We start from the raw sequence: 112,203 nt of genomic DNA, 5'->3' as shown, positions 1-112,203 counted from the left end.
AACGCGCTGTGGGACAGCTTCGCCCCCGGCGCGCTGCCGATGGACAAGGAGTCCGGCATCCTCGGCGATCCCTCGCGGATCGCGCGGGTGAAGCATGTCGGGAAATACTTCCGCTGCGAGGCGGTCTCGCCGACCCTGCCTTCGCCGCAGGGCGGGCGGCCGGTGATCTTCCAGGCGGGGTCCTCGGGCCGCGGGATGGAGTTCGCCGTCAAGCACGCGGACGGGATCTTCGCCATCCAGCCGCACCTCAAGGCGATGCGCGCCTTCCGCGAGCGCTTCGACGCGGCGGCGGCGGCGGGCGGGCGGGAGCCCATCGGCATCCTCTTCGGCCTCCAGTACGTGATCGGCAGCACCGAGGAGGAGGCCCGGCGCCGGCTGGAGGCGCTGCGCGAGCGCGTTCCCCTAGACGCCGGCCTCAGCCGCCTGTCGGCCCCTCTCGGGATCGACTGCAGCACCCTCGACCCCGATCAGCCGCTGGAGGAGGTTCCGACCGAGGCCTCGCGCGGGATGGCCGCCGCGCTCGTCCAGATCGGCAGCGACACCGGCCGCAAGGTCACCGTGCGCGAGGCGGCGATCCAGATGGGCCTCACGGTCGGCCTGCCGCAGGTCGTCGGCTCGCCGGAGCAGATCGCCGACGCGCTGGAGCACTACTGGCGCGAAAGCGGCGGCTATGGCTTCAACCTCAGCGCGGCGACCAAGCCGGGCATGATCGAGGAATTCGTCGACCACGTCGTGCCGATCCTGCGCAAGCGCGGCCTGGTGCGGCCCGAATACACGGGCTCCACGCTCCGTGAAAACCTGGCGGCCTAACGGCGATCAACAGCCGGCGGCCGAAACAACCATAAAACTGGAGGAAACCATCATGAGGACCTGGATCCATCTTGCCACCGCGGCGGCGCTCTGGGCGTCGGCGGGGACGGCCGGCGCGGCCGACTTCAACTGGCGCTTCGTCGGCGTGAACCCGGCGTCGCACGAATATTCGAAGCTCCTCATCGAGAGCTTCAAGCGCATCGAGGAGCGCACCGGCGGCGCCCTCTCGATCGAGTTCGTCACCTACGGCGAGACGCCCTACAAGGCCGTCGACGCGCTGACCCTGGTGCGCGACGGGCTCATCGAGATGACCGAGTGGGTGCCGGCCTACAACGCCTCGACCTACCCGCTGCTCGCCGGGCCGCAGCTTCCTTTCCTGATGAAGGAGCTGCTCTCGGTCGAGGACTTCCAGAAGGCGACGGACGCGGCCTGGCAGACCGAGACGATCGCCTCCTACAAGGATGGCATTCTCGGCGACCACGGCGCCGTCAGCCTCGCCACCGGCTACTACGATCCGATCAATCTGTGGTTCACCGGCACGGTCACCGACATGGACGGGATCGTCGGCAAGAAGGTGCGCGCCTTCAGTCCGGAGCAGGCCGAGTTCCTGTCCGCGGCGGGCGCCTCGCCCGTCAACATCTCCGCCGCCGACGCCTACACCGGTCTCCAGCGCGGGGTCATCGACGGCGTCTTCACGGGCGCGGCTGCGGTCGTCGCCTTCAAGTGGAACGAGGTGCTGAAGTCGGGCTTCGCCACGAACGTCCTGCTCCTGTCGCTGGACGAGATCGTCTCAGAGGCGCGGCTCAACGAGCTTCCCGAGGACGTGCGCGCGGTGCTGCTGGAGGAGATGGACAGCGTCGAGGCCGAGATCCGCGCCACCATGCCGAAGATCTCCGCCGCCAAGCTTGATCAGCTCAAGGCCGACGGCTTCACCATCACCACCCCGACGCCGGAGCTCTACGCGAAGTTCCACGAGATCGCGGTCGAGCACGTCTACCCGCAGTGGGCCGAGCGCGGCGGGGAGCAGGCCAAGGAGGTCCTCGCCGACCTCGGGATCGAGCTGAAGTAACGAGCCGTGACTTCGCCCGCCAAACGGTTCGAGAGGGCGGCGCTCGCGCTGTCCTCCATCCTTCTCGCGGTCCTCTTCGCGCTGCTCTTGACCGACGTCGTCCTGCGCGCGCTCAGGATCGAGTTCTTCTGGGGGAGCGAGGGCGGCGGCGTGCTGATGGCGTGGATCATCGTCCTCGCCCTCCCGATGGTGACACGCACCCGCAGCCACATCGCGACCGACTTCATCGCCGCCCTGCTGCCGCCGCGCGGCGGGATCGCGCTGAGGATCGCCGGCCACGTCCTGATGCTCGCCTATCTCGGCACTCTGGTGTGGCTCTGCGCCGACCTTGCCGAGCGCAACTTCCTCGGCGGGGTGCGTTCGCAGGGGATCCTGCGCCTGCCCGTCGCCTACGTGCAGTTCGGCATCGTCGCCGGCCTCGTCCTCGTCATGGTGAGCCAGGTGCTGCTGCTCGTCGAGGACGCCCGGGCGCTGGTCACGCGGGGTGCGCCGTCATGACCGTCATGGCGCTGATGGGGGCGACGGTCCTCCTGCTGCTCGCCGCGGGCTTTCCCATCGCGCTGGTGCTCGGCGCGACGGGCGTCTTCTGGACCATCCTCTACAACCCGAACTACCTCGGCGGCATCGCCCACACGGTCTTCAACACCGCGTCGGGGGAGACCTTGATCGCGATCCCGCTCTTCATCCTGATGGGCCAGATCGTGCAGCATTCGCGCGTCGCCGAGCGCTTCTACGAGACGGTGGCGCGCTGGCTGGCGGTGGTGCCGGGCGGCCTGCTGCACGCCAACATCTCGGTGAGCGCGGTGTTCTCGGCCGTCAGCGGGTCGAGCGTCGCGACGGCCGCGACGGTCGCCACCGCCGCGCTCCCGAGCCTCGACCGCCTGCACTACGACCGGCGCCTCTCGACCGGGACGCTGGCGGCGGGCGGGACGCTCGGCATCCTCATCCCGCCGTCGATCCCGCTGATCGTCTACGGCTCGCTGGTGGAGGAATCGATCGGCAGCCTCTTCATCGCGGCGCTCCTGCCGGCGCTGATGACGGTGAGCCTCTTCCACATCTACATCTTCGTGCGCGCGCTGCTCGACCCCAGCGTGGCGCCGGCGGGGGCAGCGGACACGCCGCCGATCTCCACCGCCGCCGCGCTCGGCAACGTGCTGCCGGTGCTCGCCATCGTCCTGGTGGTGCTGGGCGGCATCTACCTCGGCTGGACCACCAGCACCGAGGCCGCCGCGCTCGGCGCCTTCATGGCGCTCCTCACCGCCGCCGGACAGCGCACGCTGACCTGGGGGATGCTGAAGACCGTCCTCGGCGAGACGGCGTCGCTGACGGCGATGATCCTCTTCATCGTCATCGGCGCGCAGATCTTCTCGTTCGCGGTCTACACCTGGGGCATCAACTCCGACATCCGCCAGCTGGTCGGCGGCCTGCCGTACCCGCCGCTCGCGATCTTCGGCATCATCGTCGTCATCTACCTGATCCTCGGCATGTTCGTGGACGCGCTGTCGCTGATGCTGATGACGCTCGCGGTGGTGCATCCCATCATCGTCAGCCTCGGATACGATCCGATCTGGTTCGGCATCGTGCTCGTGCTGCTCCTCGAGGTCGGGCTGATTACGCCGCCGGTGGGCATGAACCTCTTCACCATCAAGGCGGTGAACCCGTCCATCTCGCTGAAGGACATCGCCTACGGCTCGCTGCCGTTCGTGGCAATCGTCCTCTTCTCCGTCGCCATCCTCGTCATGTTCCCGGAGGTCGTCCTATGGCTCCCGTTCCACATCTGACACCCCGTCCTGCCGCCGCCGCGAAGGGGCCGGTCGAAAGCGGCCGGCCGGGCGACGGTCTCCCCGGCTTCCGCCGCAGCCTCGGCGAGTTCGCGACCGGGGTCACCGTCATCACCGCCGCCGTCGACGGCGTCCCGTACGGGATGACGTCGAACTCCTTCGCGTCGGTCTCGCTCGACCCGCCGCTGGTGCTGTGGTCGATCCGCCGCGAGAGCACGAGCTTTGCCGCCTTCAGCGCCTGCACGCACTTCGCGGTGAACGTGTTGGCGCACGACCAGATGGACCTGTCGCAGCGCTTCGCCCGCTCGGGGCCGGACAAGTTCGTCGACCTCGCCTACACCGAGGGAGGCGGCGCGGCGCCGCTCTTCGACGACGTCGCGGCCCGCTTCGAGTGCCGCCGGACCGAAGCCTTCGACGGCGGCGACCACCTCATCCTCATGGGCGAGGTGGAGACCTTCTGCCGCTACGACCGCCAGCCGCTCCTCTTCGCCAAGGGCCGCTACGCGGTCGCCGTCGATCATCCGGACACCCGCGTCGTCACCGAGCCGGCGCCGAAGGCGGACGCGCGCGGGATCGACAACCAGCCGCTCGCCCACCTGACGGCGCGGGCCTACAGCGTGATGGCCTCCCGGCTGGAGAAGGGGCGCAAGACGGCCGGGCTGGGCCTCTCGCTGATGCAGGCGCGGCTCCTGAAGGCGGCGCACACCTACCCCGGGGCGACGCTGGGCGACCTGCTGCCGGAGCTCTTCCTCGACTTCAACGCCAGCCTCGACGTCCTGGAATCGGTGGTCGATCTCGGCCTCGTGACGGTGGACGCGGACGGCAAGGTCCACCTGACGGGGGAGGGCGAGGCGCGCATCCTGTCGATCGTCGAGCACGCGCGCTTCAGCGAGGAGGTGCTGCTGCAGGGGATCGCCAGGGAGGACCTCGCCGCGACGCAGCGCGTCCTCTCGCGCATCATCGAGCAGCAGTTCTAGCGCGATGGTGGCGAAGGGGGCCGACTACATCGTCGTGGGGGCGGGGGCGAGCGGGAGCGTCGTCGCGGCGCGCCTTTCGGAGGACCCTGCGGTCTCGGTGATGGTGATCGAGGCCGGCGGGAGCGACGCCCACCCGGTGCTGCGCGTGCCGGGCCTCGGCTTCGCCGCCGGATCCATCGCCCGCTTCAACTGGAACTTCGTGACCGAGCCGATCCCCGACCTCGGCGACCGGCGCATGACGTTGATCCAGGGCAAGGTGATGGGCGGCTCGTCCAGCCTGAACGGGATGATCTACACCCGCGGCCACTCCAGCGAGTACGATCGCTGGGCCGAGGCGGGATGCACCGGCTGGGGCTTCGACGCGCTGAAGCCGTACTTCCTGAAGTCCGAGGCGAATGCGCGGGGGGCGGGGGTGTGGCACGGCGCCGACGGGCCGATGCGCCTGCGCCGGGCCGACCCGAAGCTCGCCATCTGCGAGGCCTTTCTGGAGGCGGCGGGGGCGTCCGGCATCCCGATCGTCGACGACCTCAACGCCAACCATGCCGAGGGCCTCGGCTGGTACGACGTCAATATCGACCGCGGCCGGCGGCTGAGCGCCTCGCGCGCCTACCTGGAGCCGGCGCGGGGGCGGGCGAACCTTGCGGTCGTGACCAATGCGCAGGTGCTGCGGGTGGCGATCGAAGGGGGACGGGCGCGCGGCGTCGTTGCGGTCCGGAACGGGCAGGAGGTGACGTATACGGCGAGCCGCGAGGTGATCCTGTGCGGCGGCGCGATCATGACCCCGGCGCTCCTGATGCATTCCGGTATCGGCCCCGCCGACGCGCTGGCGGCGCACGGGATCGAGGTGGCCGCGGACGCGCCGGGCGTCGGGCGGAACCTGCAGAACCATCCCTGCTACCGGCCTCGCTTTGCCTGTTCGGCGCCGGTGACGGCGCGCAGCCACCTGAGCCCGGCGGGCGTGGCGCGGGCGGGCCTCTCCTACCTCGCGGCGCGGTCGGGACCGCTGGCAGAGAGCTTCTGCTCGGCCGGCGGGTTCTACCGCAGCGATCCGGACCTGCCGCTCGCCGACATGCAGGTGGTGATGCTGTCGGCGCTGCCGCCGATCGGCGGCCGCTCGGCGCTCGACCTCCTGCCGCGCGAGGAGGGGTTCGGCCTCACCATCTACCAGGGGACGCCACACTCGCGCGGCCGGGTGAGCCTGCGCTCGGCCGACCCGCTGGCGCCGCCGGTGGTGCGGACCGGCTATTTCAGCGATCCGCGCGACATCGAGGTTCTGGCCGCCGGCGTGGAGCGGATGCGCCGGGTGATGCGCCGGCCGGAGATCGCGAGGTGGATCAAGGCGGAGATGGCGCCCGGGCCGGCCGCCACGACGCGCGAGGCGCTGATCGAGGAGATCCGCCGCAACGCCGCCACCTCGTACCACCAGTGCGGCACCTGCGCGATGGGTCCGGACGAGGGCGCCGTCGTCGACCTCAGGCTGCGGGTGCGCGGCGTCGAGGGCGTGCGCGTGGCCGACACCTCGATCATGCCGCGCCTGCCGAATGCCGCGCTCCACGCGCCGGCGCTGATGATCGGCGAGCGGGCCGCCGCGCTCATACTCGCCGACACGAACCGCATGCCGGCGGGCGCCGCGGAGGTCGCGGCGTGAGGGGCTCAGGTCACGTCGACGTAGCCGCCCTGGTGGGCGATCGTCGCGGCCCCGCCGTCCGCGCGCAGTCCCACCACGCGGCCGATGAGGATCACCGCGCCCTCCTCCTCGACGGTGCGGGTGACGGTGCAGTCGAACACCGCCACCGCGTCGGCGAGCACCGGCGCGCCCGTCACGAACGGGGCCCAGGAGCCGTGGTTGAACCGCTCTTCCGGCGGAAGCTCCCCGCCGAAGCCCCGGGCGAGGGCGCTCTCGCCGGCCGGCAGCGCGCTCACCGCGAAGATCTTGGACGCCAGCAGATCGGCGAGCGCGCCGGTGGAGTAGCCCACCGAGACGAGCACCGTCGGCGGGATCGCGCTGACGTGCGCGAAGGAAAGGCCGAGGAAGCCGGAGGGGCCGTTCGCGCCCCGCGTCGTGACGAGCGTCGCGCTGACCGGGCGGGCGCCCAACGTCTGCCAGAAGCCGCTCGGTGTGATGGCTTCGCCGGTCTGCTGAATGCCCATGGGCGGCGTCCTCCTGGCTGTGCTGTGCCGGCCCTCCTGACGACTCAGTCGATTGACCGCCACGCGAAACAGTTAGTATTCTAGTTGGATACAAAACCGGCGCTTCACCCGCAAGCGACCCAGAAGATCACCCCGGAGGAAGGTCCGATGAAACCTATTGTCTATACCAAAATCCCGCGCATCGACCGAGATCTCATCGCGCGGGCGGCCCGCCAGACCGTGGCGGACCTGCACGAGGGGCTCGGCGCCGTGGCGGGACGCCAGTGCCTGCTGGGGCCGAAGATGCGGCCGGTCTGGAACGGGGCGAAGGTCTGCGGCCAGGCGGTGACCTGCTTCAACTACCCCGGCGACAATCTCATGCTGCACGCCGCGCTGAGGCTCGCGGAGCCGGGCGACGTCGTCGTCGCCACCAACGGCGGCGAGGTGCAGGGCGCGCTCTGGGGCGACATGGCGACCCTCTTCGCGCAGCTCAAGGGCCTCGGCGGCGCGGTGATCGACGGCTCGGCGCGCGACTCGGCGTCGGTGGCCGAGATGGGCTTCCCGGTGTTCGCCAGCGTGATCTCCGTCTCCCACCCGGAAAAGCGCGGGCCGGGGTCGGCCAACGTGCCGGTGGTCGTTTGCGGCATCACCGTGCATCCGGGCGACCTCATCGTCGGCGACGCCGACGGCGTGCTGGCGATCCCGCCGGAGCTGGTCGAGACGGCGGTCGCCGGCGCGGAGGCGCGCTCGGCCAAGGAGGAGGCGATGCGCGCCAGGCTGAAGGAGGGCGCGACGATGTTCGACCTCCTGAACCTGCAGCCGCTGTTCGAGGCGGCGGGGATCGTCGAGGTGGAGGGGGCCTGGAACGATCCGCGTTGAGGGCGGTCCGGCACGGGCCATGGACCGGCCCGCGCCTTGGACCACGATCAGGTTGCGTGATATAGGCCGAATTTGGACACGAGGGGTGCCGGTTGTGGCGTGGTGTATTCTGAAGCGATGACGATCGCCCTCGGCAACGACCTCGAAACCCTGTCCGTGAACGCCTATTCCACGATCCGCGACCGGATCGTGACGCTGGATCTCGCGCCCGGGTCGCTCCTGTCGGAGAACCAGCTCGGCGCGGCCCTCGGCCTCAGCCGCACCCCCATCCGCGAGGCGTTGAAGCGGCTGGAGCGGGAGTACCTCGTCACCATCATGCCGCGCCGCGGGATCATGGTGACGGAGGTGGACCTGCGCACGCAGCTTCAGCTCATGGAGATCCGCCGGGGGATCGAGAGCCGCCTCATCTCGCGGGGGACGGAGCGGGCGACGCCGGCGCAGCGCCAGGAGTTCGCCCGCCTCGTCAGGGAGATGGAAGCCTGCATCCCCGGCTCGGAGCTGACCCGGTACATCGGCTTCGACGCGCAGTTCGACACGGTGATCGACGCCGCCGCGGCCAACCGCTTCCTGACCGACGCGATGCGCCCGGTGCACGCCCTCGTCCGCCGCTTCTGGCACACCCAGGTCGGCACCGAGGGGCTGAAGCACGCGCTGACGCTGCACACCAGGGTCGTCCAGGCGGCGGCGGACGGCGATGCGGACGACGTGCGCGCCCGGCTCTCCGAGCTCTACGACTTCGGCGAGCGGTACCTGTTCGACCTCATGAGCTGACCGCCGCGGGCGGCGCGCTCATTCGTCGATCGGCGCGATCGAGTGGGCCTGCTTGAGGCAGCGCAGCGCGAAGCTCGACCGCGTGTGGCGGATGCCGCGCACCTTGTAGAGCCGCTCCCGCAGGAAGCGCTCGTACTCCTCCGTCCCGTCGACTGCGACTTTCATGAGGTAATCGTATTCGCCGGTTGTGAGGTACACTTCGAGGACCTCGGGCAGGCGCGCCATCGCCTCGCCGAAGCTTTCCAGGATGTCGTCGTCGTGCCGGTCGAGCGTGACCTCGATGATGACGGTCTCCTTGGCGCCGAGGAGGCGCTGGTCGAGGGCGGCGTAGTAGCCGGTGATGTAGCCGTCCTGCTCGAGGCGCCGGACGCGTTGCCAGCAGGGGCTGGAGGAGAGGCCGACCTGCTCGGCGAGCTGGCTGTTGGACAGCCGCGCGTTGCCCAGCAGCGCCTTGAGGATCTTGCGGTCCATCCGGTCCAGCGGCTTTGGCATGGCGATCGCCCCTTCGGCAGGAGAAAATTTTGACGATCCGCGGAAATTCAAAAGGATCATCTGCACTGTAGGCCAGTGCGCGAAAAGATAGAACAGAAATTTTCTGCACTTTCAGCATAATGGACTGGCCTGGGAGGTGACGATGAATATCATCCGGTTCCTGTCGCAGGATCCCACGGACGACGTGATGAAAGTCCTTGGGTGCCTGCGGCGCATGAACTTCGCGCTGCACGATCTGACGGTGACGCCCGGCGGCGGCGGCCGCTTCCGGGTGCGGCTCGAGTACGAGCCCGACGGCATCCTCAGCGCCGACACCTTCGTCGCCCGCGTCGCCACGTTCCACGGGATCGAGAGCGTCGCGGCCAGCGTCGTCGGCAGCGAGGAGGCGACGCTCGTCGCTGCACCGGCGTGCGGCATGGCGGCGACGGCGCGGGGCGCCGCGAGGGGCGGCTGATGGCAACGACGTTCGCCACCCCGCCGCCCGGTGCGTCGCCCGCGCCGCTCACCCTCAACGTCCCGGAGCCCGAGTTCCGCCCCGGGGACACGCCCGACTTCTCCAACGCCGTCATTCCCCGCGCGGGCACCGTCCGCCGCCCGCCGGTCGACGTCGACCCGCAGGAAATCCGCGACCTCGCCTTCACCATCATCCGCGTGCTCAACCGCAAGGGCGAGGCGGTTGGCGAGTGGGCCGAGGCGCTGGACCCCGACGTTCTGCGCAAGGGTCTTCGGGACATGCTCACCCTGCGCGCCTACGACGCGCGGATGATGAAGGCCCAGCGGCAGGGCAAGACCTCCTTCTACATGCAGCACCTCGGCGAGGAGGCGGTGAGCTGCGCCTTCCAGGGGGCGCTCGCCAGGGGGGACATGAACTTCCCCACCTACCGCCAGGCGGGCCTCCTCATCTCCAGCGGCTACCCGCTGATGAAGATGATGTGCCAGGTCTATTCCAACGACGGCGACACCGCGCGCGGCCGCCAGCTCCCGGTGTTCTACTCCTCCAAGGAGCACGGCTTCTTCTCGATCTCGGGCAACCTCGCGACGCAGTACATCCAGGCCGTCGGCTGGGCGATGGGCTCGGCCATCCGCGGCGACACGAAGATCGCCGCCGCGTGGATCGGCGAGGGCGCGACGGCGGAGAACGACTTTCACGCCGCGCTCGTCTTCGCCTCGACCTACAAGGCGCCGGTGATCCTCAACGTCGTCAACAACCAGTGGGCGATCTCGACCTTCCAGGGCATCGCCCGGGGCGGGTCTGGGACGTTCGCGGCGCGCGGGCTCGGCTTCGGCATCCCGGCGCTGCGGGTGGACGGGAACGACTACCTCGCCGTCCTCGCGGTCGCCCGTTGGGCGGCGGAGCGGGCGCGGCGGAACCTCGGCCCGACGCTGGTCGAGTACGTCACATATCGCGCCGGCGGCCACTCGACCTCGGACGATCCGACCGCCTACCGGCCGAAGGAGGAGAGCAACGCCTGGCCGCTCGGCGACCCGGTGCTGCGGCTGAAGGCCCACCTCGTCGCCATCGGCGAGTGGTCCGACGAGCGCCACGTCCAGGCCGAGGCGGAGGCGCACGACACCGTCGTCTCCGCCCAGCGCGAGGCGGAGGCCATCGGCACCCTGATGAGCGGCAACCTGCCGTCCCCGCGCGACATGTTCGAGGACGTCTATGCAGAGATGCCGCCGCACCTGAAGCGCCAACGCCAAGAATCGGGCTACTGACCATGGACGCCGCGATCGCACCGGCCCTGACCCACATGACGATGATCGAGGCGATCCAGAACGCCCACGACGTCGCCATGGCCGAGGACGACAGGGTCGTCGTATTCGGCCAGGACGTCGGCTTCTTCGGCGGCGTCTTCCGCTGCACGGCGGGGCTGCAGAAGAAGTACGGCAAGTCGCGCTGCTTCGACACGCCGATCAGCGAGCTCGGCATCATCGGTGCGGCGGTCGGCATGGCCGCCTACGGCATGAAGCCGTGCGTGGAGATCCAGTTCGCCGACTACATGTACCCGGCCTACGACCAGATCGTCTCGGAGGCGGCGCGGCTCAGGTACCGCTCGGCGGGGGAGTTCACCTGCCCGATGGTGGTGCGCATGCCGACCGGCGGCGGCATCTACGGCGCACAGACCCACAGCCAGAGCCCGGAGGCGCTGTTCACCCACGTTACCGGCCTCAAGACCGTGGTGCCGTCGACGCCGGCGGACGCGCGCGGGCTCCTGCTCTCGGCGATCGCCGACCCGGACCCGGTCATCGTCCTGGAGCCGAAACGGATCTACAATGGGCCGTTCGACGGCCACCACGACCGCCCCGTCGTCTCCTGGAAGAAGCATCCGCTGGGCGAGGTGGACACGGCCGGCGCGCCGATCCCGCTCGGCAAGGCCGCCGTGCGGCGCGAGGGGGAGGCGCTCACGGTCCTGACCTACGGCACGATGGTACACGTCGCGCTGGCGGCGGCGGAGGAGACGGGCATCGACGCCGAGATCGTCGACCTGCGCACCCTGCTGCCGGTCGACCTCGACCAGATCGTGCGGTCGGTCGAAAAGACCGGGCGGTGCATCGTGCTGCACGAGGCGACGCTCACCTGCGGCTACGGCGCCGAGCTCGTCTCGCTGGTGCAGGAACACTGCTTCTACAGCCTCGAGGCGCCGGTGGTCCGCGTCGCGGGGTGGGATACGCCCTACCCGCACGCGCAGGAGTGGACCTATTTTCCCGGCCCCGCCCGCGTCGGCGAGGCGATGACCCGCCTCCTGCAGCGCTAGCCGGCCGGACCGGCGCGCCCGCCCGGCCGAACCGCCGCCTTCCGGCGTCGCGAATACCGGCGCGGCCGGGGTGCCGGGGGCGCGTCGCCGAAGACCATGCAGGAAGACCGGCGCCCGAACGGCGGGCGCGGCCGGAACGACATTAGATCGGGACCGAGAGATCCCGACGAGCCAGGATCTGGGAGAGCTGAGATGGGCCTTTATTCGATCCGCGTCCCCGACGTCGGGGAGGGGGTGGCCGAGGCCGAGCTCGTCGAGTGGCTGGTCGAGGTCGGCCAGGAGATCGCCGAGGACGACATTCTCGCCGCGGTGATGACCGACAAGGCGACGGTGGAGATTCCCACCTCGAGGGCGGGCCGCGTGGTGCGGCTGGGCGCGTCCGTCGGCGACACGGTCGCCATCGGCTCGGAGCTGGTGCGCCTCGAGGTGCAAGGCGAAGGCAACGTGAGCGACGACGCGCCCAAACCCGTCGCCGCCGCGTCGCCAGAGCCGAGCGCGGCCGCCGAGGCGGCCCCCGAGCCCGCCGTGCAGGCGGCGCCCCCCGCCGAGAGCCGGCGCACCGCCTCCGCGCCCCGGACCCCGCAGCGGGAGGCGCCGGCCGAGCCGCCCCCGGCGCACCGGGCGGGCAAGCCGCTCGCCTCGCCCTCGGTGCGCCAGCGGGCGCTGGACGCGGGGGTGGACCTGCGTCTCGTCCACGGGACCGGCCCCGCCGGCCGAGTCACGCATGACGATCTCGACGCCTACCGCAGTGACGCCGCGCCCGCCCGTGGCCGGGTGGCGCAGACGGCGGTCACCGAGACCAAGGTCGTCGGCCTGCGCCGCAAGATCGCCGAGCGGATGACGCTCGCCTACCGCGACATCCCCCACATCACCATCGTCGAGGAGGTCGACGTCACCGCGCTGGAGGACCTGCGGGCCGCGCTCAACACCGAGCACGCCGCCGACCGCGGCAAGCTGACGATCCTGCCGTTCCTGATGCGCGCGCTCGTCGATGCCTGCCGCCGGCAGCCGGCCCTCAATGCCCACTTCGACGCCGAGGCGGGCGTCGTCACGCAGCACGCCGGCGTCCACGTCGGCATCGCCACGCAGACCGACGCGGGCCTCATGGTTCCCGTGGTGCGGCACGTGGAGAGCCTCGGCCTCTGGGACTGCGCCGACGCCGTCGGCCGCCTCTCCGCCGCCGCGCGCGAGGGACGGGCCTCCCGCGAGGAGCTGTCCGGATCGACGATCACCATCACCTCGCTCGGGCCCCTCGGGGCGCTGGCGACGACGCCGATCATCAACCACCCCGAGGTCGCCATCGTCGGGGTCAACCGGATGGCCGTGCGGCCGCACTGGGACGGGACACGCTTCGTGCCGCGCAAGATGATGAACCTTTCCTCGAGCTTCGACCACCGCGTCATCGACGGGTGGGACGCCGCGGTCTTCGTGCAGCGCCTCAAGACGCTGCTGGAGACGCCCGCGCTCCTCTTCGTGGAGGCGTGACGATGACGGAGATCACGACAAGGCTGCTCGTGCTCGGCGCCGGACCCGGCGGCTACGTCTGCGCGATCCGCGCCGGCCAGCTCGGCATCGACACGGTGATCGTCGACCGCGGGCGGCTGGGCGGCACCTGCCTCAACGTCGGCTGCATTCCCTCCAAGGCGCTGATCCACGCGGCGGACGAATTCTTCCGCATGGGCGGCGACCCGCACCTCGCCGAGATGGGCCTCACCGCCGGCGCTCCGTCGCTGGACCTCGCGAGGACGGTGGCGTGGAAGGACGGGATCGTCTCGCGCCTGAACGGCGGCGTCGGCGGTCTCCTGCGCAAGGCCAAGGTCCGGCACGTCGCCGGTACGGCGCGGTTCCGCGACGGCAAGACCGTCGAGGTGGAGAGCGACGGAGTCCCGGTGACCATCAAGGCCGAGCGGGTCGTGATCGCCACCGGCTCGGCGCCGGTCGAGCTGCCGGGGCTCGCTTTCGGCGGCCCGGTGCTCTCCTCGGCGGACGCATTGTCCCTGACCGAGCGGCCGGAGCGGCTCGCCGTGGTCGGTGGCGGCTACATCGGGCTCGAGATCGGCACCGCCTTCGCCAAGCTCGGCACAAAAGTCACGGTGGTCGAGGCGGCCGCGCGGATCCTGCCGCAGTACGATGCGGAGCTGACGGCGCCCGTTGCGGCCCGCCTGAAGGCCCTCGGCGTCACCGTTCTCACCTCGGCCAGGGCCGGCGGCTACGACGCCGGCGCCCTCACGGTCACGACGGGCGAGGGCGAGGAGCGGCTTCCCGCCGACAAGGTGCTCGTCACGGTCGGACGCCGGCCCGTGACCGAGGCGCTGTCGCCGCTGTCGCTCGACATGGCGGGGCCGTTCGTCGCCATCGACGACACCTGCGAGACGTCGATGCGCGGCGTCTACGCCATCGGCGACGTCACCGGCGAGCCGATGCTCGCCCACCGGGCCATGGCGCAGGGCGAGATGGTCGCCGAGCTGGTCGCCGGGCATCGCCGCAAGTGGAGCGCGCGCTGCATCCCCGCCGTCTGCTTCACCGATCCGGAGATCGTCAGCGCCGGCCTGTCGCCGGCGGAGGCCGAGGCGAACGGCGAGGCCGCCATCGTCGGCGTCTTCCCCTACAAGGCGAGCGGGCGGGCGATGAGCGTGGGGCGCGACGACGGGTTCGTGCGCGTCGTGGCGCGTGCGGACGACCATGTCCTCCTCGGCATCCAGGCCGTGGGGGCCGGCGTCTCGGAGCTTTCGAGCGCCTTCGCGCTCGCCATCGAGATGGGCGCGCGGGTCGAGGACATCAGCGGCACCATCCACGCACACCCGACGATGGGCGAGGCCTTCCAGGAGGCTTCCCTCGCGGCGCTGGGGATGGCGGTCCACATCTGAGGCCCGGCGCGGTCCGGAGCGGGTTGCATCGTCCGCTCCGGCACGTCCCGCATTTCCGCGGACGAGCCGCCCGCCCGGACCTGAAATGCTCTATTCGTGCGTGAATTGCGGGGTGCGCTTTTCCAGGAAGGCGGTCATGCCCTCGGTCTGGTCGCGCCCCGCGAAGAGGGCGTGGAAGACGCGGCGCTCGAATCGCACCCCCTCCGTCAGCGCCACTTCCGAGGCGCGCCTGATCGATTCCTTGATGGAGAGGACCGCCGGCAGCGACATCGACGCGATCGTCGTCGCGAGCTCCATCGCGGCCCCGTGCAGCTCGGTCGCCGGAACGACCCGGGCGACGAGGCCGGAGCGCTCCGCCTCCGCCGCGTCCATCATCCGGCCGGAGAGGCACATCTCCATCGCCTTGGTCTGGCCGATGGCGCGGGCGAGCCGCTGGCTACCGCCCATGCCCGGCATGACGCCGAGCTTGATCTCCGGCTGGCCGAACTTCGCCGTGTCGGCGGCGAGGATGATGTCGCACATCATGGCGAGCTCGCATCCGCCGCCGAGGGCGTAGCCGGAGACGGCGGCGATGACCGGCTTGCGCACGGCCGCGAACGCCTCCCACTCGCCGAACCAGTCGGCGGCGGCCATGGTTCCCGCAGTCTGGTCCTTCATCTCGGCGATGTCGGCGCCCGCCGCGAACGCCTTTTCGGACCCCGCGACGACGATGCAGCCGATGGCGGGGTCGGCGTCCGCCGCCTGGGCCGCCGCGACCATCGCGGCGGCGACCTCCCGGTTCAGCGCGTTCAGCGCCTTGGGGCGGTTGAGGCGCAGGACGCGCACGCGCCCCACCGTCTCGACGAGGACGACGGGCTCGCTCATGCCGCGTCGTCCTTGCACGGCGACCCGCGCAGGAAGTCGATGATGCCGGAGAAGTCGCGCCCGCCCTCGCCGAGCTGGTCGTAGAGCTTGTAGAGCTGGCGCGCCTCGGCTCCGAGCGGCGTCGAAGCACCGGAGGAGAGGGCCGCCTCCTGGGCGAGCGACAGGTCCTTCAGCATGAGCGCGGCGGCGAAGCCCGGCATGTAGCCCTTGTTGGCGGGCGAGGTCGGAACCGGGCCGGGCACGGGGCAGTAGGTCGTCAGCGACCAGCACTGGCCGGAGGATGTCGAGGCGACGTCGTAGAGCGCCTGATGCGACAGGCCGAGCTTCTCGGCCAGAACGAACGCCTCGCAGACGCCGAGCATCGAGATGCCGAGGATCATGTTGTTGCAGATCTTCGCCGCCTGGCCCGCGCCGGCCTCGCCGCAGTGGACGATCTTCTTGCCCATCCGCTCCAGCACCGGCTCGCCCGCCGCGAAGGCGGACTTGCTGCCGCCGACCATGAAGGTCAGCGTCGCCGCTTCTGCGCCCCCGGTGCCGCCGGAGACCGGCGCGTCGAGGGTCAGGTGGCCGTGGCCGGCCATCATCTCGTGCGCCTTGCGGGCGCTGTCGACGTCGATGGTGGAGCAGTCGATGACCAGCGCGCCGCTGCCGATGAGGCTCGCGAGCTCGCCCCAGACGGAGAGGACATGCTGGCCCGCCGGCAGCATCGTGACCACGACGGAGGCGTCCTTGACGGCCTCGGCCATCGACCCGGCGACGGTGAGGCCGCGCCGCTTCGCGTCCTCTACGGCCGAGCGGGACAGGTCGAATGCGACGACCTCGAAGCCGGCCTTGGCGAGATTGGCGGCCATCGGCCCGCCCATGTTCCCCACCCCGATGAATGCCGTTTTCTCGGCCATTGTGTTCTCCTCCGAATGTTCTGTTGCGGGCGCCCCGGCACCGGCGGGGCCGGGGGCGGCATCGTAGACCTGGGGCGCGTTCCGGTCAGGTCGATCCCGCCCGACCGGACGGGACGGCCCCGATCCGGCGGTTCGGCGCATCGTCCCCGCCGGTCCGCTCCCGGCCGATGATGCGCCGGAGCACGTCCCGCTCTGGCGCGATCCTTCGGGCGCGGGATGCGCTAGCGGCCGCGCACGAGCGAGCGCGCAATGATGAGGCGCATGATCTCGTTGGTTCCTTCCAGGATCTGGTGCACCCGGAGATCCCGAACCAGCTTCTCGATGCCGTACTCCGAGAGGTACCCGTAGCCGCCGTGGAGCTGCAGCGCCTGATTGGCGACGGCGGACCCCGCGTCGGTGACGAAGCGCTTCGCCATGGCGCAGAGGGTCGTCGCGTCCGACGCCTTCGCGTCGAGCGCGGCGGCGGCGCGCCACAGGAAGGTGCGCGCGACCTCGAGGTCGGTCGCCATGTCGGCGAGGCGGAACTGCAGCGCCTGGAACTCGCTCAGGGCGTGGCCGAAGGCGCGGCGTTCGGCCATGTAGGCGAGCGCCTTGTCGAGCGCGGCCTGCGCCCCGCCGAGCGAGCAGGCGGCGATATTGAGCCGGCCGCCGTCGAGCCCGGCCATGGCGATCCTGAAGCCGACGCCTTCCTCGCCGAGGCGGTTGGCGGCGGGGACGCGCACGCCGTCGAGCACCACGGCGCGGGTCGGCTGCGCGTTCCACCCCATCTTGCGCTCGTTGGCGCCGAAGGAGAGGCCGGGCGCATCGCCGGGCACGAGGAAGGTGGAGATGCCGCGCGGGCCGTCGTCCCCCGTGCGCGCCATCACCACGTAGAGGTGCGAAGCCCCCGCGCCGGAGATGAACTGCTTCTGCCCGTCGAGGACGTACTCGTCCCCGTCGCGCCGGGCACGGGTCTTGAGGGCGGCGGCGTCGGAGCCGGCGCCCGGCTCCGTCAGGCAGTAGCTCGCGAGGCACTCCATGGTCGCGAGGGACGGAAGCCAGGCCTGCCTCTGCTCCTCGGAGCCGAAGCGGTCGACCATCCAAGCGCACATGTTGTGGATCGAGATGTACGACGCGACCGCCGGGCACCCCGTCGACAGCGCCTCGAAGATCATCGCCGCGTCGAGCCGGCTGAGGCCCGACCCGCCGACGTCCTCGGCGACGTAGATGGCGCCGAAGCCGAGCGCGGCGGCCGCGCGCAGCGTCTCGACGGGGAAGGTCTTCGCCTCGTCCCACTCCATGGCGTGCGGGGCGATCTCGTTGGCCGCGAAGTCGAGCGCCATCTGGCGGATGGCGACCTGCTCCTCGGTCGGGTCGAAGCCGATCATCGGGTCAGCCCATCGTCGGAATGACGAACTCGGCACCCTCTTTCACCCCGGACGGCCAGCGCGCGGTGACGGTCTTGGTCTTGGTGTAGAAGCGGATGGAGTCCGGGCCGTGCTGGTTGAGGTCGCCGAAGCCGGAGCGCTTCCAGCCGCCGAAGGTGTGATAGGCGACGGGCACAGGGATCGGCACGTTGACGCCGACCATGCCGACGTTGACACGGGTGGTGAAGTCGCGCGCCGCGTCACCGTCGCGGGTGAAGATGGCGACGCCGTTGCCGTACTCGTGGTCGGTGGCGAGGGAGAGGGCCTCCTCGTAGGTCTTGGCGCGGACGACCGAGAGGACGGGGCCGAAGATCTCCTCCTTGTAGATCGTCATGTCGGGCGTCACCTCGTCGAAGAGGCAGCTGCCGATGAAGAAGCCGTCCTCGTAGCCCTGCATCTTGAAGCCGCGTCCGTCGACGACGAGCCTGGCGCCTTCCTCGACGCCCTTGTCGATGTAGGAGCGCACGCGCTTCACCGCGGCGGCCGTCACCAGCGGGCCGTAGTCGGCCGAGGAGTCGGTCGACGGGCCGATCTTCAGCGACTCGACGCGCGGGATCAGCTTCTCGACGAGGATGTCGGCGGTCTTCTCGCCGACCGGGACGGCGGCGGAGATCGCCATGCAGCGCTCGCCGGCCGAGCCGTAGCCGGCGCCGATGAGGGCGTCGACGGCCTGGTCCATGTCGGCATCGGGCATGATGATGGCGTGGTTCTTGGCGCCGCCGAAGCACTGCGCGCGCTTTCCGGTGCGCGCCGCCTCCGAGTAGATGTACTGGGCGATGTCGGACGAGCCGACGAAGCCGACGGCCATGATGTCGGGGTCGGTCAGGATGGCGTCGACGGCGGTCTTGTCACCGTTCACCACGTTGAGGACGCCCTTCGGAAGACCGGCCTCGACGAAGAGCTCGGCGAGGCGCATCGGCACCGACGGATCGCGCTCGGACGGCTTCAGGATGAAGGCGTTGCCGCAGGCGAGCGCCGGGGCCGCCTTCCACAGCGGGATCATGGCGGGGAAGTTGAACGGCGTGATCCCCGCCACCACGCCGAGCGGCTGGCGCATGGAATAGACGTCGATGCCCGGTCCGGCGCCCTCGGTGTATTCGCCCTTCAGCAGGTGCGGGATGCCGCAGGCGAACTCCACCACCTCGAGGCCGCGCTGGATGTCGCCCTTGGCATCCGGCACCGTCTTGCCGTGCTCGCTGGCGAGGAGCACCGCGAGGGACTCGAACTCGTCCTGTACGAGCTGCAGGAACTTCATCATCACGCGGGCGCGGCGCTGCGGGTTCTGCGCCGCCCATTCCGGCTGGGCGGCCCTGGCGTTGGCGACCGCGGCGCGCACCTCGTCGGCGCTGGCGAGCGCCACCCTGGCCTGAACGTCGCCGGTGGAGGGGTTGAAGACGTCGGCCGTGCGACCGCTCGTGCCGGAGACCGTCTTGCCGCCGATATAATGCCCAATGTCGCGCATGTCCGTCCCTCTGCGTGTTCTGGTTTGGGGAACATGTTGCACGCATTGATGCACAGCCATAGGCTCAAGCGATCACATCCGTTGTGCATGGATGCGCATGCGTTCCTTCGATTGGGATCTTTTGCAGTCGTTCCTCGCCATCGCGCGCGCCGGGACGCTGACCGAGGCCGGCCGGCGCCAGGGCGTCGACCACTCCACCCTGAGCCGCCGCCTCGCCGGGCTGGAGGGCGCGCTTCAGACCAAGCTGTTCGAGCGCGGCAGCAGCGGCTACGCGCTGACGGCGGACGGTCTCGCGCTGCTGAAGCACGCCGAGACCATCGAGAGCACCATGTTCTCGATCCAGTCGGACGTCGGCGCGGCGCGGACCGAGGCGTCCGGCGTGGTGCGCATCGGCGCGCCGGACGGGTTCGGGACGGCGATCCTGTCGCCCGCCATCGGCCGCCTCCAGCGGGACAATCCGGACCTCGAGATCCAGCTCGTCGCCCTGCCGCGCAGCTTCTCCACCTCGCGACGGGAGGCGGACATCGCCATCGGCCTGTCGCACCCCGACCGCGGGCGCCTCCACGTCCGGCGGCTGACGGACTACGAGCTCGGCGTCTACGGCGCGGCGGAGGACGCCGCCCGCTGGGCCCGGCTCACGGACCCGCAGGATTTCACGCGGGTGCCGTTCATCAGCTACATCGACGACCTGATCTTCACCCCGGAGCTCGACTACCTGCCGGCGGTGGCGAAGGGGATCCGGCCGCGGATCACGAGCTCGAACCTCCTCGCCCAGAAGGAGGCCGCGGCGGCGGGGGCGGGGCTGTGCGTCCTGCCGTGCTTCCTCGCCGACGGCGACGCGCGGCTGGTGCGCGTGCTGGCCGGGCGGGTGGCGCTGACGCGCACCTTCTTCATGGTCGTCCACAGCGACACGCGCGACCTCGCCCGCGTGCGGCTGACGGCGGACTTCATCGCCGAGGAGGTGCGCCGCCAGTCGGACTGCTTCCTGCCGCAGCGCGGCTGAGCGAGGGGACGCACACGCGCCGCCCGTCGGCGAGCCGCTCCACCGTGACGCCGACGCCGTAGACGCGCGACAGGGCGGTCTCGGTGAGCGTCTCGGCGGGCGGGCCCTGCGCGGCGATGGCGCCGCCTTCCATGAGGAGCGCGCGGGTGCCGACGGCGAAGGCGTGGTCCGGGTCGTGGGTCGACAGGACGATGGTGAGGCCCATGCCGGAGAGGCGGGCGATCTCGGCGAGCACCACCGCCTGGTTGCCGAAGTCGAGGCTCGCGGTGGGTTCGTCGAGGACGAGGACCGGCGCCTCCTGCGCGAGCGCGCGGGCGACGAAGACGAGCTGGCGCTGGCCGCCGGAGAGGTGCGTCACGTCCGCCCCGGCGAGGTGGGCGATGCCGACGCGCTCCAGCGCCGCATGCGCCGCCGCCCGGTCGGCGCGGCCCGGCTGTGCCAGCGGGCCGAGCCAGGCGGTGCGCCCCATGGTGACGAGCTCCAGCGCGCTGAACGCGAACGGCACGCCGTGTGACTGCGGCACGTAGGCGACGCGGCGGGCGACCTCCCGGCGCGAGAGGCGGGTAACGGGCGCGCCGCCCAGCGCGACCGTGCCTCGGACGGCGGGGAGAAGGCCGAGGAGGGTCTTGAAGAGCGTCGTCTTCCCGCACCCGTTGGGGCCGAGGAGGACGAGCACCTCGCCCGCCTCGGCGGCGAACGAGAGGCCCGATGCGATCGCCCGGCCGCCATAGCCGATGGCGAGGCCGTCTGCGGACAGCGACGTCATCGTCAGCCGAACGTGCGCCGGCCGCGCGCCAGCAGCCACAGGAAGAAGGGCGCGCCGACGACGGCGGTCAGGATGCCGAGCGGCACCTCCACCGATGCGATGCTGCGGGCGAGCGTGTCGACGACGAGGAGGTAGCCGGCGCCCAGGAGCGCCGCAGCCGGGAGGAGCCGGCCGAAGCCCGGCCCCACGAGCATCCGCGCGATGTGCGGCACGACGAGGCCGACCCAGCCGACGATGCCGGCCATGGCGACGACGCTCGCCGTCACCAGCGTGGCGCAGACGATGACCGCGCCGCGCAGCCGGCCGGCGTCGATCCCCAGCGCGCGGGCGTCCTCGTCGCCCATCGAGAGCACGTTGATGCGCCAGCGCAGCAGGAACAGCGGGAGGAGGCCGAGAGCGACGACCGGGAGCGTCGGGAGCACGTCCGACGTCTTCGCTCCGGCGAGGCTGCCGAGGAGCCAGAAGGTGATCGCCGGAAGCTGGTCGTACGGATCGGCGAGCACCTTGAGGAGGGAGGTCGCCGCCCCGGCGAGGGCGCCGATGACGACGCCGGAGAGGACCAGGACGAGCGTCCGGTCGCCGGAGCGGACCGCCGCCGAGACGGACGCCACCAGCGCCACCGCCGCCAGCCCGCCGGCGAACCCCATGAGCTGGATCGCGGCGACCGGCAGCGCGAGGAAGATCCCCAGCACCGCGCCGAGGCCGGCCCCGGCGGAGACGCCCAGGATGTCGGGCGAGACGAGCGGGTTGCGGAACAGCGTCTGGTAGGCCGCCCCCGCCGCCGCGAGCGCCGCGCCGACGAGGAGCGCCGCGGCGACGCGCGGCAGGCGGATCGACAGCAGCACCGTCTCCGGCGCTCCGCCCTCGGTCGGGAGCGCCAGCGCGCGGCGAACCAGCAGGGTCAGCGCCTCGCCGGGTGAGAGCGGGTAGGGGCCGATCACCAGTGCGCCCAATGTCAGCGCGGCCAGCGCCGCGACGCCGAGAGCGAACCCGGCGACCGCGATGGGGACACGGCGGCTCGCGGCGAGGCTCAAGGCGGTCCCGCCGGATTTATTGCCGGAATGCCGGAGGTCGTCCGTCCGCCCATTGGATCAGCTTGCCGAGGTCCTCGTCCGAGAGGTCCACGTGATACCACAGCCGGTAGAAGTCGCGCGTTTCGGATGCGAGGGCGCCGTCCCAGCGGTCCGGGTAGAAGAGGCCGGCGAGCCACTTGAGGCCCATCAGGCGGTTCACCGACGGCGGCCGGTCGATCCAGCCGAACGGGGCGAGGGGCGAGAGATAGACGCGCTTCCCGCGCACCGCGGCGATGTCGGCCCAGAGCGGGCTCTCCCACACGCGCTCGTAGAAGTCCGGCTCCCAGGTGATGATCGTGTCCGGATCGGCGACGATCACGGCCTCGGGCGAGGCGCGCACCAGACCGCGCTGGCCCGGCGCATCGGCGACGTTGCGGCCGCCGGCGCGCTCGATGATCTCGGTATTGATGGAGCCCTTCACGCCGGTCTCGAGGCCGTCGGGTCCGCGCGCAAGGTAGACGCGCGGGCGCGCGTCCTCGGGGACGTCGGCGAGGAGGGCGTCGAGGGTGGCGAACGTCGCCTCGGTGTCGGCGGCCAGCGCCTCGCCGCGCTCCGGCACGCCGAGGACGTCGCCGAGGAGGCGCAGGCTCGCCGCCGTCGCCTCGAAGCGGCCGTCCACCAGGATGTAGGGGATGCCGGTCTGCGCCTGAACGCGGTCGGCGAGGTCGGCATAGGTGTCGCGCACCGAGCCGAAGTCGACGATGAGGTCGGGCTTCAGGGCAAGGACACGCTCGAGGTTCGCCTCGCCGCCGCGTCCGGTGAGGCGGCCGGTCTCCGGGAGGTCGCGGTAGGGGGCGGCGACGTAGGCCTTCTCGCCCGGACGCAGCGCGCGCGGCCAGCCGAGCAGCGCCTCGGGCTTCAGCGCGTAGACGACGATCGCCGCCGGTGGGCCGGCGGCGAAGACCGTCCGCACCTCGTCCGGCACCTCCACCGTGCGGCCGGCCGAGTCGGTGACGGTGCGCGCCTCGACCGCCGGGACGACGAGGAGGGTGGCGGCGAGGCAGAGGGCGAGGGCGGCGGCGAGGAGGAGGCGCATGGTCTATTCCGCGGCTGCGGGGAGGGTGGGGGCGGTGAAGCCGTAGCGGGCCAGGATCGCCTGTCCTTGCGGCGAAAGGATCGCGAAGGCGAGGCGCCAGGCGTCCGCGCCCGCCCCGTTCATGACGGTGAGGCCATAGTCGGCACCCGTCGCGAGCGCCCGGGGGAGCGTCACGATCTTCAGCGCCGGGACCTCGCGCTGCGCGAGAACCGCGTTGGTGCAATAGGTGAGGAAGATGTCGGCCTGGCCGCTCTCCATCACATGGCCGTAGGGGTTGCGGCCCTCGGGCGGGCTGGCGCTGTCCGGACCGCCGGTGAGTTGGAGCGCCTTGCCCTTCAGACGCTCGCCGGCCCCGCCCGCCAGCGCGTCCGCCTTGTCGAACACTGCGAACGCGTAGTCGCCGGACGGGTCGGCCTTCGGGGTGGATGTGCCGACGCGCACGTCCTCGTCGAGGAGCACGGCGAGGAGGGTGTCGGTGGTCACCTCGAGGTCGCCGGCGGCGAGCGCGCAGAGGGCGTTGCGGGCCAAGAGGACGGTCGGCGAGGCCAGCCCGGCGGCCGCCAGCGCCTGCGGGTGGCGCATGTTGGCCGAGGCGAAGACCTCCGCCGGCTCGCCGTCCTCGATGCGTTGGCGAAGGAGGCCCGACGGAGCAAAGCTGCGGCTCACGGTCAGTCCGGTGTCGGCCTCGAACGCGTCGGCGACGTCACCGAGCGCGGCCTTCAGGCTGCCGGCCGCGTGAAGGCTCACCATGTCGTCCGCCCCTGCCGCCGTCGCCCACAGTCCGACGAGAAGCGCTGCCATGCCGATCCGGGTCATTTCCACCTCCCTGTGTCGTTTTGTGCGGTTTTGCCGCGAATTTTTTCGCAGGATGCCTCAAGTCGGCGACGAATTCACCCACCGCCGGTTGAACGAGTTGTCTTGCCGCAGCCGTGCTGCGAACGTGGTCCCAACCCGATGACGGGAGAGGGACGGGTGCCCGAGACGCAGTCACAGGCGAGGGTCGCGACGCGCTTTCCCGCGCGGCCGCAGCTTCTCGGCGACGTGTCCGGAGCCTTCGGCGACCTCGGCACGCTGCTTCCCTATGTCGTTCCGGCGCTCGTCGCCGGGATCCTGTCGCCGACGCCCGTGTTCGCGGGGTTCGCCGCCGGCTACGCGCTGGTCGCGGTCGTCTATCGCGTCCCGATCGCGGTGCAGCCCATGAAGGCGCTGGGCGCCGCGATCCTCGCCGGCGGCCTCGCCTCGCGCGATATCGCCTGGGCGGGGGCGATCATCGGCGCCGTTCTTCTCCTGTTGTCCGCGACGCCGCTGCTGGAGCGGGCGGCACGGCTCATCCCGCAGTCGGTGGTGACGGGGCTGCAGGTCGGCCTCGGTCTCGGCCTCGCCCTCGTCGGGTTCGCCGCGATCCGCGCCGATCCGCTGACGGGCGCCGCCGCGCTCGCGGTGCTGGGGCTGACGTTCGTGGTGCCGCGCGGGCCGTGGGCGCTGCTGGTGGTGCTCGGCGGCATCCTCCTTGGCGGCGGCGCGGTGGCGCCGGTGAGCGTCGCGGCGGCACCGTCGCTGCAGGCGGTGATCCTCGGCGGGGTGGTGCCGCAGCTGCCGCTGACGCTGATGAACGCCGTGATCGTCGCCGCCGCCGTCGCCCGCTCGTTCTACGGCGCGGCCGCCCACCGGGTGACCGAGCGGCGCCTCGCCGCGACCAGCGGGCTCCTCAACCTCGCGCTCGTCCCGTTCGGGGCGATGCCGATGTGCCATGGCGCTGGCGGCATCGCGGCGCACCACCGGTTCGGCGCCCGCACGGCGCTCGCCCCGACGGCGATCGCGCTCGCGGCCGGGGCGGCGGCGCTCGCCGGCGACGAGATGGTGCGGCTTCTGGCGGGGATCCCGTCGGGGGTGGTCGGCGCGCTGCTCTTCTGGGCCGCCGCGGAACTCTCCTTCAGTCGCCGCCTCTTCGATGCGCGGCCCGACTGCCGGCCGGTGATCGCGGCCGCCGCCATCGGGACGGTCGCGGCCGGGGCGACGGTCGGCCTCCTCGCCGGTGTTGCCGCGGAGGGCGTGCGGGCACATGTGGTCCGCCAGGCTCGCCGCAAGGCCGAGCGCACAGACCGCAGGAGGCAGACATGAAGATCAGCGCGCGCAACGTCATCGCCGGCACCGTGACCGAGGTGAAGAACGGCCCGGTGAACAGCCAGATCCGCGTCGACATCGGCGCCGGCAACGTGATCACCTCGATGATCACCACCGACGCCGCGACCGACCTCGGCCTCGCCGAGGGCAAGAAGGTCCACGTCATCATCAAGGCGTCCGAAGTGCTTCTCGGCACCGACGACTGAGCCCCTCCGCCGACGCGTGGCGGGCGGCCTGACCGTCCGCGTCGCCCTGTCGTCCGGACGGCGAACCTTCGCGTCTGATTTAGATCAACGGGCGGATTGCTCCGCCCCCTGCGGCATGCGACAGACGGGGCTGAAAGGCACCTCCATGAGCACCATCTCCCCCGATGCTGCTGCCGCCCCACGTGACGACAGCGTTCCCCGCACGACCCTCGCCGTCCTCGTTGCCCTCAGCGTCTGCCACGGGCTCAACGACACGATCCAGTCGCTGCTTCCGGCCGTCTACCCGTTGCTGCAGCAGAACTACGCGCTGACCTTCGGCGAGGTCGGCATCATCCACTTCGCCTTCATGGCGACCGCCTCGCTGCTGCAGCCGGCGGTCGGCATCGCGACCGACAAGCGCCCGGTGTTCCAGATCGCGACGCTCGGCATGGGCGCGAGCCTCATCGGCCTCGTCGTGCTCGCGTTCGCGGGGAGCTACGGGCTGCTCCTCGTCTCGGCGATGATGATCGGCGTCGGCTCCTCGATCTTCCACCCGGACTCCTCGCGCACCGCGCGCGCGGCGTCGGGCGGACGCTACGGGTTCGCGCAGTCGCTGTTCCAGGTGGGCGGCAACACCGGGTCGGCGATCGGCCCGCTGCTCGCGGCCTTCATCGTGCTGCCGTTCGGCCAGTCCAGCATCGCCTGGTTCGCGGCGCTGGCGCTCATCGGCATGGTGGTGCTCTACAACGTCGGGGCCTGGGCCAAGCGCGAGCACATCCGCGTCAAGAGCCGCCCGAAGGCGGCGGCGTCGTCAATCGCGCCGCCGCGCCACGTGCCGCTGCTCCTCGCCATGCTGGGCGTGCTGGTCATCTCCAAGTACGTCTACATGGCCTCCCTGAACGGTTACTACACCTTCTACCTGATCGACACGTTCGGCCTCTCGGTGGGCCAGTCGCAGCTCATGCTCTTCGTGTTCCTCGCGGCGGTCGCCGCCGGCACGTTCGCGGGCGGGCCGATCGGCGACCGGATCGGGCGCAAGGCGGTGATCGTGGTGTCGATCCTCGGCGTGCTGCCGTTCAGCCTGGCGCTTCCGCACGTCGGCCTCGTCGGGACCGGGATCATGAGCGCGGCGGCCGGGTTCATCCTGGCGTCGGCCTTCTCGGCGATCCTCGTCTATGCGCAGCACCTTGTCCCGGGGCGCGTCGGGCTGGTCTCCGGGCTGTTCTTCGGCTTCGCGTTCGGGATCGGGGGAATCGGCGCCGCCCTGCTGGGCTTCCTCGCCGACGCCTACGGCATCCAGTTCGTCTACCAGGTGTGCTCGGTCCTTCCGGCGGCGGGCATCATCGGCATCTTCCTGCCGGCCGAGCCGCGCAGCCGCTGACGTCGGTACCAGCGTTTCCGCCGGGCGAACGCGGCCCGGCGGTCCCGCCGTCTGGCGGGATCCTGCGCCATGGCGTTTAGTGCTGGCGCACTGGTGACAGAATCGGAAGACGCGTGAACGAGCTCATTCTCAAGCCCCTGACGGCCGACGCCTTCGCCGCCTACGGGACGGTCTTCGCGCCGCCCGCCGACGGGCGCACCTACTTCGACGGGGCGCTCGCCAGCCTCCGCCCGGCGGCGCGGCCGAGCCTCTCCGTCGCCACGAAGACCGAGGCCGCCAGCCTGCCCCTCGCCGTGCGTCAGATGGAGCGGCACGAGTTCTCCTCGCAGACCTTCGTGCCGCTGCAGCCCTCCCGCATCCTGGTCCTCGTCGCGCCGCACGCCGACGCCGGAGGGCCCGACATGAGCCGCGCCGAGGCGTTCGTGACGGACGGGCTCACCGGGTTCACCTTCGGCGCCAACGTCTGGCACCACCCGCTGACGGTGCTGTCGGCGCCGGGGAGCTTCTCCATCTTCATGTGGATCGACGGGACGACGGGGGACGAGGAGTTCGTCGACGTCGAACCGATGCTCCTCAAGGCGCCTGCCTAGAGCCCTTCCCCGCAACGGCGCAGCGTTCCGCGTCCGCGCCGGATCGCGGGCCGGACGCTCCGCCGGCGCCTCCGCGCGTGCGCGCCGGTTGCATGGCGTGTACATCAGATGGAGCCATCACACGTCGGCGCCCATGGGTCGCGGCGCCGACCGAAGGTGAGGGCAGGGAGGAACAAAAATGAGCTGCAAGATCGCAGTCGTCGGCCTCGGTTCCATGGGGCTCGGAATGGCCACGTCGTGCCTTCGCGCCGGGCTTGCGACGTGGGGCGCGGACGTCGATCCCGCCAAGGTGACCGCCTTCCAGAGCGAGGGCGGGCAGGAAGGGTCGCTCGCCGGGAACGCCGGGACTCTCGACGCGGTCGTCGTCGTCGTGCTGAACGCGGCGCAGACCGAGAGCGTCCTCTTCGGCGAGGCCGGGCTCGTGCCGACGCTGAAACCGGGGGCTGTCGTCCTTTCCTGCGCGACCGTCGCGCCGGAGTTCGCCCGCGCGATGGAGGCGCGGTGCACCGAGCACGGCGTCCTCTACCTCGACGCGCCCATCTCGGGCGGCTCGCTGAGGGCGGCGGCCGGCACTCTCTCGGTCATGGCGTCCGGTTCGCCGGCGGCCTTCGCCGCGGCGAAGCCGGTGCTGGACGCGGTGTCCGAGACGGTCTTCGAGCTCGGCGATGCCGCCGGTGCCGGCAGCGCGATGAAGGCGGTCAACCAGCTCCTCGCCGGGGTGCACATCGCGGCGATGGCAGAGGCGATGACCTTCGGCATGACGCAGGGCGTGGCGCCGGCGCAGTTCCTCGAGGTCATCTCCAAGTGCGCCGGGGCGTCGTGGATGCTGGAGAACCGCGCGCCGCACATCGTCGACGGCGACTACACCCCGCGCAGCTCGGTCAACATCTGGCCGAAGGATCTCGGCATCGTCCTCGAGATCGCGAGGTCGGTGCCGTTCGAGGCGCCGATCACGGCGGCGGCGCTGTCCCAGTTCAAGGTCGCGGTGGACATGGGGCTCGGCGCGGAGGACGACGCGGCGATCGCCAAGGTCTACGCCGGGCGGAGCGGGCTGACGCTCCCCGGGGAGGATGGCCGGTGACGCCGATCCTCGCTGCCATCGCCGACGATTTCACCGGCGCGACGGACCTCGCGGGCCTCCTCGCCCGCAGCGGGGCGCGGGTCAGCCTGCGGATGGGCGTTCCGGACACTCCGCCGTCCGACACCGCGGCGTTCGAGGTGATCGCCCTCAAGATCCGGACCGTTCCGGTCGCGGACGCGGTGGCCGAGGCGCGCGCCGCGCTCGCGTGGCTGAGATCCGCCGGCGCGGAGCGGTTCTTCTGGAAGTACTGCTCGACCTTCGACTCGACCGCCGAGGGCAATATCGGCCCCGTGTCCGAGGCGCTGATGTCGGACCTCGGCACCGCCCAGACCATCTACTGTCCCGCCTTCCCGGAGAACGGGCGGGCGATCTTCATGGGCAACCTCTTCGTCGGCCGGCAGCCGCTCGCGGAGAGCCCGATGAAGGACCACCCGCTGACGCCGATGCGCGACAGCAACCTGATGCGCCTGCTGGCGCCGCAGGTGACGCGCGAGGTCGGCCTCGTCGACCGGCTGACGGTCGCGAGGGGCGTCGAGGCGGTGCGCGCCGAGCTGGCGTCGCTCGCGGCGAAGGGCATTGCCCACGTGGTGGTGGACGCGGTGGCGGACGAGGACCTCGGCATCATCGCCGCAGCATGCCGCGACATGCCGCTGATGACCGGAGGCAGCGCGGTGGCGATGCCGCTGCCGGCGCTCTACCGCGCCGACGGGACGCTGTCGGAGGAGGCGATCGGGGTGGAGCGGCCGGCGATCGGCGCAGGGCGGGTCGTCCTGTCGGGGAGCTGTTCGGCGATGACCAACCGGCAGGTGGCCGACTACGGCGCCCGCGGCGCGCCGGTCTTCCGGCTCGATCCACTGGTGCTGGCCGAGGAGGGGCCACAGGCGGCGCTCGACTGGCTCGGCGCGCAGGACCTCTCCGCCGCTCCGCTGGTCACCGCGACCGCGGCGCCGGACAGCGTGAAGCGGGCGCAGGAGAAGCTCGGCGTCGCCGCCGCGGGCGAGATCGTCGAGACGGCGCTCGCCGCCTGTGCGGTCGCGGCCCGCGACGCCGGCGCGCGCGGCTTCGTGGTGGCGGGCGGCGAGACCTCGGGCGCGGTCGCCAAGGCGCTCGGCGTGACGCGGCTCGACATCGGCGCCGAGATCGCGCCGGGGGTGCCGTGGTGCTACGCCCGGTCGGCGGGCGAGCCCATCGCGCTGACCCTGAAGTCCGGCAACTTCGGCGCGGAGACCTTCTTCGCGGACGCGCTCGCCAGGCTGGAGGCGGCATGAGCGGGGAGACGCGGCTGCGCGAGGAGATCTGCCTCCTCGCCCGGTCCCTGTTCGATCGCGGGCTGACCCACGGGTCGACGGGCAACATCTCGGCGCGCACCCCGGACGGCGGGCTCCTGGTGAGCCCCACGGGGAGCAGCTTCGGCCGGCTCGACCCGGCGCGACTGTCGCGCTTCGACGCCGGGGGCACGCTCGTCGGCGGCGACAAGCCGACCAAGGAGATGCCGCTTCACACCGCGTTCTACGACACGCGCGGCACGGCGGGCGCGGTGGTGCACCTCCACTCCTGCCATGCGGTGGCGCTGTCGATGATGCCGGACGTCGACGCGGACAACTTCCTCCCGCCGCTGACGCCCTACGGCCTGATGAAGCTCGGCAAGGTGAAGCTGCTGCCGTTCTTCCTGCCGGGCGACCCGGCGATGGGGGAGGCGGTCCGCGGCCTTGCCGGCCGCCGCTCGGCGGTGATGCTCGCGAACCACGGCCCGGTGGTTGCGGGCAAGGACGTCGAGGCCGCCTGCACGGCGATCGAGGAGCTGGAGGACACCGCCCGCCTCGCCATGCTGACCCGGGGCCACGGCCCGCGGATGCTGAGCGAGGCGGAGGTGCAGCGCGTGGTCACCGCCTTCGACGTCGAATGGGACACCTAGGTCGGGATCCTGCCCGGCATTGCTCCTGCCTCGCAAAGCGCTGCCCTCGCACGGCGCCCACGCAATCCGGGGCGGGAGCCTGATCGTCGGAGCCGCCGTCGCGCCCCCCGACGGGCAGTGTCCCGGACCCGGCGCAAGGGGCCGGAGGCCGGCGAAGCCGCTTGCCCTTGCGCCGGGTCCGGGACGCTGCCAGGGGGAAAGCGCGATGGCGGCTTCGACGGTCAGGCGGGACCTGATCGTTGGTGGGACCCGAGCCCGCCGGAGGCCCTCCGGTCCTTCTCGCCGACAATTTCGGCCCCCCGCTCGGTCCACTCGATCAGACCCGTTCGCGTCCGGCACACAAGGTGCCGAAGCCTTTGCCCGGGCCGGGTTCAGACGTAGCAGGGGCCTTCGATCAGGGGGTGGGCGGCGAGGAAGTCCTCGTCGATCTCGAGGCCTAGGCCGGGGGCTTCCCGGGGCCAGACGCACCCGTCGGCGTCGAGGGCGCCGACGGCACCGCCGACCTCGTCGCGGAACGGGTTGTGGCGGGCGCAGTCGCCCTCGTAGTAGCCGGGATTGTCGATGGCCGAGAGAAGGTGGATCGAGGCCGCCATGTTGATGCCGGTCAGCGAGGTGTGCGGGTTGCAGGAGAGCTTCGCCGCCGAGACCAGCGCCGCGATGCGCAGCGTCTCGGTGATGCCGCCGGTCTTGGAGACGTCGGGCTGCATGACCGAGATGGCGCCTTCCTCCATCATGTGCAGGAAGTCGTAGCGCATCACGTGGTTCTCGCCGGCGGCGAGGGGGACGGTGCCGAGCGCCTTCGCCTCGCGGTAGTTGCGCAGGTCGTGGGGCGGGAAGGGCTCCTCCAGCCACTCGACGGCGAGTTCCTCGTAGGCCGCCATGACGTGGCGGACGTCGGACAGGGAGTAGCCGGTGTTGGCGTCGACCATGATGGCGATGTCGTCGCCGACCGCCTGTCGCACCGCGCTCACGCGGGGGATGTCCCGACCGGGCGTGTCGCCAACGCGCAGCTTCAGCGCGCGGTAGCCCTCGGCGACGTACTGGAGCGCCTCCTCGGCGAGGCTCGCCGGGTCCTGCCAGCCGAGCGAGATGCCGCCGGCGTAGGCAGGGGAGGGGCGCGGGGCGCCGCCGAGGACGCGGTGCAGCGGCTGGCCGAGCGCCTTGCCCTTGATGTCCCAGAGGGCGATGTCGAGCCCGGAGAGGGCCATCGCCGAACCGCTGCCGAGGCCATGACTGGCGAGCTGCATGCGGTAGACACGGTTCCAGATGCCGACGATGTCGCCGGCGTCCTGGCCCTCGACGAGCTCGGCGAGGGTGGTGTCGATCAGCCTGGCGATCGCGCCCGGGCAGCGGCCGTGGTGCGCCTCGCCCCAGCCGGTGATCCCCTCGTCGGTGTCGACGCGCACGAGCACGGCGTCGCGCTTGACCGCGCGGCCGATGCCGAGCCTGACGTTCTGCCCCTCCGGCACGCGAAAGGAGATCGGGACGGCGGTGATTTTCTTGATCTTCATGGACCTGTCCGTAGGCGGCGAAGGGAAGGGAGTGCCGGTGGGCGGGGCGGCGACAGTTGCGAGGAATCGCGCTCGGCAGGGCGATTTCGCGTTGCCTCGCGGGGGCCGGGCGGCCGAAGATGGCGGTGCTCAAGCGCAACCGCCATCCAAGGAGACGATGTGCCGACCCCTCTTGCCGAGCGCTTTGCCGCCACGCTCATCGAAGCGCATCGCACCAACAGCCGTGCCCCCGCCTCCGCCGCCGCCGAATTCTCCGCCAGCGCGACCGGTGCGGACGTGACGGACGTGCAGGCGCTTGTCGCCGACGAGCTCGGCCCCGTGACCGCGTGGAAGACCGCGCCGGGGGCCGACAAGCCGATGATCGCGCCGATCCTCGGGCGCCGCGTGAAGCCCTCCGGGGCGACGTTCGGGACCGATGAGATCGGGGCATGCGGCATCGAGCTCGAGATCGCGTTCCGGCTCGACGCGCCGCTCCCGCCGCTCGACGCGCCCGACTTCGCCGCGCGGCTGCGGGAGGTCGTGACGCCGATCGTCACCATCGAGGTGGTGGACGGGCGCGTGGAGGACTTCGTCGACGCGCCGGCGCCGGCCAAGCTGGCGGACAACCAGAACAACGGCGGCCTCGTCCTCGGCGGGACCGGGACGATCGTCGGGACGTCGCCGGCGGTGCGGCTCGCCTTCGACGGCAAGGTCGTGGTGGAGGGACCGGCGACGCCGCCGGGCGGCGATGCCTGGGCGGCGCTGGAGCGCTTCGTGCTGCACGTCGGCTCGCTCTGCGGCGGCTTCCAGGTCGGCCAGGTGCTGACGACCGGCTCGCTCACCGGGATGCCGTTCATCGAGCCTGGCACGCGGGTCGAGGGCGAGGTGGAGGGCCTCGGCTCCGTCACGCTCGACTACGCCGCCCGGTAGCGGGCGGCGTTCGGCGGGACGGCGGCACGCCGGGCAGCGACGGGACGACGCGTGTCGGCGGTGTCCCGCGCATCGGGGGCGTCCCGCGCATCGGCGGCAGGCCCCTCATGGGCAGCGGGTCCCGGAGCCCGGGGTCGCGCGGCTGCGCGTCACGGGTGGAGGGAACGCCGCGCATCGGCGGCGTCCCGGGCTCGAGCGGCGTGTCGGTCTGCGGTGCGGTGTCAGGCATCGGCGACGATGCCGGCGCCAGAGGCGATGATCCTTTCCATGGTGTCCGCGTCGTAGCCGGCCTCGGCGAGGACCTCGCGCGTGTGCTCGCCGAGGCGGGGCGAGGGCCGGGCGACCTTGCCGGGCGTGTCGGAGAACTTGATCGGCAGGCCGATCGCCTTCGTCGGGCCGGCGGTCGGGTGCGTCAGCGGCACGACCATCTCGCGCGCGAGGACGTGGGGATCCTCGTGCATCTCCATGATCGATAGGACCGGGCCGGCGGGGACGCCGGCGGCCTCCATGGCGGCCAGCCACTCCTCGGTGGTGCGCTTCCGGAACAGCGGCTCCAGGGTCGCGACGAGGGTCTCGCGGTTGTCCATGCGGGCGTGGCCGTTGGCGAAGCGCGGGTCGCCGGCGAGTTCGGGCGCGCCGAGGGCCTTGGTCAGCCGCTCCCAGTTGCTCTGGTTGGCGGCGCCGATGTTGATCCAGCCGTCGGCGGTCGGGAACGCCTGATAGGGCGCGTTGAGCGGGTGGGCCGAGCCCATAGGGCCGGGCGACACGCCGGTCGCGAAGGCGATCGCGGACTGCCAGTAGGTGTGGGTGATCGCCGCTTCCAGGAGCGAGGTGTCGACCATCTGGCCCTGTCCGGTCGCCAGCTTGTGGGCGTACGCAGAGGCGCAGCCGAGCGCGGCGAGGATGCCGGCGGTGATGTCCGACACCGGCGCGCCGACCTTCACGGGCGGGCGGCCGGGCCCCTCGCCGGTGATCGCCATGAGGCCGGACATGCCCTGCGCGACGAGGTCGAAGCCGCCGCGCGCCGCATAGGGGCCGGTGCGGCCGAAGCCGGACACGGCGCAGTAGATGAGGCCCGGGTTCTCCTTGCGCAGGTCCTCGAAGCCGAGGCCGAGCTTCTCCATCGTGCCCTGGCGGTAGTTCTCGATGACGACGTCCGCGTCGGCGAGGAGGCGCCGCAGCACGGCCTTGCCCTCGTCCGACTTGAGGTCGAGAGCGATGCCGCGCTTGTTGCGGTTCATGATCATGAAGGCGGCGCTCTCGCCATTCACCTCGGGCGGGACGGTGCGCCGGGTGTCGTCGCCGTTCGGCTTCTCCACCTTGACGACGTCCGCGCCCATGTCCGCGAGCATCAGCCCGCAGACGGGGCCGGCCATGATGTGCGCGAGCTCGATGACCCGCATGCCCGTCAGCGGGCCGGTGCGTTCGGTCATTTGCCTTTGAACTCCGGTTTTCTCTTGTTGAAGAACGCGTCGAGGCCCTCGCGGAAGTCCTCGCTCATGAAGGTCATGATGACGAGGTCGTCGCCCTCGGCGTCCGGCCCGTCGACGCGCAGGCGCCGGAAGGCCTCCTTGCAGGCCCGCAGGGTGAGCGGGGCGTGGCCGGCGATGTGCAGCGCCAGCTCCTTGGCGCGGGCCATCAGCGCCGCGTGGTCGGGGAGCACCTCGGTCACGAGCCCGGCCGCCAGCGCCTCCTGCGCGCCGACGAGGCGGGAGGTGAAGATGATCTCCTTCGCCCTGGCGACGCCGATGAGGTCCTTCACCCGGGCGTAGTTCTCCATCGACAGCGTGTTGCCGAGGGTGCGGGCGATGGGGAAGCCGAACTTCAGGTTCTCGGTGCAGATGCGGATGTCGCAGCACGCCGCGGTCCCGGCGCCGCCGCCGGTGCAGGCGCCGGAGATCGCCGCGATGGTCGGCACCGGGCACTTCTCCAGCGCGTCGTACACGGCGCCGACGCGCTTCTCGTAGTCGAGCGCGTCCTGGTCCTTGTCGAAGGCGCGGAACTGGCTCATGTCGGTGCCGGCGGCGAACGCCTTCTCGCCGGCGCCGGTGATGACGAGGGCGCGGATCGAGCCGTCGGTCGGCATCTCCCGGCAGATGGTCGCCATGCCGTCGTACATGGCGAAGGTGAAGGCGTTGCGCGCCTGCGGGCGGTTGAGGGTGAGGGTCGCGATGCCGTCCTCGACCTCGTAGATCAGATCGTCGGTCGTCGCGGCGTGGGTCTGGGGAGCGTCGGTCATGGTCAGCGGTTACCTGTAGAAGAGGTCGACGAGGAACATCGGTACCGCAGGCACGTACGTGCACAACAGCAGGACCGTGAGCAGGACCGCGACGAAGTAGATGTTGACCTTCGACACCTCCCAGATGTTGGCCTTGGCGATGGAGCACGAGGTGATGAGCACCGAGGCCACGGGCGGCGTCTGCTGGCCGATCGCGAGGTTGAGCGTCACCACGAGGCCGAAGTGGACCGGGTCGATCCCCGCCTGATGGATGAGCGGCACAATGATGGGGATGACGAGGATGATCGCGGCGGCCGAGTGCAGGAAGAAGCCGATGACCAGGAAGAAGACGTTGAGGATGAGGAGAATGACGTACTTGTTGGACGTCAGGTTCAGCATCCCCTCGGCGATCTCCTGCGGGATGCGGGCGCTGGTGAGGTAGCCGCCCATCAGGACGGACGCTGCCACCAGCAGCATCACCACCGCGGTCTGCATCCCGCCTTCCAGCATGGCGGTCTTGAGCTGCCGCCAGTTGATCTCGCGGTAGAAGAGGCCGATCGCGATCGACGCGACGACGGCAAGCCCGGCACCCTCCGTCGCGGTGACGAAGCCGCCGAAGATGCCGCCGAGGATGATCACCGGGAGCATGAAGGCCGGCAGCGCGTCGACGAACGTCTCGCGCAGACGTTTGAACTGGAAGGCCTCCTCGCGCGGGAGATTGTAGCGCTTGGCAAAGCCCCATGCGACGCCCATCAGGCCGGCCGCCCCGAGGAGGCCCGGCACGATTCCGGCGACGAACAGCTCCTGGATCGAGGCGCCGGCGGAGACGCCGTAGAGGATCATCGGGATCGACGGCGGGATGATGATCGCGAGCGAGGCGGACGAGGACGTCACCGCCGCCGCCAGCGGGGCGCTGTAGCCGCGCTTCTTCATTTCCGGGATCAGGACCGAGCCGAGCGCGGCGACATCCGCCACGGCCGAGCCGGAGATCTCCGCGAAGAAGAGCGACACGCCGATATTGACCATCGCGAGGCCGCCGCGGACGAAGCCGATGAGGGCCGAGACGAAGGCGATGATGCGCCGCGTGATCCCGGTGGAGTTCATGATGGCGCCCGCCAGCACGAACATCGGGATGGCGATGAGCGAGAAGGACTTGGCGCCGGAGTACATGTCGATGCCGACGGTGACGAGCGACTCGATGCCGTCCGTCACCGCGATGCCGAGGACCGCGGCGAGCGACAGGGCGATGGCGATGGGCACGTTGATGCAGACCATCGCCACCAGTGCGGCAAACATCAGAAGGACGATCATCGGCTGTTCTCCGCCGCGCTCGGGCCGTGAGTGGGGGTTTCGCCGTGGGCCATCACGGCGTGCTCCGAGGACTTCCCGTGCATCACGTCGAACCAGTAGAAGGGGAGCGACAGGAGCTCGGCGATGATGAAGAGGATCGCGCCGATCGGGATCACCGATTGCGTGATCGAGACCGGCACCCAGTCGAGCGCGACGAGCGTCTCGCCCTGAAGGATGTCCAGCACCTCGAGCCCGGCCCATGCCATGAGGCCGAAGAAGAAGAGGACGAGCCCCTCGGCGACGATGACGGCGACGGCACGCGCCTTGTGAGGCAGTGCCAGAAGGACGTCGTCGAAACCGATGTGACTGCGGTGGAGCGCGGCGAGCGCCGCACCATAGTAGGTGATCCAGGCGAGGAGCACGCCGGCGATCTCATCGTACCAGGACAGAGATGCGCCGGAGTAGCGGAAGATCACGGCAACGACGACCACACAGGTGAGTGCGACCATCAGGCCGAGGACCACCCAGGTCAGAATTTCGCCCAAGAGCCGGGCCATTACGCGCACGTCGGCGCCTCCTTCGGGGCAGGGTCGGAAGGGGGACGGAAAGTGGGGCGGTGCCGGCCGTGCCGGGACCGCCCCAGTCGATCAGGGCGTGTCGCTCAGGACGCGCCGCTGTCGAGCGACTGGATCTTCTTGATGAGATCCGCGCCGCCTTCGACCTGCTGGCCGAACTCCTCGTAGATCGGGCCCGAGGCGTCGATGAAGGCCTGCTTGTCGGCCTCGTTGACCTCGACGCCGGCCTCCTCGAACTTGGCGATGAATTCGGCGTCGACCTTCGCGCCGTGCTCGTAGGCGAAGTCGCTGGCCTTCAGCGCGCAGTCGGAGATGACCGCCTTGAGGTCGTCATCCCACTTCTTCCAGTTGCGCGAGGAGGTCGCGAGGTAGGCCGGCGAATAGACGTGGCCCGTCATGGAGAGGTACTTCTGCACCTCCTGGAACTTGCCGGCCCAGATCTGGATCAGCGGGTTCTCCTGACCGTCGATGACGCCGGTCTTGAGGGCGGTGAACACCTCGGAGAAGGCCATCGGCGTCGGGTTGGCGCCGTACGCCTGGAACATCTTCACCCGCCACTGGCCCTTCGGGGTGCGCAGCTTGATGCCCTCGAGGTCCGACGGCACGTTCACCGGGCGGATGTTGTTGGTGACGTTGCGGAAGCCGTTCTCCCAGAACCCGATGATCTCGTAGCCCTGCTTGCGCGCGGCGTCGCGGAACAGGTCGCCCGCGTCGTCGCGGATCTTCCGCATGTGGTCGCGGCTCTTCACGATGTACGGCATCTCGAACACGCCGAAGGTGTCGGACACCGACGACATGATCGAGGACGGGATCGAGAAGGCGAGCTGGCCGAGCTTCAGCTTCTGCAGCATGTCCTCGTCGTTGCCGAGCTGCGAGGAGCCGAAGATCTGCACTTCGGCCTTGCCGGACTCACCGACGCATTCGGCGAATGCCTCGCCCGTCACGTCGTAGAGCGAGCCGGGCTCGCCGACGTGGCCGAGCTTCAGGACGGTCTGTGCGCTGGCGGGCGCCAGCATCATGCCGAGCGCCACCCCGGCGAGTAGGAGCTTCTTCATTGGTGCGTTTCCCTCTTGTCGTGTTTTTCGTTCGTCGACTGCGAAGGGCGCGGGCGGCTTCTTTTGACCGCCTCACGCCGTCGGTCGGGCCTGCGGCCCGTCCCGTCAGTCCGTCGCTTTGGCGGCGGTGGCGAGCACCTCCATGGCGGCCTGCGCCCCGCCCTTGCGGTACGGGATGCCCGCGAGCTCGAAGCCCATCTCCACGCCCGAGAGCGTTCCCATCAGCATCAGGTCGTTGAAGTCCCCCAGGTGACCGATGCGGAATACGCGGCCGGTGAGCTTCGACAGGCCGTTGCCGAGGCTCATGTTGAAGTTCTCCAGCACCACCTTGCGGTAGTCGTCCGCGTTGTAGCCTTCCGGCAGCAGGACGGCGGTGAGGGAGCCGGAGTGGTGGCGCGGGTTCTCGCACAGCACCTCGACGCTGCCGTTGCCGCCCCAGTGGGTCACGGCCGCCCGCGTCGCCTCGGAGTGGCGGGCGTGGCGGGCGTAGACGTTGTCGAGCCCTTCCTCGGACAGCATCGTCAGCGCCTCGTCGAGGCCGTAGAGGAGGTTGGTCGCCGGCGTGAACGGGAAGACGCTCTTCTCGTTCGCCTCGAGCATCTCGTCCCACGACCAGAACGAGCGGGGGAGCCTCGCCGATTTGGACGCCTCGATCGCCTTGTTCGAGACGGCGTTGAAGGAGAGGCCCGGTGGCAGCATCAGCCCCTTCTGCGAGCCGCCGACCGTGACGTCGACGCCCCATTCGTCGTGCTTGTACTCGATCGAGCCGAGCGACGAGATGGTGTCGACCAGCAGGAGCGCGGGGTGGTCGGCCCTGTCGATGGCGGCGCGGACCTCGTCGATGCGCGAGGTGCAGCCGGTCGACGTTTCGTTGTGGACAACGCAGACCGCCTTGATCTCGTGGCCCTTGTCCTCGGTCAGCCGCGCCTCGATGGCCGCCGCGTCGACGCCCGAGCGCCAGTCGCCGGTGAGGAACTCCGGCGTCAGGCCCAGCCGCTCGGCAAGGCGCTTCCAGAGCGTCGCGAAGTGGCCGGTCTCGTACATGAGGACGCGGTCGCCCGGCGACATCGTGTTGACGAGCGCCGCTTCCCACGCGCCGGTGCCCGACGCGGGGTAGATGACGACGGGATTGGTGGTCCCGAAGACCTCACGAATGCGTGTCAGGACGCTCTCGGCAAGCGTTTTGAACTCCGGCCCGCGGTGGTCGATGGTCGGCATGTCCATCGCCCGCAGGACGCGGTCCGGGACATTCGTAGGCCCCGGAATTTGCAGAAAATGCCGGCCCGGCATGTAAGTCACAGGCTTCTCCCGCCTCGGTCGTTCCGCCCCAGTCGCCGGCGTGGATCGCCGGTCGGCCCCTTTGCCGCGGCGTGTCCCCGCCACTTGCGCTAAAGGGCTCCTTTGGCTCAGAGTGAATAATGCATTCATTATTCCGTCAAGGGGGCCTCATTGTCGGATTTGTTACGTCCCGGCCTGCGCCATAGGCTCGAGCGCGAGCTGAGGGGCACGGCCCACCACGACGCATTCACCCGGGGCCGCTATTCGACGGACGCCTCGATCTACCAGGTGATGCCCGCCGCCGTGGTGATCGCGAAGACGATGGACGACATCGCCGTGACGCTCGACGCGGCGCGGGAGGAGGGGCTTTCGGTCACCGCGCGCGGCGGCGGCTCCTCGCAGTGCGGTCAGACTGTGAATTCCGGCGTCATCGTCGACTTCTCGCGCCACCTGAACCGGATTCTGGAGATCGACGTCGAAGGACGGCGCGCGGTCGTCGAGCCGGGAATCGTGCTCGACGAGCTGAACCGCCAGCTGAAGCCGCACGGCCTCTGGTACCCGGTGGACGTCTCGACCGCGTCGCGCGCCACCATCGGCGGCATGGCCGCCAACAACTCCTGCGGCGCCCGCTCGCTGCGCTACGGGATCATGCGCGACAACGTCGTCAGCATCGACGCGCTGATGGCGGACGGCTGCGCGCGCCACTTCGGCCACGTCGAGCGCGGCTCCAACGACACGCTGGCCAACGACCTCGTGGCGCTCGGCGCGCGGGAGGCGGACGAGATCGCCGCGCGCTTCCCGTCCGTGTCGCGCCGGGTCGGCGGCTACAACATCGACGCGCTGGTGCCGAGTCCGGACCCGATCAACCTCGCGCACCTCCTCGTCGGCTCGGAGGGGACGCTCGCGATCTCCACCGCCGTCGAGATCAAGCTCTGGCCGCTGCCTCCGGCGCGCAAGGCGCTGATGGCCTGTCATTTCCCCACTTTCCGCTCGGCGATGGAGGCGGCGCAGCACCTCGTCGCCACCGGGCCGACCTCGGTGGAGCTGGTGGACGCCACGATGATCGGCCTCGGCCGCGAAATCGCGATGTTCGCCAGGACGCTGGACCGGTTCGTGAAGGGCGAGCCGGAGGCGCTCCTCCTGGTGGAATTCGCCGAGGAGGACTGGGACTGGTCCGCCCGCAAGGTCGCCTCGGTGCACGACGTGATGGCGGACCTCGGGTTCGGCTTCGGCAAGGGCGGGGTCCACGAAGGCGGCGCCGTCGAGATTCTCGACCCCAAGCTCCAGGCGGCGATCGCCGAGTTCCGGCAGGCCGGCCTCAACATCATGATGAGCATGAAGGATGCCCGCAAACCGGTGTCCTTCGTGGAGGACTGCGCCGTCCCGCTCGCGGACCTCGCCGACTATACCGAGCGGCTGACCGAGGTGTTCGAGCGGCACGGCACGAAGGGGACGTGGTACGCGCACGCCTCCGTCGGCTGCCTCCACGTGCGCCCGGTTCTCAACATGAAGCTCGACAAGGACGCGAAGACGATGCGCGCCATCGCCGAGGAGGCGTTCGCGATGGTGCGCGAGTACAAGGGCTCGCACTCCGGCGAGCACGGCGACGGCATCGTCCGCTCCGAGTTTCACGAGCCGATGTACGGGTCGCGAATCGTTCGCGCCTTCGAGGAGGTGAAGGACCGATTCGACCCCGAGGCGCGGCTCAACCCGAACCGCGTCGTCCACCCGCCGAAGATGGATGACCGCACCCTGATGCGCTACCCGCCGCACTATGGCGCGGTGGCGTTGACGCCGGCGCTCGACTGGTCCGCCTGGCCCGGCGCGCTGGGCGGTTTCCAGGGCGCCGTGGAGATGTGCAACAACAACGGCGCCTGCCGGAAGACCGTCGGCGGCGCGATGTGCCCCAGCTACCGCGTCACCCGCGACGAGCGGGACGTGACGCGGGGGCGCGCCAACACGCTGCGCCTCGCCCTGTCCGGGCAGCTCGGTGCGGACGCGCTGACGTCGGAGGAGATGGCCGAGACGCTGTCGCTGTGCGTCTCCTGCAAGGCGTGCAAGCGCGAGTGCCCGACCGGCGTCGACATGGCGAAGATGAAGATCGAGGTGACGGCGGCGCGGGTGAAGGCGCACGGCCTCTCCCTGAAGGACCGCCTGATCGCCTACCTGCCGCGCTACGCGCCCAAGGCGTCGCGTGCCGGCGGGCTCCTCGCGCTGCGCGACCTGCCGGGAATCGCAAGCCTCTCGGAGAAGCTGACCGGCTTCGCCGCCGGGCGCTCGCTGCCCCGCTTCGCGCGGGACCCGTTCCGCGACGAGGAGGCGGCGCGGCCGGGCGACGGGGCGAGCCCCGGCGTCGTGCTCCTCGCCGACACGTTCAACCGCTGGTTCGAGCCGGAGAACCTGCGCGCGGCCGTCAGCGTGCTGTCGGCGAGCGGGGTGCCGGTGCATGCCCTCGCCGGGGAGGGACGGCCGCTGTGCTGCGGGCGCACCTATCTCGCCGCGGGGCTCGTCGACGAGGCGCGGGCCGAGGCGCGGCGCATGGTCGAGGCGCTGGCACCGCACATGGCGGCCGGCCGCCCGGTGATCGGGCTGGAGCCGTCGTGCCTCTTCACCCTTCGCGACGAATTCCTGTCGCTGCTGCCGGGCGACGCGACCGCGAGGATCGCCGAGAACGCGTTCCTGTTCGAGGAGTGGTACGTGGCGGCCGCCGGGCGGGGCGAGATCGTCCCGCCGTTCGAGGCGCGGCCGACGAAGGCCTACATCCACGGCCACTGCCACCAGAAGGCGTTTGGCGCCTTCTCCGCCTCGCAGGAGGCGCTGCGGCTGGTGCCGGAGCTTCAGGTGGAGCCGATCGAATCGAGCTGCTGCGGCATGGCCGGCGCGTTCGGCTACGACGCGAAGACGGCCGAGGTATCGCGCCAGATGGGCGAGCTCTCGCTGCTGCCGGCTGTGCGAAAGGCGGAGGCCGAGGCGATCATCGTTGCGGACGGCACGTCCTGCCGCCATCAGATCCATGACGGCGCCGCGCGAGAGGCGATCCATGTGGCGCGCGTTCTGGAGGCGGCTCTGCCCCGAAGCCCGCGTTGAGGGGAGCCGCGACGAATACGATGCGATGAGAGAGACGCGATGAACACTCACGACGCCCTGCTCGTCCGCCCGCCACTGTCGATGGAGCTGGCCGAGCACATCCGCGCGATGATCCTCGCCGGTGACCTGAAGGACGACGAGAAGATCCCCGAACGCGCGCTGTGCGAGCGCTTCGGCGTTTCGCGCACGCCTTTGCGCGAGGCGCTCAAGATCCTCTCCACCGAGGGCTTCCTCCAGCTCGTTCCGAACCGCGGCGCGCGGGTCTGCGGGCTCACCGTCGCGGACGTGGAGGAGGGCTTCCCGGTCCTTGCGACGCTGGAGAGCCTCTCCGGCGAACTCGCCGCCAGAAGTATCACCGACGCCGAGATCGACGCGATCGCCGACATGAACGCACGGATGCGGGCATGCTACGAGGCGGGCGATCTTCCCGGCTACTTCGCGCTCAACCAGGCGATCCACCTCGCCATCCTGGAGGCGGCGCGCAACCCGATCCTGTCCCAGCACCACCGCATGCTGTCGCAGCGCATGCGCGGGGCGCGCTACGTCTCCAACATCTCCGCCGTGCGCTGGCGCCAGGCGATGGACGAGCACGACCTCATCCTGGAGGCGCTGCGCGCCCGCAACGGCGAGGAGCTCGCCCGCATCCTGAAGCGCCATCTGGAGAACAAGATCGACACCGTGAAGGCGACGATCCTCTCCGCCGACGCCGCCGAGATCTGAGGCCCGGCGCCCGCGGGACAAGGCCCGTCGCGGACACGGTCCGGCGCGCAGGCGCGTTCAGGCGCCTCTCGCCGCGTCCAGCACTTCCGCGGCGCCGGCGAAGCGCGCCACGGGATCGGCGAAGCCGTCCGGGTTGGAGCGGCGCGAGAGGCGCGCTGCGAGCTGCAGGGCCTTGATCGCCGCGCCGGGGTTCGCCGCGCCGCTCCCGGCGATGTCGTAGGCCGTGCCGTGCGCGGGCGTCGCGATCCAGAAGGGAAAGCCGCCGATCAGCGTCACGCCGCGATCGAAGCCGATGAGCTTCATCGCGATCTGCCCCTGGTCGTGGTACATCGTCAGCACCGCGTCGAACTCGCCCCTGAGCGCCCGGACGTAGACCGTGTCGGACGGGACCGGACCGGTGACGCGGAACTGCTTCAGCCGCGCGGCCTCCACGGCGGGGGCGATGATCTCGTCGTCCTCGGTGCCGAAGTTGCCGCCGTCGCCGGCGTGCGGATTGAGCGCCGCGACGCCGATCCGCGGATTCGAGATGCCGGCGCCGCGCATGGTCGAATCGGTCAGCGCGATGGCGCGGGCGATCCGCTCGGGGGTGATCAGGGCCGCCACCTCGGAAAGTGGCACGTGCGAGGTGACGCGCGCGTTCCAAACCTCGTCGAGGACGTTGAACTCCGATCCCGGCGCGTCGGTCCCGATGGAGCGCTGCACGAAGCCGATCTCGTCCACGTAGGACGGGTCGGCGAGGCGCATGGCGTGCTTGTTGAACGGGGTGAAGGTGACCGCGTCCGCCGCCCCGGCCGCGGCGAGCTGCAGCGCGGTGCGGAAGTTCTTCACCGCGACCGAGCCGCCGGCCTCGCTGGAGTCGCCGATCGCGATGGCGTCGACGTCGGCATGGCCGAGGTCGAGGAACGCGGCGTGGTCGAACGTCTCCGGATCGAAGTCGGGCAGGGTGAGGGACAGGCCGGACTGCTCCTCGCCGAGCGCCCAGAGCCGGCGGTCGCCGATGACGAGCCAGTCGGCCGCCGCGAACGTCTCCTCGTGGCAGAGGGCCTTGACGGCGAGTTCGTTGCCGATCCCCGACGGGTCGCCGAGCGCGAGGGCGATGAGAGGGCGGTCGGTCATCGGGCGGTCTCCGCGGGGGTTGCCTTCGGGTAGAGGGTGACGACGGAGGAGCCGTCCAGCTCGGCCTTACCGCTTGCGACGAGCAGGCGGTAGAGGGTCAGCGCCTGTCCGGCCATGGGAAGCGCGAGCGGCATGTCCCTGGTGGCGGTATGCAGCATTTCGAGGTCCTTCAGGATCTGCCGGGCGTAGCCGCGCGGGGCGAAGTCCTCCGCCGCCAGCCGCGGCATCAGCGCCTCCAGGAGGTTGGAGCCGGCGTGGCCGGGCGCCAGCGCGTGCGGGATCTTCGCCGCATCCACGCCGAAGGCCTCGGCGAGGCGGTAGGCTTCGGCGATGACGCAGTAGTTGGTCAGCACCAGCGTCTGGTTGACGAGCTTGGTCGCCTGTCCGGCGCCGACGTCGCCCATCAGGGTCGTGCGGCCGAGGCCGGCGAGGATCGGCTCGACCTTCCCGAAGTCCATCGCCGCGCCGCCGGCCATGATGGCGAGCGTCCCCGTCTGCGCCGCGCCGGGGCCGCCGGAAACGGGCGCGTCGAGGAAGCCCATGCCCGCCTCGGCGAGCGCCGCCGCGAGACTGCGCGTCAGCGGGATGTCGGTGGTCGAGTGGTCGACGAAGACCTTCCCGGCGAGCCCGCTCGCCGAGAGGACGCCGGCGTCCCCGCGAACCACCTTGTCGAGGTCCTTCGGCGTGGTGACGCAGGCGAGGACGTGGTCGCTCGCCGCCGCCACCTCGGCGGCCGAGCCGACGGTGCGCACGCCGAGCGCCCCGGCAGCGGCCAGCGCCTCCGCCCTGACGTCGGTCCCGACGACGGTGTGGCCGTTGGCGATGAGACGCTCGGCGAAGCCTCGTCCCATCAGGCCGAGACCGATGAAGCCGACGGTTGCCCCGGGTGTTGCCATGGCGGGGACCTCCTTAGCGCAGCATGGACGGGATCCAGAGCGAGAGCTCCGGAACGAAGGTGAGGAGGGCCAGCGCCGCGACCAGCGCCGGGTAGAACGGGACCATCGCCATCGCGAGGCGGCTGAACGACAGTCCCGTCATGTTGGAGAGAAGGAACAGCGACAGCCCGAACGGCGGCGTCACCGTGCCGAACATCAGGTTGAAGATGATGACGATGCCGAGGTGCACCGGGTCCACCCCCGCCGCGACCACCGGCGGCGCGATGATCGGCACGAGGAGGAGGGTCGCGGTGGTCGAGTCGACGAACATTCCGGCGACGAGGAAGATCACGTTGACCACCAGGAGCAGCACCCAAGGGTCGGTGCCGATCGCGGCGAACGCCGCCGCGACGTCGCGCGGTACGCCCTCCACCGTCAGGATCCAGCCGAACATCGCCGCCGCCGCGACGATGAAGAGGATCGCCGCCGTGGAGCGCACCGTCTCCACCGCCGCCTTCCACACGAAGCGGGGGCCCATCGAGCGGTAGAAGACCGTGCCCACGAGGAGGACGTAGACGACCGCGACCGCCGACGTCTCGGTCGGGGTGAAGTGGCCCGACAGCATGCCACCGACGAGGATGATCGGGGCCAGCAGCGCCGGCGCCGCGGGCCAGAAGGCTCGCCACAGTGCCCGCGGTGTCGGCCAGTGGGGTGCGCGCGGATAGGAGCGGCGGAGCGACAGGATCGCGACGGTGATCATCAGGAGGACCACCGCGAGGAGCGCCGGCACGATCCCCGCGACGAGGAGCTGGACCGCCGAGACCGACGTCACGGACGCGTAGATGATGATGGGGATCGATGGCGGGAAGATCGGCCCGATGATCGCCGACGCCGCCGTCACCGACGCCGAGAAGGGGAGCGGGAAGCCCTTGTCGGACATCGCCTTGATCTCAACCCGGCCGAGGCCGCCGACGTCCGCGAGCGCCGCCCCCGAGACGCCGGAGAAGATCAGCGAGGCGAAGACGTTGACCTGCGCGAGCCCGCCCCAGAGCCGCCCGACCAGGACGTCGGCGAAGCGGAACAGGCGCTCGGTGATCCCGGCCGCGTTCATCAGGTTGCCGACGAAGATGAAGACCGGAACGGCGACGAGGGGGAAGGAATCGAGCGCGTAGAGCACCCGCTGCGCCACCATCGCCATCGGGATCCCGCCGAGGCCGATATAGATCACCGACGGCACCAGGATCGCGAATGCCACCGGCATGCCGGCGATGAAGAGCGCGAAGAAGCCCGCGATGACGAGGAAGCCTTCGTTCATAGTTCGGGCTCCCGGTCCAGGAAGCCCGCCTCGGGCGGCGCCACGGGCGGCGGCGCCCGCCGCAGCGCGAAGTAGAGCGCGCCGAGCGCAGTGAGGCCGAGGCCGATCACCATGGGTGCGATGAAGAGCCGGAAGGGGATGTTCAGCATCGGCGTGCGGTTCGAGGCGTTCTTGAGCGCGCTGCCGACGGCGGCGTCCACCAGCACCACGAGGACCGCCACCGCGACGAGGAGCAGGAGCCGCTCCAGCAGGGTGCGCCCGCGACGCGGCAGCAGGTCGACGACCTCGCCGAAACGGATCTGCTCGTTGGTGGAGACCAGCAGCGGCAGCGCCAGGTAGACGAGGCCGATGAGGCCCCAGCGCGTCGCCTCCTCCAGACCCGGCACGGGAGCGTCGAACGCGTCCCGCATCACCACCTGGGTGAACGGAAGGATCACGAGCGCGAAGAGGGCGAGGACAGCGAGTACACCGCACAGGCGCTCGACGAGTGTCCATAGAGATCGCAATGGAAGGCTCCGGGTCGGAATGTGGCGGCAACGACGAGGGGCTGGCGGGAAGCCCCGGGCGGGCGAGGGCGGCGGCCGAGAGCGGCGGTTGTGAGCGGCGGTGGACGGGCGTGGTGGAGGCGGGAGTGCGCGCGCGAAAGCGGTGGTCCGGCGGGAAGGCCGCGGCGAGGGGAGTTCCCCCCTCGCGCTCCCCCCGTCTCGCCGACGGGCAGGCTTTCAGGACAGATGGGCTGCGCCCGACTGCCCTCAAAGCCAGGACGAGCCTTCGTCGGACCGCGGCGGCGTCAAGCGCCCGTCCTCGCCACGCTCGCTGCGCTGCGCGTGGCTCCGGGCGGGCACTTGACCCCGCCGCGGCCCTCGCACCGGATGTCCGCGCCGCGGACGGGACCTACTGGACCTCGTCGATGCGCTTCAGGTAGTCCGCCCAGGCCGGATAGTCCTCGGCGACCTTGGCGCGGACCGCCTCGCGGAACTCGTCGAGCTTCAGGCCGGCGGCCTCGTCGATCACCGTGACGCCCTGCTCCTTCAGGAAGGCGATCTCGTCGGCCTCCGAGTCGCGGTACCAGTCGAGCGATTCCTGGCCGACCTCCTTCAGCACCTCCTCCATGATCGCGCGGTCCTCGTCCGGGATGCCCTCCCAGGCGTCCTCGTTGACGAACACGGCGAGCACCGATTCCATGTGCCCGGTCAGCATCAGGTACTTGTTCGCCTCGTACATCTTGCGGGCGATGATGTTGTTGAGGGGGTTCTCCTGCCCCTCGACGAGGCCGGTCATCAGCGCCGGCATGATCTCGGAGATCTCGACCGGGGTCGGGATCGCGCCCATCCCCTCCAGCATCGTCGACCAGAGCTGGATCGGCACGCCGCGGAACTTCTTGCCCGCCATGTCCGCCGGCGAATAGACCGGGTAGCGCGCCGTCAGGTGCCGCGCCCCGCGATAGAAGTTGCCGACGATGCGGATGCCGGCGTTCTCGATCAGCTTCTCGTTGATCTCGTCCAGCACCGGGCTGCCGGGCGCCGTCGCCTTCATGGCGTGGTCCATGCCCCGGTAGGCGTAGGGCGCGTTGAAGACGGCGACGTCCTCGTAGAACCGGTCGAGCGAGGAGAAGTCGTGGTGCGCCATCTGGATCGCCCCGATGCGCACCGCGTCCAGCATCTCCGACAGGTTGCCGAGCTGCGAGTTCGGGAAGACCTCGATCGTCACCCGGCCGTCGGTGCGCTCCTCGATGCGCTTGGCGAGCTCCTCTGCGAACCGGGTCTGGCCCTCGCCCTCGGCACCGACGTGGGCATAGCGCAAGGTGACGTCGGCCGACGCCGGCAGGGCGACGAGCGTGGCGAGACCAGCGGCGGTCAGGGCCGTCCATAGTGGCTTCATCGTGTTCCTCCCAAGACTTTCTCTTGTGTTTTGGCGGTCGCCCTCGGGGCGATCCGGTAGAATCTGGCGGCGTTGTCGTGGAACAGGGCCCGGCGGACGTCAGGCGCGAGGTCCGACGTGACCGCGGCGAAGCCGGCGAAGATGGCCGTCATCTCGCCGACGACGGAATCGACCGGGAAGTTCGAGGCGAACATCGCCCGCTCGGGGCCGAAGATGGCGATCGCGTCGCGCACCACGGACGCGTTCTTCTCGAGGCTCCAGCGCTCGCCGCGGAGGCCGATGCCGGAGATCTTGACGGCGACGTTGGGCTCGCGCGCCAGCGTCTCCATCGCCGCGCGCCATCCGGCGAGACCCTCGGGCGAACGGTCGGCGGGGAGGCCGGTGTGGTTGAGGATGATGCGCGTCTGCGGGAAGTCGCGCGCCAGCTCGGCGGCGGCGTCGAGGTGCCACCAGGGCGTCTGCAGGTCGAAGCCGAGGCCGTGACGGGCGAGGTGGGCGTAGCCGTCGCGCCAGCGCGGATCGTCCATCGACCCCGCCGCGCCGCGCTGCGCCTCTGCCGGTGCGCGGGCGGCGGCGGGCTTGTGGCGCACGCTGCGTACGAGCGGGAACGTCGCCTGCTTGGCGATGACCTCGCCGGCGTTCTCCGCGTCCATGAATGCCTGAGCGACGACGGCGTTGGGAAAGCCCGCCTCGGCGGCGTAGTTGTGCACCCAGCGCGTCTCGCCGAACGGGTCGGCGGGGTCCCACTCCGCCTCGACGTAAACGGTGGCGACGACGTTCATGGGACCGGCGTCGGCGCGGTAGTCGGGCGCGAGGTAGTCGCGGCGGATCGACGAGTAGTCGCCGTAACGGAACGGGATCATCTCGCCGCACAGCCAGGGGTGCTTGCCGAGCGAGAGATCCCACAGGTGCATGTGCGCGTCGATCAGCCGGTCCGGCAGCGCCGTGAGGTCGGGCTCACCCATGAGCGCCGCCCGCCGTCGCCGCAGGTCGTGCGGCCCCCGCCCTACGCGTCGGCTCCTGTGCCAATCGCGCCTCCTCCCCTTCGACCGCCACCTCTGACGGGTGGCTGGCTTCGTTCTTGTTATCTGAATACAGTATGCAGCATAATTTGCGCGCCGCAAGTGCGCGCAGCGCCCGAGAGGATCCACGGCCCGTGACCGACATCTCGCCCCCCGAACACCTGATCCAGCGCCGCACGCTGCACGAGGAGGTGGTCACCCGGCTGCGCGACATGATCATCGACGGCACCCTCGAGACCGGCTCGCGCATCAACGAGAGCGAGCTCGGCCCCAGGCTCGGCGTCTCCCGCACCCCCCTGCGCGAGGCCCTGCGGACCCTCGCGAGCGAGGGGCTGATCGAGCTGGTCCGCTCCAAGGGCGCGGTCGTGCGGCGCTTCGGCATCGAGGACGTCGCGGAGATGCTGGAGTCGCTGAAGGCCATCGAGGGGTTCGCCGCCCGGGTCGGCGCGACAAGGGCCGGCGAGGCCGAGATCGCCGCCATCATCGCCCGGCACGACGAGATGGTGCGCTGCTACGAGGGGCGCGAGCGGCTCGCCTACTACAAGCTCAACCAGTCGATCCACACCGCGATCGTGGCCCTTGCCCACAACGCCAGCCTCGCCGAGCTGCATGCTTTGGTGCAGGGGCGGCTGAAGCGGATCCGCTATATCGGCAACCACGCACCCGAGAAGTGGGCCGGGGCCATGGCCGACCACGAGCGGATGGCGGACGCGCTGAAGCGCCGCGACGGCGACGCGCTCGCCCGCGCCCTCGAGGACCACATGGACAACACCCTCGCGCGCGTCCGCGACGTGCTCTGACCTCGGCAGCCCCTCCCGGGCGGAGGGCGCTGAGGCGCCAAAGCCTCACCGGGTAGGCGATCGCCCTCCGCCGTCAGATCCGGGGTGCCAGCGGGGTGTCATTCGGCGCATCGTCCACGGCGCCGAAATGGACCGGCCCGGACGCGAAGTACCGGATGCGAAGAAGGAGCGATGGCATGTACGATCTCATCTTGAAGGGCGGACGTGTCGTCGATCCGGCGTCGAGCATCGACGGGATCCTCGACGTCGGGTTCGCCGACGGGAAGGTCGCCGCCGTCGGCGCCAACCTCGAATGCGTCGAGGCCGGCGAGGTGAAGGACGTCACCGGATGCGTCGTCACGCCGGGACTGATCGACTTCCACACCCATGTCTACTGGGGCGGCACCTCGCTCGGCGTCGATTCCGAACGCATCGCCCGGCGCAGCGGCACCACCACCTTCGTCGACGCCGGCAGCGCGGGAGCGGGGAACCTCCCGGGCTTTCGGGCGCACGTGATCGAGCGGGTCGCGCCCCGCATCCTTGCCTACGTGAACATCTCCTTCGCGGGGATCTTCGGGTTCTCGAAGAACGTGATGGTGGGCGAGTGCGGCGACATGCGCCTCGTCCATCCCCACGAGTGCCTCGCCGCCGCGAAGGACAACCTCGACATCGTCGTCGGCATCAAGGCGCGCATCGGCGCCAAGGCGGGCGGAATGTCCGGCATCGCGCCGCTGCACCTCGCCATCGAGGTCGCCGACAAGCTCGGCCTGCCGGTGATGGCCCACATCGACAACGCGCCGCCGAACCAGAAGGAAGTGCTCGAGATCCTGCGGCCCGGCGACATCCTCACCCACTGCTTCCGCCCCTGGCCGAACGCGCCGATCGACGGACAGCGCAACATCCGCGCCGAGGTGCTGGCGGCGCGCGACCGGGGCGTCGTGTTCGACATCGGCCACGGGCAGGGGGGATTCTCCTTCGATTCGTGCCGCGCGATGTTCGACGAGGGGATCTTCCCGGACGTCATTTCCAGCGACGTCCACGTCCTGTGCGTGGACGGGCCGGCCCACGACGTGCTCGCGGTCATGTCGAAGTTCATGGCCCTTGGCATGAACCTCACCGACGTGGTCCGCTGCGTCACGCTGAACCCCGCGCAGGCGATGCGCCGGCCGGAGCTGGGGTCGCTCGCGGTCGGGACGCCCGGCGACGCGACGATCCTCGAGCTGCGCGACGAGCCGGTCCGGCACGTCGACGTGTCCGGCGAGACGCTCACCGCCGACACCCGGCTCGCGGCGAGGGGCGTCGTCATCGGCGGGCACTGGTGGGCGAACGGGGACGCGCCCGAACCAAGGAGCTGACATCGAGGGCGTCCGCGGGGGGACCGGAGGCCGGGGCGCTCCGGCTTCACCAGTGAACAGGGGCGGGACGCCTGTTCTCCGGAGCCAGCCATCGCTGAAGGAAGCCCTGAGCCGGAGCGGGACGCCGCGCAAGGCACGCTTCGCTCTTCGGCCTTGCACGGCGTCCCGCTCCGGCTCTCTTCGGGCTTCAGCGATGGCTGGCTCCGGAGAACAGGCTGGGCCTTGCCCGTGGGCCCCTCGCGGGGAGGCCGTGCCGGCGATGTGGGACGGCGGTTGGGCGCGGTGGTTCAGGTGCGGCGGGTCAGGCGTGGTGGCAGGCGACCTGGTGGCCGGGCGTGGTGGCGCGCAGCGGCGGCATCGTGCGGCAGACGTCGGTGCGCTTCGGGCACCGGTCCTGGAACGGGCAGCCCTCGATCTGCTGGAAGCGGCTCGGCGGCTCGCCGCGCTCCACCGCGCCGGTGACGCGCTTGCTCGGGTCGATGCGCGGCACCGAGGCGATCAGCATCTGCGTGTACGGGTGCTGCGCGGCGGCGAAGAGGGACGGGCCGTCGCCGAGCTCGACGACGTGGCCCATGTAGAGCACCGCGACACGGTCCGAGATCTTCGCCACGACGCCGAGGTCGTGCGAGATGAACATCATCGTCAGGCCGAGGCGCGCCTTGAGGTCGGCGAGGAGGTTGAGGACCTGCGCCTGGATCGACACGTCGAGCGCCGACACCGGCTCGTCGGCGATGATGAGGTCAGGCACCGGCAGGATCGCCCGCGCGATGCCGACGCGCTGGCGCTGCCCGCCGGAGAGCTCGTGCGGGTAGCGCGGCGCGAAGCTCGGGTCGAGGCCAACCTGGGTCAGCGCCTCGCCGACCTGCTCGGCGCGCGCCTTGCGGCTTTTGAAGAGCCCGTGGATATCGCCCGTCTCGGCGACGGAGTCGCCCACCGTGCGGCGGGGGTTGAGCGAGGCGTAGGGGTCCTGGAACACCATCCGCAGCTTGAGGCGCGCCGTGCGCAGCGCCGCGCCGTGCGCCTTCAGGAGGTCGCCGCCGCCGAAGATCACCTCGCCGCCGTCCGCCCGCGTGAGACCCATGATCGAGCGGCCGACCGTCGTCTTGCCGCAGCCGGACTCGCCGACGATGCCGAGCACCTCGCCCCGCCGCACGGTCAGCGAGATGCCGTCCACCGCCTGCACCCGGTAGCGCTTGCCGTCGCGGTGGACGTGGAAGGTCTTGGTGAGGTCCCGCACCTCGAGGAGGGGGGCGGCGGCCGGGGCCACGGTGTCGGTCAGCGCCATCAGACGGCCTCGGCGATCAGCGGGAAGTGGCAAAGCGCGGTGTGACCGCCGGCCTCGACCACCGGGACGGGGCCGGACCGGCACGGCGGGCCGGCGCGCTCGCAGCGTGGCGCGAAGGGGCAGCCGTCACCGATCTCGTAGGGCTTCGGCGCCTGGCCGGGGATCGAATGGATCGGCTCCTGACCGGTGGCGGGGTCGGGGACGCACGCCATCAGGCCCGCCGTGTAGGGGTGGAGCGGCGCGGAGAAGATCCCCTCCACCGTCCCGGTCTCGGCGATCTTTCCCGCGTACATCACCGCCACGCGGTCGGCGAGCTGGGAGACGACGCCGAGGTCATGGGTGATGAAGAGGACGCCCATGTGCAGGCGGTCGCAGAGGTCGCGGATCAGGCCGAGGATCTGGAGCTGCACCGTGACGTCGAGCGCGGTCGTCGGCTCGTCGGCGATGAGCACCTTCGGTCGGCAGGCGAGGGCGACCGCGATCATGACGCGCTGGCGCATGCCGCCCGACAGCTCGTGCGGGTAGGCGCGAAGCTGGAGCTGCGCGTCCGGGATGCGGACGAGGTCGAGGAGCTCGCGCGAGCGGGCGGCCGGGTCGGCCTCGGGATCGTGGACCCGCACCGCCTCGGCGATCTGGTCGCCGATCCGCATCACCGGGTTCAGCGACGTCATCGGCTCCTGGAAGATCATCGCGATGTCGCCATGGCCCTTCCGGACCCGCTCGAACGGCGTCGCCTCGGTGATGTCGGCGCCGTCGATGGCGATGCGGCCGTCGCTGACCCACGCCTCCGGGTGCGGCAGGAGGCCCATCACGGCGAGTGACGTCATGCTCTTGCCGCAGCCGGACTCGCCGACGAGCCCCAGGATCTCGCCCGGCGCGATCGCGAACGAGACGCCGCGCACGACGTCGATCGAGCCGTGCCGCGAGCCGACCGAGACCACCATGTCCTCGACGGTGAGCATCGCCTACCTCCGCTGCCTGTTGCCCATGACCTCGCGGAAGCGCGGGTCCATGTGGTCGCGCAGCGCGTCACCGGTGAGGTTCAGCGAGAACGCGGTGAGGGCGATCATCATGCCGGGAAAGAAGAGCAGCCACGGGGCGCGGGTGATGTAGATGCGCGACTCGGCCAGCATGTTGCCCCAGCTCGGCACGTCCGGCGGCGTGCCGAGGCCGAGGAAGTCGAGCGACGCCGCCCCGAGCTGGGCGAAGGCGAAGACGAAGCTCGCCTGCACCAGGAGAGGCGAGATCATGTTGGGCAGGATGTGCCTGGCGATCAGCCAGACCGTGCCCGCGCCCATCGAGCGGGCGGCCTCCACGTAGGTCTCCTCGCGCAGCCGCAGGGTGACGCCGTAGACGATGCGGGCCGTCGTCGTCAGGTAGACGACGCCGATGGCGAGGATCGCGTTCACCACGCCCTGCCCGAGGATCACGATGAGCCCCAGCGCGAGGAGCAGCGAGGGGAAGGCCATCAGCACGTCGACGCCGCGCATCAGGATGCGGCCGAGCGCGGGATAGAGCGCCGAGACGACGCCGATGGGAACGCCCGTCGCCAGTGCGAAGGCGACCACGCCGAGGCCGATGAGGAGCGCCAGGCGCGAGCCGTAGACGACGCGCGAGAAGGTGTCGCGGCCGAAGTGGTCGGTGCCGAACCAGTGCTCGGCGTTGGGTGGCACGAGGCGCTCCGTCGGCGCGATGTCGAGCGGCGAGTAGGGCGCGATCAGCGGCGAGGCGAGCGCGGAGACGATGACCACCAGCAGGAAGATGAGGCCGATGAAGGTGACCGGTCGGGCGGTGACCGGGGCGAGGACCGCGCGGACGGTGGCGCTCATGAGAGCTCCACCCGCGGGTCGAGGAAGCGGTAGGAGATGTCCACCAGGAGGTTGATGACGAGGTAGAGGCAGACGATCACGAGGATCACGCCCTGGATGACGGGATAGTCGCGCCGCAGGATCGACTGCACCACGGTGCGGCCGATGCCGGGCAGCGCGAACACGGTCTCGGTCACCACCGCCTCGGAGATCAGCGCCCCGAGGGTGAAGCCGAATGCGGACACGACGACGAGGAGCGCGTTGCGCAGGGTGTGCCGCAGCACCACGCGGCGGGGGCTGATGCCCTTGGCGCGGGCGGTGCGGATATAGTCCTCCTTCGAGACGTCGAGCATCGAGGCTCGGGTGAGGCGCAGGATGAGCGCCGCGTTCGGCGCCGCCAGCGCGAAGCTCGGCAGCAGGAGGTAGCGCAGGTTGGCGAGGCCGCCGTCCTCGAAGATCGACGGATAGCCGGAGGACGGGAGCCAGCCGAGCGTCGCGGCAAAGACGAGGATGAGGTAGAGGCCCACCCAGAAGGTCGGGATCGAGGCCATCAGCATGGCGAGCCCCGAGAGGCCCTGGTCGAGCGCGCTCCCCCGCTTCACCGCCGCGATCACGCCGACCGGCACGCCGATGACCACCACCCAGACCATGGTGATGAGCGCCAGCAGGATGCTCGTCTCGGCGCCGTCGACGATGACGGAGGTGACCGGCTCGTCGAAGAAGATCGAGCGGCCGAGGTCGCCCTGCAGCGCGCTGGCCGCCCAGTAGAAGTACTGGACCACCAGCGGCTGATCGAGCCCCAGACGGGTGCGCAGAGCCGCCGCCTGCTCGGGCGTCGCCGAATCGCCGAGCATGACGAGGATCGGGTCGCCCGGGATCAGGTGGATGAACATGAAGATGATCACGGAAGCGGCGACCAGCGTCGCGAACGCCGCTCCGGTCCGCTTGGCGATGTAGATCCACATCGGCGGCGGTCTCTCCTAGCCGGGCGCTTCGGTTACTTCGACGCGCCCCAGAAGTACTGGAAGCCCGGCGCCTTGTCCCAGGCCGGCTTGAAGCCCGGCGCGGCGATGTCGAACGAGAACACGTCTCCGACCTTCGCCGCCGGCACCTGCTCGTAGGCGAGCTTCTGGATTTCGGCCCAGGTGGCGGGGCGGCCGTCGAGGTCGGAGGTGTTGATGAACGTCGCCTCCAGCTCCTCCTTCTCGGGGCTCGTCCACCAGCCGGGATAGTTGTCGTTCATGAAGGTCAGCAGCGCCGGGTCGGCGACGGTGTTGTGGTGCGTCATGAAGAGGTCCCAGGCGCCGGGCTCGGCCCGCTGCTTCAGGAGCGTCGCCCAGTCCCGCACGTCGAGCTCGACGTTGATGCCGGCGTCGGCGAGCTGGCGCTTGAAGACGTTCGCCTGGTCGAAGTGCTGCTGGTAGTTGGTCGACACGAGCAGGCGGATGGGCGCGCCGTCGTAGCCGGCTTCCGCGGCCATCGACTTGGCCTTCTCCGGGTCGCCGACGTTGTAGGCCTCGGTGCCGGCGTCGGTGTACCAGACCGAATCCTTGGTGAAGAAGGCGCCCTGCGCGTCCCACAGCTCGGGGTCGCCGACGGAGACCTGGAGCGCCTCGGTCATGTTGAGCGCGGTCAGGATGGCCCGGCGCAGCGCGTAGTTGTCCTTCAGGATGCCGTCCTTGGAGTTCATGAACAGCAGGCCGAAGATCGGCGAGGCGCTGATGTACGGCGTCACCGAGGGGTCGTCCTTCAGGATGGCGTAGAGGTCGCCGGAGATGAACTCGGCGTAGTCGTAGTCGCCCGCCTGGACGCCGCTGACGCGGGTGCCGACGTCGGACACGGGGATGAAGCGCAGCGTGTCGAGGACCGCCTCGCGGTTGCCGGCCATGCCGTCGGCCGGCTCGGAGCGCGCCGCGTAGTCGTCGAACTTGACGAGCTCGACGTAGCGGTTCGGCCGCCAGTCGCTGAACTTGTAGGGGCCGGTGCCGATATAGCTCTCGGGCTTCACCGGCTCGCCGGCCGCGGCGGAGACGATCTCGGCGGGGAAGACGATCGGGCCGCCGTTGACCTGGGCGAGGAGGCTCTTCCAGGCACCGTTGGGGGCCTTCAGGGTGATCGTCACCTCGTAGTCGCCGGTCGCCTCGACGGTGTCGAGGCCGAGCGTCGAGCCGCGCGCGCCGAACTCGGCCCAGCGCTTGAGCGAGGCGGCCACGTCGTCGGCCTTCATCTCCTCGCCGTTGTGGAAGGGAACGCCCTGGCGCAGCGTGACGGTGATCGTCTTGCCGTCCTCGGAGACGGTCTCGCCCTCGGCCAGCAGCGGCTGCGGCACCGACTTCGAGTCGAGCGCGTAGAGCGTCTCGAACATGTGCTGAGCGATCATCGTCGCGACGACGGCCGTGCCCATCTGCGTGTCGAGGCTGGGCGGTTCGCCGATGGTCGCGTAGCGGAGCGTCTCGGCGGTCGCCGGGGTGACGGCGCTTCCCGCCGCCAGCGTCCCGGCGAGCGCGAAGGCGCCGGCCGCGAGGACGCGCTTCATTCCAAGTCTGCCCAACATTGCACCGTTCCTATCGTTGTTCTTCGGCAATCGTTTGGCGCGGCGGTCGTGCGCCGCGGGTTACGCAACGCTCAGAGGCAGGTAAAGCCTCCGTCGATGACCAGCGCGGCCCCGGTCATGAACCGGGACGCGTCGGACGCGAGGTAGACGGCGAGCGGCCCCAGGTCCTCCGGGTCGCCCGCGTGGCCGGCGGGGATCATGGCGACCGCCGCGTCGATGACTTCGGGACGCTCCTTCAGCCAGCGCCGGTTGGGTGCCGTCATGAAGAGGCCGGGACAGATCGCGTTGGCGGTGATGCCGTGCGGCGCCCAGTCGACGGCGATGGAGCGGGTGAACTGCACCAGCGCGGCCTTCGCCGTCTCGTAGTGGCGGCCCGAGATGCCGCGGCCGGCGACGAAGGCGTTGATCGAGGCGACGTTGATGACCCGCCCGCCGGTTCCCCGATCGATCATCGCGCCGCCGATGACCTTGGTGCAGGCGACCGCGCTCGTCAGGTTGAGGTCGACGAGCTTGCGCCAGGTGGCGAGCGGGGTGTCCTGAAGCTGGATGTTCTCGCGCCGCCCGCCGACATTGTTGACGAGGATGTCGACCGGACCGGCTTCGGCGAGTGCCCGGGTGCAGACCGCGACGGCGCTCTCGGGATCGGAGACGTCGGCCGGAAGGACGGTGACCTCGCGCCCGATGGCGCCGACGTCGCCGGCGGTGGCGTCGAGGTCGTCGGAGGGGCGCGCCACGAGGACGATGTCCGCCCCGGCGCTCGCCAGGGCCAGGGCCATCTCGCGGCCCAGACCGCGGCTGGCGCCGGTGACCAGGGCTCGCTTGCCGTCCAGCCGGAAACGATCCAGTACGTTCACGCGAGCCGCTTCACGAATCCACCTCCCAGCACCGGAGCGATGCCGCCACTGAAGGTGCAGCTTCCGCTCCGATAAGTTCAGCGTATCGATAAATTAACAAAGGTCTAGAGCGAAACCCGTCCCTGGAACGATTTTGGCATGCCGTTCTGTGGATAAATTAACCCGTGGGTTAATAACCTTTGCCGCGGGCCGACACCGGCCAGACCGTCTCCACCCGACCGTCCCGCACGCCGACGTACCAGTCGTGCATGTTGCACGTCGGGTCGCAGTGGCCCGGCACCAGCCGCAGCTTGTCGTTGACCTTGAGCGCGCCGGTCGGATCGTCGATCGTGCCGTGCTCGTCGGAGCAGCGGATGTACCTGACGTCGTCGCGGCCGAAGACGACGGGCAGGCCGCTGTCCAGCGACTGCGCCTTCAGGCCGGCGTCGCAGATGGCGCGATTGGGCTTGGGGTGGCTCATCACGCCGGTCAGGATGAAGAGGGCGTGCTCCCACTCCGTCTCGTCGAGCCGCTTGCCGTCCTTGTCCCTGATGCGCCCGTAGTCGGCGTCCATGAAGGCGTAGGAGCCGCACTGCAGCTCGTTGTAGACGCCCGAGCCGCTCTCGAACGCGAACGTCCCCGTGCCGGCGCCGGAGACGAGCGGCGGCTTGAGACCGGCGGCCTCCAGCGCCCCGGCCGTCTCCTTGACGAGGGCGATCGCCTTGTCGAGCGCGGCCTTGCGCCCGGCGTAGTCCTCGATGTGCTGGGCGGCGCCGTGGTAGGCCTGGACACCCTCGAAGGTCAGGCCCGGCGCGGCGTCGATCGCCCTGGCGAGGGCGACGACCTCCTCCGGCGTGGCGACACCGCAGCGGTCCATCCCGCAGTCGAGCTCGACGAGGCAGCCGAGCGTGGCGTTGTGGCGGACGGCCGCGGCGGAAAGCTCGCCGACATTGGCCGCATCGTCGACGCAGACGGTGACCGCGGCGCCGAGGCCGGGCAGCCGCGCGAGGCGGTCGATCTTCATCGCGTCGCGGACCTGGTTGGAAACGAGGATGTCGCCGATGCCGCCCCGCACGAAGGCTTCCGCCTCGGACACCTTCTGGCAGCACACGCCCACCGCTCCGCCGATGGCGATCTGCAGCTTCGCCACGTCCACCGACTTGTGCATCTTGCCGTGGACCCGAAGGCGCATCCCGTGTGCCTTCACGAACTCACCCAGCTTGCGCACGTTCCGCTCCAGCGCGTCGAGGTCGAGGATGAGGCAGGGGGTCTGGATGTCGGCCTCCGCCATGCCGGGGAGAGCCGGCACGTCGTAGCCGACCTCGAGCCCCGCGAGAGTGTTCTTCATGTCCATGGTCGGCGGTCTCCAGATCACATCGCGCCGTCGGGCGCGCGTCGGATAAGGGGTCGTCTCGCAACCGCCCCCTTGTCAAATGCGAATGGGCGCCCGGCTTACGAAATCGCCGCGACAGTGTCTCCGGCAGCGACCGGGGCGACCGGTTCGGCGAGGTGGCAGGCGGCAGCGCGGGCGGGGCCGAGGGGTCGCAGCGCGGGGTCGTCGCGCCGGCACCGCTCCACGGCGATGGGACAGCGCGGGTTGAAGTTGCAGCCCGGCGGCGGGGAGAGCGGGGAGGGGATCTCGCCGCGGATCGGCCTGATGTCGACGCGCCCGCCGTCGTCGAGGGCGATCTTCGGCACGCTCTCGAGGAGGCCCCGCGTGTAGGGGTGCTTCGGCGCGTCGTAGACGTCGCCGATCGGCCCCTCCTCGACGACACGGCCGAGGTACATCACCGCCACCCGGTCGGCGAGGTGCCGCACCACCGCTAGGTCGTGCGAGATGAAGACGATGGTGAGCCCCAGCCGCTGCCGCAATTCCAGGAAAAGGTTGATGATCTGCGCCTGGATCGACACGTCGAGCGAGGCCACCGGCTCGTCGCAGATCAGCACCTCCGGCTGCATCGCGAGCGCGCGGGCGATTGCGATACGCTGCCGCTGGCCGCCGGAGAACTGGTGCGGGAAGCGCGCGGAGAGCGACGGGTCGAGGCCGACCTCGGTCAGCGCGCGTGCGAGCGCCTCGCCCTTGTCGCGCGGCCTGACGAGGCCATGGGCGAGGGGCCCCTCGAGGATCGTGTCGCCGACGCGCATGCGCGGGTCGAGCGAGGCGAACGGATCCTGGAACACGGTCTGGATCGTGGTCGTGGCCTTTCGCCCGTTGACCATGACGGGCTCGCCCTTCAGGCGGACGGTACCGGACGTCGGCGCCATGATGCCGGCCATCATCCGGCCGAGCGTGGACTTGCCGCAGCCCGACTCGCCGACGATCCCCAACGTCTCGCCCTTCGCCACGCGGAGCGTCACGCCGTCGACCGCACGGACCGAGCGCGTCTCGACGTTGGCGCCGAGGCGCGCGGCGAGCTTGTCGCCGAGCGTCAGGTGCGGCGCGAAGTGCCTGACCGCGTTCTCGACCGTGAGTTCCGCCTCGCTCATGCCGCGACTCCCACGGGATGGATGCAGCGCACCGCTCTCGCGCCGTCCGGCCGCAGGGCCGGTTCCGCGGCGCAGGCGGCGGTCGCGCGGTCGCACCGCGGGCGGAAGGCGCAGCCTTCGGGAAGATCCAGCAGCGACACGGCGCTTCCCCTGATCTGGGCCAGCGGCTCACCCGGCTCGGACATGGCCGGCAGCGAGGCGACGAGGCCCGCCGTATAGGGGTGGCGCGGGTCGGAGAGGACGGCGCCCACCGGACCCTCCTCGACGATGCGCCCGGCGTACATCACGAGGACGCGGCTCGCGATGGCGGACACGGTGGCGAGGTCGTGGCTGATCCAGATGAGCGCGGTCCCGCTCCCCTTCACCAGCTCCCCCACCTCGGCGAGGATCTGGGCCTGGATCGACACGTCCAGCGCCGTCGTCGGCTCGTCGGCGATGATGACGTCCGCGCCGTGCAGCAGGGCGATCGCGATGGCGACGCGCTGGCGCATACCGCCGGACATCTCGTGCGGGTAGGCGGCGAGGCGCGCCCGCGCCTCGGGGATGCCGACGCGGGCGAGCACCTCGGCCGAGCGCGCGTCGGCGGCCCTGCGGCTCATGCGTTCATGGGCGGTGACGGCGAGCGCCATCTGCCGGCCGATGGTGAGCACCGGGTTGAGCGTCATCATCGGGTCCTGGAAGACCATTGCGATCTTCGCGCCGCGGATCCGGCGCAGCGCGCGGGGCGGCTGGCCGACCAGCTCCTCGCCCCGGAACTTCACCGAGCCGCCGACGATGCGCCCCGGCGGGTCGATGAGGCCGAGGAGCGAAAAGCCGGTGACGGACTTGCCCGACCCCGACTCGCCGACGAGCCCGACCACCTCGCCGCGCCCGACCTCGAAGGACACCCCGTCCACCGCCTTCACCACGCCCGCGCGGGTGAAGAAGTGGGTGCGAAGGTCGCTGACCTCGAGAACGGGCGTCATCGGTCGAGCCTCGGGTTGAGGATGTCGCGCACGTGGTCGCCGACGAGGTTGATGGAGACGATGAGGAGGATGAGCGCGATGCCGGGATAGACCGAGATCCAGGTCCGGCCGCTCATCATGTACTTGACCCCGTTGGAGATCAGCATGCCGAGCGAGGGTTCCGTCACCGGCAGCCCGAGGCCGAGGAAGGAGAGCGTCGCCTCCAGCGCGATGGCGTAGGCGATCTGCACCGTCGCCACGACGATGAGCGCCGGCATGGCGTTCGGGAGGAGGTGGCGGAAGATGATGCGCCGGGCCGACAGCGGCGTCGCGGCGGCGGCCTCGATGTAGTCCTTCGACCGCTCGGCGGAGGCGGCGCCATAGGCGGTGCGGGCGAAGTAGGCGTACTGGGCCGTCACCAGCGCGATGATGAGCTGCGCCTTGCCCTGCCCGAGCAGCGCCACGAGGACGAGCGCCAGCAGGATCGGCGGGAAGGAGAGCTGGAGGTCGACGAGGCGCATGATGATCGTCTCGACGACGCCGCGCGCGTAGGCCGCGAGGATGCCGAGCACCGTGCCGAGGACGAGCGCCACGGTGCCCGCGGCGAGGCCGATCTGTATCGAGACGCGCAGGCCGTAGAGGATCGCCGAGAGGAGGTCGCGCCCCTGCGCGTCCGTGCCGAGCAGGTGGACGTATCCGCCCGACCCGACGAAGCCCGGCGGCCGGCGCGCGTCGCGCAGCGAGAGGCCGGAGAGGTCGTAAGGGTTCTGCGGCGCGATCCAGGGCGCGGTGAGGGCGAGGATCGCCAGGATGATGACCACCACGAGGGCCACGACCGCGACCCAGTCCTCCCGGTAGCGCTGCCAGAAGCGCCGCCACGGCGAGACCGCGCCGCGGGACGTTGCGGACGGAGGGCTCGCCCCGCTCATGCCGTTCGCCCCCGGCGCAGGCGCGGGTCGAGCACGGCGTAGACGAGGTCGACCGCGAGGTTGATCGTCACGAACAGCGCCGAGACGAGAATGAGGTAGGCCATCATCACCGGGCGATCGAGGTTCTTGATGGAGTCGATGATGAGCTTGCCGACCCCGGGCCAGGAGAAGATCGTCTCCGTGACGACCGCGAAGGCCAGCGTCGAGGCGAGCTCCAGCCCGAACACGGTCGCGATGGGGATCGCGATCAGCTTCAGGACGTGCCGGCGCACGATGGTGCCCTCCGAGAGCCCTGCCGCGCGGGCGAATTTCACCGTGTCCGACAGCATGACCTCGCGTGTGCCGGCGCGGGCGAGGCGGATCATGATGGCGAGCTTGAAGAGGGCGAGGTTGATCGCCGGAAGGACGAGGTGGGACCAGCCGTCGACGGTGAAGATGCTCCACGGCACGCCGAACACCAGCACCGTGTCGCCGCGTCCGCCAGAAGGCAGCCAGCCGAGGTTCACCGCGAAGGTGAGGATGAGGATCAGCCCCACCCAGAAGGTCGGCACCGAGAAGCCGAGCACCGAGACCGCCATGATGAGGCGCGACGAAACCGCGTCCGGCTTGTAGCCGGCCCACATGCCGAGCGGCACGCCGATGAAGAGCGCGCCGAGCACGGCGGTGAACACCAGCTCGATGGTCGCCGGCAGGCGCCCGAAGATCAGCGACAGGACCGGCTCGTTGTAGATGTAGGAGCGGCCGAGGTCGCCGTGGAAGAGGTTCCAGATGTAGAGGCCGTACTGCTCCCACAGCGGGCGGTCGAGGCCGAAGCGCTCGATCACGCGGGCGCGGATGTCCTGCGGCGCGTCGGGCGGAAGCAGCACCTCGAGCGGATTGCCGATGGCGTAGATACCCGCGAACACGATGACCGACATGACGATCATGATGATCGCCGCCTGCATCACCCGCTGCAGCAGAAACCCGGTCATCGCGGGGCCGGGTCCGTCAGCCACTTGGCGAAGAAGTGGCGGGCGTGGCCCTTGGGGTAGTCGTCCAGCCGGCCGAACTCGGCGTAGCCCATCTTGAGGTAGAACCCCGGCGCCTGGAACGAGAAGGTGTCGAGCCAGACCGCGGTGCAGCCGCGCTCGCGGGCGATGGCCTCGGCGCGGGCGATCAGCCTGGCGCCGAACCCCTGGCCGCGCAGCGAGGCGTCGACGGCGAGATACTTCACGTAGAGCCAGCCGAAGTTGGTGAACCCGACGAGCGCGCCCAGGACGCGCGGCGGCGCCGCGTCCTTGTCCGTCACCGTCAGGCACAGGGACTGCGGCGCGAAGTGGTGGCCGAGCCGGCTGGCATGGAGGTCGAGCAGCTCGACGGCCCGCTCCTGGAGCGCGTCGCTGGATGCGACCTCTTCGATGGCGATCGATCCTGTCAATTCGGTGCCTTCATCGGTGTGCCCAGAGGCGGGGTGCAAACGCATCGCAGTGTCGCACGGAAGGGCGAAACGAACAGGACGCAAGGCAGGCGGAACGCGGCGCCGGAGAGGCCGGCGCCGCGCGGAAGGAGACTATTCCTTCGGCTGGATGAAGTAGGCGAGGGTCTCCTCGTCGGCGCGCGGGGTCATCTCCCCGACCTTGTCGGCGCGGGCGGCCCAGACCGTCTGCAGCACGACGACGGGGATGTAGGCGCGGTCCTCGACCGTGATCTCCATCGCCTCTTCGTAGAAGGCGCGGCGCTTGTCCTCGTCGAGCTCCTTCGAGCCCGCCTGCATCAGCTCGTCGACCTTGGGGTTGTTGTAGATGATGCGGTTGAAGGCGCCCATCTTGACCTCCTCGTTCGGCGAGTGCGCGAGCGAGCCGAGGGTGTAGGAGGCCTCGCCCGTCAGGGTGCCCCAGCCGTTCATGAAGGCCGAGTATTCCTGCCGCGCGGACGCGGGGAAGTAGACCGACTTGGAGATCGCGTTGACGTTGGTGTCGATGCCGATCTGAGCGAACATCTGGCCGAGGCCCTCGCAGATGGCGCCGTCGCCCGGGAGCCGGTCGTTGGTGCAGAAGAGGTCCATCGCGAAGCCGTCGGGATAGCCGGCCTCGGCGAGGAGCTCCTTGGCCTTCTCCGGGTCGTACGGCTTGTCCTCGATCTTGTCGGACGAGCCGAAGAAGCCTTCCGGCATCAGCTGCTTGGCCGGCGAGCCGAGGCCTTCGAGGACGATCTCCACCATCGTCTCGCGGTCGATGGCGAGGTCGAGCGCCTCGCGGACCTTCTTGTCCTGCAGCGGGTTCTTGTCGAGCGCGCCGCCGCCCTTGGCGTAGACCTTCGGCGTCGAGTCGCGCTGGTCGAGCTGCAGGTTCATCACGTAGACCGAGTCGCCGATGAAGGTCTCGATGTCCGGATCGCCCTCGAGCGCCAGATAGTCGGCGGACGAGACGTAGTTGATGATGTCCACGTCACCGGCCTTCAGCGCGGCGAGGCGGGAGGCGTCGTCGGAGATCTCGCGGCGGACGACCTTCTCCCAAGGCGCGGCGCCGCGCCAGTAGTCCTCGAAGCGCTCCAGAACGAGGTCGCCCTTCGGCTCCCAGGAGACGAACTTGAACGGGCCGGTGCCGACGGTCGCCTTGCCGGAATTGAAGCCCTCGTTGGCGGTCTCGGTGGTCGAGTAGTCGGCGGCCGCGTCCGCGCTGACGATGAAGAGCCGCACGAAGTCGTAGGGGAGGGTCGCGGCCGGACCGTTGGTGTGGATGTGGATCGTGTGGTCGTCGACGATCTCGACCTCGGCGACGCGGCGCACGTAGACCTCGGTCGTCGTCGGGCCGGCGACGTTCGGGATGCGCTCGATCGAGAACTTCACGTCCTCGGCGGTGAAGTCGGACCCGTCGTGGAACTTGACGTTCTCGCGGAGCTTGAACTCCCACGTGTCGTCGTCGATCGGCTCCCACGAGGTGGCGAGGCCCGGCTCGAGCTGCAGGTCGTCGCCGGTCCACACCAGCGGGTCGAAGATGTTCTTCACCGCGTCGGACTGCGGCCCGAGCGCGGAGTAGTGCGGGTCCATCGAATCGGGCCCGCCGCGTACGCCGATGGTCAGGGTCTGCGCGCCGGCGGCCGTGGTGGCGAGTACGCCAGCGACGAGGACCGCGAAGGACAGTCTCATAAGGATCTCCCCCTGGGACTCCGGATGTGTGGTGAGATCCGAAATCCTTCCAAATGGAACTTGTTTGCTGGAGCGTGATGGCCCATCGTGACGCTGTCAAGCAGGGAAAGGCGGCGTTTCGGCTTCGAGATGATCAAACAAGCGGCGAGCCCAAAGAATGAGCGGCCGGCTGTCGGCGGCGCGCCACCGTCCGGTCTCAACGCGATGGTGGAAGCGAAACTTTGGGGCAACCCGTGCTGGCTGACCTATCGTCTCAACTACCTCGCCCTGCGCTACAACCTGCCGCTCTACGGCTGGATCGAAGAGACCTACAAGCTCAATCGGCCGGAGTACGTCGTCATCTTCTCGCTGGGCCTCAAGGACGGGACGTGCGCGGCGGAGATCGCCGCGTCGTCCGGGTTTCCGGCCGGCACCATGTCCCGCGCCGTCCACAAGGTGCAGCGCCTGAAGCTCATCTCGCGCAGCCGCGATCCGGACGACGGGCGCCGCTTCGTCCTCGCCCTCACCGAGAAGGGCCGCGCCCTCTTCGAGGAGACGCTGCCGATGTTCGTCGAGTTCGAGAAGCGCATGCTCTCGGCCCTCACCGAAGCCGAACAGAACACCCTCTCCCAGTTGATGGCGAAGATGGTCCTCGCCTCGCCAGACTGGCCCACGTCCGTCCCGAAGGCTGCCTGAATGAAAATTGCGGAAATGAACTGGTCCGACGTCGAGGACCAGGTCGCCAAGGATGACCGCTGCATCCTGCCCATCGGTTCCACCGAGCAGCACGCGCAGCTCTCGCTCTGCGTCGACATGATCCTCGCCGAGCGCGTCTCGGTGGAGGCGGCCGAGCCGCTCGGCATCCCGGTCTACCCGGTGATCCCCTACGGCCTCGCGCCCTATTTCGGCGCCTATCCGGGCACCGTCTCGCTGAAGGTGGAGACGCTGCTGGCGCTGGTGCGGGACGTGGTGGCATCGATCACCCGGGCGGGCTTCCGGCGCATCCTCATCGTCTCGGGGCACGGCGGCAACGCGCCCGTCGGCGCCCTTGCCAGCGAGCTGATGCTGGAGGAGCCGCGCCTCTCCATCAAGTTCCACGAGTGGTGGAAGGCGCCCGCCACCTGGGCCGCGATGCAGGAGATCGACCCCACCGGCAGCCACGCCAACTGGATGGAGAACTTCCCGTGGACGCGCCTGCCGCACGCCCCGGCGCCCAACAGCATCAAGGACCGGCTCGACACCGTGCGCTTCAAGGCCGGCGCGCCGGAGGCGGGCCGGGAGATCCTCGGCGACGGCAGCTTCGGCGGCGTCTACCAGAAGGACGACGCCACCATGTTGCGCCTGTGGGAGGCCGGCGTCGCGGAGACCCGCGCGGCGCTCGAGGGCCCGTGGGGCGGGCGATGACCGAGCCGCTCCTCATCTGGGGTGCGGGCGCCATCGGCGGCACGCTGGGCGCCTACCTCGCCCGGGCGGGCCAGCCGGTGCTGATGGTCGACACCGTCGCCGAGCACGTCGCCGCCTGCCGCACCGAGGGCCTCGCGATCACCGGCCCCGTCGAGGCCTTCCGCCAGGTGGTCGACGCGGTGACGCCGGACGAGCTCACCGGCATCTTCTCGCGCATCGTGCTCGCGGTGAAGGCGCAGCACACCGCCGCCGCGGCCGAGGCGCTGGCGCCCCACCTCGCGGCGGACGGCTTCGTGCTGTCGGCGCAGAACGGACTGAACGAGCTGACCATCGCCGAGGTCGTCGGGCCGGAGCGCACCATGGGGGCGTTCGTCAACTTCGGGGCCGACTGGCACGGCCCGGGCGAGGTGATGTTCGGCAACCGCGGCGCGGTGGTGATCGGCGAGATCGACGGCACCATCCGGCCCCGCACCGAGGCGATGCACGCCGCGCTCCTCGCCTTCGAGCCGGACGCCGTGCTGACCGACGACATCTGGTCATACCTCTGGGGCAAGCTCGGCTACGGGGCGATGCTGTTCGCGACCGCGCTGACGCCGCAGTCGATGACCGAGAACTTCGCCGACCCCGCACGGACGGAGACGTTCGTCGCCATCGGCCGCGAGGTCATGGCCGTGGCGCGCGCCCGCGGCGTCGTCCCGCGCGGCTTCAACGGCTTCGACCCGGACGCCTTCATGCCGGGGGCCCCGGACGAGGCGGCGCGCGCGTCGATCGCCGAGCTCGCCGCCTTCAACGCCAGGACCGCGAAGACCCACTCGGGCATCTACCGCGACCTCGCCGTCCGCAAGCGCAGGACCGAGGTGGACCCGCAGGTCGGCTCGGTCGTGCGCCTCGCGGCCGAGGCGGGCGTGCCGACGCCGCTGCTGGCCCGGCTCGTCGAGCTGATCCACGACATCGAGGACGGTCGGCGGGAGATGTCCGCCGCCACGTTCGCGGCGCTCAAGCCATGAACCTCACCTTCCCGTCGCGCACCGCGCTGGTGACGGGCGCGGCACAGGGCATCGGCTTCGCCGTCGCCGAGGCCTTCGTCGCCTCCGGCCTCGAGGTCGTCGTCGCCGACATCGACCGTGCCGGCCTGGAACGGTCCGCCGAACGGCTCGGCGCCCGGGCCCTCGCGGTCGATCTCGGCAACCGGGGCGCGGTCCAGGCGGCGGTCTCGGCGATCGCGCCGCCGGGGATCCTCGTCCACGCCGCCGGCGGTACGCGCGGCCAGGCCGGACGGCCGCTCGCGGAGATCGACGAAGCGAGCTGGCGGGCGATCTTCGAGGCCAACGTCGACGGCTTCTTCTGGCTCGCCCAGGCCGTCGCGCCGGCAATGCAGGCCGCCGGGGGAGGGCGCCTCGTCGCCATCGCGTCCGGCGCGGGGCTGCGTCCGTCGCTGACCGGCATCCAGGCCTACACCGCCGCCAAGCACGCGCTGGTCGGGCTCGTGAAGCAGCTCTCCTACGAGCTCGGGCCCGCCGGGGTTACGGTGAACGCGGTCGCCCCCGGCTTCGTGCGCTCCAACCCCACCACGGAGCGCCAGTGGGAGGCGATGGGCGCGGACGGGCAGGAGCGGCTCGTCGCCTCGCTCCACACCAGGCGCCTCGGCACCGCCGTCGACATCGCCGCGGCGACCCTCTTCCTCGCCTCCGAGCAGGCGGCGTGGATCAGCGGCCAGATCCTCTCCGTCGACGGGGGACGCTCGTGAGGCTGGCGAGGGGGACGGCCGGCGGGGCGGCCCTGACCGACCCGGTCCTCGACCACCTCCGGGCGGACGGCGGCATCCTTGCGCGCCTCAAGGCATACGCCAGCCTCCCGTCGGTCAGCACCGATCCGGCCTATGCCGAGGGCATGGCGTCGACCCGCGCGCTCCTCAAGGCGCGGCTCGCGAACATCGGCTTCACCCGTGTCGACGAGATCGAGGCGGGCGGCCACCCCGCCGTCGTCGCGGAGTGGATGGGGGCGGAGGGAGCGCCGACCTATCTCGTCTACGGTCACTACGACGTCCAGCCGCCCGACCCGCTGGAGCTGTGGCACTCGGCTCCCTTCGAGCCGGAGGTGCGCGACGGCCGGCTCTACGGCCGCGGCGTCTCCGACGACAAGGGGCCGGTCTCCATCGCGCTCGAGGTGCTGGCGGCCTTCCTGGCGGTGGAGGGGCGCTTGCCGGTCAACGTTCGCATCCTCCTCGAGGGGGAGGAGGAGATCGGCTCGCGCACGCTGGCGAGGATGTGCGAGCGCCACCGCGACCGCCTCGCCGCGGACGCCGTCATCTCCGCCGACGGCGCGCGCTGGCGGGCGGACCTGCCGACGGTCAACGTCGGCACCCGCGGCAACGCCGGCTACGAGGTGACGCTCCGCACCGCCGGCAAGGACCTGCATTCCGGCCGCTACGGCGGCGCCGTCCCCAACGCCCTCGCCGAGATGGCCCGGCTCCTGGCGACGCTCCACGACGCGGACGGGCGCATCGCCGTCGCCGGCTTCCACGACGACGTGCGGGAGGCCTCGGCCGAGGAGCGCGCCGCCTTCGCCGCCCTCCCGTTCGACGAGGCGGCCTGGCTCGCCGGGATCGGCGCCGAGGCGCACGGCGAGCCCGGCTTCACGACGCTGGAGCGGCTCTGGGTCCGTCCGACGGTGGAGCTCAACGGCCTCTGGGGCGGCTACACCGGCCCGGGCGGCAAGACCGTCATCCCGTGCGAGGCGCACGCCAAGATCACCACCCGCCTCGTCCCGAACCAGGACCCGGCGCGCACCGGCGCGCTCCTCGAGGCGCACCTCAGGGCCCACGCGCCGCCCTTCGCGGAGGTGACGGTGGTGGACCAGGACCGCGGCTCGGCGGCCTATGAGGTGCCGCCGGACCACCCGCTGCTCGCGGCCGTCGAGCGGGCCATCGGGGAGACCTACGGGACTCGGCCGGCCCGGGTGAAGGTGGGCGCCACGCTGCCGCTCGCGGCCATCTTCAAGCAGGCGCTCGGCGTCGACACGGTGACGATGTCCTTCTCCACCGCCGACGAGGACTTTCACGCCCCGAACGAGTTCTTCCGCCTCGCCGCCCTCGAGGAGGGGCTCGAGGCGTGGACGCGGCTCCTGCGCATCCTGGGCGGTCAGGCGACCTGACCGGCGCGGGCGGAGCGCAGGGCGTCGAGGAACTCGTCCTGCGCCCGCGTCGGCGACCAGTCGCGCCGGAGGGTGAGGCCGATGGGGCGCGTGCCGGGGAGATCCACCGGGAGCGCGGCGACGAGACCCTTGTCGATCTCCGCCTCCGCCTGGAGGCGGGAGATGCAGCCGAGGTGGTCGCTGCGCGCCAGAAGCTCGCGCATCAGGATGACGGACCCCGACTCGATGATGCTCGAGGGCTTGCGGGTGCCGAAGTAGGCGTCGAACTGGGCGCGCGTCGGGGTCCCGTGCCGGGGCACGACCCACGGCCACTCCGCCAGCACGTCCGGCGTCAGCGGGGTGGCGGCAGCGGGATGGTCCTTCCGCGCGATCACCGCGAGGCGGTCGTCGAACAGCGCCTCCTCGACGACGTCGTCGATGGGCGGCGGGTCGCGCAGCGCGCCGACCAGGACGTCGATCTCGCCCCGCCTCAGTCCGAGGAGGAGATCGTTGTAGAGGCCGTCCAGCACCAGGACCGGCAGGGTCGGCCGCCTGGCGCGGAAGAGGGTGAGCGCCACCGGCAGGATCGTCGAGCGCGACAGCGGCATCGCGCCGATCACGATGCGCCCCACCTCCCGCCCGGTCGCCTCCGCGAGGTCCGCGTCCGCCTGGTCGAGCTCGGCGAACGCCAGCAGCGCCGCGTCCGCCAGCGCCCGCGTCGCCCGGGTGGCGACGATCCCGTGCGACGTGCGCTCGAACAGCGGGCGCCCCGCCTCCCGCTCGATCCGTGACACCGCCCGGTGCACCGTCGGCTGGGCGATCCCCATCCGGTGTGCGGCGAGGGTGAAGTTCTCCGCCTCGCGCACGGACACCAGAGCCTCGAGCTGCGTCGTCGTCGCCGTCATCCTGAGGCGCGGCGAAAGGTCGAGGAGGGCGGGGTCGAGGATGTCGAAGGCGCGCCGGACGCGGGTGACGAGCACCTCGCCCAGCGGCGTCGTCACGAAGCCCGCCGGCCGGCGCAGGAAGAGCGACGCGCCGGCTTCCCGCTCCAGCTTCGCGATCGCCTGCGTCACGGCCGGCTGCGACACGTGGCAGGCGGCCGACGCACGGGTGACGGACCTGAGGTCCGCTACGGCGAGGAAGAGCCGCAGGTGCCGTAGATTGCGCGTGATCACGAGGCGCTAAGGCATCCGGCGAGGAGCGTCGGGAGGCGGTCGGTCACCGCGCGCTCGGAATTTCGCAAGGGCCACCTCATCCGCCGGGTTGCGCTACAATTCCTTTCGGAAATGCCACCTTACAGTGCGATCCGCCGGACGGGCGCTCACTATAGCGTGACTTTATACCGCAAGCGCGCTTCTGAATTGGCGTCTCGGCCGGATCGGGTGCATGCCCGCCGGAACAAGAAACGATCCGGGAGAGCACCATGTCCGAGCCCAGGACAGCCCTCGTGGTCAGCGCGCACGCGGCGGACTTCGTCTGGCGCTGCGGCGGGGCGATCGCGCTGCACGCCTCGCTCGGCTACCGCGTCACCGTGGTGTGCCTCTCCTTCGGTGAGCGCGGCGAGTCGGCCAAGCTCTGGAAGCAGCCCGGCATGACGCTGGAGAGGGTGAAGGACGCACGCCGCGCCGAGGCGGAGCGCGCGGCCGAAGCGCTCGGCGTGCACGACCTCGTCTGCATGGACCTCGGCGACTATCCGCTGCGCCTCGACGACGGGGACAAGGGCCGCCTCGTCGACGTCATCCGCGACGTGCAGCCGTCCTTCATGCTGTCCCACTCCCGATACGACCCGTACAACACGGACCACATGTACGCGACCGAGGTCGTGCTCGAGTGCCGGATGATCGCCCAGGCGTGGGGCCACAATCCCGGCCAGAAGGTCGTCGGCGCGCCGCAGCTCTACCTGTTCGAGCCGCATCAGACCGAGCAGATGGGCTGGAAGCCGGACGTCTTCCTCGACATCACCCCGGTCTGGGACCGCAAGCGCGCCGCGATCGAGTGCATGGAGGGCCAGGAGCACCTCTGGGACTACTACACCCGGCTCGCCGAGAACCGCGCCAACCACTTCCGCCGCAACTCCGGGGGACAGGCCGGCGGGCGGGCGGCGAAGTACGCAGAGGGCTTCCAGTCGGTGTTTCCGCGCACGGTCGATGAGCTTTGACCGCGATGTTATTGGATCTGGAATAATTCGAAAAAGAGGCGTAGCCAACGGTGACCCCGGCCCCCAAGGCCGGGGATTCCACCGGAGAAAGGTTTGCCGTCATGGCACAATCGCACCCGATCGAAGGGTATACGCCGCTTCAGAAGATCCTCCACTGGGCCGTGGTGCTGCTGCTCATCGCGCAGTATCTCGTCCTCGAAGACGGGATGGGTCCGGCCCTCCGCGACACGATCCAGACCGGAACGCCGGTCCTGACGACCATGCCGCTCCTGCACATGGGCGTCGGGATCCTGATCCTCATTCTCGCTCTCGTGCGGATCGCGCTGCGGGCGATGGTCGGCGCGCCGCCGCCGCCGGCGCACGAGCCGCCGATCTTCAAGACCGCCGCCGGCGCGGTCCACGTCCTCTTCTACGTGCTGCTGATCGGCCTGCCTCTCGGCGGCCTCGCGGCCTACTTCATCCCCTCGGGTCTCTTCGGTGAGGTGCACGAGGTGGCCACCAACGTGCTGCTGGCGCTCGCCGGACTGCATGTCGTCGCCGTGGTCGTCCACCAGTTCTGGTGGAAGAGCAGGCTGATGCAGCGCATGACATGACACCATCGGGAGGCGAGACTTGACCGAACGCTCCAACGACATCGCACACCTCGGCCATGTCGAGGTCCTTACCGACAGGTACGACGAGAGCCTCGCCTTCTTCACCAATGTCTACGGCCTCAGCCTCTCGGCCGAAGACGCGACGTCCGCCTATCTGCGCGCCTGGGACGATTACGAGTTCGCCACCCTCAAGCTGACGCGCCACGCGACGACGGGCGTCGGCCACATCGCCTACCGCGCCGCCTCGCCGGAGGCGCTGGCGAGGCGGGTCGCCGCGGTCGAGGCGTCGGGTTTTCCGGTCATCGGCTGGACCGACGGCGATCTCGGCCACGGCCCCGCCTTCCGCTTCGCGGATCCCTTCGGCCACACGTTCGAGATCTACTACGAGACCAACTGGTACGAGCCGCAGCAGGAGGCGGAGCGGGCGGCGCTGAAGAACACCGCCTCCGCCTACCGGGGCGTCGCCCCGCGACGGCTCGACCACGTCAACCTCCTCGCCGACGACGTTGCCGAATTCCGCCGCTTCATGGAGACGACGCTGGGGAGCCGCGTGACCGAGATGATCGCCCTCGACAACGGGCGGATCGGCGGCTGCTGGTTCACCGTCAACAACAAGACCTACGACCTCGCCTGCACCGAGGAGCACGGCCGGGGCCATGGCCGGCTGCACCACGTCACCTACGCGACCGACCAGCGCGAGGACATCCTCCGGGCGGCCGACATCTTCCTGCAGAACGGGGTGCACATCGAGACCGGGCCGCACAAGCACGCGATCCAGGGCACGTTCTTCCTCTACGTCTGGGAGCCGGCGGGCAACCGCGTGGAACTCGCCAATGCGGGCGCGCGCCTCATCCTCGCCCCGGACTGGGAGCCGGTCGTGTGGACCGAGACCGAGCGCCGGAAGGGCCAGGCCTGGGGCCTCAAGACCATCGACACCTTCCACACCCACGGCACCCCGCCCGCTCCGAAGGATCACTGACATGTCCATCGTCGTTCAGAACGTGGCGCGCGCGGACGCGGCCGTCGTCGAGGCGCTCGGCAGGGCGGGTGTCGCCACGGTGCACGAAGCCCAGGGCCGGATCGGCTGCCTCGCGTCCTCCCTGCGCCCGATCTACGCCGGCGCGCAGGCGGCGGGGTCCGCGCTGACGATCTCCGCCCCTCCCGGTGACAACTGGATGGTGCACGTGGCGATCGAGCAGTTGCGGCCGGGCGACATCCTCGTCCTCGCCCCGACGTCCCCTTGCGACAACGGCTATTTCGGCGACCTCCTCGCGACGGCGGCGATGGCGCGGGGCTGCCGCGGTCTCGTCATCGACGCGGGCGTGCGCGACGTGAGGGACCTGACGGCGATGGGCTTTCCCGTCTGGTCCAAGGCCGTATCGGCGCAGGGGACGGTGAAGGAGACGCTGGGCTCGGTGAACGTTCCCATCGTCTGCGCCGGGCAGGCGATCGAGGCGGGCGACGTGATCGTCGCGGACGACGACGGGGTCTGCGTCGTCAAGCGGTCCGAGGCGGAGGCGGTGCTCGCCAAGGCCGAGGCGCGGCTCGCCAGCGAGGAGGAGAAGCGCCGGCGCCTCGCCAGCGGCGAGTTCAGCCTCGACCTCTACGACATGCGCGGCCGCCTCGCCGAGAAGGGGCTCAGATATGTCTGACCCGGGTTCCGGCATACCCTGCCTGTGGATGCGCGGGGGCACCTCCAAGGGGGCGTACTTCCTGGCGTCTGACCTTCCCGCCGATCCGGCCGAGCGTGACCGGCTGCTGCTGCGGATCATGGGCAGCCCCGATCCGCGCCAGATCGACGGGATCGGCGGTGCCGACCCGCTGACATCGAAGGTCGCGGTGCTGTCCCCCGCGACGCGGCCGGACGCGGACGTCGACTACCTCTTCCTCCAGGTGTTCGTGGACCGGCCGCTTGTGTCCGACGCGCAGGGGTGCGGCAACATCCTCGCCGGCGTCGGGCCGGCCGCGATCGAGCGCGGCCTCGTCGCCCCGACCGGCGACACGACGCCGGTGCGCATCCACATGGTCAACACCGGCGAGGTCGCCGTCGCGACCATCGCGACACCGGGCGGGCGCGTCGCCTACGCCGGGGCGGCGCGGATCGACGGCGTGCCGGGGAGCCATGCCGCCGTGCCGCTGATGTTCCAGAACATCGCCGGGTCGATGACGGGCGCGCTCCTGCCCACCGGGAACGCCGTCGACGTCGTCGACGGGGTCGAGGCGACGCTGATCGACAACGGCATGCCGATCGTGGTGATGCGTGCGGCCGATCTCGGCATTGCGGGAACCGAGACGCGCGAGGCGCTGGAGGCGGACACGGCCCTGCGCGCGCGCGTCGAGGCGATCCGCCTGAAGGCCGGGCCGTTGATGAACCTCGGCGACGTCGCCGAGAAGTCGGTGCCGAAGATGACGCTGGTGTCGGCGCCGGTCGCCGGCGGCGCGATCAACACCCGCAGCTTCATCCCGCACCGGTGCCACGCCACCATCGGCGTATTCGCGGCGGTCAGCGTCGCGACGGCGTGCACGCTGCCGGGATCGCCGGCGGGCGGTCTCGCCGTGCGACCGCCGGACGGACGCTACCTGGTGGAGCACCCGACCGGGTCGCTGGAGGTTCTGGTGGAGGAGGGGACCGGGGGCGAAGTGGTCGGCGCCGGTCTCCTGCGGACCGCCCGCAAGCTGATGGACGGCCGCGTCTTCCCGGTCGACGGCTGAGCGGCAGCGGCCGGGACGCCGGTCGGCCGTCGCCCCGGGCGCTTCCACCGCCGCTCCGGGCCGGATCGCGCGGTCAGCCTTGCGGGTGCAGGGCGACCCAGGCGGCGAAGGCGGCGCCGATGGTCTCGATGAACCCCTTGCTCTGGTCTTTCACGCTGCCGTCCTCCTCGAAAAGGTTGCCGAGGCCGCCGATGTAGGCCTCCGGCTGCTGCATCGCCGGCATGTTGAGGAACACGAGCGACTGGCGCAGCGCGTGGTTCGCGCCGAAACCACCCACCGCGCCGGGCGAGCCGGACACGATCCCCGCCGGCTTGCCGCTCCAGACACTGGCGCCCATCGGCCGCGAGCCGACGTCGATGGCGTTCTTCACGCCTGCCGGGACCGAGCGGTTGTACTCGGGCGTCACGAACAGCACCCCGTCGACCGGGCGGACGGCGTCGCGGAAGGCCGTCCAGGACGCGGGCCGGTCGTCGGTGTCGAGGTCGGGGTTGTAGAGCGGCATGTCGATGTTCACGAACTCGAACGACAGCGTGCTCGGGGCGAGGGCGACGATGGCCTGGGCGAGCTTGCGGTTGAGGGAACCCTCGCGCAGGCTCCCGACGATGACGGCGATCTTGTAGGTCTTGTCCATGACGGTCTCCTGGGCCGGGCCTGCGGTGGCCGGGGTCGAGGCGGGGAGCGGTGCCGGAACGGCCGGGCGCGGGTGTGCGTGGCCGGGGATGTCCTCCACGGGGGCGAAGCGGGTGGTGAACGGGGCACCGGCGGCGACGATAACGCGGATTCGGCGGCGCGATAGCTATATTCTGGTGTAATCGCGGCGCGGGCGCGTCGGCGGCCGAAGACGTCGGGACGGAGGCGTCGGGGTGGGGCGCCGGCCCGGGGGCCGGCGCCGGTGGTTCAGGACAGCGTGTCGCCGAACGGCATGTCACGCAGCCGCTTGCCGGTCGCGTTGAAGATCGCGTTGGCGAGCGCCGGTGCGAACGGCGGCACGCCCGGCTCGCCGACGCCTGCCGCATGGACCGAGAACGGGTTGTCGACCAGGTGGACCTGGACGTTCTGCGGGAAGTTGTCCGACCGCACGACGTCGTAGTCGTAGAAGTTGGACTGCATCACCCGTCCGTCCTCGAACGTGAGGCCGCTGAAGAGGGCGAGCGTCATGCCCATCACGGCCGCGCCCTCCATCTGCGAGCGGATGCGCTCCGGGTTCGCCGCGTAGCCGCAGTCCACCGCGAAGTGGGTTTCCGGCACGGTGATCTTCCCGTCGACGATCTTGGTGCGCAGGCCGCAGGCGACGTAGGTGACGAAGCTGCGGTGCACGGCGAGGCCGATGCCCTCGCCCTCCGGCAGGTCCTTGCCCCAGCCGACCGCCTCCGCCGCCATCTCCAGCACGTTGGACAGGCGGCCGGTATCGATCGGATAGTTCTCGTAGACCTCGCCGTAGTTCCAGAAGTCGTCCGGGAAGCCCTCCGCCTTCGGGTCCAGCTTGCGGGCCGGGCCGATCAGCTCGAGCAGCACCTCCTTCTGGTCGCGGCCCAGCTCGTTCGCGAGTTCCGCCGCGAAGGACTGGACGGCGAAGGCGCGGGGGATGTTCGACACCGAGCGGAACCAGCCGATCCGGGTGTGCGCCATCGCCTTGCCGTTGTCGGCCCGCACGTTGGCGATGTCGAACGGCATGTCGGCATGGCCCATCCCGCTCTCGATGAAGAACTGGTGGCCCGAGTCCGGTGCGAACGTCGACAGGATCGACGGCGCCACGGAGTTGTGCTTCCAGCCCGTCACCTTGCCCGCCGCGTCGAGCGCGACTTCGATGCGCTCCACCGAGGTGGTGTGGTTGAACGAGTGGTGGACGTCGTCCTCGCGGGTCCACTGCACGCGCACCGGTGCGCCGACCATGCGCGAAAGCAGCGCCGCCTCGATCACGAAGTCGCACTTCGACTTGCGCCCGAAGCCGCCGCCGAGGAGCGTGACGTGCACGGTAACGTCGTCCGGGCTCATCTTCAGCGCGTCGGCGACGTCGGTGCGCGTCCCGTAGGGGCTCTGGACGCAGGCCCAGATCTCGCACTTGCCGTCCTTCACCGATGCGACGGCGACCGGAGGCTCCATCGGGATGTGAGCCATGTGCGCCTGGCTGTACTCGGCCGCGAAGGTCTTCGCGGCGCTCGAGAACGCGCCGTCCACGTCGCCCTTCTCGCGCACGACCTTGCCCGGCTGGCGGGCGGTCTGGCGCATCTCCTCCAGGTAGGCCTCGCTGTTGTAGCTGGCGTTCGGGCCGTCGTCCCACTCGATCTCGAGGAGGTCGCGGCCCTGGATCGCGGACCAGGTGTTGGAGGCGATCACCGCGATGCCGCCCAGCGGAGCGAACTTCGCCGGCGGGGTCGAGCCCTCGAGGCCGAGCACCGTCTCGACGCCTTCCACCGCGCGCGCGGCGCTGTCGTCGTAGCGGATCGGGCGGCCGCCGACGACCGGCGGACGGGCGATGACCGCGTACTTCATCCCCGGCAGCGTCACGTCGGCGCCGTAGACGGCCCGGCCCGTGGTGATGTCGAAGAGGTCGGTGATCGAGACCTCGCCCTTGCCGATGTAGCGGAACTCGGACTCGTCCTTGAACGTCAGGTCCTCGAAGGCTGGGACGCCGACGTACGGCATGTCCGGCTGCTCGCGCACGAGGTGCTCGGCGAGCTCGCCGAAGCCGAGGGTCTGGCCGCTCGGGCCGTGGACCACCTCGTGGACGCCGGTCTTCACCTCGGAGCGCGGTACATCGAGCCGGCTCGCCGCGGCTTCCTCCAGCATGTAGCGCATGGAGGCGCCCATCTGGCGCATCGACTGGATGTGGTGCCGCATGGAGCGCGAGCCGTCGGTGTCCTGGTTGCCGTATTTCGGCTCGTCACCCTCGGCCTGGACGATCTTCACGCGGTCCCAGTCGGCGCCCATCTCGTCGGCGAGCACCATCGGCAGCGAGGTGCGCGAGCCGGTGCCCATCTCGGAGCGGTGGGCGACGATGGTGACGTTGCCCTCCCGGTCGATGGACACGAACACCGACGGGTCGGTGCGCAGGCCATGAGGCATGCTCTCGCCGCCGGTCTTGTAGGGCGCGAAGGCGCCGGCGGGACGCACGAAGGCCGCGAGCGCGAAGCCCGAGGCGGTGACGCCCAGCATCGTGCGGCGCGAGACGTTGAGGATCCGTGTGCGGGCATGGGCCGCGCGGGCCTCTTGCTCGAGATAGTGCAGCATGGCTCAGGCTCCCGTCGAGGCGTGGCGCACCGCGGCGATGATGCGCTGGTAGCAGCCGCACCGGCACACGTTGCCGGACATCGATTGCAGGATCTCCTCGTCCGACGGGTTCGGCGTCTGGGCGAGGAGGCTGGCGGCCTGCATGATCTGGCCGGCCTGGCAGAAGCCGCACTGCGGCACGTTGAGCTCGCGCCACGACACCTGGACCGGGTGGGTCCCGTCGTCCGAGAGCCCCTCGATGGTGGTCACCGACGCGCCCTCGACGGTGCCGATCGGCGTCATGCAGCTCCGCGCGGCGACGCCGTCCACATGGACGGTGCAGGCGCCGCACAGACCCGTGCCGCACCCGTATTTGGTGCCGGTGAGCCCGGCGATGTCCCGGATTGCCCACAGGAGGGGCATGTCCGGCGAGGCGTCGATTTCGGTCTCGACGCCGTTCAGCTTGATGGTCGCCATGTCCTAGTCCCTTCGTCCCTGTTCCTTCGGTCGGTGGCCATGTTGGTGCCGCCGCGGCCGGAGGGGCCGCGGCGGTCGGTCAGTCGTCGTCATCCTCGAAGGCGCGCACCACCAGAGCGATGCGGAACGCCTCGTCCTTCCTCCCGGCGAGGAAGACGGACGTCGGCGGCTTTCCGGTCGTTTCCGAGGCGGGCTCGTCGTAGACCACCCGCACCACGTGGCTGACGGGCAGGTTCAGGGCGTGCCGGCCGTCGGCGAGCATCGCGTCCAGCTTGTGCTGGTCGAACGGCTCGACGGTCAGGACCTTCACCTTGCGCCCCAGCCCCGAGCGGATCTGGAAGGCGACGATGCGCTTCTTGATCGTACCCGCGTCCTTCCAGAAGACGATGCGCTCGAATGTGTCGTAGTCGCGCGCCTCGATGGCGCTTCGCACGGCGTTCGCGAGCTCGTCCTCCGTCTGCGGCAGCTCGGCCGGGGCCGCCGCGAGCGGAGCCGCGACCAGTATGGCCGCGGCGAGGCTGAGGGCGGCGCGGATCACGACGCCTCGTCCAGCGCGAAGACCCAGATGACGCCGCCCTGCGGCACCTCCGGCACGCGTCCCTCCGGGAGCATGTCCTCCAGCAGCGCGCGCATGCGCTCCGAATCGACGCCCCAGCCGGACTGGACGGCGACGTACTGCTTGCCGTCGACCTCGAACGAGGACGGCACGCCGGTGATGCCGGAGTTGGTGGGGAACTCCCAGAGGACGTCGCCGGTCTTGGCGTCGAAGGCGCGGAACATCCGGTCCTGCGTTCCGCCGGTGAAGACGAGCCCGCCCTTGGTGGTCAGCAGCGGCCCCCAGTAGGCGGTGTCCATGAAGGAGTGCTCCCAGGCGAGCTTGCCCTCGCTGAGGTCCCAGGCCTGCAGCTTGCCGATCGGCACCGGTTTCGAGGTGTCGACGCTCTCGTGGAAGCGCAGCGAGGAGAGGATCACGTCGAGCGGGACGCCGATCCACAGTTCGCCCGGCTCGCGGGCCTCCATCGGGGCACCGCCCAGCTCCGAGCACAGGTTTTCGTGGCTCGGGATGTAGAAGAGGCCGGTGTCGGGGTTGTAGGCCTCCGGCGGCCAGTCCTTGCCGCCCCACAGGCTCGGGCAGAAGGTGACCGTCTTGTCGGTGCCCGGCGTGCGGTCGGGGTCGTAGCTCGGCCGGCCCTTGTCGTCGAGGCCGGTGAAGACGTTCTGGCGCACGTAGGGCTGGCCGGCGACGAACGAGATCGGCCCTTCCTCGGACCGTGCGAGCTGCCACAGGTAGCCGTTGCGCCCGGCGTGTACGAGACCCTTCACCGACTGCCCGTCATGGTCGTAGTCGATGAGGAGCGGCGCGGAGACCTCGTCCCAGTCCCACGCGTCGTTCCAGTGGTACTGGTGGTGGCCGATGATCGACCCGTTGGCCATGTCGAGCGCGACGACCGAGGTGGTGTAGAGGTTGTCGCCCGGGCGCGTGTCGGGCATCCACGGGCCGCCGTTGCCGGTGCCGAAGTAGGCGATCTTGCTCTTCGGGTCGTAGTTGCCCTGCATCCAGATCGAGCCGCCGCCGGTCTTCCAGGCGTCGCCCTTCCAGGTCTCGGACCCCGGCTGGCCGGGCTCGGGCACGGTGTAGGTCTTCCAGGCCTCGGCCCCGGTCTCGGCATCGAGCGCGACGATGTAGCCGCGGATGCCGAACTCGCCGCCCGAGACGCCGACGACGATCTTGCCGTCCGCCGTCAGCGGCGACAGGGTCGAATAGTAGCCATCGGTGTAGTCGCCGATCTCGGTCTCCCAGACGACGTCGCCGCTGCTGGCGTCGAGGGCGACGACGTAGCCGTCGACGGTCGCCATGTAGACCTTGTCGCCGTAGAGGCCGACGCCGCGGTTGGTCGGGTGAAGCTGGAAGAGATCGTCAGGGAGCGCGCGCACGTAGCGCCAGAGCTCCTTGCCGGTCGCCGCCTCGAAGGCGATCACCTGGTTCTGCGGCGTCGAGACGTACATCATGCCGTCGTTGACGATGGGCGGCGCCTGGTGGCCCTCGGTGACGCCGGTCGAGTAGGTCCAGACCGGGCGCAGCGACTTGACGTTCTCGGTGGTGATCTGGTCGAGCGGGCTATAGCCCCAGCCCGAGTAGTTGCCCCGGAACTGCAGCCAGTTCCCCGGTTCCGGATCGGCGAGCCGGGCGTCGGTGACGGCGTTGTAGGTCTGGGCGTGGGCGGCGGCGGTCAGCGCACATCCTGCCGCGGCGATGATGGGTAGCAATCGCCTCATGCGTTCCTCCAAAATGACGTTGCCGCACGCCCGTCTGGCGAGCGGGATTATTGGGGCGGCGCTGGCGCGCCACCCGGTTGGCCGGAGCGATGGAACGCGGCTCCGTGTCAGGTCTTGGCGCCGCCGGGCTTGGCGGTGAACCCGTCCGTGGCGACGACGTGGCCCTCGTTGCTGAGGGCGACCGGCACCATGGGAAGCTGGCGGCGCGCAGGACCCGATCGCACTTCGCCGCCCTGCAGCGCGGCGAATTCCGACAGATGGCAAAAGCACTTGAGATGGCGCGTCTCGGCCACCCAGGTCTCGATCGTGCAGCCCTGGTGGGTGCAGATCGCTGAGTAGACGACGACCCCGTCCGCAGCCTTCTCGCGCGTCGCCGCGTCCATCTCGGACGGATCGAGACGGACCACGAGGACGCGGTTCAGCCGGTTGCGGCTGCGTTCAACGTCGGCGGCCGGATCGAAGGGAAAGGCCTCGATGCAGGTCTCGCCGACGGGCAGCATGTCGGGTGTCAGCAGCTCGCCCTTGTGGGGGCCGTCGCGTAGCCGAAACAGGTCGCCAGGTTGGACAGATTGGCGCTCCGGCTTCGGGGTGGCGGCCCGAGCCGGGCTTGTCGAGACGATCGCAGCAGCCGACAGCGCGCCGCCGCCGATGATCACCGTTCGACGGTTCGGCTGGCCGCAGCCGGTCGCATCCTTGGATTTGGCCAAGGCATTCCTCCGCTTCTTATCGCGGGACGCGCACTTTTCCAGTGTCGACGGACCAACGTCCGCGCGTCCTCGTCGTCTTCTTGACTGACTTTGCTATCCGATGACTGCGGCGTCACAAAGGCAAATTTGAAGTGGACTAATAGAACTTATAGGCTACTTCACGCATCAGTGATGTAACCTCGGCCGGCGGCGTTCTTAACCGAATGCGGTAGCAACAAATAATATCGTATATTTCCGCCTCTCCGGAGCCGGCCCGGCCAAGGCATGCCAAATGTGGTGCAATAGCGAAGCCGAATGGCTCTCGCGCCTTAATGTGAGGGCGGGTCGATCCGCCCGTGCGCCGCGAGGTGGTCGAGAACGAGTCGAATCCGTGCCGGGAGCGGTCCGCCGCTCTTCAGCCAGACCGCATGGAACGGCTCCGTCTCCGGCGGTCCGGCGTCGTCCAGGACGCTGACGAGGCGCCCCGCGGCGAGGTCGGCGCGCACCACGAACTCCGTCAGCCGGGCGAGGCCGAGGCCGGCGAGCGCCATGTGCCGGACCCCCTCGCCGTCACTCGCCCTGATGCGGACGCCGGGTGGCCCGCTCTCGGGCCGGTACGGCCACGTCGGCTTGTGCCGCTGGTAGGTGAAGTCGATCAGGTCGTGGTCGGCGAGGTCGTCCGGCGTCCGCGGAACGCCCCGCGCCGCCAGGTAGGCGGGCGAGCCGACGACGAGGCGCGGGCCATGCCCGAGGCTGCGCACCAGCATCGCCGACGGCGGCATCTCCCCGGCCCGGACCGCGATGTCCGCCTCGGCGTCGAGGAGGGCGACGACGGCATCGTTCTGCCGCACCACCACGTCGAGGTCGGGATGCTCCGCGAGGAGGGGGCGCAGCGCCGGGTAGAGCGTGTGGTGCCCGTACGAGGCCGAGGTCGCGATGGTGACGGTCCCGATCGGCCGCCCGCCCGTCGTCGCCTCCCGCTCGGCCTCCTCGAGGGCGCACAGGATCGAGACCGCGCGCAGGTGAAAGTCGCGTCCCTCCGCCGTCAGCGTCAGCCCCCGCGTCGTGCGCGCGACGAGGCGGACGCCGAGCCGCCGCTCCAGCCGCGCCACCGCCTTCGAGACGGCCGACGGTGTCAGCCCCGACGCGCGGGCGGCGGCCGAGAAGCTCTCCTCGGCGACCACGGCGGCGAAGATCTCCAGTTCGCGCAGGCGGGCGGGGTCGCCGACCATCTGTGCCTCCAATTCAAAAAAGCTTGGAATGATATCGTACTAGTCACAAGCGGGCACCACCAGCACATGGGCGGTCGCGTTCAATGTCAAAGGTCCGCCATGCCATTTGCCCTCGTTGCCCTCGCTCTCGGCGCGTTCGGGATCGGGCTTACCGAGTTCGTCATCATGGGCCTCCTCGTCGAGGTCGCCGACGGGCTCTCCATCTCCGTCACCACCGCCGGCACGCTGATCTCGGGCTATGCGCTCGGGGTCGTGGTCGGAGCGCCCGTCATCACCATCTTCACACGGACGTGGCCGCAGAAGCGCACGCTCCTCCTCCTCATGGCCATCTTCGTCGTCGGCAACGCGGCCTGCGCGCTCGCGCCGAGCTACGAGACGATGATGGCGGCGCGCATCCTCACCGCGCTCACCCACGGCACCTTCTTCGGCGTCGGCTCCATCGTGGCGCAGCGTCTGGTCCCGAAGGACCGGCAGGCGTCGGCGATCGCCATCGTCTTCACCGGCCTCACGCTCGCCAACGTGCTGGGCGTACCGTTCGGCACCTTCCTCGGCCAGATGGCCGGCTGGCGCACCACGTTCTGGGCCGTCTCGGCGATCGGCATCCTCGCGGGCCTCGTCATGCTGGCGGCGCTCCCCGGCGACGGCCCCACCCGCGAGGCCGAGGACAACGGCTGGCGCAACGACCTCGCCATGCTGACGCGCGGCCCGGTCCTGCGCGGCCTCGCGATGACGGTGTTCGGCTACGCCGGCGTGTTCGCCGTCTTCACCTACATCGCGCCCTACCTCACCGCCGGCGCCGGCTTCCCGCCGAGCGCGGTGGCGCCGATCCTGCTGGGCTTCGGCGCCGGCCTCGTCCTCGGCAACCTCGTCGGCGGACGGCTCGCCGACCACAAGCTCGGCCCGACGATCGTCGGCACGCTCGCGGTGCTCGCGCTGGTGCTGGTCGCGATGGCCGTCGCGGTGCAGTCGCAGGTCGCGGCCGCCCTCGCCACGGCGCTCCTGGGCGCGGCCTCCTTCGCGACGGTCGCGCCGCTTCAGGCGTGGGTGATGGCGCGCGCCGACGGGGCGGGGCAGGCGCTCGCCGCCTCGGTCAACATCGCCGCCTTCAACCTCGGCAACGCCATCGGCGCCTGGGCCGGCGGGCTCGTCATCGCGGCCGGTTTCTCCTACGCGGCGCTGCCGCTGGCCGCCGCGCTCTTCCCGCTGGCCGCCCTCGGCATCGGCCTCGTCACCATCCGGCGCGACGCGGTCCCGGCCGCTGCCGTCGGCGTCCCATCCTGAACGGAGACCCCTCATGGAATACCGTCAGCTCGGCCGGTCCGGCCTTCGCGTTCCCGTCCTCGCCTTCGGTGCGGGCACCTTCGGCGGCACCGGTCCGCTGTTCTCCAACTGGGGCCAGACCGATGTCGACGAGGCGCGCCGCCTCGTCGAGATCTGCCTCGAAGCCGGCGTCACCCTCTTCGACACGGCGGACGTCTACTCCGACGGCCGCTCCGAGGAGGTGCTCGGCGCCGCCCTCGAGGGCCTGCGCGACGCGGCCCTCATCTCCACCAAGACCGCGCTGCCGACCGGCGACGGGCCGCACGACTGGGGCGTCTCGCGCGCCCGGCTGGTCCGGTCGGTCGACGCCGCCCTGACGCGGCTGCGGACCGACCGGATCGACATCCTCCAGCTCCACGCCTTCGACAGCTTCACGCCCGTCGACGAGCTGCTCCAGACCATCGACGTGCTGGTGCGGGCGGGGAAGGTTCATCATTGGGGAGTGTCTAACTATCCCGGCTGGGCGCTGATGCAGCTCATCGAGCGGGCCGACCGCCACGGGTTGCCGCGACCCGTGGCGCAGCAGGTCTACTATTCGCTCGTCGGCCGCGACTTCGAGTGGGACCTGATGCCGCTCGGCGCGCGCGAAGGGGTCGGGGCACTGTTGTGGAGCCCGCTCGGCTGGGGACGCCTCACCGGCAGGATCCGCCGCGGCGCACCGCTGCCCGAGGGGAGCCGCCTTCACGAGACGGCGGCGTTCGGCCCGCCGGTCGACGAGGAGCGGCTCTACCGCGTGCTCGACGTGCTGTTCGAGATCGCCGAAGAGACGGGCAAGACCGTGCCGCAGGTGGCGCTGAACTGGCTGACCCGCCAGCCGACGGTGTCGAGCATCATCATCGGCGCCCGCAACGAGGAGCAGCTCCGCCAGAACCTCGGCGCGGTCGGCTGGAGCCTGAGCGGGGAGCAGGCGGCGCGCCTCGCCGCAGCGTCGGAGAGCGACGCCGCCTATCCGGCGTTCCCCTATCGCCGGCAGGAGGCGTTCGCCCGCCTGTTCCCGCCGCTCGTCTAGCGGCGGGTCCCGCGGGGCATCCGGTCCGGTCTTTCGGCCGGCGGCGAACCTGTCGTCGGGCGGCCCCCAAGGATCCCTGGCGTCGCGTCCGCCAGACGGCGGTGCGGGTGTCAGCCCTCGGGGTCGGGGCGGGAGGGGAGGCCGTAGCGGGTCATCTTCTCCCAGAGCGTGGTGCGGGAGATGCCGAGGCGTCTCGCCGCCTCGCTCTGCACCCCCTCCGATCGCTCCAGCGCGCGCAGGATGTGCTCGCGCTCCGCCGCCCGCCGCGCCTCCGACAGGGAGACTTCGGAGCCGACGACCGCCTCGTCGCCGGCCTCCACCCGCGCCGCCGCCTCGGGGAAGAGGTCCGCCGCCGTGATGGTGTCTCCCTCGGCGAGCGCGGCGGCGCGGTCCACCCGGTTGATCAGCTCGCGCACGTTGCCCGGCCAGCCGTGCCGGCGGGCGACGTCGAGGGCGTCGGTCCCGAAGGCGAGGCGCGGCCGGTCGAACCGCTTCGTCGCCTGCGCGAGCCGGGTCGCCAGGTGGCGCTCGATGTCCTGCGGGCGCTCGCGCAGCGGCGCGAGGGTGCAGCTCACGACGTTGATGCGGAACCAGAGGTCCTCGCGGAAGCTGCCCTCCGCCACCATGGCGGCGAGATCGCGGTTCGTCGCGCAGACCACCCGGCCACGGAACGACAGGTCCCGCCTGCCGCCGAGGCGGCGGAACTCCCCCGTCTCCAGAAGCCGCAGCAGCTTCACCTGCAGCGAGAGCGGCAGCTCGCCGACCTCGTCGAGGAACAGCGTCCCGGTGCCGGCCTCCTCGGCGACGCCGACGTGCCCGCCGGCCGCGCCGGTGAAGGCGCCCTTCTCGTGGCCGAAGATGGTGGACTCGGCGAGCTCCGGTTGCAGCGCGCCGCAGTTCACCGCGACGAACGGCTGCCCCGCCCGCGCGCCGGCGCCATGAAGGTGGCGCGCGGCGATCTCCTTGCCCGTGCCCGTCTCGCCAAGGAGCAGGACGGGAAGGTCGGTGTCGGCGACCCGCTTCAGGGTCCGGGCGAGGTCCGTCATCTGCGGCGAGACGCCGAGCGGCGTGTCGCCGGCGGCGGGCGAGGCGTCGGCGAAGCGGTGGGCGGCGGCGTTCAGCGTCGCGATGAGATCGTCGATGGAGAAAGGCTTGGTGAGATAGTGCCAGGCGCCCTCGCGCACGAGGCGCACGGCGTGGTCGATGGAGCCGTAGCCCGTCATGAAGACGATCGGCACCATGCCGATGGACTGGAACTGGTCGCGCATCACGTCGTCGCCGTCGCCGTCCGGCAGGCGGATGTCGCAGATGACGGCGTCCGGGCGCACCCGGCGGATCGTGCGCGCCGCCTCGCGGGCGCTCTTCACCCAGGTGACGGCGAACCCCTCCAGCCCCAGCCGGTCCTCCAGCGAGGCGCCGAGGATCTCGTCGTCCTCCACGAGGATGAGATTGGGTCGGGCCTCGGTCATCCCTCCGCCCTCCCGGCGGCCGGCGCGTCCGCGGCGGCGCTGTCGGACGCGGTCGGGATGATGACCGTCACCGACGTGCCCCGCTCCGGCACGCTCTCGATCGCGAGCTCGGCGCCGATCCGCTCCACCAGGTTGGCGACGAGCCAGATGCCGATGCTGCGTTCGTGCTCGATGGTCTCGCTGACCCCGCCTGTGAGTGCCGCGATCTGTGCGGGCGACATGCCTTCTCCCTCGTCCCGCACCGCCACATAGCTCCGCCCCGCCGCCCTGGACACCGACAGCGACACCGTGACCGCGGTGCCGCGCGGGGCGGCGCGGATCGCGTTGAGGATCAGGTTGAGGAGGATCTGCCGCAGGCCGTCGGCGTCCGTCTCGATCGCGTCCTCGTCCCGAAGGTCCCAGCGGATGGTGACGTCGGCGTGCCGGGCCTGGGTGGCGACGAGAAGGTCCAGCTCGCGGATCTCGCGCCCGGCGAGGCGCCGCCGCCCGGAGCGACGCCGGTAGGCGGCGAGCGTCACGTCGACGATGGAGCCGATGGAGTCGAGCCCGCGGGCGAGGAGGTCGATGTTGCGCTGCCGGACCTCCGGGTCGTCGCCGTAGCGGCGCAGGGTGGAGAGCGCGTTCATCAGGCCCGCCAGCGGATTGCGCACCTCGTGCGCAAGCGTGGCGGCGAGGCGGGCGAGCACCGCGTCGCGCTCCCGTTCGGCCGCCACCGACAGCGACTGGCGCCGCATCGCCTCGGAGCGCTCCCGCAGCGCGAGCGCGGCTTCCAGCCGGGTCAGCTCGGTGCCGTGGCGGCGGGCGCTGCGGCCGTCCGGGCTCTCGTCGGCGAGGCGGTCGATGAAGTGGTCGAGCGGGCGAAGCGCGCGGCGCGTCAGGACGTAGGTCATCAGCGCGGCGAAGACCGCGAGGGCGATGTCCACCGCGACGGCGACGATCTCGGTCCGCCGCGTCCCCTCGAAGACGCCGCGCGCGTCGAAGGTGGCGGTGATCGCGAAGGGGCCGGTGGGGCCGTCGTAGGTGCGCGTCGCCTCGGCCTGGGACTGGCGGCGGTTGAAGTCCACCCGCGTCACGTCGGCCCCGTCGCCGGCCACCCGGTCGAGATTGGCGCGCAGGACGGCCTCGTCCGTCTCACCGATGACGACGGTCTGCGCGGTGCCGTCGGGGTCGGTCCAGCGCACCGCCATCGCCTCCTCCAGGAGGGCGGTGCGGTAGACGAGGAGCTGCGCGGCGGCCTCCGACACGCGGGCCGGATCGTCCGGCAGGGCGGAGGCGATGGCCCCCGCGACGGCGTCGAGGTAGACGACCGCCTGGTCGCGCAGCGCCTCCCGCTCGGAGAGGCGCAGGACATGGACGCCGATCTGCGTGGAGCCGAACGCCGCGACGAACATCGCCAGCGCGATCGTGACGGGAAGCAGCGTCGTCAGCGACAGGCGCCGGTCCAGCCGCAGCCAGTTGCCGCTCGACGATCGGGAAGGCCGCACGCGTGCTCCTCGTGTCCTGCAGCGCGCGGCGGTCGGCCCGCCGCGCGCGTTCACCTCAATCCGGGGTTTCCATCGCGAGGACGTCGCCACGGAAGCCCGGTGCGATCCGTTCCGTCCAGGCCATACCATACCAGCGGGTCCGCAGCGGCCGCGGCATGGTGCCGAGGATCGCCGCATCCGCCCCGGCCAGCATCGCCGCGTCCCCGGCGGACCGGCCACGGCCGGCCGGCAGCGGGACGAACCGGACGCCGTGGCCGGCGGCGATCCGCTCCAGCCCGGCGAGGCGCGCATCCCCGGCCCGGCCGACGTGGCAGACGGTCCCGACCGGCCACAGGCGGCTCTGCAGGGACCAGTCGAGCAGGTCGCCCAGGTGCGGCTCGTCGTTGTCGTAGAGCGCGAGCGTGACCTCGTCCCCCTCCGGTGCGATGCCGGCGTAGAGGACGGGACCGACGTGGACCGACGGGAGGTGCAGGAGCCCGTCCGGTGCCCAGCTCATGTCGGAATGGACCGGGTCGACGCCGTGGTGGAACCACCCGTCCTGCGGCACCACCAGAAGGCAGCGGCCGGGCTCGCCGTGGCAGAGGACATCTTCCGGCACGCCCTCGTCGTAGCGCACGCTGAGCTCGGCGCCCGCGCGCTCCATGTGCCCCTGCAGCGCCTCCATCGCCTCGGCGCAGGCCTTGCGGATCCGTGAGCGGGTGTCGCCCCGGTCCTCGGCGCGCTCGATGGTGCGGCTGTCGACGATCGCGTGCGCGGTCAGGGAAACGCCGTGAGCGGCGGCGATCGCGAGGGCGCGGGCAAACGTGCGGTCCTCCTGCCCGCGGATCAGCCCGAGGCGGACGTCCGTCAGCGGCTCGAGCGCCGGGCCGGGCGTCGTGCTCCGCGTGCCGTCCGCCTCGGCGGCGGACGGGTCCGTCGACGGCGCGAAGGGGCGGCGGGCGCTGCCGATCCGCTCCGACGGCGGCACGGCCTGTCTGGCGAGGACGCCGTCGAGCGCGTCGCCGCGCGACAGACCCTCCATCGGCGTGCCGGAGATGTAGGCCGCGCGGCCGAGGAGGTGGCCGGCGACCGGCACGGTCAGCAGGAGGAACAGGATCGTCAGGGTTCCGATGACCGTGACGTCGCTCGCCTGCTGTCCGACGAGGGTGCCGAGGACGACGAGCCCCGCGCCCAGCGTCCCCGCCTTCGTCGCCGCGTGCATGCGCTGGAACGGATCGGCGAGGCGCAGGACCCCGACGGCGGCGATCACCAGGAAGCCGACGCCGACGACCTTGAGGAGAAGTGCGATGAGCGCGCTCATGATCCTTCCCCCCGCATGCGCTCCAGCAGACCGGCGAAGGCGCAGGTCGCGAGGAAGCCGACGAGGGCGAGCCCGAAGCTGACGTCGAGGAACTCGCGCCGGCCGGTGGCGGCGGTGACGAGTGCGGCGGCCGCGACGGCGATCGCCGTCACCATGTCGAGCGCGATGAACCTGTCGGCGTAGCTCGGGCCGACGATCATGCGCGCGGCCGCGAGCACCAGAGGAACCATCAGTACCGCGGTGAGCACCAGCGCGGCGGTGGTGAGATGGGCGTCGATCGTCTCGATCATGCTTCGATCTCCCTGATACGGCGTTCGAACGTGGACTTGATCCCGGCGACGACCTCCGACTCGGAGACCGTGTCGAGCACGTGGACGAAGAGCGTCCTGCGGTCCTCGCTGACGTGGAGCGCGGTGGTCCCGGGCGTCAGCGTCACGCAGTTGGCGAGGGTCGTGATCCCGGCGTCGGTGCGCACGTCGAGCGGGACGGCGATGATCGCCGAGCGGGGCTGCGCGTCGGCGCTCAGTACCGTGCGCGCCACGGCGACGGACGAGACGACGAGCTCGCGCAGGAACACCGCCGCGAGGACGAGGACGTGCACGCCCTTCCCGGGCAGCTTCAGAAAGCGGGTCATGGGGCGATCTCCGCGACACTGGTGGTCTCGCCGAACACGGCGGCGATGTAGGGGGCGGGGTCGGCCATCGAGCGCGCCGCCCCGTCGGCGAAGGCGATCAGCGGCTCGGGCGCAAGGCTGATTGTCAGCGTGATCGCGGCGAGGCCGCCGATGGCGAGGAGCATCGGCCGGGGGACCGCCCGCGGGGTCGTGCGCGGCCCGGGCGGCGCCTTCCAGAACGCCTCGATCCAGATCTTCGACATCGAGAACAGCGTCAGCAGGCCGACGAAGAGGGCGATCGCGCCCAGCCAAGCGGCGTCGTCGCGGAAGGTCGCGTCGATGACGAGGAACTTGGCCCAGAAGCCGGAGAACGGCGGGATTCCGGCGAGCGAGAGGGCCGGGATGAGGAAGAGGACGGCGAGCCACGGCGCGCCGCGCATCAGCCCGCCGGCCCTGCGCACGTCGTAGGTGCCGCTCGCCCGGTAGATCGCGCCGGCGAGCAGGAAGAGGTTCGCTTTCACGATGATGTGGTGGACGATGTAGAAGATCGCCGCCGCCATCGCCGCCTCGGTCGAGATCGCGAGGCCGAGCATGATGTAGCCGATCTGGCTGACGATGTGGAACGACAGGATGCGCCGCACGTCGTACTGAGTCGCCGCCCCGAAGACGCCGAACAGCATCGTCCCGGCCGCGAGCCAGGCGACCATCGTGCGGATCCCCGAGCCCTCCACCTCGAAGATGAGCGTGAAGACGCGGAAGGCGGCGTAGAGGCCGACCTTGGTGAGAAGCCCCGCGAACACCGCAGACACCACGATCGAGGCGGTGTGATAGGACGCCGGCAGCCAGAAGAAGAGCGGGAAGAAGCCCGCCTTGATGCCGAACCCGACCAGGAAGAGGAGCGCCGAGACGGTGAGCGCGGCCGAGGGCTCGGTCTCCGGCAGGACGCGGGCGAGGTCGGCCATGTTGAGCGTGCCGGTGACGCCGTAGAGCAGCGCGATCGCCATCAGGAAGAGGATGGTCGAGAAGAGGTTGAGGACCGCGTAGCGCAGGGCCCCGTCGAGCTGGGCCCGCGTCCGCCCGAGCGTGATGAGGCCGAGCGCGGTGATCAGCATCACCTCGAACCAGACGTAGAGGTTGAAGATGTCGCCGGTGAGGAAGGCGCCGTTGACGCCGACGAGGAGACCGAAGAACAGCGGGAAGAAGCCGGACCGGATCTCCCGCCGCTTGAGGTCGGCCATGCCGAAGACCGCCGCCGCGAGCGCGAGGACCGCCGTCACCACGACCATGCCGGCGCTGAACGGGTCGACCACGAGGGAGACGCCGAAGGGAGCCGCCCAGCTGCCGAACTGCTTGGCCTGCACGCCGCCGTCGAGGACGAGGCGCAGGAGGAGCAGCGAGGCCCCCGTCATCGCCGCCAGGCCGGCCGCCGCGACGAGGCTCTGCGCCCGCCGGTGGCGCCACAGGATCGCCGTGAAGGCGGCCGCCGCCAGCGGGATCAGCAGCGGCAGGAGGAGGAGGGTCGCGGCGCCGTGATCACCCATGGGACGCCCCCTTCGGCTCGAACGGGCTGCCGAGATCCTCGGCGGCGGTGAGCTCGCGCGTGTCGATCGTGCCTCCGGTGCGGAAGAGCTGGAGGGCGAGCGCGGCCGAGAAGGCGACCAGCGCGAAGCCGATGACGATGGCGGTCAGGATGAGGGCCTGCGGCAGCGGGTTGGCGCTGTCGGCACGGAGCATGTCGGATCCTTGTTCGATGACGGGCGGGAGCGTCGCCTGGACGCCGCCGGCGAGGAAGATCAGGAGGTTGGTGCCGGCCGACAGCAGCGAGACGCCGAGGATGATCCGCATCACGTTGCGCGACAGGACGAGGTAGACCCCGGTGCCGACGATCGCGGCGATGGCGAGCGCGTAGACGAGGTTCACGGCGCGACCTCCCCGTGAAGGTCCTCGTAGAGGCGCAGCACGAGGCAGAGGACGCCGCCGAGCACGACGAGGTAGACGCCGATGTCGAAGAGCGTCGCCGTGCCGAGGTGGACGGCGCCGCTGGTCCACCAGTGGGTCAGGTAGGACGCGTCGCTGACGAGGCCGGGGAGGCCGCTGACGCAGGCGAGCGCGAGGCCGCAGCCGACCAGCACCACGGGATGGACCCGCAGCACCCGCCGGGCGTGGTCGACGCCCCGGGTGAGCGCCAGCGTCGCGAAGGCGGCGGCCGCCATCAGACCGCCGATGAAGCCGCCCCCCGGATCGTTATGCCCGCGCATCAGGATGAACAGCGAGCCGCCCAGCATGAGCGCGAAGTAGAGCCTCGACATGGTGGCGAAGATGATCGGCATGACTAGCCTTTCGTCTTGAGGGGACGGGGGGCGCCGCCGCGGCGCAGGAGCGCCCAGGCGGCCAGTGTGGCGAAGGCGACGACCGCCACCTCGCCGAGCGTGTCGATCGCCCGGAAATCGACGAGGATGACGTTGACGACGTTGCGCCCGTACGCCTCGAGGTAGCTGGCGGCGCCGAAGAAGGCGCTGAGCTCCATGTTCGGCGGGGTCGCCGACATGCTCGCCGCGCCGACGAACACGAAGACGGCGAAGAGCGCGGCGATGAAAGCGTCACGCCGCCGCTCGGACGGGGTGCGCGAATGGGCCCGGGCGAGGGGCACGCGCAGGAGCACTGCCGTCAGGATGACGACGAGCAGCGTCTCCACCGAGAACTGGGTCAGCGCGAGATCCGGCGCGCCGTTGAGGAGGAAGACGAAGGCCGAGGCGAAGCCGACGATGCCGACCGACACCAGCGCGCCGACGAGCGAGCGGGCGAGGGTCGTCGCCACCGCCCCGGCGACCGCGATGGCGAGCACCGCGACGACGCTGACGCGAAGCGGTCCCTGCGCCACGAACGGGAGTCCTGTGCCCGAGACGAGGAGGCCGACGGCGAGGATCGCCACCGTGCTCGTCACGACGACCGCGGTGTAGCGGTGCTGGTCGCCGTTCTGCAGCACCTGCGTCGACCGGCTCGCGAGGGCGAGCGTGCCGTTGAAGGCGCGCTCGTAGAAGCGGTCGCCGAAGAGGCGGTGGAGGATCCGCCGGCGCCTCAGGGTGACATGGATCGGCGTCCAGAAGACGGCGATCAGGATCCCCATGGTGATGACGAGGCCCGACAGGACGAGCATCGGCGTCACCCCGTGCCAGAGGGAGAAGGAGACGTCGACCGGCGTGTCGGTGAGGGCGAGCACGGCCGGGGCGATCAGCGTCGCCGCCACGACGTTCGGCACGATGCCGAGGGCGATGCCGCCGATCGCCAGCGCCAGCGGGCCGATAAGGAGCCCGGGCGTCTCGCCGTGGCGGATCGTGAGGGTGCGCCGCCGGGCCATGAAGAACGGCCGGATGGAGACCACGCCGGCGACGCCGACCATGACCGAGTTGACGATCACCGCCACCAGCACCGGGGCGACGCTCCACGTGCTGGAGAGCTGCGCGTCGAACAGGTACTCCTTGGAGATGAAGCCGATGAACGGCGGCAGTCCCGCCATGGAGAAGCTGGCGAGGAGGGCGGCGAAGGCGGTGAACGGCAGCACCCGGGCGAGCCCGCCGAGGCGCGACAGGTGTGCCTCGCCCGTGGCGTGGATGGCGTTGCCGGCGCAGAAGAAGAGCGCCGCCTTGTAGAAGGCGTGCGTGATCAGGAAGCCGACGGTCGCGACCACGGCGACCTCGCTGTCGAGCCCGATCAGCATGACGAGGATGCCGAGCGAGGCGACCGTCGACTGCGCCAGCACCGCCTTGAAGCCGGTCGCCCGCAGTGCCTCGAACGAGGCGACGAGCATGGTGAGCGAGCCGACGACCACCAGGGTGCCCCCGAACCACGGGACGCCCGCGAACACCTGGTCGAAGCGCGCCAGCAGGAAGACGCCGAGCTTCACCATGGTCGCGGAGTGCAGGTAGGCGGAGGCGGGCGTCGGCGCCTGCATCGCGTTCGGCAGCCAGAACTGGAACGGCACCTGCGCCGACTTGGTGAAGGCGCCGAGGAGGATCAGCACGATGATGGGCGTCAGCCACGGGCTGGCGACGAGCTCGTCGGCCCGGCCGAGCACCTCGGTGTAGGAGAAGGTGCCGAGGGTGATGCCGATGAGGAGGATGCCGGCGAACAGGGTGAGGCCGCCGCCGCCGGTGACGATGAGCGCCTGGAGCGCGGCCCTGCGTGCCTCGGCCTTCTCGCTGTCGAAGCCGACGAGCATGAAGGAGAGCAGGCTCGTCGCCTCCCAGAAGAGGAACATGACGACGAGGTTGTCGGCGAGGACGGTGCCCAGCATCGCCGTCATGAAGAGGAGGATGAGGCTCAGGAAGCGGCCGGCGGTGGCGGGCGGCTTCTCGGCGAAGTAGGCGCCGGCGTAGAGCGTGACGAGCGTGCCGATGCCGGTGACGAGCAGCGCGAAGAGGAGGGAGAAGCCGTCCAGCCGGAAGGCGAGGTCGACGCCGAGCGTCGGGACCCAGGCGGCACTGGCGAGGAGCACCTCGCCGCCGGCGATGGCGGGTTGTTCCCGCAGCAGCAGGACGAACGCCGCCAACGGCGCCCCGGCGAGGACGGGAGCGCCCCAGCGCCCCAGGATTCGGCACACCGGCCGCGCGACGATCGCGGCGCCGGCGCACAACAACAGGACAACGACAAAGAGCAACGCGACACCTCTTCGGGTTTGATCTTGTCGCTCCCTATCGCAACGGCCGTGCCACTCCCGTTTTGCTGAGTTTTCCTGGCGTTTTGCCGAACGGTTGCCGGCCCGGACGTTCGACTTTCCGAACGCCCGGAGACCGATGTCCGGAAATGCAAACGCGCCACGGCCGACGCGGCAGGCCGTTCCGCCAGAGAGGACCCCCCGCACGCACCCCTCGCACGGCGCGCACACAATCCGGGGCGGGAGCCTGATCGCTGGTGGGTCCCGAGCCCGCCGGAGGCATCGGCGGTCCCGAACAGTGGCTGCAGTGCCGGGACCGGTGCTAGCGGGCGGCAAGCATCCAGTTGATGGTTTCGCGCCAGTCGACCATGCGCAGGGGCGATCCGTGGGTTCCGCGGTCGAAGCAGATCATCCTGACCGGGTAGCCGGGCGCGCGGGTGCGCAGGTCGTTGAAGAACGCCTCCATCCACTCCACGGGATAGACGTCGTCGTCGGTGCCCTGGGCGAGGAGGACAGGCACGCGGCGCTGGAACGCCGCGCTGGAGAAGAATGCGTCGTCGGGGTAGGAGCCGAGGAAGAGGATGCCGCCGAGCCGCTGCGCGACGGTGGCGTTTTCCGCGAGGTTGTAGCAGATCGCCCCGCCCATGGATCCGCAGGCGACGAAGACCGGCGCGCGCGGGGACTTCTCGGCATAGAGCTCGATCAGGCCGGCGACCTGTCCGGCGCCCTTCTGGCCGAAGTCGGCGAAGTCGGGCGAGAGGTAGAGCCCGCCCGCCTTCTCCACCATGTTCTTGATCCGGTTGAAGTTTCCGCCGGAGTTGAAGTCGTGGACGCCGTGTTCGCGGTTCGCGCCGCGGCCGTGCGCGAAGAGGACGATGATGCTGGCGTCCTCGCGCTGTCCGACGGCGATGTGGGCGACGCGCCCGGCGTTCGTCTTGAGGATCAGGTCGCGCTGCTTGCGGCGGATGCCGAGCGAGGCCGACTGCGGACGGACCGCGCGGCTGCTGGCGTCCCCCTCGTTGCGGATGTCGCGCAGCGGATCGTAGGCGAAGACGCGGTAGTCGCCGTCGAACTCCGAGGTGATGAGATCCGGGTAGGCGTACTCGCTGTCCTTGAACGACGGCAGCGTCTGCGCGCTCGCGCACGCAGCGAAGGCGGCCGTCAGCACGGCCGCCAGGGCGAGTCGTTGCAAGGTCTGGTTCATGCGCCTGATCGAATGCCCGGCCGAGGCTAGCGGATTCGGGGCACTCCCAGCAATGCCGGTCCGGCGCGATCCGACCGGGCGGTCCGGGACGGCGGGTCTACCCGGCCCGCCGGGGCCTCTGGATGAGCACCGAGGCGAGCGCCAGCAGGCCGGAGCCCAGCATCAGCACCACCGAGACCGCGTTCAGGACGGGCGTGGAGCCGGCCTTCACCATGCGGTCGTACATCACGATCGTGAGCGGCGCGTCGGAGCCGACCAGCATCAGCGTGGTGTTGAAGTTCTCGAACGAGACCAGGAAGGCGACGATGAAGGCCGAGAACATCGCCGGGAACAGGAACGGCAGGGTCACCGTCGTCAGAACGCGCAGCCGCGAGGCGCCGAGGTTGAGCGCGGCCTCCTCGAGGGCGATGTCGAACTTCTTGAGGCGCGCGGCAATGACGAGGGAGGTGATTGTCGTCAGGAACGCCACCTGGCCGAAGACGATGAGCGGGATGCCCGGCCGCAACCAGGTGATGAAGAGCCCCATCTGCCGGTCGGCGAAGTTGGCGATCATGGAGGCGAAGACGAGGATCGAGATGCCGAGGATCACCCCCGGGATGACGAGCGGCACGATCATCAGGATGTAGAGCGCCGACTTGAACGGGAACTGGCGCCGCTCGAACAGGAAGGCGTTCGTGGTCCCTGCCGCCACCGCGAGCGCGGCGACGATGAGGCCGATATAGAGCGAGTTGCCCATGCCCCGCAGCAGGCGCGTGTCGTGGAGGAGGCCGAGCTTCGGCTCGGTCGGCGAGAAGAACCAGTCGAGCGTGAAGCCGCGCCAGGGCAGCGAGGGGAAGAGCGAGTCGTTGAAGGCGAACGCGCCCGCCGCCAGCAGCGGCGCGATCAGGTACAGGAAGAAGATCACCACGTAGGCGCGGTAGACCCAGCGGAGGGTGGGTGAGGACGGCATCTGCGTCAGTCCTTCGCCACGGTGGTCGCCAGGCTCTGCCCGGTGACCCAAAGGCCGACCCACACGACGAGCGAGGTGAAGACGAGGAGGACCACGCCGAAGGTGGCGCCGGCCTCCCAGTTGTAGCGGGTGATGAACTGGTTGTAGATCTGCTCGGTGAACCAGCTCGAGTTCTTGCCGCCAAGTAAGATCGGCGTGAGGTAGCTGCCGGCGGTCAGCATGAAGGTGATGATGCAGCCCGCGACGATGCCCGGCATCGCGTACGGCACGATGATCCGCCGGAACACGGTGAGGCGGGATCCGCCGAGGTTGTAGCCGGCCTCCAGTAGCGCGTTGTCCATCCCCTGGAGGGTGGAGACCAGCGGCACGATCATGAACAGGATGACCGTGTAGACGAGGCCGATGACGACGGTGACGTCGTTGTAGAGCATCTCCACCGGCTCGCCGATGATGCCGAGGCGCAGGAGCACCGACGACACGACGCCGGTCTCGCGCAAAAGCACGATCCAGCCGTAGGCGCGCACGAGGTCGGAGACCCAGAGCGGGATGAGGCACATCAGGAACAGCGTCGCGCGGCTGCGCTCGCCCGCCACCTTGGCGATGTAGTAGGCGACCGGGAAGCCGATCACCAGCGCGCACGCCGTCACCAGGATGGACATCCACGCCGTGCGCAGGAGCGTGTTGCGGTAGATCGGCTCGCCGACGAAGTCGAGGTAGTTCTTCAGGCCGAACTCGTACTGGTTGATGCCGACCTTCTCGCGCAGCGAGACGTAGCCTATGCCGATCTGCGGCAGGACGATCAGGAGCACGATCCAGAGCAGGAACGGCGTGAAGAGGAGGAAGAGCGACAGCCGCCCCGCGCCGCGCGGCATCACCCGTATCTCCGCGCGAAAATGCGGGCGCGGTCGGGGAACCAGGAGATGCGTACCGACGACCCCTCGCCGGCGGTGTCCACCTGGGACGGGTCGGCGACCTCGATGAGCTGCCCGGTCGCGAGCTTGACGAGGACGCGTGAGTTGGCGCCGTTGAAGAGGAGGCTGTCGACCGTGCCGTCGAGGCCGGGCACCCCGTCCACGGCGCCGATCTGCAGCGCCTCGGGCCGCATGAAGACCTCCACCTCGTCGCCGTTGGCGCTCGCGTCGGAGAGGTGGCCGACGACCGCGCCGCCGCCGTCGAGCGCGACCTCCGCCTCACTGCCGCGCACCTCGACGATGCGGCCCGGGAGGCAGTTGGAATCGCCGACGAAACCGGCGACGAACCCGGAGACGGGTGCCTGGTAGAGTTCCTTCGGCGGGCCGATCTGCTCGAACCGGCCGGCGTTCATCACCGCCACCTGGTCGGACATGACGAGCGCTTCGGACTGGTCGTGGGTGATGTAGAGGAAGGTCGTCTCGAACTGGTGCTGCAGGAGCTTCAGCTCGATCTTCATGTGCTCGCGGAGCTTGAGGTCGAGCGCGCCGAGCGGCTCGTCGAGCAGGAGGACGTCCGGCTCCAGCACCATGCAGCGGGCGATGGCGATGCGCTGCTTCTGCCCGCCGGAGAGCTGGTCGATGCGCTTCTCCTCCGAGCCGGGGAGGCCGATGCGCTCCAGGATGCGGGTGACGGCGCGCTTGATGTCGGCGCGGTTGTCGCCCCGGCAGCGCAGCCCGTAGGCGATGTTCTCGCCGACGTTCATCATCGGGAACAGCGCCAGGTGCTGGAACACCATCTTGACGTTGCGCTTGTTGGGCGGGACGGCGACGACGCTCTCGCCCTTGATCCTGATGTCGCCGGCGGTCGGCGTCTCGAATCCCGCGATCATGCGCATCAGCGTGGTCTTGCCGCAGCCCGACGGCCCGAGGATCGAGAAGAACGAGCCGGAGGGTACGTCGAGCGACACGTCCGACACGGCCGTGAAAGGGCCGAATGTCTTCGTGACGCCGGTGCAGCTCAGATCATGCATCGTCGCCCTTTCGAGAGAGTTGGCGGGGCGGCGCCGGCCGCCCCGGTCGCCTGGCTTACTGGGACGAGGCGGCCTGGATGCGTTCCAGGGCGATGCCTTCCATGTCTTCGAGGCCGGGGGGGATGTTGGCGAAGAACTTGAGGTTCTCGATGTCCTTCTCGTCGAAGGCGGCCTCCACCGCGGCGCGCTTGTCCTCGGGCAGGAGCTCGATCCCGTTCGGCACCGCCGCGATGGCGCCGGTGGACGCGGACATGATCTTCACGTTCTCAGGCTCGAGGACGAAGTTGATCCACTTGTAGGCCGCGTCGTCCGCCTGGCCGCCGCGCGGGATCGTGAAGGTGTCGATCCAGGCGAGGGCGCCGGTCTCCGGCGGGACGAACACGATGTCCGGGTTCTCGGCGTAGATCTTGAAGGCGGTCGAATCCCACGTCTCGGAGAGGGCGACCTCGCCGGACAGCATCAGGGCCGAGAGGTCGTCGCCGCCCGTCCAGTAGGTCTTGACGATGCTTTTGCACGCGATGAGCTTCTCGGTGACCTTGTCCAGCATGTCCTGGTAGGCCGCCTTGTCGCCGTAGAGGTCGAACGGGTTCATCCCCATGCCGAAGGCGGTGCCGAGGAGGATCGTGCGGCGCAGGCGCATCGAGGTGCGTCCCTTGTACTTCTCGTCGCACAGGTCGGCCCAGCCGGTGGCGTCCGGCGCGAGCGTCTTGTTCACCATGATGCCGGACGTGCCCCACTGGTGGGGGACGGAGTAGACCTCGCCGTCGATGGTGGTGTTCGCCTTCACGCCCTCGACGAGCTTCGGCGTCATCTTGTCGACGTTGATCTTGGAGAGGTCGAGGGGCTTGTAGATATTGTATTCGACCTGGGCCGCGTAGACGCGGTCGTGGCTCGGCTGCGCCAGATCGAAGCCCGTGCCGCCGGTCGCCCGAAGCTTGGCGATCATCTCCTCGTTGTTGGACAGCGTGACCTCGACGTCGATGTCGGGGTTCTCGGCTTCGAACTTCTTGATCAGTTCCTCGGGAGCGTAGCCGCCCCAGGTCAACAGACGCAGCGTTTCGGCATTGGCCTGGCCAGCCATCACCAGAATGGCCGATCCGGCCAGCAGCGTGCGCAGCAGTGACGTCATAGTCCTCTCCCCTCGTTGCACGACTTGGTCTTGTTGGTGTCGTCCTTGCAGTTTGACTTGAAGTGGACCGTAGTTCGGGGTGCCCCGAAAGGTCCATTTCAAGCGTATTGGCATTCCGATCTACACGCCCAGGCGGTCCAATATCCGATAGGTCGTCACCGCCGCAGGCAGGAACCATGGATCTCCGGCGTAGAGCGGCCGGGTCGGGAAGGCGGGTCGCATCATCGCCGTCTCGCCCGCCGGATCGCCGAGGACCCGCAGTCCCATCTTCATGCCGAGGTAGGATGCCATGCCGACGCCCGAACCGCAGTACCCCATCGCGTGATGGATCCGCCCGGTGCGGCCGGTGTGGGCGAGGCTGTCGAAGGTGTAGGCGACGAAGCCCATCCAGGCGTGCGTGATCCGCGCCTCGGCCAGCTCCGGAAACAGCGAGCACATGGTGTCCCGGAGGCGCTGCCCGGCGGCTTTGGCGCCCATCTCCCCCGCGCTCGCGCGACCGCCGAAGAGGATGCGCCGGCCGTCCGGCGACGTGCGGTAGTAGTAGACCACGCGGCGGCTGTCGGAGGCGATGCGGTCGGTCGGGAAGAGCCGCTTCACCAGCGCCGGGTCGAGCGGCTCGGTCGCGATGATGTAGCTGCCGATGGGGATGACCCGGCGCCGGTGCCACGGCGAGACCGGCCCGGTATAGCCGTTGGTCGCGAGCACGACGTCGGGCGCCGTGATCGCCCCGTGCGGGGTGCGCACGGTGACGCCGGACGGCGTCTCGTCGAGCGCGGTCGCCGGCGTTTCCGGCACGATGACGCCGCCCGCCTCCAGCACCTTCGCGACGAGCCCCGCGTGGTACGCGCCGGGGTCGAGGACGGCGTGGCGATGGTAGACGAGGCCGCCGTGGTAGGCGTCGGTGCCGAGCTCCTCGCGCTGGCGCTCGCGCGGGACGAGGGTGACCGTCTCGCCGTCCGCCAGCCCCTCGAATTCCCGGTACGCCCTGGCGCTCGCCGCGGCGTGGAAGCGGCCGCAGGAGCGGAAGTCGCACGCGATCCCCTCCGCGCGCACGAAGTCCTCGACGAAGGCGCGCGAGGCGATTCCTTCGGCGACGATCCCGCGGGCGGTCTCGGCGCCGTGCCGTTCCGTCAGCGTCTCGAGGCTCGGCTTGATCGAGGTGCTGATCTGCCCGCCGTTGCGGGTGGAGCACCCTTCGCCGATCCGGCCCTTCTCCAGCACCACGACCTTGCGGCCGGCGCGCGCGATCCGGAGCGCGGCATGGAGGCCGGTGTAGCCGGAGCCGACGACGACGGCGTCGGCGCGGGTCGGCAGCGCCGGCCGCTCGATTGCGAGCGGCGGGGCCGTGTCCCACCAGTAGGGCGTGGTCTTCGGCTCCATCCGTCAGCCGATCCTCGCCGCGACGCTCTTGACGCGCAGATAGTTCCGCACCGCCGCAAACCCTTTCTCCCGGCCGAAGCCGGACTGGCGATTGCCGCCGAACGGCACCTCGATGCCGCCCGCGAAGTATTCGTTGATGAAAACCTGTCCCGCGTCGAGATCGCGCGCGAGTGTGTGCGCCGCGGCAAAGTCGCGGGTGTAGATGCCGGCCACGAGCGCGTAGGGCGTGCCGTTGGCGAGCGCGGCTGCGTGCGCCGTGTCCTCGGCGACCTGCACGGCGAGGACGGGGCCGAAGATCTCGTCCTGCACGAGGGGATCGCCGGCATCGGCGTCGTCGAAGATCGTCGCCTCGAAGAACCAGCCCGCGCCGGTCTCCGGGTCCGCTGTCGCCGCGCCGCCGACGAGCGGCGTCAGCCCCCGCGCCTTCGCGGCCTCCACCTTTGCCGTGACGCGGGCGAGGTGGGCCTCGGAGTTGAGCGGTCCCAGTGTGGTTCGGCGCAACCCGTGCCCGATCGTCAGCGTGCGGACCCGCTCCAGCACCCGGCCGAGGAGCGCGGCGTGGACCGCGCGCTCCACCACGAGGCGGGAACCGGCCGAGCAGATCTGCCCGGCGTTCTCGTAGATGGCGCCGATCACGCCGTCCGCCGCGGCGTCGAGGTCGGCGTCCTTCAGGACGATCAGCGGGGACTTGCCGCCGAGCTCCAGCACGACGCTGGCGACGTTGCGGGCGGCGGCCTGCATCACGCCCTGCCCGGTGGGGACCGACCCCGTGAACGTGACGTGCCGCACGCGCGGGTCCGCGACGAGCGGCGCGCCGGTCGCCGGCCCCGTCCCCGCGACGACGTTGCAGACGCCGGCGGGAAGGCCCGCGCGCACGAGGAGTTCGGCCAGCATCAGCATGGTGAGCGGGGTCGTCTCGGCGGGCTTGGCGACGACGGTGCAGCCGGCGGCGAGCGCCGGCGCGACGCCCCGCGCGGCGGTCGAGATCGGGTAGTTCCAGGGGATGATGTGGGCGGTGACGCCGACCGGCTCCGGGACGGAGTAGCCGAGATAGGCCTCGCCGATGGGGAAGGTCTCGCCCTCGATCTTGTCGGCCGCACCGGCGTAGTACTCGAACGCGCGCGCGGCGCCGGCGACGTCGCCCTCCGCCTCCTGCAGCGGCTTGCCGCTGTCGAGGCTCTCGGCGAAGGCAAACCGCGCCGCTTCCGCCCGCAGCAACATTGCGGCCCGCATGAGGATCGCGCCCCGCTCCGACGCCTTGGTACGGCCCCACGCCCGCTGCGCCTTCTGCGCGGCGGACACGGCGCGGTCGACGTCCTCCGCCGTTCCAGCCGCGACGGCGAGGAAGGGGCGGGCGAGGCCGGGATCGAACGTCTCGAGGCGTTCGCCCGCGGCCGGCGCGACGAACGCGCCGTCGATGAAATGATCCACCGGGAGGTCCGGCAGAGTACCGTCGTCGAGGTAGGCGCGGACCGCGGCGGCAAGGTTCATCGCTCGACCTCGCTCACCGCATAGCGGGACTTCGCCAGCCACTCGGGCGAGATCTCGACGCCCCAGCCGGGCGTGTCGGTCACCCGCGCGCAGCCGCCCTCGATGACGTAGGGGTCATTGGCGAAGAGCCCTTCCTGCCAGGGATAATAGTCCTCCCCCTCGATCGAGAACTCGAGATACTTGCCCGCGTTCGGCAGCGCGCGCAGGAGGTGCATGGTGAAGATCGTCACCATCGAGAGGTTCGCGCTGTGCGGCGTGACCGGCAGGCCGGCCTCCGCCGCCATCGCCGCGATCCGCCGCGTCCGGCCGATCCCGCCGGCGTAGAGGACGTCGGGCTGGGCGACGTCGACGGCGTGGAGCTCGAACATGCGCTTCCAGGTGGGGATCCAGCAGTCCTGCTCGCCGCCGGTCACGTCGATGTCGAGCGCGGCGGCGACCTCGGCGGTCTGCTCCAGCTCCCAGTAGGGGCACGGCTCCTCGTAGTGGGAGATGCCGTTTTCCTCCAGCATACGGCCGTAGTGGATCGCCGCCTTCGGCGCGTAGCAGGAGTTGGCGTCAGCCAGCAGCGCCACGTCCTCTCCTGCGAACGCGCGCGCGATGGTGGGGATGATCGCTTCCGTGCGCCCCTCCCACTCGTCCTGCCCCCGGCCGACCTCTGCGCCGATGCGGAACTTGAAGGCGTCGAAGCCCTTCTCGCCGCGCAGCCGCCGGAACCGCTCCGCCTCGTCCTCCGGCGTGATGTCCCGCTTCATCGACGACGCGTAGGCCCGCAGCGGCCCGGGCGTGCCGCCGAGCAGCACCGCCACCGGCACCTCCGCCAGCCTGGCCCTGAGATCGAGCAGCGCCGTATCGACGCCGCCGATGGCGCGGCAGATGTAGGAACCGGGGAACTTGTGTTCCTTTTCGGCGGCGCGGTCGAGCAGGTCGTCCTGGTCCTCGAAGTCGAGGCCGAGCACCCAGGGAGCGACCTGCCGGTGGAGCACCTCGGCGGTGATGTCGGACTGGTAGGTCGAAACCTGTCCCCATCCGGTCGCACCCGTCTCGTCCGTCACGCGGACGAATCCGACGAACGCGTTCGCGAACGTCTCGATGCGTGTCAGTCGCATGCCGGCCTCACCCGTTCTGCTTCGACGACGGATTCAACTTGCAGATCGGTCTGCCGATAAGGTCCACTTCGCACTAGTGGGCGGACCAATCGGCGAGGGCACGGTGACGAAATATATCGGCGGGGCGCTGATCCCCACGCTGCAGGTCGACCGGGGCGACGCCACCAACCTCTCCATGCAGCTCGCCACGCACCTGCGCGAGCTGATCCTCTCCGGCGACCTTCCGCCGGGAACGCGCCTGCCGGCGAGCCGCGTCCTCGCCGTGGAGCAGGGGGTCTCCCGCACGACCGCCGTGGCAGCCTACGAGCAGCTCACGTCCGAGGGCCTGCTGGTGAGCCGCGTCGGGGCGGGCACCTACATCAGCGACGACGTCCGTCCGCCGCCCGCGCGCCTCACCCCGTCGCCCACCGCGCGGCTGCCGCGCCTCGCCAACATCAGCCACGAGCTGTCGGAACAGTATTTCCCGCGCCTCGAGCACCCGAGCTCGCCGCGCCCGTTCGTCACCGGGATGCCCGCCATCGACGCCTTCCCGATGGCGATGTGGGCGCGCCTCTCGGCCCGCTACTGGCGGGGCGCGCGCTCCGAGATCATGTCGTACCCGGACGCGCTCGGCCTGCCGAAGCTGCGGGAGGCGATCAGCCGGCACCTGCGCGCCAACCGCGGCGTGGTCTGCCAGGCGGACGAGGTGTTCGTCTTCGCCGGGGCGCAGGACGGCTTCATGCAGATCGCCCAGATCCTGCTCGACCCCGGCGACCGGGTGTGGATGGAGAACCCGGGCGCGATCGGCGCGCGCAACGCCTTCCTGTCGCGCGGCGCCGACCTCGTCCCGGTGCCGGTGGACGGCGAGGGGCTCGACGTCGCCGCCGCGAGGCGCCTCTGCCCCGACATGCGCATGGCATTCGTGACGCCGGCGCACCAGCACCCGCTCGGCTGCACCATGAGCCGGGACCGCCGCTTCGAGCTCCTCGCGGCCGCCGAGGAGAGCGGCGCCTGGATCGTCGAGGACGACTATGTCGGCGAGTTCCACTACGGCCGCCAGCCACTGCCGCCGCTGAAGGCGCTCGACGGGGGAGGGCGCGTCCTCTACGTCGGCACCTTCTCGAAGGCGCTGTTCCCGGCGATCCGGCTCGGCTACGCGGTCGTCCCGCCGGCGCTCGTCGCGAGCTTCGAACGCGCCCTCAGCGCCGTGGCGCACGGGGTGTCCAACGCGATCCAGTCCATCGTCGCCGACTTCATCGCCGAGGGGCACTTCTCCTCCCACCTGCGGCGCATGCGGGACCTCTACCGCGGGCGGCGCGACGCGCTGATGGACGCGGCCGACCGCCACCTCGGCGGGATGCTGGCGCTGTCCCCGACGGACACCGGATTCCACACCATCGGCCTGCTCCCGCCGGGCCTCGACGAGCGTACCGTCGCGGAGGCGGTGAAGACCGCCGGGCTGGCGATGGCGCCGCTGTCGCGCTTCGCGCTGTCGCCGCTCGCCGTCCAGGGCCTGACGCTCGGCTTCAGCGCGGTGTCGCCGCAGGAGATCGACCGGGGTGTGGCCCGGCTCGCCGAAGTCCTCAGGCGAACCGAACGAGATCGGCCAGGATCAGGTCGGACGCCCGCTCGCCGATCATGAGGCTCGGCGCGTTGAGGTTGCCGGCGGTGATGGCGGGCATGATCGAGGCGTCGGCGACGCGCAGCCGTTCCACGCCGTGGACCCGCAGCCGCGGGTCGACGACTGCGCCGCCGTCCGGGTCCGGGCCCATCGCGCACGTCCCGCACGGGTGGTAGACCGACGTCGTGGTCCGGCGGACGAACGCCTCCAGCGCGTCCGGGTCCACGACCTCGGCCCCCGGCGCCAGCTCGCGGCGGATGATCGAGGCGAGGGGTGGCTGCGCCGCGATGGTGCGCAGCAGCGGGATCGACCCCAGCAGCTCGGTCAGGTCGTCCGGCGCCGAGAAGTAGAGCGGGTGGATCTCCGGCGCCGCCTCGGGGTCGGACGAGCGGATGTGGAGCCAGCCACGGCTCTTCGGATGACAGTTCGAGATGCCGAGGTTGAAGCCCTGGAAGGTGTCCGGCTTCGTCAGCCGCCGCTTGCCCGGCACGGCGCGCGTGTAGGAGAGCGGCGAGAAGTAGAGCTGGAGGTTGGGCCGCGTGCGGCCCTCGTCGCCGCGCACGAAGCCGCCGGCCTGATTGACGCTGAGCGACAGCGGCCCGCCCCGCGTCAGCACGTACCGCAGCGCCGCCACGGAGCGCGCGAGGAGCGGCCCCAGCGTCGCGTTCAGTGTCGGCACCCTGGCCTCGAACACGAGGTCGAAGCCCACGTGGTCCTGCAGGTTGCGGCCCACGTTGGGGGAGGCGGCGACAGTCTCGATCCCGAGCGGCGCCAGTTTCGCCGGGTCACCGATCCCCGAAAGCTGGAGGATCTGCGGCGAGCCGATGGCGCCGGCGCACAGGATGACCTCGCGCCGCGCCATGACCCGGCAGAGCCGTCCGCCGCGCCGGTATTCGACGCCGACGGCGCGCCGCCCCTCGAACAGGACGCGCGTCACCGCCGCCTCGGTCACGAGATCAAGGTTGGGGCGCCGGAGGGCCGGGTGCAGGTAGGCCGTCGCCGCCGAGCAGCGCAGGCCGCCGCGCGTGGTGATCTGGTAGAAGCCGACGCCTTCCTGATCGCGGCCGTTGAAGTCCGGATTGCGGGCGAGGCCCGCGCTCTCGCAGGCCGCGACGAAGGCGTGGCTGACGGGATGCGCCTCGGCGGCGATTGTGCGAACCGTGATGGGCCCCCGGTCGCCGCGCCACGCGTCGCCGCCGGCAAGGTTCGTCTCCAGCCGCCGGAAGCAGGGCAGGACATCGGCGTAGGACCAGCCGGTGTTGCCCGCCTCGGCCCACCGGTCGTAGTCGCGTGCCTGCCCGCGGATGTAGACCATGGCGTTGATCGACGAGGAGCCGCCGACGACCTTGCCCCGCGGCCAGTACGCCTTGCGGCCGCCGAGGCCCTCTTCCGGTTCGGTGTAGTAGCGCCAGTTGAGCTTCGGGTGAAAGAACGCGCCGCCGTAGCCGATCGGCATCCGGACCCACAGGCTGAGGTCCGAGCCGCCCGCCTCGAGCACCGTGACGCCGAGTTGCCGCTCCTCGGACAGGCGCGCGGCGACGACGCAGCCCGCCGAGCCGGCCCCGACGACGACGACGTCGGTCGTTGCGATCTCTGCCGGTGTCACGCCAGTCCCTCCGAAGCGCTTCGGTCCACGCTAGGGGCGGAAGGGTGCGCCTTGTCGCCGACCATTGCAGGAGATCGCAAAGTCCAATCCCCGGCCATCCGCGCCGCACGGCCTGCGCTGCGGCGATCCTCGCCAACGCCAGCGCGCACCGCTGCCGCAGGCTGAGCCGGCCGTCCTTGCGTGCGGGCGCACGCATTGCGATCATCCCGCTGAAACGTCAGCAGGCAGGCGATGGCAGACGCTCTTTATCCCGAGATCCAGCCCTACAGGACCCATCGCATCAACGTCGATCCGCCCCACGAGCTCTACGTCGAGGAATGCGGAGCGCCGGACGGTGTCCCGGCGCTCTTCCTGCATGGCGGACCCGGGGGCGGCGCGAAGCCGTTCCAGCGCCGTACGTTCGACCCGCGCCGCTTCCGCGTGGTGCTGTTCGACCAGCGCGGCTGCGGACGCTCCACCCCGTCCGCCGAGCTCGACGGCAACACCACCGACAAGCTGATCGAGGACATCGAGACGATCCGCGAGACGCTCGGCATCGAGCGCTGGCTCGTCACGGGCGGCTCGTGGGGCAGCCTCCTGTCGCTCGCCTACGCCATCGCCCATCCGGACCGGTGCCTCGGCCTGCGCCTCCACGGCGTCTTCCTCGGCACGCCGGACGAGACGCGCTTCTGGTACCACGGGATCGGCCTCTTCTTCCCGGAGGCGTTCGCCGAGTTCGAGGGTCACGTGCCGCCCGGCGAGCGGGGCGACCTCCTCGCCGCCTACCATCGCCGCCTGATCGACCCGGACCCCGCGGTGCACATGCCGGCGGCGCAGGCGCTGCGCACCTTCTCGGCGCGCACCCAGACGTTGCTGCCCTCCGCCGCCCATGTCCACGCCCTGACGGAGCCGCGCGCCGCGCTGGAGATCGCGCGGATCTTCGCGCACTACTGCATCAACGGATGCTTCCTGCCCGAGGGGCACATCCTCTCCGGGATCGAGACGCTGCGGCACCTGCCCTGCGAGATCGTGCAGGGCCGCTACGACGTCGTCACGCCGCCCCGCGCCGCCTGGAGGGTCAGGACGGCCTGGCCGGAGGCGAATCTCACCGTCGTCGACCTCGCCAGCCACGTCGCCACGCTGGAGGCGCCGGCGCTCTCGGCGGCATTGCGGGCCGCGACGGACCGCCTGGCCGATCGCCTGACCGGCCGCGCGGCGTTGAGCATCGAGGACTACCTCGACCCGCGCGCCGCCGGCACGCCGGCCGTCAGCGACGACGGCACGCTCCTCGCCTTCGTGTCCGACGCGACAGGCTTCGCCCAGCTCTACACGAAGGATCTGACGAGCGACGCGCCGCCCCGGATCCGGCTCAGCCTGCCGGAGATGGTCGGCTCGGTCTCGTTCCGCCCCAAAAGCCGCGACATCCTCTTCACGACGGACGTCGGCGGGGACGAGCGGCACCAGCTCAACCTCATCGCCGAGGGCGAGTACGCCGCCCGGCGCCTGACCGACGCGCCCGGCTTCGTCCACCTGTGGGGCGCGTTCGACCGCGCCGGCGAGAGGTTCGCCTTCGCCTGCAACGCCGGGCATCCCTCGGACATGGCGCTTTACGTCAGCCCGGTCGCCGGCGGCGCGGCGCGGGTCGTCGCCACCGGACCCGGCTGGCGCACGGCCCGGGCCTTCTCGCCGGACGGGACGAAGCTCCTCGTCGAGGACGACCGGCTCGGGATGTACGACGCCGAGCTCTCGCTGGTCGACATCGAGGACGGCTCTGCCCGGGTCCTCCTGCCGCGCGACGGGGCGCATGTGAGCGGGACCGCCTTCATCGAGGACGGAGCGCGGCTCCTCGTTGCGACCGACCGGGGCGATGGCTACCACGGGCTCGGCGTCATCGACGTCGCGTCGGGCGGCTTCGCGTGGCTCTCGCGGCCCGAGGGCGACGTCGAGATCATGGCGGCGCCGAAGGGCGGCGGGCGGCTCGTCGCCTGCGCGATCAACGACCGCGGCTATTCGCGGCTCGTCCTCCACGACCTCGACGGCGGTGGTGAGCGCGACCTGCCGCTGCCGTTCGCCGGGCGCCTCACGAGCGTCACCTTCATGCCGGACGGAACGGCCCTCGTGGTGGCGCTCGCCGGCTTCCGGCGGCCGGCGGCGGTCTACCGGATCGACGTCGCGACGGGCGAGGCGACGGCGCTCGTCGAGCATCCTGCACTCGCCGAGAGCGCGACGGTCGAGCCCTCGCTCGTCGACATCGAAACGTTCGACGGCGCCAGCGTGCCGGCCTTCGTGTTCGAGCCGAGGGGGGAGTTGCCGACGGGCGGGCGGCCGGCCCTCGTCATCGTCCATGGCGGGCCGGAGAGCCAGTACACGGCCCACTGGCGGGCGGACGTCCAGTACCTCGTCAGCCGCGGCATCGTCGTCGTCGCGCCCAACGTGCGCGGGTCGACCGGCTACGGGCGCGACTGGCAGGCGGCGGACGACGTCGAGAAGCGCATGGACAGCGTCAGGGACCTCAAGGCGGTCCGCGACTGGGTGGCGACGCGGGACGACGTCGACTCCGAGCGCCTCGCCGTGTTCGGCCAGTCCTACGGCGGGTTCATGACGCTCGCCGCGATTACCGAGTACCCGGAGGACTGGTGCGTCGCGGCCGAGTTCTACGGCATCGCCGACTTCCGCACCCTCTTCGCCACCACCGGCCCGTGGCGGCGCACCTTGCGGGCGGTGGAATACGGCGACCCGGACTCAGAGTCCGGCCGGGCCCTGTTCGACCGCATCTCGCCGATCCGCAGGATCGACCGCGTGAAGGCGCCGCTCTTCATCGCCCACGGCGGACGCGACCCCCGCGTGGCGCCGAACGAGAGCGAGATGGTCAACGCCGCGCTTTTCGGGCGGGGCCACCCGGTGCGACTGGTGCGCGTCGAACACGAGGGGCACGGCTTCGCACGCCTCGCGAACCGCCGCGTGGTCTACAACGAGATGATGCAGTTCCTCGAGGCGCGGCTCTTCTGAGCGGTCAGCGCAGCAGCGACTCGGCGGTGCGCTCGTTGGTGACGAGGCCGGTGATCAGCCGGCCCAGCAGCGCGCCCCGGATCGCGGCCACCTTCGAGCGGCCGGCGGCGACGCCGTAGACCGGGACGCCCGTCCCCGCCAGCGGCACGCTGTTGACCCGCGCGTTGGCCCCCGCGGGGAGCAGCGCCCCCTCCCGGTCGAAGACGAAGCCGGTGATCTCGCCGACGCCGCCGGCCGCCTGCAGGGAGGCGACCTCGTCGGCGGACAGGAAGCCGTCGGCCAGCATCGCCGCGTCCGCGCCGATGCTGCCGATCCCGACGAACCGCACCGCCGCCCGGCGGGCGAGCGCGACGTGCCGCTTCACGAAGTCGAGCCGCTGCAGCATCTCGCGGTCCTCCGCCGAGCGCGAGTAGATCGGCAGCCATGCCGGGTAGAGCGCGGCGTCGACCCGCTCGGCCATCCGCTCGCCGACATTGTAGCGGGAGGCCGACCCGTCCGCGCCGACGTGGCTCAGCAGCGCGACGATCCGGTGCTGCGGGCAGGACATGGGGGAAAGCTCCTCCACGCAGGATCGCAGCGCGCGGCCCGTCCCGACGGCGAGGATCCTCGGCTCGGCCACCTTCAGCTCCCGCTCCATCACCGCCGCGCCGGCGGCGCCGAGGCCGGTGATGGCGTCCGGCGCGTTCGGCGGGCTGGGGACGACCTCGCAGGCGCACAGGCCGTACCGGCTGCGGAGGGTTCCGGCGAGCTCCATGCAGCGGCTGATCGGGTGGTCCACCCGCACGTTGACGAGCTTCTCCTCCACCGCGAGCGCGACGAGGCGTTGCGCGGTCTGCCGCGAGACGCCGAGGTGCTCGGCGATGCCGTCCTGGCGGTATCCGGCGACGTAGTAGAGCCAGCCCGCGCGTGCGGCGAGGTCGATCCGCCTGTCGGGTTGGGGGCTGTCGCTGGTCATCTCGCCTGATCTCGCCGTCCTGCCGCCGTTCCGGTGCGCCCGTCCCGCCGGCGCCGCGTCGGGCAGGAGGGGTGCGTTGCCTGTGGCGCTAGGCGACGGCGACCGGCGCCACGCCCAGAAGGTGCGCCAGTTGCTCGGCCGAGGTCGCCACCGCGACGGCGCCCGCCTCGCGCAGGACCGCCTCGCGGGCCGGACGCGTCTCGCCCGGCGTCACGAAGCCGATGGGCACGACCCCCGCCGCGCGGGCCGCTTCGATCCCTGGCGGGTTGTCGTCGATCATGACCGAGTCGCGGGCGGCGACGCCGAGCCGCTCGAGGCAGAGCTCGATGAGGTCCGGCGCGGGCTTGGGCCGCGGCACCATCTCGGCCGAGTAGACGTGCGGGCCGAAGAGGGCGCGGATCGGCAGCAGGCCGAGCGAGCGGTCCAGCCGCTCGATCCCGCTGTTCGAGGCGACGCAGTAGGGGCGGTCCAGCGCCGAGACCAGCGCCTCGATCCCCGCGACCGCCTCAAGCTCCCGGGCAAAGCGGGGGAAAAGGGCGGCGCGGCTCGCCTCGAGGAAGCGCTCCGGTTCGTGGATGCCGTCCTCCGCGCGCATGGCCGCGATCATGTCGATCGCGGCGAGGCCGGAGAAGCGGGTATGGATCTCGAACGCGGTGGCCGGATGGCCGGCCTCGGTCAGGACGTCCGCGAGGACCGCGGCGGACAGCGGCTCGCTGTCGATCAGCACGCCGTCGCAGTCGAAGATGATCGCGCCGCGGGGAAGGTCGGGCGCGCCGGTCGGGCGTGCCGTCACCTCATCGCCCCGCGGGCGGCGAGGGCGAGGTCGGGTCGGTCGGAGGTGAGGTGCCCGACGTCGCGGGCGAGCCAGTCGCGC

The 112,203-nt window shown here is 70.7% G+C and carries 105 protein-coding genes (2 of these 105 running past the window's edge); 40 read left to right on the top strand and 65 right to left on the bottom strand.

The window, feature by feature from the left end; all coding sequences use genetic code 11:
• The 6 genes in view from DLJ53_RS13820 to DLJ53_RS13795 are tightly spaced (at most 52 nt apart) and all read left to right on the top strand, a layout consistent with a single transcriptional unit that may run on beyond the window.
• Positions 1-810, top strand: partial view of an NtaA/DmoA family FMN-dependent monooxygenase gene (locus DLJ53_RS13820; RefSeq protein ID WP_111346027.1) — the 3' portion only. The gene continues 501 nt to the left of window position 1, outside the view; 810 of the gene's 1,311 nt are visible here — the last part of the coding sequence; the start codon falls outside the window, past its left edge; its stop codon occupies positions 808-810.
• A gap of 52 nt (positions 811-862) precedes the next feature.
• Positions 863-1,879, top strand: coding sequence for a TRAP transporter substrate-binding protein (locus tag DLJ53_RS13815; protein ID WP_111346025.1), 1,017 nt, complete (start codon positions 863-865; stop codon positions 1,877-1,879).
• A 6-nt stretch (positions 1,880-1,885) separates the two neighbouring features.
• Complete coding sequence (locus tag DLJ53_RS13810; RefSeq protein WP_111346024.1) at positions 1,886-2,377, top strand: TRAP transporter small permease; 492 nt, start codon at positions 1,886-1,888, stop codon at positions 2,375-2,377.
• On the top strand, positions 2,374-3,660 hold the full coding sequence (locus DLJ53_RS13805) for a TRAP transporter large permease (protein ID WP_111346022.1): 1,287 nt from the start codon (positions 2,374-2,376) through the stop codon (positions 3,658-3,660). Before DLJ53_RS13810 ends, DLJ53_RS13805 begins: the two co-directional genes overlap by 4 nt.
• Positions 3,639-4,637 carry a flavin reductase gene (locus DLJ53_RS13800; protein ID WP_111346020.1) on the top strand — a complete coding sequence of 333 codons (999 nt, stop codon included), beginning with the start codon at positions 3,639-3,641 and terminating at the stop codon, positions 4,635-4,637. The genes DLJ53_RS13805 and DLJ53_RS13800 overlap by 22 nt, the downstream gene beginning before the upstream one ends.
• 4 nt (positions 4,638-4,641) lie before the next feature.
• On the top strand, positions 4,642-6,285 hold the full coding sequence (locus DLJ53_RS13795; protein ID WP_111346018.1) for a GMC family oxidoreductase: 1,644 nt from the start codon (positions 4,642-4,644) through the stop codon (positions 6,283-6,285).
• A gap of 5 nt (positions 6,286-6,290) precedes the next feature.
• On the opposite strand, the gene DLJ53_RS13790 is transcribed toward DLJ53_RS13795, so the two are convergent.
• Positions 6,291-6,788 (bottom strand): flavin reductase family protein, encoded by a 498-nt coding sequence (locus DLJ53_RS13790; RefSeq protein WP_111346017.1) that lies wholly within the window; start codon positions 6,786-6,788, stop codon positions 6,291-6,293.
• A gap of 147 nt (positions 6,789-6,935) precedes the next feature.
• On the opposite strand from DLJ53_RS13790, the gene DLJ53_RS13785 reads away from it, so the two are divergent.
• Positions 6,936-7,646: a 4-carboxy-4-hydroxy-2-oxoadipate aldolase/oxaloacetate decarboxylase gene (locus DLJ53_RS13785; protein ID WP_111346015.1), complete on the top strand. Its 711-nt coding sequence runs from the start codon at positions 6,936-6,938 to the stop codon at positions 7,644-7,646.
• Positions 7,647-7,763: 117 nt separating this feature from the next.
• Positions 7,764-8,417, top strand: coding sequence for a GntR family transcriptional regulator (locus tag DLJ53_RS13780; RefSeq protein WP_111346013.1), 654 nt, complete (start codon positions 7,764-7,766; stop codon positions 8,415-8,417).
• Positions 8,418-8,435: 18 nt separating this feature from the next.
• On the opposite strand, the gene DLJ53_RS13775 is transcribed toward DLJ53_RS13780, so the two are convergent.
• The gene (locus DLJ53_RS13775) at positions 8,436-8,909 is read right to left on the bottom strand and encodes an Lrp/AsnC family transcriptional regulator (RefSeq protein WP_111346012.1); all 474 of its coding nucleotides are present in this window, start codon (positions 8,907-8,909) and stop codon (positions 8,436-8,438) included.
• A gap of 142 nt (positions 8,910-9,051) precedes the next feature.
• Here DLJ53_RS13775 and DLJ53_RS13770 point away from each other — a divergent pair, with 142 nt between their 5' ends.
• The 5 genes from DLJ53_RS13770 (at position 9,052) to lpdA (ending at position 14,532) form a co-directional block, all read left to right on the top strand.
• On the top strand, positions 9,052-9,363 hold the full coding sequence (locus DLJ53_RS13770) for a hypothetical protein (RefSeq protein ID WP_111346010.1): 312 nt from the start codon (positions 9,052-9,054) through the stop codon (positions 9,361-9,363).
• Positions 9,363-10,625 (top strand): 3-methyl-2-oxobutanoate dehydrogenase (2-methylpropanoyl-transferring) subunit alpha, encoded by a 1,263-nt coding sequence (locus DLJ53_RS13765; protein ID WP_111346318.1) that lies wholly within the window; start codon positions 9,363-9,365, stop codon positions 10,623-10,625. Before DLJ53_RS13770 ends, DLJ53_RS13765 begins: the two co-directional genes overlap by 1 nt.
• Before the next feature lie 26 nt (positions 10,626-10,651).
• A complete protein-coding gene (locus DLJ53_RS13760; RefSeq protein ID WP_111346316.1) occupies positions 10,652-11,665 on the top strand; it encodes an alpha-ketoacid dehydrogenase subunit beta in 1,014 nt (337 codons plus the stop codon).
• A gap of 192 nt (positions 11,666-11,857) precedes the next feature.
• A complete protein-coding gene (locus DLJ53_RS13755) occupies positions 11,858-13,150 on the top strand; it encodes a dihydrolipoamide acetyltransferase family protein (protein ID WP_111346008.1) in 1,293 nt (430 codons plus the stop codon).
• A 2-nt stretch (positions 13,151-13,152) separates the two neighbouring features.
• The gene (lpdA, locus tag DLJ53_RS13750; RefSeq protein ID WP_111346007.1) at positions 13,153-14,532 is read left to right on the top strand and encodes a dihydrolipoyl dehydrogenase; all 1,380 of its coding nucleotides are present in this window, start codon (positions 13,153-13,155) and stop codon (positions 14,530-14,532) included.
• Positions 14,533-14,622: 90 nt separating this feature from the next.
• On the opposite strand, the gene DLJ53_RS13745 is transcribed toward lpdA, so the two are convergent.
• The 4 genes from DLJ53_RS13745 to DLJ53_RS13730 all read right to left on the bottom strand — a co-directional run bounded on the left by DLJ53_RS13745 (position 14,623) and on the right by DLJ53_RS13730 (position 19,163).
• Positions 14,623-15,396 carry an enoyl-CoA hydratase gene (locus tag DLJ53_RS13745; RefSeq protein ID WP_111346005.1) on the bottom strand — a complete coding sequence of 258 codons (774 nt, stop codon included), beginning with the start codon at positions 15,394-15,396 and terminating at the stop codon, positions 14,623-14,625.
• On the bottom strand, positions 15,393-16,295 hold the full coding sequence (gene mmsB / locus DLJ53_RS13740) for a 3-hydroxyisobutyrate dehydrogenase (RefSeq protein WP_111346004.1): 903 nt from the start codon (positions 16,293-16,295) through the stop codon (positions 15,393-15,395). Before mmsB ends, DLJ53_RS13745 begins: the two co-directional genes overlap by 4 nt.
• Positions 16,296-16,516: 221 nt before the next feature.
• The gene (locus tag DLJ53_RS13735) at positions 16,517-17,662 is read right to left on the bottom strand and encodes an isobutyryl-CoA dehydrogenase (protein ID WP_111346002.1); all 1,146 of its coding nucleotides are present in this window, start codon (positions 17,660-17,662) and stop codon (positions 16,517-16,519) included.
• A gap of 4 nt (positions 17,663-17,666) precedes the next feature.
• Positions 17,667-19,163, bottom strand: a complete 1,497-nt coding sequence (locus DLJ53_RS13730; protein ID WP_111346000.1) for a CoA-acylating methylmalonate-semialdehyde dehydrogenase — start codon at positions 19,161-19,163, stop codon at positions 17,667-17,669.
• A 97-nt stretch (positions 19,164-19,260) separates the two neighbouring features.
• Here DLJ53_RS13730 and DLJ53_RS13725 point away from each other — a divergent pair, with 97 nt between their 5' ends.
• Positions 19,261-20,166 carry a LysR family transcriptional regulator gene (locus DLJ53_RS13725; protein WP_111345999.1) on the top strand — a complete coding sequence of 302 codons (906 nt, stop codon included), beginning with the start codon at positions 19,261-19,263 and terminating at the stop codon, positions 20,164-20,166.
• Here the strand turns inward: DLJ53_RS13725 and DLJ53_RS13720 are convergent.
• From DLJ53_RS13720 to DLJ53_RS13705, 4 genes are read right to left on the bottom strand one after another with little or no spacing between them, the layout of a single operon-like run.
• Complete coding sequence (locus DLJ53_RS13720) at positions 20,111-20,932, bottom strand: ABC transporter ATP-binding protein (protein ID WP_111345997.1); 822 nt, start codon at positions 20,930-20,932, stop codon at positions 20,111-20,113. The two genes, DLJ53_RS13725 and DLJ53_RS13720, sit on opposite strands and share 56 nt — an antisense overlap.
• Before the next feature lie 2 nt (positions 20,933-20,934).
• A complete protein-coding gene (locus tag DLJ53_RS13715) occupies positions 20,935-21,966 on the bottom strand; it encodes a FecCD family ABC transporter permease (protein ID WP_202913127.1) in 1,032 nt (343 codons plus the stop codon).
• 16 nt (positions 21,967-21,982) lie between these two features.
• Entirely contained in the window at positions 21,983-23,041 is a 1,059-nt protein-coding gene (locus tag DLJ53_RS13710) for an iron ABC transporter substrate-binding protein (protein WP_111345995.1), read from the bottom strand.
• 3 nt (positions 23,042-23,044) lie between these two features.
• Complete coding sequence (locus DLJ53_RS13705) at positions 23,045-23,857, bottom strand: molybdate ABC transporter substrate-binding protein (RefSeq protein ID WP_111345994.1); 813 nt, start codon at positions 23,855-23,857, stop codon at positions 23,045-23,047.
• A 156-nt stretch (positions 23,858-24,013) separates the two neighbouring features.
• Here DLJ53_RS13705 and DLJ53_RS13700 point away from each other — a divergent pair, with 156 nt between their 5' ends.
• From DLJ53_RS13700 to otnC, 7 genes are all read left to right on the top strand, one after another.
• Complete coding sequence (locus DLJ53_RS13700; protein WP_162409181.1) at positions 24,014-25,162, top strand: putative sulfate/molybdate transporter; 1,149 nt, start codon at positions 24,014-24,016, stop codon at positions 25,160-25,162.
• Entirely contained in the window at positions 25,159-25,371 is a 213-nt protein-coding gene (locus tag DLJ53_RS13695) for a TOBE domain-containing protein (protein ID WP_111345991.1), read from the top strand. The genes DLJ53_RS13700 and DLJ53_RS13695 overlap by 4 nt, the downstream gene beginning before the upstream one ends.
• A 154-nt stretch (positions 25,372-25,525) precedes the next feature.
• The gene (locus DLJ53_RS13690; protein ID WP_404801156.1) at positions 25,526-26,731 is read left to right on the top strand and encodes an MFS transporter; all 1,206 of its coding nucleotides are present in this window, start codon (positions 25,526-25,528) and stop codon (positions 26,729-26,731) included.
• Positions 26,732-26,844: 113 nt separating this feature from the next.
• Entirely contained in the window at positions 26,845-27,321 is a 477-nt protein-coding gene (locus tag DLJ53_RS13685; protein WP_111345987.1) for an ureidoglycolate lyase, read from the top strand.
• A gap of 178 nt (positions 27,322-27,499) precedes the next feature.
• Entirely contained in the window at positions 27,500-28,402 is a 903-nt protein-coding gene (gene ltnD / locus DLJ53_RS13680; protein WP_111345986.1) for an L-threonate dehydrogenase, read from the top strand.
• On the top strand, positions 28,399-29,670 hold the full coding sequence (otnK, locus tag DLJ53_RS13675) for a 3-oxo-tetronate kinase (RefSeq protein WP_111345984.1): 1,272 nt from the start codon (positions 28,399-28,401) through the stop codon (positions 29,668-29,670). The genes ltnD and otnK overlap by 4 nt, the downstream gene beginning before the upstream one ends.
• The gene (gene otnC, locus DLJ53_RS13670) at positions 29,667-30,317 is read left to right on the top strand and encodes a 3-oxo-tetronate 4-phosphate decarboxylase (RefSeq protein ID WP_111345983.1); all 651 of its coding nucleotides are present in this window, start codon (positions 29,667-29,669) and stop codon (positions 30,315-30,317) included. The genes otnK and otnC overlap by 4 nt, the downstream gene beginning before the upstream one ends.
• A 371-nt stretch (positions 30,318-30,688) precedes the next feature.
• Here otnC and DLJ53_RS13665 read toward each other — a convergent pair whose 3' ends face one another.
• Positions 30,689-31,828, bottom strand: coding sequence for a mandelate racemase/muconate lactonizing enzyme family protein (locus tag DLJ53_RS13665; RefSeq protein WP_111345981.1), 1,140 nt, complete (start codon positions 31,826-31,828; stop codon positions 30,689-30,691).
• A 159-nt stretch (positions 31,829-31,987) separates the two neighbouring features.
• On the opposite strand from DLJ53_RS13665, the gene DLJ53_RS13660 reads away from it, so the two are divergent.
• Positions 31,988-32,737, top strand: coding sequence for a 2-keto-4-pentenoate hydratase (locus DLJ53_RS13660; protein ID WP_111345980.1), 750 nt, complete (start codon positions 31,988-31,990; stop codon positions 32,735-32,737).
• A 221-nt stretch (positions 32,738-32,958) separates the two neighbouring features.
• Here the strand turns inward: DLJ53_RS13660 and DLJ53_RS13655 are convergent, their stop codons facing one another.
• The 6 genes from DLJ53_RS13655 to DLJ53_RS13630 all read right to left on the bottom strand — a co-directional run bounded on the left by DLJ53_RS13655 (position 32,959) and on the right by DLJ53_RS13630 (position 39,165).
• Entirely contained in the window at positions 32,959-34,170 is a 1,212-nt protein-coding gene (locus DLJ53_RS13655) for a CaiB/BaiF CoA transferase family protein (RefSeq protein ID WP_111345978.1), read from the bottom strand.
• Positions 34,167-34,976 carry an enoyl-CoA hydratase/isomerase family protein gene (locus tag DLJ53_RS13650; protein ID WP_111345977.1) on the bottom strand — a complete coding sequence of 270 codons (810 nt, stop codon included), beginning with the start codon at positions 34,974-34,976 and terminating at the stop codon, positions 34,167-34,169. The genes DLJ53_RS13655 and DLJ53_RS13650 overlap by 4 nt, the downstream gene beginning before the upstream one ends.
• A gap of 9 nt (positions 34,977-34,985) precedes the next feature.
• On the bottom strand, positions 34,986-36,266 hold the full coding sequence (locus DLJ53_RS13645; RefSeq protein WP_111345975.1) for a TRAP transporter large permease: 1,281 nt from the start codon (positions 36,264-36,266) through the stop codon (positions 34,986-34,988).
• Positions 36,263-36,802: a TRAP transporter small permease gene (locus DLJ53_RS13640; RefSeq protein ID WP_111345973.1), complete on the bottom strand. Its 540-nt coding sequence runs from the start codon at positions 36,800-36,802 to the stop codon at positions 36,263-36,265. The genes DLJ53_RS13645 and DLJ53_RS13640 overlap by 4 nt, the downstream gene beginning before the upstream one ends.
• Before the next feature lie 104 nt (positions 36,803-36,906).
• Positions 36,907-37,875, bottom strand: coding sequence for a TRAP transporter substrate-binding protein (locus DLJ53_RS13635; RefSeq protein ID WP_111345972.1), 969 nt, complete (start codon positions 37,873-37,875; stop codon positions 36,907-36,909).
• A 105-nt stretch (positions 37,876-37,980) separates the two neighbouring features.
• The gene (locus DLJ53_RS13630; protein WP_111345970.1) at positions 37,981-39,165 is read right to left on the bottom strand and encodes a pyridoxal-phosphate-dependent aminotransferase family protein; all 1,185 of its coding nucleotides are present in this window, start codon (positions 39,163-39,165) and stop codon (positions 37,981-37,983) included.
• A 159-nt stretch (positions 39,166-39,324) separates the two neighbouring features.
• Between DLJ53_RS13630 and DLJ53_RS13625 the strand changes: the two genes are divergently transcribed.
• Together DLJ53_RS13625 and DLJ53_RS13620 are read left to right on the top strand one after the other, a co-directional pair.
• On the top strand, positions 39,325-42,240 hold the full coding sequence (locus DLJ53_RS13625; RefSeq protein ID WP_111345969.1) for an FAD-binding and (Fe-S)-binding domain-containing protein: 2,916 nt from the start codon (positions 39,325-39,327) through the stop codon (positions 42,238-42,240).
• A 39-nt stretch (positions 42,241-42,279) separates the two neighbouring features.
• On the top strand, positions 42,280-42,960 hold the full coding sequence (locus DLJ53_RS13620; protein WP_111345967.1) for a GntR family transcriptional regulator: 681 nt from the start codon (positions 42,280-42,282) through the stop codon (positions 42,958-42,960).
• A 57-nt stretch (positions 42,961-43,017) separates the two neighbouring features.
• On the opposite strand, the gene DLJ53_RS13615 is transcribed toward DLJ53_RS13620, so the two are convergent.
• The 6 genes from DLJ53_RS13615 to DLJ53_RS13590 form a co-directional block, all read right to left on the bottom strand.
• On the bottom strand, positions 43,018-44,076 hold the full coding sequence (locus tag DLJ53_RS13615) for a 4-hydroxythreonine-4-phosphate dehydrogenase PdxA (protein WP_111345966.1): 1,059 nt from the start codon (positions 44,074-44,076) through the stop codon (positions 43,018-43,020).
• On the bottom strand, positions 44,073-44,972 hold the full coding sequence (locus DLJ53_RS13610; protein ID WP_111345964.1) for an NAD(P)-dependent oxidoreductase: 900 nt from the start codon (positions 44,970-44,972) through the stop codon (positions 44,073-44,075). Before DLJ53_RS13610 ends, DLJ53_RS13615 begins: the two co-directional genes overlap by 4 nt.
• A gap of 13 nt (positions 44,973-44,985) precedes the next feature.
• Entirely contained in the window at positions 44,986-46,266 is a 1,281-nt protein-coding gene (locus DLJ53_RS13605; protein ID WP_111345963.1) for a TRAP transporter large permease, read from the bottom strand.
• Positions 46,263-46,772, bottom strand: coding sequence for a TRAP transporter small permease (locus DLJ53_RS13600; RefSeq protein ID WP_111345961.1), 510 nt, complete (start codon positions 46,770-46,772; stop codon positions 46,263-46,265). The genes DLJ53_RS13605 and DLJ53_RS13600 overlap by 4 nt, the downstream gene beginning before the upstream one ends.
• A gap of 388 nt (positions 46,773-47,160) precedes the next feature.
• Complete coding sequence (locus DLJ53_RS13595) at positions 47,161-48,147, bottom strand: TRAP transporter substrate-binding protein (RefSeq protein WP_111345960.1); 987 nt, start codon at positions 48,145-48,147, stop codon at positions 47,161-47,163.
• On the bottom strand, positions 48,144-49,112 hold the full coding sequence (locus DLJ53_RS13590) for an amidohydrolase family protein (protein ID WP_111345958.1): 969 nt from the start codon (positions 49,110-49,112) through the stop codon (positions 48,144-48,146). Before DLJ53_RS13590 ends, DLJ53_RS13595 begins: the two co-directional genes overlap by 4 nt.
• Before the next feature lie 191 nt (positions 49,113-49,303).
• On the opposite strand from DLJ53_RS13590, the gene DLJ53_RS13585 reads away from it, so the two are divergent.
• On the top strand, positions 49,304-49,969 hold the full coding sequence (locus DLJ53_RS13585) for a GntR family transcriptional regulator (protein ID WP_226575396.1): 666 nt from the start codon (positions 49,304-49,306) through the stop codon (positions 49,967-49,969).
• Positions 49,970-50,145: 176 nt separating this feature from the next.
• Entirely contained in the window at positions 50,146-51,303 is a 1,158-nt protein-coding gene (locus DLJ53_RS13580; protein WP_111345955.1) for an amidohydrolase/deacetylase family metallohydrolase, read from the top strand.
• 301 nt (positions 51,304-51,604) lie between these two features.
• Here the strand turns inward: DLJ53_RS13580 and DLJ53_RS13575 are convergent, their stop codons facing one another.
• The 13 genes from DLJ53_RS13575 to DLJ53_RS13515 form a co-directional block, all read right to left on the bottom strand.
• Positions 51,605-52,588, bottom strand: coding sequence for an ABC transporter ATP-binding protein (locus tag DLJ53_RS13575; protein ID WP_111345953.1), 984 nt, complete (start codon positions 52,586-52,588; stop codon positions 51,605-51,607).
• A complete protein-coding gene (locus DLJ53_RS13570; RefSeq protein ID WP_111345952.1) occupies positions 52,588-53,550 on the bottom strand; it encodes an ABC transporter ATP-binding protein in 963 nt (320 codons plus the stop codon). The genes DLJ53_RS13575 and DLJ53_RS13570 overlap by 1 nt, the downstream gene beginning before the upstream one ends.
• A gap of 3 nt (positions 53,551-53,553) precedes the next feature.
• The gene (locus DLJ53_RS13565; protein ID WP_111345950.1) at positions 53,554-54,417 is read right to left on the bottom strand and encodes an ABC transporter permease; all 864 of its coding nucleotides are present in this window, start codon (positions 54,415-54,417) and stop codon (positions 53,554-53,556) included.
• Complete coding sequence (locus DLJ53_RS13560) at positions 54,414-55,361, bottom strand: ABC transporter permease (RefSeq protein WP_111345948.1); 948 nt, start codon at positions 55,359-55,361, stop codon at positions 54,414-54,416. Before DLJ53_RS13560 ends, DLJ53_RS13565 begins: the two co-directional genes overlap by 4 nt.
• Positions 55,362-55,393: 32 nt before the next feature.
• On the bottom strand, positions 55,394-56,950 hold the full coding sequence (locus DLJ53_RS13555; RefSeq protein WP_111345947.1) for an ABC transporter substrate-binding protein: 1,557 nt from the start codon (positions 56,948-56,950) through the stop codon (positions 55,394-55,396).
• A gap of 71 nt (positions 56,951-57,021) precedes the next feature.
• Positions 57,022-57,804 carry an SDR family NAD(P)-dependent oxidoreductase gene (locus tag DLJ53_RS13550; protein WP_111345945.1) on the bottom strand — a complete coding sequence of 261 codons (783 nt, stop codon included), beginning with the start codon at positions 57,802-57,804 and terminating at the stop codon, positions 57,022-57,024.
• 169 nt (positions 57,805-57,973) lie between these two features.
• Positions 57,974-59,137, bottom strand: a complete 1,164-nt coding sequence (bhcC, locus tag DLJ53_RS13545) for a 3-hydroxy-D-aspartate aldolase BhcC (protein ID WP_111345944.1) — start codon at positions 59,135-59,137, stop codon at positions 57,974-57,976.
• Positions 59,138-59,235: 98 nt separating this feature from the next.
• Positions 59,236-60,270: an ABC transporter ATP-binding protein gene (locus DLJ53_RS13540; protein WP_111345942.1), complete on the bottom strand. Its 1,035-nt coding sequence runs from the start codon at positions 60,268-60,270 to the stop codon at positions 59,236-59,238.
• Positions 60,267-61,235 carry an ABC transporter ATP-binding protein gene (locus DLJ53_RS13535; RefSeq protein WP_111345941.1) on the bottom strand — a complete coding sequence of 323 codons (969 nt, stop codon included), beginning with the start codon at positions 61,233-61,235 and terminating at the stop codon, positions 60,267-60,269. The genes DLJ53_RS13540 and DLJ53_RS13535 overlap by 4 nt, the downstream gene beginning before the upstream one ends.
• A complete protein-coding gene (locus tag DLJ53_RS13530) occupies positions 61,232-62,143 on the bottom strand; it encodes an ABC transporter permease (RefSeq protein WP_111345939.1) in 912 nt (303 codons plus the stop codon). Before DLJ53_RS13530 ends, DLJ53_RS13535 begins: the two co-directional genes overlap by 4 nt.
• Positions 62,140-63,114: an ABC transporter permease gene (locus tag DLJ53_RS13525; RefSeq protein ID WP_111345937.1), complete on the bottom strand. Its 975-nt coding sequence runs from the start codon at positions 63,112-63,114 to the stop codon at positions 62,140-62,142. The genes DLJ53_RS13530 and DLJ53_RS13525 overlap by 4 nt, the downstream gene beginning before the upstream one ends.
• A complete protein-coding gene (locus tag DLJ53_RS13520) occupies positions 63,111-63,560 on the bottom strand; it encodes a GNAT family N-acetyltransferase (protein ID WP_162409180.1) in 450 nt (149 codons plus the stop codon). Before DLJ53_RS13520 ends, DLJ53_RS13525 begins: the two co-directional genes overlap by 4 nt.
• A gap of 132 nt (positions 63,561-63,692) precedes the next feature.
• The gene (locus DLJ53_RS13515) at positions 63,693-65,270 is read right to left on the bottom strand and encodes an ABC transporter substrate-binding protein (RefSeq protein WP_111345933.1); all 1,578 of its coding nucleotides are present in this window, start codon (positions 65,268-65,270) and stop codon (positions 63,693-63,695) included.
• Positions 65,271-65,477: 207 nt separating this feature from the next.
• On the opposite strand from DLJ53_RS13515, the gene DLJ53_RS13510 reads away from it, so the two are divergent.
• The 5 genes from DLJ53_RS13510 to DLJ53_RS13490 are packed head-to-tail and all read left to right on the top strand — an operon-like array spanning position 65,478 to position 69,806.
• A complete protein-coding gene (locus DLJ53_RS13510) occupies positions 65,478-65,945 on the top strand; it encodes a MarR family winged helix-turn-helix transcriptional regulator (RefSeq protein ID WP_202913126.1) in 468 nt (155 codons plus the stop codon).
• Positions 65,946-66,653, top strand: coding sequence for a creatininase family protein (locus DLJ53_RS13505; RefSeq protein WP_111345929.1), 708 nt, complete (start codon positions 65,946-65,948; stop codon positions 66,651-66,653).
• Complete coding sequence (locus DLJ53_RS13500) at positions 66,650-67,660, top strand: ketopantoate reductase family protein (protein WP_111346312.1); 1,011 nt, start codon at positions 66,650-66,652, stop codon at positions 67,658-67,660. The genes DLJ53_RS13505 and DLJ53_RS13500 overlap by 4 nt, the downstream gene beginning before the upstream one ends.
• On the top strand, positions 67,657-68,400 hold the full coding sequence (locus DLJ53_RS13495) for an SDR family NAD(P)-dependent oxidoreductase (protein ID WP_111345927.1): 744 nt from the start codon (positions 67,657-67,659) through the stop codon (positions 68,398-68,400). The genes DLJ53_RS13500 and DLJ53_RS13495 overlap by 4 nt, the downstream gene beginning before the upstream one ends.
• The gene (locus DLJ53_RS13490; RefSeq protein WP_202913125.1) at positions 68,397-69,806 is read left to right on the top strand and encodes a dipeptidase; all 1,410 of its coding nucleotides are present in this window, start codon (positions 68,397-68,399) and stop codon (positions 69,804-69,806) included. Before DLJ53_RS13495 ends, DLJ53_RS13490 begins: the two co-directional genes overlap by 4 nt.
• Here the strand turns inward: DLJ53_RS13490 and DLJ53_RS13485 are convergent.
• Positions 69,794-70,960, bottom strand: a complete 1,167-nt coding sequence (locus DLJ53_RS13485) for a LysR family transcriptional regulator (protein WP_111345925.1) — start codon at positions 70,958-70,960, stop codon at positions 69,794-69,796. The two genes, DLJ53_RS13490 and DLJ53_RS13485, sit on opposite strands and share 13 nt — an antisense overlap.
• A gap of 248 nt (positions 70,961-71,208) precedes the next feature.
• Between DLJ53_RS13485 and DLJ53_RS13480 the strand changes: the two genes are divergently transcribed.
• The 5 genes from DLJ53_RS13480 to DLJ53_RS13460 all read left to right on the top strand — a co-directional run bounded on the left by DLJ53_RS13480 (position 71,209) and on the right by DLJ53_RS13460 (position 75,248).
• Entirely contained in the window at positions 71,209-71,943 is a 735-nt protein-coding gene (locus DLJ53_RS13480) for a PIG-L deacetylase family protein (RefSeq protein ID WP_111345923.1), read from the top strand.
• A 101-nt stretch (positions 71,944-72,044) separates the two neighbouring features.
• The gene (locus tag DLJ53_RS13475; protein WP_111345921.1) at positions 72,045-72,536 is read left to right on the top strand and encodes a cytochrome b; all 492 of its coding nucleotides are present in this window, start codon (positions 72,045-72,047) and stop codon (positions 72,534-72,536) included.
• A gap of 19 nt (positions 72,537-72,555) precedes the next feature.
• Complete coding sequence (locus DLJ53_RS13470; RefSeq protein ID WP_111345919.1) at positions 72,556-73,515, top strand: VOC family protein; 960 nt, start codon at positions 72,556-72,558, stop codon at positions 73,513-73,515.
• Between the two features lies 1 nt (position 73,516).
• The gene (locus DLJ53_RS13465; protein WP_111345918.1) at positions 73,517-74,188 is read left to right on the top strand and encodes a 4-carboxy-4-hydroxy-2-oxoadipate aldolase/oxaloacetate decarboxylase; all 672 of its coding nucleotides are present in this window, start codon (positions 73,517-73,519) and stop codon (positions 74,186-74,188) included.
• Positions 74,181-75,248, top strand: a complete 1,068-nt coding sequence (locus DLJ53_RS13460; RefSeq protein ID WP_111345916.1) for a 4-oxalomesaconate tautomerase — start codon at positions 74,181-74,183, stop codon at positions 75,246-75,248. Before DLJ53_RS13465 ends, DLJ53_RS13460 begins: the two co-directional genes overlap by 8 nt.
• A gap of 73 nt (positions 75,249-75,321) precedes the next feature.
• Here the strand turns inward: DLJ53_RS13460 and DLJ53_RS13455 are convergent, their stop codons facing one another.
• The 7 genes from DLJ53_RS13455 to DLJ53_RS13425 all read right to left on the bottom strand — a co-directional run bounded on the left by DLJ53_RS13455 (position 75,322) and on the right by DLJ53_RS13425 (position 83,130).
• Positions 75,322-75,879: an NADPH-dependent FMN reductase gene (locus DLJ53_RS13455; RefSeq protein ID WP_111345915.1), complete on the bottom strand. Its 558-nt coding sequence runs from the start codon at positions 75,877-75,879 to the stop codon at positions 75,322-75,324.
• A 266-nt stretch (positions 75,880-76,145) separates the two neighbouring features.
• The gene (locus DLJ53_RS13450; protein WP_111345913.1) at positions 76,146-78,479 is read right to left on the bottom strand and encodes a xanthine dehydrogenase family protein molybdopterin-binding subunit; all 2,334 of its coding nucleotides are present in this window, start codon (positions 78,477-78,479) and stop codon (positions 76,146-76,148) included.
• Between the two features lie 3 nt (positions 78,480-78,482).
• The gene (locus DLJ53_RS13445; RefSeq protein ID WP_111345912.1) at positions 78,483-78,935 is read right to left on the bottom strand and encodes a (2Fe-2S)-binding protein; all 453 of its coding nucleotides are present in this window, start codon (positions 78,933-78,935) and stop codon (positions 78,483-78,485) included.
• A 79-nt stretch (positions 78,936-79,014) separates the two neighbouring features.
• A complete protein-coding gene (locus DLJ53_RS13440) occupies positions 79,015-79,473 on the bottom strand; it encodes a hypothetical protein (RefSeq protein WP_111345910.1) in 459 nt (152 codons plus the stop codon).
• On the bottom strand, positions 79,470-81,212 hold the full coding sequence (locus DLJ53_RS13435) for a PQQ-dependent dehydrogenase, methanol/ethanol family (protein WP_111345908.1): 1,743 nt from the start codon (positions 81,210-81,212) through the stop codon (positions 79,470-79,472). Before DLJ53_RS13435 ends, DLJ53_RS13440 begins: the two co-directional genes overlap by 4 nt.
• 107 nt (positions 81,213-81,319) lie before the next feature.
• The gene (locus DLJ53_RS13430; protein WP_111345906.1) at positions 81,320-81,919 is read right to left on the bottom strand and encodes a QcrA and Rieske domain-containing protein; all 600 of its coding nucleotides are present in this window, start codon (positions 81,917-81,919) and stop codon (positions 81,320-81,322) included.
• Positions 81,920-82,227: 308 nt separating this feature from the next.
• A complete protein-coding gene (locus DLJ53_RS13425) occupies positions 82,228-83,130 on the bottom strand; it encodes a LysR family transcriptional regulator (protein WP_111345904.1) in 903 nt (300 codons plus the stop codon).
• A gap of 99 nt (positions 83,131-83,229) precedes the next feature.
• On the opposite strand from DLJ53_RS13425, the gene DLJ53_RS13420 reads away from it, so the two are divergent.
• Positions 83,230-84,411: an MFS transporter gene (locus tag DLJ53_RS13420; protein ID WP_111345902.1), complete on the top strand. Its 1,182-nt coding sequence runs from the start codon at positions 83,230-83,232 to the stop codon at positions 84,409-84,411.
• A 13-nt stretch (positions 84,412-84,424) separates the two neighbouring features.
• The gene (locus DLJ53_RS13415; RefSeq protein ID WP_111345900.1) at positions 84,425-85,459 is read left to right on the top strand and encodes an aldo/keto reductase; all 1,035 of its coding nucleotides are present in this window, start codon (positions 84,425-84,427) and stop codon (positions 85,457-85,459) included.
• Positions 85,460-85,569: 110 nt separating this feature from the next.
• Here the strand turns inward: DLJ53_RS13415 and DLJ53_RS13410 are convergent, their stop codons facing one another.
• The 17 genes from DLJ53_RS13410 to DLJ53_RS13330 form a co-directional block, all read right to left on the bottom strand.
• Positions 85,570-86,928, bottom strand: coding sequence for a sigma-54-dependent transcriptional regulator (locus DLJ53_RS13410; RefSeq protein ID WP_111345898.1), 1,359 nt, complete (start codon positions 86,926-86,928; stop codon positions 85,570-85,572).
• Complete coding sequence (locus DLJ53_RS13405) at positions 86,925-88,412, bottom strand: sensor histidine kinase (protein ID WP_111345896.1); 1,488 nt, start codon at positions 88,410-88,412, stop codon at positions 86,925-86,927. The genes DLJ53_RS13410 and DLJ53_RS13405 overlap by 4 nt, the downstream gene beginning before the upstream one ends.
• A gap of 55 nt (positions 88,413-88,467) precedes the next feature.
• The gene (gene mnhG, locus DLJ53_RS13400; protein ID WP_111345894.1) at positions 88,468-89,712 is read right to left on the bottom strand and encodes a monovalent cation/H(+) antiporter subunit G; all 1,245 of its coding nucleotides are present in this window, start codon (positions 89,710-89,712) and stop codon (positions 88,468-88,470) included.
• On the bottom strand, positions 89,709-90,002 hold the full coding sequence (locus DLJ53_RS13395) for an MrpF/PhaF family protein (protein ID WP_111345893.1): 294 nt from the start codon (positions 90,000-90,002) through the stop codon (positions 89,709-89,711). The genes mnhG and DLJ53_RS13395 overlap by 4 nt, the downstream gene beginning before the upstream one ends.
• Positions 89,999-90,346 (bottom strand): Na+/H+ antiporter subunit E, encoded by a 348-nt coding sequence (locus tag DLJ53_RS13390; RefSeq protein WP_111345891.1) that lies wholly within the window; start codon positions 90,344-90,346, stop codon positions 89,999-90,001. The genes DLJ53_RS13395 and DLJ53_RS13390 overlap by 4 nt, the downstream gene beginning before the upstream one ends.
• Positions 90,343-91,866, bottom strand: a complete 1,524-nt coding sequence (locus tag DLJ53_RS13385) for a proton-conducting transporter transmembrane domain-containing protein (protein WP_111345889.1) — start codon at positions 91,864-91,866, stop codon at positions 90,343-90,345. Before DLJ53_RS13385 ends, DLJ53_RS13390 begins: the two co-directional genes overlap by 4 nt.
• Positions 91,859-92,245, bottom strand: a complete 387-nt coding sequence (locus DLJ53_RS13380) for a sodium:proton antiporter (protein WP_111345887.1) — start codon at positions 92,243-92,245, stop codon at positions 91,859-91,861. The genes DLJ53_RS13385 and DLJ53_RS13380 overlap by 8 nt, the downstream gene beginning before the upstream one ends.
• A complete protein-coding gene (locus DLJ53_RS13375; protein ID WP_111345885.1) occupies positions 92,242-92,655 on the bottom strand; it encodes an MnhB domain-containing protein in 414 nt (137 codons plus the stop codon). The genes DLJ53_RS13380 and DLJ53_RS13375 overlap by 4 nt, the downstream gene beginning before the upstream one ends.
• A 2-nt stretch (positions 92,656-92,657) precedes the next feature.
• Positions 92,658-94,982 (bottom strand): hydrogen gas-evolving membrane-bound hydrogenase subunit E, encoded by a 2,325-nt coding sequence (mbhE, locus tag DLJ53_RS13370; protein ID WP_202913124.1) that lies wholly within the window; start codon positions 94,980-94,982, stop codon positions 92,658-92,660.
• Positions 94,983-95,301: 319 nt separating this feature from the next.
• Entirely contained in the window at positions 95,302-96,183 is an 882-nt protein-coding gene (locus DLJ53_RS13365) for an alpha/beta hydrolase (RefSeq protein WP_111345883.1), read from the bottom strand.
• A gap of 97 nt (positions 96,184-96,280) precedes the next feature.
• Positions 96,281-97,132 (bottom strand): ABC transporter permease, encoded by an 852-nt coding sequence (locus DLJ53_RS13360; protein ID WP_111345882.1) that lies wholly within the window; start codon positions 97,130-97,132, stop codon positions 96,281-96,283.
• A 5-nt stretch (positions 97,133-97,137) separates the two neighbouring features.
• Entirely contained in the window at positions 97,138-98,004 is an 867-nt protein-coding gene (locus DLJ53_RS13355; RefSeq protein WP_111345880.1) for an ABC transporter permease, read from the bottom strand.
• Positions 98,004-99,074 (bottom strand): ABC transporter ATP-binding protein, encoded by a 1,071-nt coding sequence (locus DLJ53_RS13350; protein ID WP_111345878.1) that lies wholly within the window; start codon positions 99,072-99,074, stop codon positions 98,004-98,006. Before DLJ53_RS13350 ends, DLJ53_RS13355 begins: the two co-directional genes overlap by 1 nt.
• Positions 99,075-99,129: 55 nt before the next feature.
• Positions 99,130-100,203, bottom strand: a complete 1,074-nt coding sequence (locus DLJ53_RS13345; RefSeq protein ID WP_111345876.1) for an extracellular solute-binding protein — start codon at positions 100,201-100,203, stop codon at positions 99,130-99,132.
• A 120-nt stretch (positions 100,204-100,323) separates the two neighbouring features.
• Positions 100,324-101,583 carry an NAD(P)/FAD-dependent oxidoreductase gene (locus DLJ53_RS13340; RefSeq protein ID WP_111345874.1) on the bottom strand — a complete coding sequence of 420 codons (1,260 nt, stop codon included), beginning with the start codon at positions 101,581-101,583 and terminating at the stop codon, positions 100,324-100,326.
• Positions 101,584-101,586: 3 nt separating this feature from the next.
• Positions 101,587-103,074 (bottom strand): aldehyde dehydrogenase family protein, encoded by a 1,488-nt coding sequence (locus tag DLJ53_RS13335; protein ID WP_111345872.1) that lies wholly within the window; start codon positions 103,072-103,074, stop codon positions 101,587-101,589.
• Entirely contained in the window at positions 103,071-104,180 is a 1,110-nt protein-coding gene (locus DLJ53_RS13330) for a mandelate racemase/muconate lactonizing enzyme family protein (RefSeq protein WP_111345870.1), read from the bottom strand. Before DLJ53_RS13330 ends, DLJ53_RS13335 begins: the two co-directional genes overlap by 4 nt.
• A 103-nt stretch (positions 104,181-104,283) precedes the next feature.
• On the opposite strand from DLJ53_RS13330, the gene pdxR reads away from it, so the two are divergent.
• A complete protein-coding gene (gene pdxR / locus DLJ53_RS13325) occupies positions 104,284-105,801 on the top strand; it encodes a MocR-like pyridoxine biosynthesis transcription factor PdxR (protein ID WP_211100585.1) in 1,518 nt (505 codons plus the stop codon).
• Here the strand turns inward: pdxR and DLJ53_RS13320 are convergent.
• Positions 105,743-107,371 (bottom strand): GMC family oxidoreductase, encoded by a 1,629-nt coding sequence (locus DLJ53_RS13320; RefSeq protein ID WP_111346307.1) that lies wholly within the window; start codon positions 107,369-107,371, stop codon positions 105,743-105,745. The two genes, pdxR and DLJ53_RS13320, sit on opposite strands and share 59 nt — an antisense overlap.
• A gap of 246 nt (positions 107,372-107,617) precedes the next feature.
• Between DLJ53_RS13320 and pip the strand changes: the two genes are divergently transcribed.
• Positions 107,618-110,374, top strand: coding sequence for a prolyl aminopeptidase (pip, locus tag DLJ53_RS13315; protein WP_111345866.1), 2,757 nt, complete (start codon positions 107,618-107,620; stop codon positions 110,372-110,374).
• Between the two features lie 4 nt (positions 110,375-110,378).
• Here pip and DLJ53_RS13310 read toward each other — a convergent pair whose 3' ends face one another.
• From DLJ53_RS13310 to DLJ53_RS13300, 3 genes are all read right to left on the bottom strand, one after another.
• A complete protein-coding gene (locus DLJ53_RS13310) occupies positions 110,379-111,329 on the bottom strand; it encodes a sugar-binding transcriptional regulator (protein WP_111345864.1) in 951 nt (316 codons plus the stop codon).
• 88 nt (positions 111,330-111,417) lie between these two features.
• Positions 111,418-112,122: an HAD family hydrolase gene (locus DLJ53_RS13305; RefSeq protein ID WP_111345862.1), complete on the bottom strand. Its 705-nt coding sequence runs from the start codon at positions 112,120-112,122 to the stop codon at positions 111,418-111,420.
• Positions 112,119-112,203, bottom strand: partial view of a glycerophosphodiester phosphodiesterase family protein gene (locus DLJ53_RS13300; RefSeq protein ID WP_111345860.1) — the 3' portion only. 656 nt of this gene lie beyond the right edge of the window; 85 of the gene's 741 nt are visible here — the last part of the coding sequence; its start codon lies beyond the right edge, outside the window — the gene reads right to left on this strand; its stop codon occupies positions 112,119-112,121. The genes DLJ53_RS13305 and DLJ53_RS13300 overlap by 4 nt, the downstream gene beginning before the upstream one ends.

The sequence above is a fragment of the Acuticoccus sediminis genome (assembly GCF_003258595.1).
Lineage (GTDB): Bacteria > Pseudomonadota > Alphaproteobacteria > Rhizobiales > Amorphaceae > Acuticoccus > Acuticoccus sediminis.
Note: the sequence above shows the minus strand (reverse complement) of the source record. Positions and strands in the feature narration are given on the sequence as shown.

Coding starts and splice junctions, on each gene's coding strand:
- DLJ53_RS13815 (WP_111346025.1), top strand. CDS start 863: ATGAGGACCTGGATCCATCTTGCCACCGCGGCGGCGCTCTGGGCGTCG.
- DLJ53_RS13805 (WP_111346022.1), top strand. CDS start 2,374: ATGACCGTCATGGCGCTGATGGGGGCGACGGTCCTCCTGCTGCTCGCC.
- DLJ53_RS13800 (WP_111346020.1), top strand. CDS start 3,639: ATGGCTCCCGTTCCACATCTGACACCCCGTCCTGCCGCCGCCGCGAAG.
- DLJ53_RS13795 (WP_111346018.1), top strand. CDS start 4,642: ATGGTGGCGAAGGGGGCCGACTACATCGTCGTGGGGGCGGGGGCGAGC.
- DLJ53_RS13790 (WP_111346017.1), bottom strand. CDS start 6,788: ATGGGCATTCAGCAGACCGGCGAAGCCATCACACCGAGCGGCTTCTGG.
- DLJ53_RS13785 (WP_111346015.1), top strand. CDS start 6,936: ATGAAACCTATTGTCTATACCAAAATCCCGCGCATCGACCGAGATCTC.
- DLJ53_RS13780 (WP_111346013.1), top strand. CDS start 7,764: ATGACGATCGCCCTCGGCAACGACCTCGAAACCCTGTCCGTGAACGCC.
- DLJ53_RS13775 (WP_111346012.1), bottom strand. CDS start 8,909: ATGCCAAAGCCGCTGGACCGGATGGACCGCAAGATCCTCAAGGCGCTG.
- DLJ53_RS13770 (WP_111346010.1), top strand. CDS start 9,052: ATGAATATCATCCGGTTCCTGTCGCAGGATCCCACGGACGACGTGATG.
- DLJ53_RS13765 (WP_111346318.1), top strand. CDS start 9,363: ATGGCAACGACGTTCGCCACCCCGCCGCCCGGTGCGTCGCCCGCGCCG.
- DLJ53_RS13755 (WP_111346008.1), top strand. CDS start 11,858: ATGGGCCTTTATTCGATCCGCGTCCCCGACGTCGGGGAGGGGGTGGCC.
- lpdA (WP_111346007.1), top strand. CDS start 13,153: ATGACGGAGATCACGACAAGGCTGCTCGTGCTCGGCGCCGGACCCGGC.
- DLJ53_RS13745 (WP_111346005.1), bottom strand. CDS start 15,396: ATGAGCGAGCCCGTCGTCCTCGTCGAGACGGTGGGGCGCGTGCGCGTC.
- mmsB (WP_111346004.1), bottom strand. CDS start 16,295: ATGGCCGAGAAAACGGCATTCATCGGGGTGGGGAACATGGGCGGGCCG.
- DLJ53_RS13735 (WP_111346002.1), bottom strand. CDS start 17,662: ATGATCGGCTTCGACCCGACCGAGGAGCAGGTCGCCATCCGCCAGATG.
- DLJ53_RS13730 (WP_111346000.1), bottom strand. CDS start 19,163: ATGCGCGACATTGGGCATTATATCGGCGGCAAGACGGTCTCCGGCACG.
- DLJ53_RS13725 (WP_111345999.1), top strand. CDS start 19,261: ATGCGTTCCTTCGATTGGGATCTTTTGCAGTCGTTCCTCGCCATCGCG.
- DLJ53_RS13720 (WP_111345997.1), bottom strand. CDS start 20,932: ATGACGTCGCTGTCCGCAGACGGCCTCGCCATCGGCTATGGCGGCCGG.
- DLJ53_RS13710 (WP_111345995.1), bottom strand. CDS start 23,041: ATGCGCCTCCTCCTCGCCGCCGCCCTCGCCCTCTGCCTCGCCGCCACC.
- DLJ53_RS13705 (WP_111345994.1), bottom strand. CDS start 23,857: ATGACCCGGATCGGCATGGCAGCGCTTCTCGTCGGACTGTGGGCGACG.
- DLJ53_RS13695 (WP_111345991.1), top strand. CDS start 25,159: ATGAAGATCAGCGCGCGCAACGTCATCGCCGGCACCGTGACCGAGGTG.
- ltnD (WP_111345986.1), top strand. CDS start 27,500: ATGAGCTGCAAGATCGCAGTCGTCGGCCTCGGTTCCATGGGGCTCGGA.
- otnC (WP_111345983.1), top strand. CDS start 29,667: ATGAGCGGGGAGACGCGGCTGCGCGAGGAGATCTGCCTCCTCGCCCGG.
- DLJ53_RS13665 (WP_111345981.1), bottom strand. CDS start 31,828: ATGAAGATCAAGAAAATCACCGCCGTCCCGATCTCCTTTCGCGTGCCG.
- DLJ53_RS13655 (WP_111345978.1), bottom strand. CDS start 34,170: ATGACCGAACGCACCGGCCCGCTGACGGGCATGCGGGTCATCGAGCTC.
- DLJ53_RS13650 (WP_111345977.1), bottom strand. CDS start 34,976: ATGACCGACGCTCCCCAGACCCACGCCGCGACGACCGACGATCTGATC.
- DLJ53_RS13645 (WP_111345975.1), bottom strand. CDS start 36,266: ATGATCGTCCTTCTGATGTTTGCCGCACTGGTGGCGATGGTCTGCATC.
- DLJ53_RS13640 (WP_111345973.1), bottom strand. CDS start 36,802: ATGGCCCGGCTCTTGGGCGAAATTCTGACCTGGGTGGTCCTCGGCCTG.
- DLJ53_RS13635 (WP_111345972.1), bottom strand. CDS start 37,875: ATGAAGAAGCTCCTACTCGCCGGGGTGGCGCTCGGCATGATGCTGGCG.
- DLJ53_RS13630 (WP_111345970.1), bottom strand. CDS start 39,165: ATGCCGGGCCGGCATTTTCTGCAAATTCCGGGGCCTACGAATGTCCCG.
- DLJ53_RS13620 (WP_111345967.1), top strand. CDS start 42,280: ATGAACACTCACGACGCCCTGCTCGTCCGCCCGCCACTGTCGATGGAG.
- DLJ53_RS13615 (WP_111345966.1), bottom strand. CDS start 44,076: ATGACCGACCGCCCTCTCATCGCCCTCGCGCTCGGCGACCCGTCGGGG.
- DLJ53_RS13610 (WP_111345964.1), bottom strand. CDS start 44,972: ATGGCAACACCCGGGGCAACCGTCGGCTTCATCGGTCTCGGCCTGATG.
- DLJ53_RS13605 (WP_111345963.1), bottom strand. CDS start 46,266: ATGAACGAAGGCTTCCTCGTCATCGCGGGCTTCTTCGCGCTCTTCATC.
- DLJ53_RS13595 (WP_111345960.1), bottom strand. CDS start 48,147: ATGAAGCCACTATGGACGGCCCTGACCGCCGCTGGTCTCGCCACGCTC.
- DLJ53_RS13590 (WP_111345958.1), bottom strand. CDS start 49,112: ATGGGTGAGCCCGACCTCACGGCGCTGCCGGACCGGCTGATCGACGCG.
- DLJ53_RS13580 (WP_111345955.1), top strand. CDS start 50,146: ATGTACGATCTCATCTTGAAGGGCGGACGTGTCGTCGATCCGGCGTCG.
- DLJ53_RS13575 (WP_111345953.1), bottom strand. CDS start 52,588: ATGGCGCTGACCGACACCGTGGCCCCGGCCGCCGCCCCCCTCCTCGAG.
- DLJ53_RS13570 (WP_111345952.1), bottom strand. CDS start 53,550: ATGCTCACCGTCGAGGACATGGTGGTCTCGGTCGGCTCGCGGCACGGC.
- DLJ53_RS13565 (WP_111345950.1), bottom strand. CDS start 54,417: ATGAGCGCCACCGTCCGCGCGGTCCTCGCCCCGGTCACCGCCCGACCG.
- DLJ53_RS13560 (WP_111345948.1), bottom strand. CDS start 55,361: ATGTGGATCTACATCGCCAAGCGGACCGGAGCGGCGTTCGCGACGCTG.
- DLJ53_RS13555 (WP_111345947.1), bottom strand. CDS start 56,950: ATGTTGGGCAGACTTGGAATGAAGCGCGTCCTCGCGGCCGGCGCCTTC.
- bhcC (WP_111345944.1), bottom strand. CDS start 59,137: ATGGACATGAAGAACACTCTCGCGGGGCTCGAGGTCGGCTACGACGTG.
- DLJ53_RS13540 (WP_111345942.1), bottom strand. CDS start 60,270: ATGAGCGAGGCGGAACTCACGGTCGAGAACGCGGTCAGGCACTTCGCG.
- DLJ53_RS13535 (WP_111345941.1), bottom strand. CDS start 61,235: ATGACGCCCGTTCTCGAGGTCAGCGACCTTCGCACCCACTTCTTCACC.
- DLJ53_RS13530 (WP_111345939.1), bottom strand. CDS start 62,143: ATGAGCGGGGCGAGCCCTCCGTCCGCAACGTCCCGCGGCGCGGTCTCG.
- DLJ53_RS13525 (WP_111345937.1), bottom strand. CDS start 63,114: ATGACCGGGTTTCTGCTGCAGCGGGTGATGCAGGCGGCGATCATCATG.
- DLJ53_RS13515 (WP_111345933.1), bottom strand. CDS start 65,270: ATGAGACTGTCCTTCGCGGTCCTCGTCGCTGGCGTACTCGCCACCACG.
- DLJ53_RS13505 (WP_111345929.1), top strand. CDS start 65,946: ATGAAAATTGCGGAAATGAACTGGTCCGACGTCGAGGACCAGGTCGCC.
- DLJ53_RS13500 (WP_111346312.1), top strand. CDS start 66,650: ATGACCGAGCCGCTCCTCATCTGGGGTGCGGGCGCCATCGGCGGCACG.
- DLJ53_RS13495 (WP_111345927.1), top strand. CDS start 67,657: ATGAACCTCACCTTCCCGTCGCGCACCGCGCTGGTGACGGGCGCGGCA.
- DLJ53_RS13480 (WP_111345923.1), top strand. CDS start 71,209: ATGTCCGAGCCCAGGACAGCCCTCGTGGTCAGCGCGCACGCGGCGGAC.
- DLJ53_RS13475 (WP_111345921.1), top strand. CDS start 72,045: ATGGCACAATCGCACCCGATCGAAGGGTATACGCCGCTTCAGAAGATC.
- DLJ53_RS13465 (WP_111345918.1), top strand. CDS start 73,517: ATGTCCATCGTCGTTCAGAACGTGGCGCGCGCGGACGCGGCCGTCGTC.
- DLJ53_RS13460 (WP_111345916.1), top strand. CDS start 74,181: ATGTCTGACCCGGGTTCCGGCATACCCTGCCTGTGGATGCGCGGGGGC.
- DLJ53_RS13455 (WP_111345915.1), bottom strand. CDS start 75,879: ATGGACAAGACCTACAAGATCGCCGTCATCGTCGGGAGCCTGCGCGAG.
- DLJ53_RS13450 (WP_111345913.1), bottom strand. CDS start 78,479: ATGCTGCACTATCTCGAGCAAGAGGCCCGCGCGGCCCATGCCCGCACA.
- DLJ53_RS13445 (WP_111345912.1), bottom strand. CDS start 78,935: ATGGCGACCATCAAGCTGAACGGCGTCGAGACCGAAATCGACGCCTCG.
- DLJ53_RS13435 (WP_111345908.1), bottom strand. CDS start 81,212: ATGAGGCGATTGCTACCCATCATCGCCGCGGCAGGATGTGCGCTGACC.
- DLJ53_RS13425 (WP_111345904.1), bottom strand. CDS start 83,130: ATGGTCGGCGACCCCGCCCGCCTGCGCGAACTGGAGATCTTCGCCGCC.
- DLJ53_RS13420 (WP_111345902.1), top strand. CDS start 83,230: ATGCCATTTGCCCTCGTTGCCCTCGCTCTCGGCGCGTTCGGGATCGGG.
- DLJ53_RS13415 (WP_111345900.1), top strand. CDS start 84,425: ATGGAATACCGTCAGCTCGGCCGGTCCGGCCTTCGCGTTCCCGTCCTC.
- DLJ53_RS13410 (WP_111345898.1), bottom strand. CDS start 86,928: ATGACCGAGGCCCGACCCAATCTCATCCTCGTGGAGGACGACGAGATC.
- mnhG (WP_111345894.1), bottom strand. CDS start 89,712: ATGAGCGCGCTCATCGCACTTCTCCTCAAGGTCGTCGGCGTCGGCTTC.
- DLJ53_RS13395 (WP_111345893.1), bottom strand. CDS start 90,002: ATGATCGAGACGATCGACGCCCATCTCACCACCGCCGCGCTGGTGCTC.
- DLJ53_RS13390 (WP_111345891.1), bottom strand. CDS start 90,346: ATGACCCGCTTTCTGAAGCTGCCCGGGAAGGGCGTGCACGTCCTCGTC.
- DLJ53_RS13385 (WP_111345889.1), bottom strand. CDS start 91,866: ATGGGTGATCACGGCGCCGCGACCCTCCTCCTCCTGCCGCTGCTGATC.
- DLJ53_RS13375 (WP_111345885.1), bottom strand. CDS start 92,655: ATGCCGATCATCTTCGCCACCATGTCGAGGCTCTACTTCGCGCTCATG.
- DLJ53_RS13365 (WP_111345883.1), bottom strand. CDS start 96,183: ATGAACCAGACCTTGCAACGACTCGCCCTGGCGGCCGTGCTGACGGCC.
- DLJ53_RS13360 (WP_111345882.1), bottom strand. CDS start 97,132: ATGCCGTCCTCACCCACCCTCCGCTGGGTCTACCGCGCCTACGTGGTG.
- DLJ53_RS13355 (WP_111345880.1), bottom strand. CDS start 98,004: ATGCCGCGCGGCGCGGGGCGGCTGTCGCTCTTCCTCCTCTTCACGCCG.
- DLJ53_RS13350 (WP_111345878.1), bottom strand. CDS start 99,074: ATGCATGATCTGAGCTGCACCGGCGTCACGAAGACATTCGGCCCTTTC.
- DLJ53_RS13345 (WP_111345876.1), bottom strand. CDS start 100,203: ATGACGTCACTGCTGCGCACGCTGCTGGCCGGATCGGCCATTCTGGTG.
- DLJ53_RS13340 (WP_111345874.1), bottom strand. CDS start 101,583: ATGGAGCCGAAGACCACGCCCTACTGGTGGGACACGGCCCCGCCGCTC.
- DLJ53_RS13335 (WP_111345872.1), bottom strand. CDS start 103,074: ATGAACCTTGCCGCCGCGGTCCGCGCCTACCTCGACGACGGTACTCTG.
- DLJ53_RS13330 (WP_111345870.1), bottom strand. CDS start 104,180: ATGCGACTGACACGCATCGAGACGTTCGCGAACGCGTTCGTCGGATTC.
- pip (WP_111345866.1), top strand. CDS start 107,618: ATGGCAGACGCTCTTTATCCCGAGATCCAGCCCTACAGGACCCATCGC.
- DLJ53_RS13310 (WP_111345864.1), bottom strand. CDS start 111,329: ATGACCAGCGACAGCCCCCAACCCGACAGGCGGATCGACCTCGCCGCA.